General features: G+C 63.8%; 118 protein-coding genes and 1 pseudogene. 106 read left to right on the top strand and 13 right to left on the bottom strand.

Features of this window, described 5'->3' with window-relative positions; all coding sequences use genetic code 11:
• The coding region (locus tag BM357_RS10855) for a Y-family DNA polymerase (RefSeq protein ID WP_483869893.1) at nt 1-350 on the bottom strand (350 nt) is incomplete at its 3' end.
• Nucleotides 350-601 (bottom strand): YhjD family protein, encoded by a 252-nt coding sequence (locus tag BM357_RS10860; protein WP_083430419.1) that lies wholly within the window; start codon nt 599-601, stop codon nt 350-352. The genes BM357_RS10855 and BM357_RS10860, both read right to left, overlap by 1 nt.
• A gap of 625 nt (nt 602-1,226) precedes the next feature.
• On the opposite strand from BM357_RS10860, the gene BM357_RS10870 reads away from it, so the two are divergent.
• The 3 genes from BM357_RS10870 (at nt 1,227) to BM357_RS19350 (ending at nt 3,510) form a co-directional block, all read left to right on the top strand.
• Nucleotides 1,227-1,820 carry a YdeI/OmpD-associated family protein gene (locus tag BM357_RS10870; protein WP_074952952.1) on the top strand — a complete coding sequence of 198 codons (594 nt, stop codon included), beginning with the start codon at nt 1,227-1,229 and terminating at the stop codon, nt 1,818-1,820.
• Between the two features lie 284 nt (nt 1,821-2,104).
• Entirely contained in the window at nt 2,105-2,515 is a 411-nt protein-coding gene (locus BM357_RS19345) for a hypothetical protein (RefSeq protein ID WP_139234670.1), read from the top strand.
• A 557-nt stretch (nt 2,516-3,072) separates the two neighbouring features.
• Entirely contained in the window at nt 3,073-3,510 is a 438-nt protein-coding gene (locus BM357_RS19350) for a nuclear transport factor 2 family protein (protein WP_074952954.1), read from the top strand.
• A gap of 235 nt (nt 3,511-3,745) precedes the next feature.
• On the opposite strand, the gene BM357_RS20715 is transcribed toward BM357_RS19350, so the two are convergent.
• Nucleotides 3,746-3,913, bottom strand: coding sequence for an IS3 family transposase (locus tag BM357_RS20715; RefSeq protein ID WP_139234686.1), 168 nt, complete (start codon nt 3,911-3,913; stop codon nt 3,746-3,748).
• A gap of 197 nt (nt 3,914-4,110) precedes the next feature.
• Entirely contained in the window at nt 4,111-4,293 is a 183-nt protein-coding gene (locus BM357_RS10885; RefSeq protein ID WP_175511510.1) for a transposase, read from the bottom strand.
• Between the two features lie 1,229 nt (nt 4,294-5,522).
• On the opposite strand from BM357_RS10885, the gene BM357_RS10905 reads away from it, so the two are divergent.
• From BM357_RS10905 to BM357_RS10925, 5 genes are all read left to right on the top strand, one after another.
• Entirely contained in the window at nt 5,523-6,044 is a 522-nt protein-coding gene (locus tag BM357_RS10905; protein WP_074952960.1) for a DUF1648 domain-containing protein, read from the top strand.
• Between the two features lie 343 nt (nt 6,045-6,387).
• Nucleotides 6,388-6,618, top strand: coding sequence for a heterocycloanthracin/sonorensin family bacteriocin (locus BM357_RS10910; RefSeq protein WP_074952963.1), 231 nt, complete (start codon nt 6,388-6,390; stop codon nt 6,616-6,618).
• Between the two features lie 172 nt (nt 6,619-6,790).
• Nucleotides 6,791-8,752: a putative thiazole-containing bacteriocin maturation protein gene (locus BM357_RS10915; RefSeq protein ID WP_245783953.1), complete on the top strand. Its 1,962-nt coding sequence runs from the start codon at nt 6,791-6,793 to the stop codon at nt 8,750-8,752.
• Nucleotides 8,749-10,683 carry a TOMM precursor leader peptide-binding protein gene (locus tag BM357_RS10920; RefSeq protein ID WP_074952966.1) on the top strand — a complete coding sequence of 645 codons (1,935 nt, stop codon included), beginning with the start codon at nt 8,749-8,751 and terminating at the stop codon, nt 10,681-10,683. Before BM357_RS10915 ends, BM357_RS10920 begins: the two co-directional genes overlap by 4 nt.
• 23 nt (nt 10,684-10,706) lie before the next feature.
• Nucleotides 10,707-12,290 (top strand): SagB family peptide dehydrogenase, encoded by a 1,584-nt coding sequence (locus BM357_RS10925; protein ID WP_074952969.1) that lies wholly within the window; start codon nt 10,707-10,709, stop codon nt 12,288-12,290.
• 79 nt (nt 12,291-12,369) lie between these two features.
• Here the strand turns inward: BM357_RS10925 and BM357_RS10930 are convergent, their stop codons facing one another.
• Complete coding sequence (locus BM357_RS10930) at nt 12,370-12,930, bottom strand: flavodoxin family protein (RefSeq protein ID WP_074952972.1); 561 nt, start codon at nt 12,928-12,930, stop codon at nt 12,370-12,372.
• A 292-nt stretch (nt 12,931-13,222) separates the two neighbouring features.
• Here BM357_RS10930 and tig point away from each other — a divergent pair, with 292 nt between their 5' ends.
• The 6 genes from tig (at nt 13,223) to yihA (ending at nt 21,827) form a co-directional block, all read left to right on the top strand.
• Complete coding sequence (gene tig, locus BM357_RS10935) at nt 13,223-14,515, top strand: trigger factor (RefSeq protein WP_074952975.1); 1,293 nt, start codon at nt 13,223-13,225, stop codon at nt 14,513-14,515.
• A gap of 114 nt (nt 14,516-14,629) precedes the next feature.
• Complete coding sequence (gene clpP, locus BM357_RS10940) at nt 14,630-15,217, top strand: ATP-dependent Clp endopeptidase proteolytic subunit ClpP (RefSeq protein ID WP_029420079.1); 588 nt, start codon at nt 14,630-14,632, stop codon at nt 15,215-15,217.
• Nucleotides 15,218-15,310: 93 nt separating this feature from the next.
• Entirely contained in the window at nt 15,311-16,588 is a 1,278-nt protein-coding gene (gene clpX, locus BM357_RS10945) for an ATP-dependent protease ATP-binding subunit ClpX (protein ID WP_074952978.1), read from the top strand.
• Between the two features lie 118 nt (nt 16,589-16,706).
• Nucleotides 16,707-18,413, top strand: coding sequence for an ATP-dependent protease LonB (lonB, locus tag BM357_RS10950; RefSeq protein WP_074952981.1), 1,707 nt, complete (start codon nt 16,707-16,709; stop codon nt 18,411-18,413).
• Nucleotides 18,414-18,630: 217 nt separating this feature from the next.
• Complete coding sequence (gene lon, locus BM357_RS10955; protein ID WP_281245585.1) at nt 18,631-21,045, top strand: endopeptidase La; 2,415 nt, start codon at nt 18,631-18,633, stop codon at nt 21,043-21,045.
• Nucleotides 21,042-21,827 (top strand): ribosome biogenesis GTP-binding protein YihA/YsxC, encoded by a 786-nt coding sequence (yihA, locus tag BM357_RS10960; protein ID WP_074952984.1) that lies wholly within the window; start codon nt 21,042-21,044, stop codon nt 21,825-21,827. Before lon ends, yihA begins: the two co-directional genes overlap by 4 nt.
• Here yihA and BM357_RS10965 read toward each other — a convergent pair.
• The gene (locus BM357_RS10965) at nt 21,708-22,676 is read right to left on the bottom strand and encodes a DMT family transporter (protein ID WP_083430421.1); all 969 of its coding nucleotides are present in this window, start codon (nt 22,674-22,676) and stop codon (nt 21,708-21,710) included. The two genes, yihA and BM357_RS10965, sit on opposite strands and share 120 nt — an antisense overlap.
• 210 nt (nt 22,677-22,886) lie before the next feature.
• Between BM357_RS10965 and hemA the strand changes: the two genes are divergently transcribed.
• From hemA to BM357_RS11010, 9 genes are all read left to right on the top strand, one after another.
• Nucleotides 22,887-24,305 carry a glutamyl-tRNA reductase gene (hemA, locus tag BM357_RS10970; protein WP_217647691.1) on the top strand — a complete coding sequence of 473 codons (1,419 nt, stop codon included), beginning with the start codon at nt 22,887-22,889 and terminating at the stop codon, nt 24,303-24,305.
• Between the two features lie 9 nt (nt 24,306-24,314).
• Nucleotides 24,315-25,124, top strand: a complete 810-nt coding sequence (locus BM357_RS10975) for a cytochrome C assembly family protein (RefSeq protein ID WP_074952990.1) — start codon at nt 24,315-24,317, stop codon at nt 25,122-25,124.
• Between the two features lie 36 nt (nt 25,125-25,160).
• On the top strand, nt 25,161-26,093 hold the full coding sequence (hemC, locus tag BM357_RS10980; RefSeq protein ID WP_074952992.1) for a hydroxymethylbilane synthase: 933 nt from the start codon (nt 25,161-25,163) through the stop codon (nt 26,091-26,093).
• Between the two features lie 12 nt (nt 26,094-26,105).
• Entirely contained in the window at nt 26,106-26,960 is an 855-nt protein-coding gene (locus BM357_RS10985) for a uroporphyrinogen-III synthase (protein WP_074952995.1), read from the top strand.
• On the top strand, nt 26,957-27,934 hold the full coding sequence (hemB, locus tag BM357_RS10990; protein WP_074952997.1) for a porphobilinogen synthase: 978 nt from the start codon (nt 26,957-26,959) through the stop codon (nt 27,932-27,934). The genes BM357_RS10985 and hemB overlap by 4 nt, the downstream gene beginning before the upstream one ends.
• Before the next feature lie 12 nt (nt 27,935-27,946).
• Nucleotides 27,947-29,242 carry a glutamate-1-semialdehyde 2,1-aminomutase gene (hemL, locus tag BM357_RS10995; protein ID WP_074953000.1) on the top strand — a complete coding sequence of 432 codons (1,296 nt, stop codon included), beginning with the start codon at nt 27,947-27,949 and terminating at the stop codon, nt 29,240-29,242.
• 434 nt (nt 29,243-29,676) lie between these two features.
• A complete protein-coding gene (locus tag BM357_RS11000; RefSeq protein ID WP_074953003.1) occupies nt 29,677-31,257 on the top strand; it encodes a LysM peptidoglycan-binding domain-containing protein in 1,581 nt (526 codons plus the stop codon).
• 12 nt (nt 31,258-31,269) lie between these two features.
• Nucleotides 31,270-32,316, top strand: coding sequence for a hypothetical protein (locus BM357_RS11005; protein WP_074953007.1), 1,047 nt, complete (start codon nt 31,270-31,272; stop codon nt 32,314-32,316).
• Nucleotides 32,300-33,628 (top strand): phosphotransferase, encoded by a 1,329-nt coding sequence (locus tag BM357_RS11010; protein WP_074953010.1) that lies wholly within the window; start codon nt 32,300-32,302, stop codon nt 33,626-33,628. Before BM357_RS11005 ends, BM357_RS11010 begins: the two co-directional genes overlap by 17 nt.
• Here BM357_RS11010 and BM357_RS19875 read toward each other — a convergent pair.
• Entirely contained in the window at nt 33,625-33,786 is a 162-nt protein-coding gene (locus tag BM357_RS19875; protein ID WP_175511511.1) for a hypothetical protein, read from the bottom strand. The two genes, BM357_RS11010 and BM357_RS19875, sit on opposite strands and share 4 nt — an antisense overlap.
• Before the next feature lie 138 nt (nt 33,787-33,924).
• Here BM357_RS19875 and BM357_RS11015 point away from each other — a divergent pair, with 138 nt between their 5' ends.
• The 4 genes from BM357_RS11015 to murC all read left to right on the top strand — a co-directional run bounded on the left by BM357_RS11015 (nt 33,925) and on the right by murC (nt 40,395).
• A complete protein-coding gene (locus tag BM357_RS11015) occupies nt 33,925-34,416 on the top strand; it encodes a hypothetical protein (protein ID WP_139234673.1) in 492 nt (163 codons plus the stop codon).
• A gap of 411 nt (nt 34,417-34,827) precedes the next feature.
• Complete coding sequence (locus BM357_RS11020) at nt 34,828-37,488, top strand: valine--tRNA ligase (protein ID WP_074953014.1); 2,661 nt, start codon at nt 34,828-34,830, stop codon at nt 37,486-37,488.
• 100 nt (nt 37,489-37,588) lie between these two features.
• On the top strand, nt 37,589-38,989 hold the full coding sequence (locus BM357_RS11025) for a bifunctional folylpolyglutamate synthase/dihydrofolate synthase (protein ID WP_074953016.1): 1,401 nt from the start codon (nt 37,589-37,591) through the stop codon (nt 38,987-38,989).
• A 14-nt stretch (nt 38,990-39,003) separates the two neighbouring features.
• Nucleotides 39,004-40,395, top strand: coding sequence for a UDP-N-acetylmuramate--L-alanine ligase (gene murC / locus BM357_RS11030; protein WP_074953019.1), 1,392 nt, complete (start codon nt 39,004-39,006; stop codon nt 40,393-40,395).
• A gap of 84 nt (nt 40,396-40,479) precedes the next feature.
• Here the strand turns inward: murC and BM357_RS19880 are convergent, their stop codons facing one another.
• Nucleotides 40,480-40,650, bottom strand: coding sequence for a hypothetical protein (locus tag BM357_RS19880; protein WP_175511512.1), 171 nt, complete (start codon nt 40,648-40,650; stop codon nt 40,480-40,482).
• Between the two features lie 244 nt (nt 40,651-40,894).
• Between BM357_RS19880 and BM357_RS11035 the strand changes: the two genes are divergently transcribed.
• From BM357_RS11035 to zapE, 37 genes are all read left to right on the top strand, one after another.
• Nucleotides 40,895-41,686 (top strand): prepilin peptidase, encoded by a 792-nt coding sequence (locus BM357_RS11035; protein ID WP_245783954.1) that lies wholly within the window; start codon nt 40,895-40,897, stop codon nt 41,684-41,686.
• A gap of 172 nt (nt 41,687-41,858) precedes the next feature.
• A complete protein-coding gene (locus BM357_RS11040; RefSeq protein WP_139234674.1) occupies nt 41,859-43,517 on the top strand; it encodes a GspE/PulE family protein in 1,659 nt (552 codons plus the stop codon).
• 11 nt (nt 43,518-43,528) lie between these two features.
• Entirely contained in the window at nt 43,529-44,575 is a 1,047-nt protein-coding gene (locus BM357_RS11045; protein WP_074953025.1) for a type IV pilus twitching motility protein PilT, read from the top strand.
• A complete protein-coding gene (locus BM357_RS11050; RefSeq protein WP_074953028.1) occupies nt 44,572-45,816 on the top strand; it encodes a type II secretion system F family protein in 1,245 nt (414 codons plus the stop codon). The genes BM357_RS11045 and BM357_RS11050 overlap by 4 nt, the downstream gene beginning before the upstream one ends.
• 45 nt (nt 45,817-45,861) lie before the next feature.
• Entirely contained in the window at nt 45,862-46,368 is a 507-nt protein-coding gene (locus BM357_RS11055; RefSeq protein ID WP_074953031.1) for a type II secretion system protein GspG, read from the top strand.
• Nucleotides 46,369-46,480: 112 nt separating this feature from the next.
• A complete protein-coding gene (gene pilM / locus BM357_RS11060; protein ID WP_074953034.1) occupies nt 46,481-47,455 on the top strand; it encodes a type IV pilus biogenesis protein PilM in 975 nt (324 codons plus the stop codon).
• The gene (locus BM357_RS11065) at nt 47,452-47,976 is read left to right on the top strand and encodes a PilN domain-containing protein (RefSeq protein WP_074953036.1); all 525 of its coding nucleotides are present in this window, start codon (nt 47,452-47,454) and stop codon (nt 47,974-47,976) included. Before pilM ends, BM357_RS11065 begins: the two co-directional genes overlap by 4 nt.
• A complete protein-coding gene (locus BM357_RS11070) occupies nt 47,973-48,557 on the top strand; it encodes a hypothetical protein (RefSeq protein WP_074953039.1) in 585 nt (194 codons plus the stop codon). Before BM357_RS11065 ends, BM357_RS11070 begins: the two co-directional genes overlap by 4 nt.
• Before the next feature lie 46 nt (nt 48,558-48,603).
• A complete protein-coding gene (locus tag BM357_RS11075) occupies nt 48,604-49,008 on the top strand; it encodes a type IV pilus modification PilV family protein (protein WP_139234676.1) in 405 nt (134 codons plus the stop codon).
• On the top strand, nt 49,005-49,520 hold the full coding sequence (locus BM357_RS11080; protein WP_074953045.1) for a prepilin-type N-terminal cleavage/methylation domain-containing protein: 516 nt from the start codon (nt 49,005-49,007) through the stop codon (nt 49,518-49,520). The genes BM357_RS11075 and BM357_RS11080 overlap by 4 nt, the downstream gene beginning before the upstream one ends.
• A 1-nt stretch (nt 49,521) precedes the next feature.
• Nucleotides 49,522-51,186, top strand: coding sequence for a type IV pilus modification PilV family protein (locus tag BM357_RS11085; RefSeq protein ID WP_074953048.1), 1,665 nt, complete (start codon nt 49,522-49,524; stop codon nt 51,184-51,186).
• A 114-nt stretch (nt 51,187-51,300) separates the two neighbouring features.
• Nucleotides 51,301-52,272, top strand: coding sequence for a resuscitation-promoting factor (locus tag BM357_RS11090; RefSeq protein WP_074953051.1), 972 nt, complete (start codon nt 51,301-51,303; stop codon nt 52,270-52,272).
• A gap of 132 nt (nt 52,273-52,404) precedes the next feature.
• The gene (locus BM357_RS11095) at nt 52,405-53,523 is read left to right on the top strand and encodes an SPOR domain-containing protein (RefSeq protein WP_074953054.1); all 1,119 of its coding nucleotides are present in this window, start codon (nt 52,405-52,407) and stop codon (nt 53,521-53,523) included.
• 76 nt (nt 53,524-53,599) lie between these two features.
• Nucleotides 53,600-53,839: a DUF4321 domain-containing protein gene (locus BM357_RS11100; RefSeq protein WP_074953057.1), complete on the top strand. Its 240-nt coding sequence runs from the start codon at nt 53,600-53,602 to the stop codon at nt 53,837-53,839.
• Between the two features lie 103 nt (nt 53,840-53,942).
• The gene (gene radC, locus BM357_RS11105) at nt 53,943-54,653 is read left to right on the top strand and encodes a RadC family protein (protein ID WP_074953237.1); all 711 of its coding nucleotides are present in this window, start codon (nt 53,943-53,945) and stop codon (nt 54,651-54,653) included.
• 31 nt (nt 54,654-54,684) lie between these two features.
• Entirely contained in the window at nt 54,685-55,719 is a 1,035-nt protein-coding gene (locus BM357_RS11110; protein WP_074953060.1) for a rod shape-determining protein, read from the top strand.
• Nucleotides 55,720-55,803: 84 nt separating this feature from the next.
• On the top strand, nt 55,804-56,655 hold the full coding sequence (gene mreC / locus BM357_RS11115) for a rod shape-determining protein MreC (protein ID WP_074953240.1): 852 nt from the start codon (nt 55,804-55,806) through the stop codon (nt 56,653-56,655).
• Nucleotides 56,652-57,170: a rod shape-determining protein MreD gene (mreD, locus tag BM357_RS11120; protein WP_074953063.1), complete on the top strand. Its 519-nt coding sequence runs from the start codon at nt 56,652-56,654 to the stop codon at nt 57,168-57,170. The genes mreC and mreD overlap by 4 nt, the downstream gene beginning before the upstream one ends.
• A gap of 98 nt (nt 57,171-57,268) precedes the next feature.
• A complete protein-coding gene (locus tag BM357_RS11125) occupies nt 57,269-58,018 on the top strand; it encodes a septum site-determining protein MinC (RefSeq protein WP_245783955.1) in 750 nt (249 codons plus the stop codon).
• Between the two features lie 2 nt (nt 58,019-58,020).
• Nucleotides 58,021-58,818 (top strand): septum site-determining protein MinD, encoded by a 798-nt coding sequence (minD, locus tag BM357_RS11130; RefSeq protein WP_074953066.1) that lies wholly within the window; start codon nt 58,021-58,023, stop codon nt 58,816-58,818.
• A 68-nt stretch (nt 58,819-58,886) separates the two neighbouring features.
• The gene (locus tag BM357_RS11135) at nt 58,887-59,843 is read left to right on the top strand and encodes a murein hydrolase activator EnvC family protein (RefSeq protein ID WP_074953069.1); all 957 of its coding nucleotides are present in this window, start codon (nt 58,887-58,889) and stop codon (nt 59,841-59,843) included.
• Nucleotides 59,840-60,757: a M50 family metallopeptidase gene (locus tag BM357_RS11140; protein ID WP_245783956.1), complete on the top strand. Its 918-nt coding sequence runs from the start codon at nt 59,840-59,842 to the stop codon at nt 60,755-60,757. The genes BM357_RS11135 and BM357_RS11140 overlap by 4 nt, the downstream gene beginning before the upstream one ends.
• Nucleotides 60,758-60,920: 163 nt before the next feature.
• Nucleotides 60,921-61,232, top strand: a complete 312-nt coding sequence (gene rplU / locus BM357_RS11145; protein ID WP_074953073.1) for a 50S ribosomal protein L21 — start codon at nt 60,921-60,923, stop codon at nt 61,230-61,232.
• 18 nt (nt 61,233-61,250) lie between these two features.
• On the top strand, nt 61,251-61,574 hold the full coding sequence (locus BM357_RS11150) for a ribosomal-processing cysteine protease Prp (RefSeq protein WP_074953076.1): 324 nt from the start codon (nt 61,251-61,253) through the stop codon (nt 61,572-61,574).
• 96 nt (nt 61,575-61,670) lie between these two features.
• Nucleotides 61,671-61,985, top strand: a complete 315-nt coding sequence (gene rpmA, locus BM357_RS11155) for a 50S ribosomal protein L27 (RefSeq protein ID WP_074953079.1) — start codon at nt 61,671-61,673, stop codon at nt 61,983-61,985.
• 66 nt (nt 61,986-62,051) lie between these two features.
• Nucleotides 62,052-62,576 carry a Spo0B domain-containing protein gene (locus tag BM357_RS11160; RefSeq protein ID WP_074953082.1) on the top strand — a complete coding sequence of 175 codons (525 nt, stop codon included), beginning with the start codon at nt 62,052-62,054 and terminating at the stop codon, nt 62,574-62,576.
• A gap of 47 nt (nt 62,577-62,623) precedes the next feature.
• Nucleotides 62,624-63,910 carry a GTPase ObgE gene (gene obgE / locus BM357_RS11165; protein WP_074953084.1) on the top strand — a complete coding sequence of 429 codons (1,287 nt, stop codon included), beginning with the start codon at nt 62,624-62,626 and terminating at the stop codon, nt 63,908-63,910.
• Nucleotides 63,900-64,310, top strand: a complete 411-nt coding sequence (locus BM357_RS11170) for a Mov34/MPN/PAD-1 family protein (protein ID WP_074953087.1) — start codon at nt 63,900-63,902, stop codon at nt 64,308-64,310. Before obgE ends, BM357_RS11170 begins: the two co-directional genes overlap by 11 nt.
• Before the next feature lie 96 nt (nt 64,311-64,406).
• A complete protein-coding gene (locus BM357_RS11175; RefSeq protein WP_074953090.1) occupies nt 64,407-65,417 on the top strand; it encodes a GspE/PulE family protein in 1,011 nt (336 codons plus the stop codon).
• A 164-nt stretch (nt 65,418-65,581) separates the two neighbouring features.
• Nucleotides 65,582-66,643, top strand: a complete 1,062-nt coding sequence (locus BM357_RS11180; RefSeq protein WP_175511513.1) for a type II secretion system F family protein — start codon at nt 65,582-65,584, stop codon at nt 66,641-66,643.
• 53 nt (nt 66,644-66,696) lie between these two features.
• Complete coding sequence (locus BM357_RS11185; protein WP_083430429.1) at nt 66,697-67,104, top strand: prepilin-type N-terminal cleavage/methylation domain-containing protein; 408 nt, start codon at nt 66,697-66,699, stop codon at nt 67,102-67,104.
• Nucleotides 67,076-67,564 carry a pilus assembly FimT family protein gene (locus tag BM357_RS11190; protein ID WP_281245588.1) on the top strand — a complete coding sequence of 163 codons (489 nt, stop codon included), beginning with the start codon at nt 67,076-67,078 and terminating at the stop codon, nt 67,562-67,564. Before BM357_RS11185 ends, BM357_RS11190 begins: the two co-directional genes overlap by 29 nt.
• Entirely contained in the window at nt 67,561-67,878 is a 318-nt protein-coding gene (locus tag BM357_RS11195; RefSeq protein WP_074953099.1) for a hypothetical protein, read from the top strand. Before BM357_RS11190 ends, BM357_RS11195 begins: the two co-directional genes overlap by 4 nt.
• A 22-nt stretch (nt 67,879-67,900) precedes the next feature.
• Nucleotides 67,901-68,314, top strand: coding sequence for a hypothetical protein (locus BM357_RS11200; RefSeq protein ID WP_074953102.1), 414 nt, complete (start codon nt 67,901-67,903; stop codon nt 68,312-68,314).
• Nucleotides 68,311-68,745 carry a hypothetical protein gene (locus tag BM357_RS11205; protein WP_074953105.1) on the top strand — a complete coding sequence of 145 codons (435 nt, stop codon included), beginning with the start codon at nt 68,311-68,313 and terminating at the stop codon, nt 68,743-68,745. Before BM357_RS11200 ends, BM357_RS11205 begins: the two co-directional genes overlap by 4 nt.
• A gap of 49 nt (nt 68,746-68,794) precedes the next feature.
• Nucleotides 68,795-69,340 carry a shikimate kinase gene (locus BM357_RS11210; protein ID WP_175511514.1) on the top strand — a complete coding sequence of 182 codons (546 nt, stop codon included), beginning with the start codon at nt 68,795-68,797 and terminating at the stop codon, nt 69,338-69,340.
• 6 nt (nt 69,341-69,346) lie between these two features.
• On the top strand, nt 69,347-70,270 hold the full coding sequence (gene zapE, locus BM357_RS11215; protein ID WP_074953111.1) for an AFG1/ZapE family ATPase: 924 nt from the start codon (nt 69,347-69,349) through the stop codon (nt 70,268-70,270).
• Here the strand turns inward: zapE and BM357_RS11220 are convergent.
• Nucleotides 70,263-71,279 (bottom strand): YqhG family protein, encoded by a 1,017-nt coding sequence (locus tag BM357_RS11220; RefSeq protein ID WP_083430432.1) that lies wholly within the window; start codon nt 71,277-71,279, stop codon nt 70,263-70,265. The genes zapE and BM357_RS11220 overlap by 8 nt on opposite strands.
• Nucleotides 71,276-72,994, bottom strand: coding sequence for a DEAD/DEAH box helicase (locus tag BM357_RS11225; RefSeq protein ID WP_245783957.1), 1,719 nt, complete (start codon nt 72,992-72,994; stop codon nt 71,276-71,278). Before BM357_RS11225 ends, BM357_RS11220 begins: the two co-directional genes overlap by 4 nt.
• Nucleotides 72,995-73,234: 240 nt before the next feature.
• Here BM357_RS11225 and gcvT point away from each other — a divergent pair, with 240 nt between their 5' ends.
• From gcvT to gcvPB, 3 genes are read left to right on the top strand one after another with little or no spacing between them, the layout of a single operon-like run.
• Nucleotides 73,235-74,350: a glycine cleavage system aminomethyltransferase GcvT gene (gcvT, locus tag BM357_RS11230; RefSeq protein ID WP_074953117.1), complete on the top strand. Its 1,116-nt coding sequence runs from the start codon at nt 73,235-73,237 to the stop codon at nt 74,348-74,350.
• Nucleotides 74,351-74,375: 25 nt separating this feature from the next.
• Complete coding sequence (gcvPA, locus tag BM357_RS11235) at nt 74,376-75,725, top strand: aminomethyl-transferring glycine dehydrogenase subunit GcvPA (RefSeq protein WP_074953120.1); 1,350 nt, start codon at nt 74,376-74,378, stop codon at nt 75,723-75,725.
• A complete protein-coding gene (gene gcvPB, locus BM357_RS11240) occupies nt 75,722-77,215 on the top strand; it encodes an aminomethyl-transferring glycine dehydrogenase subunit GcvPB (protein ID WP_074953123.1) in 1,494 nt (497 codons plus the stop codon). The genes gcvPA and gcvPB overlap by 4 nt, the downstream gene beginning before the upstream one ends.
• Here the strand turns inward: gcvPB and BM357_RS11245 are convergent.
• Nucleotides 77,212-77,835 carry a histidine phosphatase family protein gene (locus BM357_RS11245; RefSeq protein WP_074953127.1) on the bottom strand — a complete coding sequence of 208 codons (624 nt, stop codon included), beginning with the start codon at nt 77,833-77,835 and terminating at the stop codon, nt 77,212-77,214. The genes gcvPB and BM357_RS11245 overlap by 4 nt on opposite strands.
• Before the next feature lie 99 nt (nt 77,836-77,934).
• On the opposite strand from BM357_RS11245, the gene BM357_RS11250 reads away from it, so the two are divergent.
• The 32 genes from BM357_RS11250 to spo0A all read left to right on the top strand — a co-directional run bounded on the left by BM357_RS11250 (nt 77,935) and on the right by spo0A (nt 105,259).
• Nucleotides 77,935-78,402, top strand: coding sequence for a type II 3-dehydroquinate dehydratase (locus BM357_RS11250; RefSeq protein ID WP_074953130.1), 468 nt, complete (start codon nt 77,935-77,937; stop codon nt 78,400-78,402).
• On the top strand, nt 78,399-79,490 hold the full coding sequence (locus tag BM357_RS11255) for a M24 family metallopeptidase (protein WP_074953133.1): 1,092 nt from the start codon (nt 78,399-78,401) through the stop codon (nt 79,488-79,490). The genes BM357_RS11250 and BM357_RS11255 overlap by 4 nt, the downstream gene beginning before the upstream one ends.
• A 19-nt stretch (nt 79,491-79,509) precedes the next feature.
• On the top strand, nt 79,510-80,067 hold the full coding sequence (efp, locus tag BM357_RS11260; RefSeq protein ID WP_074953136.1) for an elongation factor P: 558 nt from the start codon (nt 79,510-79,512) through the stop codon (nt 80,065-80,067).
• Nucleotides 80,068-80,245: 178 nt separating this feature from the next.
• Nucleotides 80,246-80,536, top strand: a complete 291-nt coding sequence (locus tag BM357_RS11265; protein WP_245783958.1) for a YqhV family protein — start codon at nt 80,246-80,248, stop codon at nt 80,534-80,536.
• A 281-nt stretch (nt 80,537-80,817) separates the two neighbouring features.
• Entirely contained in the window at nt 80,818-81,843 is a 1,026-nt protein-coding gene (gene spoIIIAA, locus BM357_RS11270) for a stage III sporulation protein AA (protein WP_074953139.1), read from the top strand.
• The gene (spoIIIAB, locus tag BM357_RS11275; protein ID WP_074953141.1) at nt 81,843-82,355 is read left to right on the top strand and encodes a stage III sporulation protein SpoIIIAB; all 513 of its coding nucleotides are present in this window, start codon (nt 81,843-81,845) and stop codon (nt 82,353-82,355) included. Before spoIIIAA ends, spoIIIAB begins: the two co-directional genes overlap by 1 nt.
• Before the next feature lie 32 nt (nt 82,356-82,387).
• Complete coding sequence (gene spoIIIAC, locus BM357_RS11280) at nt 82,388-82,591, top strand: stage III sporulation protein AC (RefSeq protein WP_074953144.1); 204 nt, start codon at nt 82,388-82,390, stop codon at nt 82,589-82,591.
• 9 nt (nt 82,592-82,600) lie between these two features.
• On the top strand, nt 82,601-82,987 hold the full coding sequence (spoIIIAD, locus tag BM357_RS11285; protein WP_074953257.1) for a stage III sporulation protein AD: 387 nt from the start codon (nt 82,601-82,603) through the stop codon (nt 82,985-82,987).
• Between the two features lie 12 nt (nt 82,988-82,999).
• Nucleotides 83,000-84,265, top strand: coding sequence for a stage III sporulation protein AE (gene spoIIIAE / locus BM357_RS11290; protein ID WP_083430434.1), 1,266 nt, complete (start codon nt 83,000-83,002; stop codon nt 84,263-84,265).
• Nucleotides 84,262-84,768, top strand: a complete 507-nt coding sequence (locus tag BM357_RS11295) for a stage III sporulation protein AF (RefSeq protein WP_074953147.1) — start codon at nt 84,262-84,264, stop codon at nt 84,766-84,768. Before spoIIIAE ends, BM357_RS11295 begins: the two co-directional genes overlap by 4 nt.
• 13 nt (nt 84,769-84,781) lie before the next feature.
• Nucleotides 84,782-85,366, top strand: coding sequence for a hypothetical protein (locus BM357_RS11300; protein WP_074953150.1), 585 nt, complete (start codon nt 84,782-84,784; stop codon nt 85,364-85,366).
• 26 nt (nt 85,367-85,392) lie between these two features.
• A complete protein-coding gene (locus BM357_RS11305) occupies nt 85,393-86,064 on the top strand; it encodes a SpoIIIAH-like family protein (RefSeq protein WP_074953153.1) in 672 nt (223 codons plus the stop codon).
• Between the two features lie 157 nt (nt 86,065-86,221).
• A complete protein-coding gene (gene accB, locus BM357_RS11310; protein ID WP_074953156.1) occupies nt 86,222-86,731 on the top strand; it encodes an acetyl-CoA carboxylase biotin carboxyl carrier protein in 510 nt (169 codons plus the stop codon).
• Between the two features lie 11 nt (nt 86,732-86,742).
• Entirely contained in the window at nt 86,743-88,086 is a 1,344-nt protein-coding gene (gene accC / locus BM357_RS11315) for an acetyl-CoA carboxylase biotin carboxylase subunit (RefSeq protein ID WP_074953159.1), read from the top strand.
• 64 nt (nt 88,087-88,150) lie between these two features.
• Nucleotides 88,151-88,573, top strand: coding sequence for an Asp23/Gls24 family envelope stress response protein (locus tag BM357_RS11320; protein ID WP_074953162.1), 423 nt, complete (start codon nt 88,151-88,153; stop codon nt 88,571-88,573).
• A gap of 22 nt (nt 88,574-88,595) precedes the next feature.
• Nucleotides 88,596-89,144 carry an alkaline shock response membrane anchor protein AmaP gene (amaP, locus tag BM357_RS11325; RefSeq protein WP_074953165.1) on the top strand — a complete coding sequence of 183 codons (549 nt, stop codon included), beginning with the start codon at nt 88,596-88,598 and terminating at the stop codon, nt 89,142-89,144.
• Complete coding sequence (locus BM357_RS11330; RefSeq protein WP_074953168.1) at nt 89,141-89,374, top strand: hypothetical protein; 234 nt, start codon at nt 89,141-89,143, stop codon at nt 89,372-89,374. The genes amaP and BM357_RS11330 overlap by 4 nt, the downstream gene beginning before the upstream one ends.
• 151 nt (nt 89,375-89,525) lie before the next feature.
• A complete protein-coding gene (gene nusB, locus BM357_RS11335; RefSeq protein ID WP_074953171.1) occupies nt 89,526-89,954 on the top strand; it encodes a transcription antitermination factor NusB in 429 nt (142 codons plus the stop codon).
• 22 nt (nt 89,955-89,976) lie between these two features.
• Nucleotides 89,977-90,948 (top strand): Kae1-like domain-containing protein, encoded by a 972-nt coding sequence (locus BM357_RS11340; RefSeq protein ID WP_074953174.1) that lies wholly within the window; start codon nt 89,977-89,979, stop codon nt 90,946-90,948.
• 52 nt (nt 90,949-91,000) lie between these two features.
• On the top strand, nt 91,001-92,011 hold the full coding sequence (locus BM357_RS11345; RefSeq protein ID WP_281245589.1) for an NAD(P)/FAD-dependent oxidoreductase: 1,011 nt from the start codon (nt 91,001-91,003) through the stop codon (nt 92,009-92,011).
• A gap of 57 nt (nt 92,012-92,068) precedes the next feature.
• Entirely contained in the window at nt 92,069-92,935 is an 867-nt protein-coding gene (gene folD / locus BM357_RS11350) for a bifunctional methylenetetrahydrofolate dehydrogenase/methenyltetrahydrofolate cyclohydrolase FolD (protein ID WP_074953180.1), read from the top strand.
• Nucleotides 92,932-94,365, top strand: a complete 1,434-nt coding sequence (gene xseA, locus BM357_RS11355; RefSeq protein ID WP_425426540.1) for an exodeoxyribonuclease VII large subunit — start codon at nt 92,932-92,934, stop codon at nt 94,363-94,365. Before folD ends, xseA begins: the two co-directional genes overlap by 4 nt.
• Nucleotides 94,355-94,561 (top strand): exodeoxyribonuclease VII small subunit, encoded by a 207-nt coding sequence (gene xseB / locus BM357_RS11360; RefSeq protein ID WP_245783959.1) that lies wholly within the window; start codon nt 94,355-94,357, stop codon nt 94,559-94,561. Before xseA ends, xseB begins: the two co-directional genes overlap by 11 nt.
• Nucleotides 94,558-95,457: a polyprenyl synthetase family protein gene (locus BM357_RS11365; RefSeq protein ID WP_074953188.1), complete on the top strand. Its 900-nt coding sequence runs from the start codon at nt 94,558-94,560 to the stop codon at nt 95,455-95,457. The genes xseB and BM357_RS11365 overlap by 4 nt, the downstream gene beginning before the upstream one ends.
• 824 nt (nt 95,458-96,281) lie before the next feature.
• Nucleotides 96,282-96,791, top strand: a complete 510-nt coding sequence (locus tag BM357_RS11370; protein ID WP_139234683.1) for a CNNM metal transporter family protein — start codon at nt 96,282-96,284, stop codon at nt 96,789-96,791.
• A gap of 5 nt (nt 96,792-96,796) precedes the next feature.
• Nucleotides 96,797-98,683: a 1-deoxy-D-xylulose-5-phosphate synthase gene (gene dxs, locus BM357_RS11375; RefSeq protein ID WP_245783960.1), complete on the top strand. Its 1,887-nt coding sequence runs from the start codon at nt 96,797-96,799 to the stop codon at nt 98,681-98,683.
• 1 nt (nt 98,684) lies between these two features.
• A complete protein-coding gene (locus BM357_RS11380) occupies nt 98,685-99,524 on the top strand; it encodes a TlyA family RNA methyltransferase (protein ID WP_074953267.1) in 840 nt (279 codons plus the stop codon).
• Nucleotides 99,525-99,617: 93 nt separating this feature from the next.
• Nucleotides 99,618-100,130, top strand: coding sequence for a hypothetical protein (locus BM357_RS11385; protein WP_074953194.1), 513 nt, complete (start codon nt 99,618-99,620; stop codon nt 100,128-100,130).
• Between the two features lie 22 nt (nt 100,131-100,152).
• Nucleotides 100,153-100,995: an NAD(+)/NADH kinase gene (locus BM357_RS11390; RefSeq protein ID WP_074953197.1), complete on the top strand. Its 843-nt coding sequence runs from the start codon at nt 100,153-100,155 to the stop codon at nt 100,993-100,995.
• A gap of 22 nt (nt 100,996-101,017) precedes the next feature.
• A complete protein-coding gene (gene recN / locus BM357_RS11395) occupies nt 101,018-102,715 on the top strand; it encodes a DNA repair protein RecN (protein ID WP_074953200.1) in 1,698 nt (565 codons plus the stop codon).
• A 139-nt stretch (nt 102,716-102,854) separates the two neighbouring features.
• Nucleotides 102,855-104,198: a SpoIVB peptidase gene (spoIVB, locus tag BM357_RS11400; protein ID WP_074953203.1), complete on the top strand. Its 1,344-nt coding sequence runs from the start codon at nt 102,855-102,857 to the stop codon at nt 104,196-104,198.
• Nucleotides 104,199-104,464: 266 nt separating this feature from the next.
• Complete coding sequence (spo0A, locus tag BM357_RS11405) at nt 104,465-105,259, top strand: sporulation transcription factor Spo0A (protein ID WP_083430435.1); 795 nt, start codon at nt 104,465-104,467, stop codon at nt 105,257-105,259.
• Between the two features lie 198 nt (nt 105,260-105,457).
• On the opposite strand, the gene BM357_RS19360 is transcribed toward spo0A, so the two are convergent.
• Nucleotides 105,458-105,808: a hypothetical protein gene (locus BM357_RS19360; protein WP_139234684.1), complete on the bottom strand. Its 351-nt coding sequence runs from the start codon at nt 105,806-105,808 to the stop codon at nt 105,458-105,460.
• A 306-nt stretch (nt 105,809-106,114) separates the two neighbouring features.
• Between BM357_RS19360 and BM357_RS19365 the strand changes: the two genes are divergently transcribed.
• The 7 genes and pseudogenes from BM357_RS19365 (at nt 106,115) to BM357_RS11440 (ending at nt 110,917) form a co-directional block, all read left to right on the top strand.
• On the top strand, nt 106,115-106,375 hold the full coding sequence (locus tag BM357_RS19365) for a hypothetical protein (protein ID WP_139234685.1): 261 nt from the start codon (nt 106,115-106,117) through the stop codon (nt 106,373-106,375).
• A 71-nt stretch (nt 106,376-106,446) separates the two neighbouring features.
• Nucleotides 106,447-106,977 carry a YfiT family bacillithiol transferase gene (locus BM357_RS11415; RefSeq protein ID WP_074953212.1) on the top strand — a complete coding sequence of 177 codons (531 nt, stop codon included), beginning with the start codon at nt 106,447-106,449 and terminating at the stop codon, nt 106,975-106,977.
• A gap of 350 nt (nt 106,978-107,327) precedes the next feature.
• Nucleotides 107,328-107,552 (top strand): GrpB family protein, encoded by a 225-nt coding sequence (locus BM357_RS20295; protein WP_342741622.1) that lies wholly within the window; start codon nt 107,328-107,330, stop codon nt 107,550-107,552.
• A gap of 62 nt (nt 107,553-107,614) precedes the next feature.
• Nucleotides 107,615-108,916 carry an acyl-CoA thioesterase/bile acid-CoA:amino acid N-acyltransferase family protein gene (locus tag BM357_RS11425; RefSeq protein ID WP_083430436.1) on the top strand — a complete coding sequence of 434 codons (1,302 nt, stop codon included), beginning with the start codon at nt 107,615-107,617 and terminating at the stop codon, nt 108,914-108,916.
• 271 nt (nt 108,917-109,187) lie between these two features.
• A complete protein-coding gene (locus BM357_RS11430; RefSeq protein ID WP_281245590.1) occupies nt 109,188-109,418 on the top strand; it encodes a cold-shock protein in 231 nt (76 codons plus the stop codon).
• Between the two features lie 296 nt (nt 109,419-109,714).
• Nucleotides 109,715-109,978, top strand: a pseudogene (locus BM357_RS20720) (GNAT family N-acetyltransferase); the annotation flags it as partial.
• A gap of 333 nt (nt 109,979-110,311) precedes the next feature.
• Nucleotides 110,312-110,917, top strand: coding sequence for a nucleotidyltransferase domain-containing protein (locus BM357_RS11440; RefSeq protein ID WP_074953218.1), 606 nt, complete (start codon nt 110,312-110,314; stop codon nt 110,915-110,917).
• A 92-nt stretch (nt 110,918-111,009) separates the two neighbouring features.
• Here the strand turns inward: BM357_RS11440 and BM357_RS11445 are convergent, their stop codons facing one another.
• Nucleotides 111,010-111,273 (bottom strand): hypothetical protein, encoded by a 264-nt coding sequence (locus BM357_RS11445; RefSeq protein WP_074953221.1) that lies wholly within the window; start codon nt 111,271-111,273, stop codon nt 111,010-111,012.
• Nucleotides 111,274-111,621 lie beyond the last annotated feature (348 nt).

Genomic DNA, 111,621 nt, shown 5'->3' on the forward strand with positions numbered 1-111,621 from the left:
CACTCGTCCACGCTGAATGGCTCATACCGCGGAAACGTCATGCGGACGGTTTCGTGGATCCGAACGGAAACATCGAGATACAACTGCATGCGCGGGTGGACGGTAATCAACCGCGGGCAAACCCGCAATGCCTCTCCCAAGCGCATTGCATTGTTCACGCCGGCGCGTTTGGCGGAGGGAGAGGCGGCGAGTACAATCCCGCTCCGGCGTTTGGGATCGCCTGTCACGGCGAGAGGTGGATCGGTACTGTCATCCTCCAATCGGCGCCCGTCGGCCCAACGAGGGTCAGAAGCGATCTCGACAGAGGCGTAGAAGCTTTGCATGTCGATGTGCCCGACGATCCATTCCATCATGGGCGCATCTTTGCCTTACGCAGCCGACCCATTGCCTCCGCTTTGAGCATTGGGCGCATGAACACGGCTTGTCGTTCCCAATCGTGCTCGGTGTAGCGGATGGTCACGTCTAGTTCGTCGTCCACGCGCTCCACGACGTGCACACCTGCGGCGGCGAGTTGCTGGGTGAGTTCGCGGCGCCGCCGCTTCAAGTGGTGCTCGAATACTTCAAGGATCAACAGTTCGCGCAGAATGGCCGTGACGCGCATAATCTCACCCCGAACATGTGTTCTGCATACCTAAGTATATGATGTTCGGGGCGGAATATCCAAACATATGTTCGCACCAAGGATGGCTAGATATGGTAGAACTAGAATATAGAACAAAATGGAAAATCGCATCGCGGCAGTGGGCCCGTAGCCTTAATGCCGAAATCCATGGCGGGTTCCTATCCGCTCACCGTTAATCACGCTTGGGAACAGACGGGGAACAAAACGCTCTATACGGGTCTAAAAAATACTCTCGCTATTGCAAAGGGAAAGCCCAAAAAGTCTACGGCTTTCGGGCTTTCCAACACTCTTCACTGACTATCCATAGGGGCGTGGTCAGCCTTCTAAGCTGTGGGTCGGGGGTTCGAATCCCTCCTGAGACGCCAAGCAGAACAAGGCCACTCGGGATTTTCCCGGGTGGCCTTGTCCTGCGCCCAGCTACAAAACGGCCACAAACATGCCACAAGGGATTTTCTGCTTGTTCGGGTTCGCCTCTTTGGCCACGCTTGGGCCGTTTGGGAACTGCAGTAACGGGCAGAATAGCGACATGAGCTCCCTGTAACCTTCCAAGCCAGGTCTACTCGACTGTCAGCTGAACGAAAAATTGATGAGGGGGTGTTCCTGGATGACAAATAGTAGAATGAATCCTAAGGTTGATGAGTTTTTAAGGAAAGCTAAAAAATGGAAGAAAGAATATGAGAAGTTGAGAAGTATCGTTCTTGACTGCGAGCTGACCGAGGAGTTTAAGTGGATGCATCCTTGTTACACATTTGAGAAGAAAAACATCGTTTTAATGCATGGATTTAAAGAATATTGTGCGCTTCTGTTTTTCAAAGGTGCCTTGTTACAGGATGCCCATGGGATTCTAGTCCAACAAACAGAGAATGTACAGGCGGCGCGTCAGATTCGGTTCACCAATGTTCAAGAAATCGTTGAAATGGAAGCTATTTTGAAAGCCTATATTTATGAAACCATTGAAGTTGAAAAGGCCGGTTTGGAAGTGAAGTTTAAAAAGAATACAGGCTTAATAATTCCTGAAGAACTTCAAAATAAATTCGATGAAATCCCTGCTTTGAAAACTGCTTTTGAAGCATTAACGCCGGGACGGCAAAGGGCATACATTCTTTATTTTTCTGAACCAAAACAATCCAAAACTCGACAGTCAAGGGTCGAAAAATGTATGCAGAAAATTCTTGATGGAAAGGGATTACATGATTAGTATATTCCCCTTGAACTAACGGGGGCTTTAAAGATAGAAGCAAGCATCCAATATTGAATAGATATGCATAACTTGGTTCATCACAGCACCGCGTCTTTCTGCATTTTTGAGTTGCGGAAAACACTTTAAGGGTTGCCGAGAGGGCAAATAGGAAGGCAGTCCCCCTCGCCACGCGGAGCGATCATCGCATGCGATTCGAGATCATCCTTCCAACGAGGATTGCAGGGACTTGGACGGTAACTAATGTTTCATTCCATCGTCTTACAAATCAGAGGTGAGGTACAATGAAGAGACTCTTATTTGTGTTATCGATTGCTACCATGATTGTAACGGGTTGTTCCCAAGGAGCGAATGTGACCAACAATACAGAACCAGCGACAGCCAGTCAGGGTCCCCCAACTTCTGTTACGGATTCTCTGGGACATCCAGGAACCATTCAGGATGTTTTGGCTGGGCAATACAATCGGTGGTACAAAATTACCAATGAAGTTGTTTCGAAGGTCGGTAAAAAGTATGAAGTTGTGACATTTGGTATTGACCATAAGGGGACGATCTCGCAAGGCCCCGGTGGAGTCACTTCAAATGTTTTGCCTACTGGTACTCCGTTGTACGAAATTCCAGGGGTTGATCCTGCGCAAGCGATTGCGGTGCCGTGGAACGGGGTGTATTACAAAGCTGTGCAGACAGGCACCTAACCTGCATACCATTTCCGACACCCAACTTCTCTTGGCAGAATGGTCAACCAGGAGAGGTTTCTTCGTGTGAAATGTTGTGGGATATGTTCGGAGTGGTACTCTGTCAATACAGTGAACACGCGCGTGACCTTATTGATCAGACTGCATGGTGGCGGACGTATTCCGCCTCATAGCGATCTGGAGATGTGTACTCCAGTGCTGTACTTGATCGTCTCACGCTTGAACTCCTCGTTGAATCGCTGACGATGTTCTCCCATTTTGGACACCTCGACTTTTGGCTTCATGATCCCACTAAGATCACTCGCGTGTCCACTTCTGATTCCAGGGCCACCCGGGTGGCCTTTGACATGCTATGTGTGCGTATCGTGTGCGGATGTCCCGGGTGGGGGGGCGACACGCCTACGATTCACCAAGAGCAAGAGCGTCCATCGTGAGGTAGGATCCCAAGATGATTCATAGGATATCAAGTCCATCATGGAGTGTATTCGCAGAAGGAAATGGGGAAGGTTTGATGAATGGTTCAATAACGTAAAAATTTCTGGATGAGGTGCATTGGAGTGTCGGAACTTTTGTCGGATTTCCGCAGATTCTTCAACAGGTATCGGACGGCATGGAACGAGTGTGACGCGAAACAAATGAGCGCTTTTTGTTCTCCGGAATTGCAGGTTCGATGGGCGTATCCTGGTAACCAGGTTTCCGACTGGGGATATGATGAAGCGTGTAGCGGTTGGTACCAAGCGTTCGAGTCATACTCGGGGAGAAATCCAAAGTGGTACTTTCACGAGGTTTTTGCAACACCGGTGAGTGAAAACGAAGTCCTCGCGGTCTTTTGGGTGACTTTCGAATTGGATGGAAAACCTACGAAGGAAGTAAACCTGTTTGTTGAAACATTTCGCCGAGAACCTACCGATTGGCAGTTGATCCGCAGCTATGTCGAGTCCTCCATGTCAAGACAGCATGTGAAATCTGGCTTGCTCGACACTTTGGCGCGGTGAAGTTGTGGTAGCAACCATTGTAGAGTAATAAATCCGCTGTTCTCCGCATTCGTGTGAGACGCAAGACCGGCTAGTAGTATTAGTCGTCCAAATGCAAGGGAATTCCCTGCCCTACACCCCTCCTTCATGCGGAAGGAGGGGTGTCGCTTTTGATCCCGTATTGAACCCCATATAAGACAGATGGGATGGCCTTTAAGAGAGAGATGAGAGTCATTCAATTCAGATAAAAACCATCTCACGCTGCGTTGTGTTGCATTTTCCAGTTTCTGAATTCCAACGGCGAGCGATAACCTGGTGGGGAATGCGGTCGATCCGTGTTGTAAGAGCGAATGTACGACTCAATCGCCGCTTTCGTCTCGGCAAAGCTGCTGTATTCCTGCAGCCAGACCTCCTCCTCCTTCAGCGACCGGAAGAATCACTCGATGTATGCGTCAGCATCGGGGTTGTTGTACCCGGTCCGCTCGTGGTTGATTTGGCAGGCCTTCATCGCTTGGATGAACCGTCGACTTGTCATCTGGCAGCCATTGTCCGTTCGCAATGTCAAACCGGCACCTTGAACGCCATTCGGGAAGCGATAGTTCAGTGCCATATCCACAGCCTTTAGGTAGAGGGTACGGACTGAAGCCCAGCGCGTCCACCAGCCAGGAACGCTTCACGCCACCTGTAATACAGACTCTGGGCCACGCCATGCCGCCGACATACCTCGCTGATGTTCGCACCGGGCATCATGCCCTCGAGCACGATGTTCATCTTCTCGTCCACAGTCCACTTACGTCCCGGCATCATAAACACCTCTACTTCATCTTAACCCATCCCTTCTGTCTGGGTTGACTCTGGGGCAAGTATATTGAGATGCTCCATTCCCGCGTGCGAAGGCGGAAGTGACGCCATACTAATCAGCCCCGCCGCGATGATCGCGGTGGGGCTTTCTGAATCCAGATGGTCGGCGAGCGGGTCGATGATGTTCAAGGTGTATCCAGTTTGACGCTTACTCGGCTATGGCCGGTGCCCTGTACTATATGGGACAGTTGCCGCCTCAAGAAGCGATATATCATCGTAAAATGAGTCATCCGGTCCGGAGGGGGTGTAGTCCGTGGATGGAGGAGTGTTTGGTGGTTTCACCCGATGGGCAGTGGTGTTCCTGATCATCTTTGTGTTGTTCTTCCTGTTGGTACCTGGGTCGGTACCAGGATACACAGGCTGTGGTTGTGCGGGTGGCGGTGCTTATGGCGCTGGTGCTTATGGTGCCGGTGGTGCTTATGCTCCGGGAGCTGGATTCGGGGCCTACTGACTCGCTGCGGTGAGTAACTTGTGTTATGTGAGGGCATCGGCTACGGCCGGTGCTCTTGATATTATATTGGCCCTCGATAATGAGAAGGGGTAATCCCGTGAAACCATCATGATGAGTGCACCCAGTGCTACACGGGCAGAGGACGCTTGTTGTCCCTTCGTCCAAGACTTCAGGCGCTCGACGTAGTGTTCTTCGACGTTCCCCCATGGGATCATCTGGGAGAGTTTTACCCGCCACCTTTCTTTGTTCAACTTCCCACCAAACGGCAGGAAGACGTCATCTGGAAGCAGCATCCGTCGTTCGGTCCATCGATACACTGGCAGTCCCTCAGGTCCAAGGATTTCGAACCCCATCTTGCTGAAATAATCCTTTTAAAATGTCGTCGTCTTCTGTAATTTGATACTGAGCCGTTAGAACACCGGACACGACTTGAAAATGTGGGGGAAACATGGAAGGATGGCCATAGAAAACAAGAAAACTTTGACATGGATGGGCGCCATCGTTCTGTGCCTTGTCGTCTACATCGTGGCTGTCTCGGTAAAGGCGAACTCGTATCACTCGAAGGTCAAAAATATTCTTATCGGGGCAACGAGTGTAGCAGCCTCAGAAATGAAGTCCTATATGTCGCAGATGGGACGGCAAGATGACGAATACGATCCCAATGCAGTCAACTTGGGGGTCGGTGTGATTTAGAGTTACGAAACCGTGAGGAGGATCCAGGATGGTCGCACGACGTCCGTCTCGTCCGAAAGTCAAGCTCACCTCCACTTGGTTGGACATCCTGCTGGTTGCAACGGGTTTGCTGTTTCTTGTGTTAGAAGTGATCTTTACAGGTCTGTCCTGGTCCCACATTCCTGACAAGGTGCCTTCCCACTTCGGACCTTCGGGCCAGCCAGATTCCTTCGGAGGGAAGTGGAACCTGATTGCGGTTCCCATCGTGCAGGCTGTATTCTTCATTGCATTGTATGTCTTGAGCAGGTTTCCACACATATTCAATTACCCCGTCACCGTCAACGAAGAAAACGCTCGGAGACTTTACAGGATCGGCAAGACAGCGGTTCTATTCCTTTCAGACGGAATCACGCTGCTTCTTGGTCTGATTCAATGGAGCCTGATAAGGGTATCGCTTGGACAGCAAGCTTACCTCGACCGTTGGTGGCTCGTCGTTCTTTTCTTCGTTGTGATTCTTGTTCCGATGGTTATGATTCTTTTCATGATTCGAGCATGGCGTGCTGCATCGTAAAACGGAAAACGTGCTACAATCAACCCGCCAGCACCAACAAACGGAAGCTGACCCGTTGGGCATGGGTGGATGAGGGAGCATCGCGGTTCGATGAACTCGTCACCCTGCTGTTGATATTGTCACTTCCCGCCTCGTGCGATGGTATAAGATGAACCACCGTATGCGATCCCGGTACCGTCCACCCATGTGTGGAGAAATGGGCCGTTGATACGTGGATCGAGCCTTTCCCCCGGACGCGCTTGGTTCATACACCTGCAGTATCGCTGCAGAATCCGCAGTACGGCAGCGATCGCCTGTCGGTGTTGTTCGTCAGGTTGGACGTTTCAGGAGGGGAGGGGAGTCCGTGGACGACTTCAAGAAGGCCATTCACAAACTGGATGTCGACGAGTTCAAGACCAGCAAGGTCGTGCCGTCCGACGATCCGGGGCCGCACGACACCGTTCCGGCGCAGTTTTTCTGCGGCGGGTGCTTCCGCTGCGGCCAGTGTTTTTCTTGCTTCCGTTGTTTCAACTGCTTCCAGTGCTTCAATTGTTTCCGGTGTTCTAATTGTTTCCGGTGCGCCCGCTGCTTCTGACTCGTGATCGTCTGGACATGCATCACTTCCTCACTCCGCTTGACTGCTCCTGTACAACGCACCTGTCGTACAGGAGCTTTGCTTGATGCACGCATCTTTTCGTCATCGTACATAGAATGCCGGTGAGGTTCGCGAAAAGGCAAGAACAGTCAGACGGAGGAGGCAGGACGCCGTGAAGTTGCATCCCTCGATGCGTCTGAAGGTGAAAGGGGACACCTTCTTCGTGCCGGATGACGACGGCGGTGTGTATTTTCGGAACAATGAAGGATCGTTCCGCATGGAAGGCAGGAACATTGAGGCGTGGATCAATCACCTCATGCCGGTGTTCGACGGGGCGCACACGTTGGGCGAGTTGACTGACGGGCTGGACGAAGCCCATCGGAAGCGGGTTTACGAGATCGCTCAAATCCTGTACGACAACGGCTATTTGCGGGATGAGGCTTCGGATCCGCCGCATTCGTTGCGTGCGGAGATCTTCACGTCGTATGCGCCGCAGATGGAGTTCTTGGATTATCTGTTCGGCGCCGGGGCTCATCACTTTGAGTTGTACCGGAAGGCTCGCGTCCTCGTTGTGGGCGCAGGACACCTCCTCCTTTCGTCCGTGTCGGCCCTGCTCGAATCCGGGCTGCCGCGTATTCACGTCCTGGTGACAGACGAGGTGCCGACCGATCGAGGCCGGCTCACTGAACTCGTACGCCATGCGCAACGGTCGGACCCGGACGTGTCCTTACGGGAGGTGGGCATGCCGGGCATGGGGCGGGAAGTCCTTCGTGCGGCCGTGAGGGCCTTCGATGCCGTCCTGTACGTGTCGCAGACAGGGCGGCTCGAGGAACTGATGACATTCGAGGCAACGTGCCGTGATGAAGGGAAGCGCTTTCTGCCCGCCATCTGCGCGGGACAGGTTGGACTCGTGGGTCCGTTCACGGGCCCCGGTTGCCCCGCCTCCTGGGCGTCCGCGTGGCGTCGGATCCATCCGACTGCGATCACGAAGGATGCGCACGTACACGCATTTTCCTCCACCGCCGGAGCGATGATGGCGAACGTGCTGGTCCTCGAGTGGTTGAAGTGGGTCGCCGGAGACCGTTCTGCGGAGGAGGAGGCGCGCTTTTTCCTCCTCAACTTTGAGACCCTTGAGGGGAACTGGCACTCGTTCTTGCCACATCCGCTCGTCGCGGGAACGACGCCGCCGGTGCCCGTCACCGATTTGGAGGGGGAGTGGGGAGCTGTCGACGAACCGGCCGACCCCCCAGATTTGTTTCCCTTTTTCGCGCGGTTGACGTCACCGGTCGCGGGGATCTTTCACCTCTGGGAGGAGGGGGACCTCGTCCAGCTGCCTGTTGCGCAGTGCCGTGTTCAGGTGGTGGATCCCCTGTCTCCCGGGCCCGCGCGGCTGCTGCCCGAGACGGTGTGTGCGGGCCTCACCCACGAGGAGGCAAGACGTGAAGCCGGATTGGTTGGGGTGGAAACGTACGTCTCCCGGCTCATGGAAGAACCGGGTGTTTCCCTGTCCCTCCGACCATCCGGTGAACCTGCCGATGGCGGTCGGCATCTCCATACGGGCGTCGGAGCAGGGGAAACTCTGGCGGAGGGGGTGAGCCGCGCCCTGGTCCGGTGTCTTGAGGAAGCGTTGCGTCAACGCGTGCAAGACGCATCGCCGTGGGTGTGGCGTGTGGTACGGACCGACATAGGCGATCTGCATTGTCGCTGCTACCTGGAGGCGCTGACGGTGCTGGGGGGCGAGCCGGAGATCGGGCTCGGTGCCCCCGTGCTCGGGTGTCCGGTCGTTTGGGTCCGGTCTGGTGAGCGTTGGTTTGCCGGCGCCGGTCTGAACGTGACCCTGGCCTGTCGAGCCGCACTGACCCACGCGCTGCTGTCTCTGCAGGACGGGGAGACGCACGCGAGCGGACACGGTTGTGAGACGCAGTCCGTCCGGCTTGCCGAAGGGATGGTGCAATCCTTGTCGATCCCCGCGTTACCAAGCGGGACACCCGTCAACGATGTGCACGCGGCGCTGCGGAGGCTGCAGGATATCGGCATCCGGGCCGACGTCGTCGATGTTTCGCCGGAACCGTGGGTGAAAGAAGGTCTGGCGGGGGTGTTCACCGTGACCCTGCGAAAGGAGACGTCGCCATGACCGGTCCCGTTCTTGTCGTTGGAAGCGGCCTCTGGGCGGGCCAGGTCGCCGGTTTGCTTTCGCCCAAGCACGAGGTCCTGCGGTCGGTGGACGTACCCGCGACGGTGCCCACGCCGCTTCATCTGGCTCTGGTGCTGGACGACGCTTGGCATCCCGGCCGCGACCGGGAAGCAGAACAGGTGTTTCGCGAGGCGGGCATCCCCTGGATTCGGGGGTACATCGCGTTTGGCGAGGCAGTGGTCGGGCCCCTGGTCCGCCCGGGTCTGCCCGGCTGTTCGCGGTGTGCAGACACGCGGCGATTCATGGCGGGACCGGATCGTCAGGAGATGTGGCGGCTCGAACAGCAACGCATGGCGGAGGAGGGACCCCGGCGCGACGCGTGGGCGTCTCGAACGGGCCTTCGGTATCTGGCTCATCTGTGCGCGGACGAGGCAGAGCGGCTGATGGGCGGCACGTCGTCCAGGTTGCAGGACGCCTTGTACTTGGTGAATCTGCGGACCCTGCGGAGCACCCGTCATGTGGTGTTGCCAGACCCGCTTTGTCCCACGTGCGGGGGCGTGCCGGCCGACGTGCCGAAGCCGGTGTCCCTGGCGCCAGCGCCCAAGGTCGGCGGCGGCTACCGTACGCGCCCGCTGGCCGAACTCGGCCCCGGTCTCGTGAAGGACTACCTGGACGGCCGAACCGGGCTTCTGAACGGGCGGATGGACGACTTGTCGTCCCCGTTTGCTGCGGTTGCCGTGAACCTGCCGCTTCCGAATGCGGATGAGGGCACCGCGGGCAGAGCCCTCACCTTTCCGGAGAGTCTGTATACGGCAATTCTGGAGGGACTGGAGCGCCATTGCGGGTTATTGCCCCGCGCCGCGCGTCCGGTGGTGTTCGAGCGTTACCGCCATCTCGCCCATCACGCGCTCCATCCTGTCCGCGTCGGCCTCCATGCGCCAGAGCAGTACGCACGGGACGATTTTCCTTTTCGGCCTTTTGATCCGGATCGCGCCATGTCGTGGGTCTGGGGCTACTCGTTTCTGCAACAGCGTCCCATTTTGGTGCCCGAGCGGCTGGCGTACTACAGCCTCGCAGGTGGCGACGGGTTCGTCTACGAGACCTCGAACGGCTGCGCGGTCGGGGCCAGTCTGGTGGAAGCCGTCTTTCACGGCATCCTCGAGGTGGTGGAGCGCGACGCCTTCTTGTTGACGTGGTATGCGCAGCTTCCGCTGCCGCGGCTCGATCTCCATTCGGCGCCCGACCCGGAGCTGCGCATGATGGTCCACCGTTTCGAGGCGTTGACCGGTTATGACCTGCTGTGTTTCAACGCCACGATGGACAGCGGCATCCCGAGCGTGTGGGCCATTGCGAAAAACAGGCGCCGCGAAGGGGCCAACCTCACCTGCGCTGCCGGGGCCCATGTCGATCCCGCTCGGGCCGTCAAGAGCGCCATTCACGAGCTGGCCGGAACCATCGGCACCCTCGGCGAGCGCCTGGAGGCACGGCGCGGCGACGCGTTGCGGATGCTCCGGGATCCCGCTGCGGTGCGCGACATGGAAGACCACGCACTGCTTTACAGTTTGCCGCAGGCGGAGGAACGGCTTGCCTTCCTGTTGGCCGGAGACCGTCCGCTGCAGACGTTCCGCGAGGCCTTTCCGCCGCGCGCACAGCACACCGATTTGACGCGTGATCTCGAGGACCTGCTAGCGGTGTTCGGCCGGCTGGGACTCGAGGTGATTGTCGTCGATCAGACCTCGCCCGAGTTGCGGCGAAACGGTCTCTTTTGCGTCAAGGTGCTCATTCCGGGGATGCTGCCCATGACGTTTGGCCACCACCTGACACGGCTCGAGGGGCTGCCTCGCGTGTTCCACGTTCCGTGCGATCTCGGCTATGCCCCGCGTCCGCTCAAGGCCGCGGAGCTCAATCCGTATCCGCATCCGTTCCCCTGACGTCTATACATGGAGGGAGAGGCGTGAACCTGGAAGCATTTTTGCACGACCTGCACTTTGACGTCGACAAGGTGCGGCCGCCGGACTGGATTCCGGATTGGTCGGATGCACCCTTGCCCTACAAGTTGTACCGCGGCCTTCCCACGGTACCGTTGCCGGCGAGCGTGCCGCTCACCCTCGAAGCGCCACCCGTCGTCCCGGCGACGCCGGATCTCACGCACATCGGCCACCTTCTCTGGTATGTCTACGGCATTCATCGCTTGTCGCAGACCAGCCTTTCGCTGGAGGCCGCCGCGTCCGGAACCGGACCGGCGTATGTCCAGCGGCGATTCTTGCCCTCCGGCGGAGCGCTCTATCCCAACGAACTGTACGTGTACCTGCGCCTCCCGGAAGCGCCGTGGGGGATCTACCACTATGACGCGGCGCACCATCGTCTCGTGCTGCTCCGCGAAGGGCGTTTTGACCCCTATCTGCGGCGGACCCTGGCGGACCGAATCGACGTGAGCGCCTGTTTTGCCACCGTATTTGTGTCCACCGTGTTTTGGAATGGTTTCTTCAAGTACGCGGACTTTGCCTACCGGTTGCAGGCCGTGGACAGCGGCGTGGCCGTGGGACAAGTGCTGGAGGTCGCGCGGCGATTCGGGTACACCGCGGGCGTTTGCTTTCAATTTCTCGACCGCGCCGTCAACCACCTGCTCGGTTTGTCGGATGCGGACGAGAGCGTGTACGCGGTGGTACCGTTGTCGGTGCACCCGGTGGCGCGCTGGGTGAGGAACCCGGACGACGAGCCGGGAGAGGACGTGTCCGACGCGGACTTGTTGGACGAGGTGGACCCGGTCCGGCACGACCACCACGTGGGTTCCTCGCGGGTGTTGGCCTGCCCGAGGATCGTGGCGATAAACCGGGCCAGCCAGTTGACGTCCACCCGCATGTTTCGCCGCCTCACCCGGAGCACGCGCGTCCCTCCGCCAGAACCTGCCGTGCGGCTGCCGGCCGCCGAGCGACTGTCGTTCGACTTCGCCGCCGCCTGCAAACGGCGGCGTTCCCCGGGCGCGGACTTCGTCCTGCAAGCGGTGCCCGTTCTGTCCTTGGCGTCACTCCTCGCGGAGGGCGCGGCACCCGCCGGGGACTGGAGGGAGTTCGACGGGGGACCTGGGCACCCCGACTCGTTGGAGTTGTACGTGTGCACCTACGGGGTGGATGGTGTTCCGGACGGCGCGTATCGATACGACGCGCAGGCCCATGTCCTCCAAGGGATCCGGCCGGGAGATCACCGTCCCGTCCTTCAGCGGGCTCTCTCCATGCCGAACCTGAATCTGTTCCAGGTGCCGGTGTGCGTGCACGTCGTCGGGCGCCGCGATCATCTGGTGACCTCCCTCGGTCTTCGCGGCTACCGCATTCAACAAATGCAAGCCGGCATCATGCTCCACCGCCTCCTGCTGGTGGCGGCCGCGATGGGGTGGAACGGGCACCCGCTGCTCGGATTCGAGGCACCCTTGTGCGATGACCTGTATGATCTGCCTGCGCGCGGTCAAACCGCGCTGGTTCAGGTACCGATTGGCCCGCATCGTCCGGGACCGAGGTGGGAAGGCGCGCTGCACGGGTAGCAAGGGAGGGGAATCAAAGGAGGGGAATTAAAGAAGGGGAGACAAGGCATGCGGCAAAGATACGTCGGGTTCCGCCTCTTCACGAGGCGGAACCCGACACCGTCTGCCGCAACCGCGCATTCAGCAGACTCGCCTCGTACATGGCGGCGGCGTCCGACACAATATCGCCCGGTCGGTTCGCCTCACCCACCACGTATCCAATGAAACGCATGTCCATGAAGTCGAAGATGTACCGGAACTGTTCCACCAGCGGCAGAGCTTTGATGCGCGGGTCATCTCCCCCGACCAGCACCACGCACGCCGACTTCTTGCCCATGTTCTCGCGGAAGTCATAGCGGCGGTCGCGCAGGCTCTGCGACCAACGGTCAATGAAGTTTTTCATCAGCCCCGACATCCCGTACCAGTAGACCGGTGTTGCGAACACCAGCGTGTCGTGGGCCAATACGCGTTCCATCACGGAGTCGTAATCGTCATCCACCGGAGCAAAGCCCGCGGGGTCGTGGCGGCAATCTGCTATCGGACGGATGTTCTTCTCCACGAGGTAGATCTTCTCCGCGGGAAGGCCGTCCACGACGCGATCCGCGAGCCACTCCGTGTTGCCGTGCCGGCGCGAGCTTCCGTATATGGCCAAAACGCTCATTCTGCACGCCCCTTCTCTCGGGATGAACTGTCGGTCCCGCGTTGCCGCGAATGCTGGCATTATAACGATGTCGATGCGCCTGTGCAATCGCGAACCCTGTGGGCGCGTGCGCGGCGCGGAAGCGCTTTTTCTGCATGCCCATTGCCTGAACAAACCGGCACATGTTAAAATGGCTGGCGTATTCACGTACAGTGGGATTTCAAGACAACCGGCGCACGGCGCATCCGTGCGTTCCGGCTCGGTTGAACCATCGGGCGGAGCGTCCGGGATCGGTGTTTGGGGAGGACAACGTATGACGGTGAAGTGGGAGAAGACGCAGACCAACGTAGGCGTGCTAGAAGTGGAAGTGCCTAGCGATAGATTTGCGGAAGCGTTGGACGTCGCGTTCAAGAAGGTGGTCAAGCGCGTCGTCGTACCGGGATTCCGCAAAGGCAAGGTGCCACGCAAGCTGTTTGAAGCACGCTTTGGCGTGGAGTCCCTGTACCAGGACGCGGTCGAGTACCTGTTGCCGCGGGCGTATGCGGATGCGGTCGAGGAGACGGGGATTGAGCCGGTGGCCCAGCCGGAGATCGACGTGATTCAGGTCGAGGCGGGCAAACCGTTTGTCTTCAAGGCGACGGTGACCGTGAAGCCCGAGGTCGAGCTCGGACAGTACAAGGGCTTGGAGATTCAGGACAAGCCGTTCCCGGCGGACGACGCGGCGGTCCAGGAAGAGCTGGAGAACATCCGCAAGCTGCACGCCGAGATCAACCCCGTGGAGGATGGCGAGGTACAGGAGGGCGATACCGTCCACATCGACTTTTTCGGCACGGTGGACGGCGAGCCCTTTGAAGGCGGGGAAGCGGAGAACTTCCAGCTGGAGATTGGCTCCGGGATGTTCATCAAGGGCTTTGAGGAACAGCTCGTCGGCATGAAGCCGGGCGAGGAACGGGAAATCGAAGTCCAGTTCCCGGAGGACTACCACATCAAGTCGCTCGCCGGCAAGCAGGCGAAGTTCAAGGTGAAACTTCACGACATCAAGCGCAAGTTCCTGCGCGAGGTGAACGACGAGTTCGTGCAGGAGATCAGCGAGTTCCAGACCGTCGACGAGTTCATGGAGGATCTGCGCAAGCAGGTCGCTGCGCGCAAAGAGGCGGAGCACCGGCGCTACCTGGAGGAGCAGGCGGTCGAGGCGGCCGTCGCGCAGGCGAAGGTGGAGATTCCGCAGGTGATGATTGATCACGAGGCGGAGCACCTGTTGCAGCACTTTGCGCAACAGTTGGCCATGCAGCAGATCCCGCTGGACGCGTATCTTGAATTCAGCGGCATGACGCGCGAAGAGCTGCGGGATCAGTTCCGGGACAGCGCGGAGAAGAACGTCCGCACCTCGCTCGTGCTGGAGGCCATCGCCAAGGCCGAGGGGCTGACCGTGTCGGACGAGGAGATTGAGGCGGAGCTGGCGCGGATCGCCGAGTCGGCCGGCTTGCCTGTGGAGCGCGTGAAGGAATTGTATGCCCTGCGCGATCCCGGTTTCGCGGGGATGCGTTCCGAACTCCAAACGCGCAAGACGGTCGGGTTTTTGGTGGAGAATAGCAAAGTGGCTTGAGTTGGTGTACAATCAGAATACGGGTAACGACTGCGTCCATCGACAAGGCACGATTTCCGTGCCTTGTTTTTCCACGGAGACGCGATCGCAGGACGCGAGCAAGGAGGGAGCGCCATGAGCTTGACGCCCATCGTCATCGAACAGACGAGCCGCGGGGAACGCTCATACGACATCTACTCGAGGCTGTTGCGCGACCGCATCATCATCCTCGGAACGCCGATTGATGATTATGTGGCCAACAGCATCGTCGCCCAGTTGCTGTTCTTGGCGGCGGATGACCCGGAACGCGACATCCAGTTGTACATCAACAGCCCCGGCGGTTCTGTCACGGCCGGTTTGGCCATCTACGACACGATGCAGCACATCAAGCCGGACGTATCCACCATGTGCATCGGGATGGCGGCGAGCATGGGCGCCGTCTTGCTCGCGGCGGGTGCGAAAGGCAAGCGGTACGCGTTGCCGAACAGCGAGATCATGATTCACCAGCCGCTCGGCGGCGTTCAAGGGCAGGCGTCAGACATCAAGATTCACGCCGATTGGATTCTGAAGACGAAGGATAAGCTAAACCGCATCCTGGCAGAACGGACGGGCCAGCCGCTGGAAAGGGTGGAGCGGGACACGGATCGCGACAACTTCCTGTCGGCGGAAGAGGCCAAGGCGTATGGCTTGATCGACGAGGTGATTGTGCGTCACGGGTCGTGACCGGGCGCCGGAGCGCGGAGACAGGCCTGCCGCGTCGGGCCCGGGCACGGACCCGGTGCAGGCGGGTCATCCCCGACCGAGGGAGGGAACTGAATGTTCAAGTTCAACGATGAAAAGGGCCAGTTGAAGTGCTCGTTCTGCGGCAAGACGCAGGAACAGGTGCGAAAGCTGGTGGCCGGTCCCGGCGTATACATCTGCGACGAGTGCATTGAATTGTGCAACGAGATCGTCGAGGAGCAGCTCGGGGACGAGGAGGAATTCGACCTCAAGGAGGTCCCGAAACCGACCGAGATCAAGGCGATTCTCGACCAATATGTCATTGGCCAGGAGCAGGCGAAAAAAGCCCTGTCGGTGGCGGTGTACAACCATTACAAGCGCATCAACGTGTCCGGCAGCAAGTCGGACGACGTCGAGCTGACCAAGAGCAACATCCTCCTGATTGGACCGACGGGCAGCGGGAAGACGTTGCTGGCCCAGACGTTGGCGCGCATCCTGAACGTGCCCTTCGCCATCGCCGACGCCACGTCGCTGACCGAGGCGGGGTACGTCGGCGAGGACGTCGAGAATATCCTGCTCAAGCTCATCCAGGCGGCCGACTACGATGTGGAGAAGGCGGAGCGGGGGATCATCTACATCGACGAGATCGACAAAATCGCGCGCAAGTCGGAGAACCCGTCCATCACGAGGGACGTTTCCGGCGAAGGCGTGCAACAGGCCCTGCTGAAGATCCTGGAGGGCACCGTGGCCAGCGTGCCGCCGCAGGGAGGCCGGAAGCACCCGCATCAGGAGTTCATCCAGATTGACACGACCAACATCCTGTTCATCTGCGGCGGCGCGTTCGACGGGTTGGAGACCATCATCAAGCGCCGGCTGGGCCGCAAAGTCATCGGGTTCGGCGCGGGATCGGGCCCGTCGTCGGACGTCTCCGACCGCGATGTGTTGACCAAGGTGTTGCCGGAGGACCTGTTGAAATTCGGGCTCATTCCGGAGTTCATCGGCCGCCTGCCGGTGATCACCACGCTGGAGATGCTGGACGAGGCGGCGCTCAAGCGGATTCTCACCGAGCCGAAGAACGCGCTCGTCAAGCAGTTCCAGAAGCTGATGGAGATGGACGACGTGGCGCTCGAATTTCACGAGGACGCCCTGACGTACATCGCCAAAGAGGCTATAAAGCGCGGCACGGGGGCGCGCGGGTTGCGCGCCATCATCGAAGGGATCATGCTCGACGTGATGTACGAGCTGCCCAGCCGCGACGATGTGAAGAAGTGCATCATCACGAAGGAAGCGGCGATGCGCGAGCAGGGACCGCTGCTGCTCGGCAAGGACGGGAAGGCGACCAAGATCATCCGCAAATCGGAGGAGACCGCTTGACCCGTCGCCTGGATGGCGCCCGCACCGGGGATTCCCGGATGCGGGCGTTTTGTTTACCTGCGGATCGGCCTGGGAATACTGGTGATATCCGATTCGCGACATCCAGGGAGGGGTACCATTGAGCGCGACAGTACTGGCCGTGATCCAGGTGTTTTTCGCCGTGGTGATCGGCCTATACTTTTGGAACCTGTTGAAGACGCAGAACAGCAACCGGAGTGCCGTCGAGAAAGAGTCGCGCAAGGAACTGGAGAAGCTGCGCCGGATGCGGTCCATCTCGCTGACGGAACCGCTCTCGGAAAAGACGCGGCCGGCTTCGCTGGAGGAGATTGTGGGCCAGAAAGACGGACTGAAGGCCCTTCGAGCCGCGCTGTGCGGACCGCATCCGCAGCACGTGCTGATCTACGGGCCGCCGGGCGTGGGGAAGACGGCGGCGGCCCGGGTGGTGCTGGAGGAGGCCAAGCGGAGCGCGGGGTCTCCCTTTCGCCAAGACGCGAAGTTCGTCGAGATTGACGCCACCACCGCGCGCTTTGACGAACGAGGCATCGCCGATCCGCTCATCGGCTCCGTCCACGACCCCATCTACCAAGGGGCGGGCGCCATGGGCATGGCGGGCATCCCGCAACCCAAGTCGGGCGCGGTGACGAAGGCGCACGGGGGCGTTTTGTTCATCGACGAGATCGGCGAACTGCACCCGATTCAGATGAACAAGCTCCTGAAAGTGCTCGAGGACCGGAAGGTGTTCCTGGAGAGTGCGTATTACAGCTCCGAAGACACCACCATCCCGTCGCACGTGCACGACATCTTCCAGAACGGGCTGCCGGCCGACTTCCGCCTGGTCGGAGCCACGACGCGCGCGCCGGAAGATATTCCGCCTGCCATCCGGTCGCGTTGCGTCGAGATCTTCTTCAAGCCTTTGACGAAGGAAGAGATCTGGCGCATCACCCGTAACGCCGCCGACAAGCTGGGCATGGTCATGCCGGAGGCGGCGGTCCAGGAGGTGGCCAAGTACGCGACCAACGGACGCGAGGCGGTCAACATGGTCCAGATTGCGGGCGGGCTCGCGCTGACGGAACAGCGCCAGGAGATCCGGCTGGAGGACGTGCAGTGGGTGATCCAGTTCGGGCAGTTGAGCCCGCGCCCCGAGCGCAAGATCCACGACCGGCCGCTGGTCGGGGTGGTCAATGGCCTGGCGGTCAATGGGCCGGCCAGCGGCATGCTGCTGGAGATTGAGGTGACGGCGACACCTGCGCATGCGGCGGGCAAAGGCACGGTGACCATCACGGGGCTGGTCGAGGAGGAGACGCTCAACGCCGGGGGACGCACCGTGCGGCGCAAGTCGATGGCGAAGGCCTCCCTGGACAATGTCTTGACGGCGTTGCAGCGCGTGGTGCGGTTGAATGTGCGGGATTTCGACCTGCACGTCAATTTTCCGGGCGGCATGCCCGTCGATGGGCCAAGCGCCGGAATCGCCATGGCGACGGCGGTCTACTCGGCCATCACGGGCCATCCCGTCTTGAACACGGTGGCCCTCACGGGGGAGTTGTCGATCCGCGGCCTGGTGCGGCCGGTCGGCGGCGTGCCGACGAAGATCGAAGCGGCCAAGGAGGCCGGGGCGAAGACCGTGATCATCCCGAAGGAGAACTGGCAAGAGATCTTCATGCAATGGGAGGACATCAAGGTGGTGCCGGTGGAGAAGTTCGAGGATGTGCTTCGCTTTGCGCTCGAGGGATTCGTCGAAGGCGGAGCCCCGCTGCCCATGCCGGGTGTGGCGGCGGCCGGGGCGGTCGGGGGGACCACCATCACCTCCGCCAAGGGCAGCGACTGACGACTCGGGCGCGAGCATGGCGCCCGACGTGCCGACGGGATGGTCCTGCGAGGATGGATCGCGGGACCATCCCGTTCTCTTTGCGGATTGGTCCCGGTGACGGACGGACGCCGATTAGACATTGGGATCCCGTTTCTGTACAATAGAGGCCAATTCCTTCCCTGCCGTGCGATTGGCAGGGCCCGGCGTACAACGGGCGAACTTGGGGGTGAAGTCTTTGGAGCGACCTGTGGGCGACGTGTTCCCGCTCCTGCCCTTGCGGGGACTCTTGGTGTATCCGGGCATGGTGCTGCACTTCGACGTCGGTCGCGACAAGTCCGTGAAGGCGCTGGAGAAAGCCATGCTGGGCGGGGAGCACCTGATCCTGTTGGCGTCCCAGGAGGACGGGCAGGTGGACGACCCGTCGGAACACGACCTGTTCCGCGTCGGCACCATCGCGCGGGTCAAACAGATGATGAAATTGCCCAACGGCACCATCCGGGTGCTGGTGGAGGGGCTGGAGCGAGCCCACATAGAGGAGTTTTTGCGGACGGCCGAGTGGTTTGAGGTTCGGGTGCGGCGCCATCCGGACTGCGCAGTCGAGGTGACGCCGGAGCTGCAGGCCCTGATGCGGTCGGTGCTTCAGCAGTTCGAACAGTACGCGAAATTGTCCAAGAAGATTGATCAAGAGACCTACATGTCGGTCATGGATGTGGAACACCCGGGCCGGCTGGCCGACGCCATCGCGTCCCATCTGCCCCTGAAGATCCGGGACAAGCAGGAGGTTCTCGAGGCGTTTGACATCACCGCCCGCCTCGAGAAGGTGCTGCAGGTGCTGTCCGACGAGCGCGAGGTGCTGGAGTTGGAGAAAAAGATTCACCAGCGCGTGCGCAAGCAGATGGAGCGGACGCAGAAGGAGTACTACCTGCGCGAGCAGATGAAGGCCATCCAGAAGGAGTTGGGAGATCGCGAAGGCCGCGCGGCGGAGGTCGAAGAGCTGCGCGAGGCGATGGCCAAGAAGCCATTGCCGGAGGCGGTGGCGGAACGGCTGGAGAAGGAGATTGAACGGTTGGAACGCATCCCGCCCGCGTCGGCGGAGGGCACCGTCGCCCGGACGTACATCGACTGGCTGCTCGCTTTGCCCTGGCTCGAACGGGCGGAATCGGAAGTGGATCTGGAGCGGGCGCAGAAGATCCTCGATGAGGAACACTACGGGCTTGAGAAAGTGAAGGAACGGATGTTGGAGTTTCTGGCGGTTCAGAAACTGGTCGGCCGGCAGTCGGGTCCCATCATCTGCCTGGCGGGCCCGCCGGGTGTCGGCAAGACCTCCCTGGCCCGGTCCATCGCCACCTCCCTGCAGCGCCCGTTTGTGCGCGTGTCGCTGGGCGGCGTGCGCGACGAGGCGGAGATCCGCGGTCACCGGCGGACGTACGTCGGCGCCCTGCCTGGGCGCATCCTGCAGGGCATGAAGCAGGCCGGCAAGCGGAATCCGGTGTTTCTGCTCGACGAGATCGACAAAATGGCGAGCGACTTTCGCGGCGATCCCGCATCCGCCATGTTGGAGGTGCTGGATCCGGAGCAGAACAGCAATTTTTCCGATCATTATATCGAGATCCCATATGACCTGTCGGACGTCCTGTTCATCACCACCGCCAACGACGTGTACCAGATCCCGGGGCCGCTGCGGGATCGCATGGAGATCATCCATCTGTCCGGGTACACGGAACTGGAGAAGCTGCAGATTGCCAAACGCCACCTGCTGCCGAAGGAACGGGACAACCACGGGCTGAAGGGGGATAAGATCCGCATCTCGGACGAGGTCCTCATGCAGCTCATCCGCGGGTACACCCGGGAGGCCGGGGTGCGCCAGTTGAATCGCCTGCTCGCGGCCATTTGCCGCAAGGTGGCGCGCAGGGTGGCGGAGGGAGAACAGAAGCGGGTGACGGTCACCGCAAAGCTGCTGGCGGAGTTTCTGGGTCCGCCCATCTACCGGCACGGCCGGATGGAGGAAGAGGACCAGGTCGGCGTGGTGACGGGCCTGGCCTGGACGCCGGCGGGCGGCGACACGCTGCTGGTCGAGGTGTCCGTGGTGCCGGGGAAAGGCAAGATTGTGCTGACGGGCCACCTCGGCGAGGTGATGCGGGAGAGCGCCCAGACAGCGCTGTCGTACATTCGGTCGCGGGCTCCGGTGCTCGGGATTCCGACGAATTTCGCGGAGAAGGTGGATATCCACGTCCACGTCCCGGAAGGCGCCATCCCGAAGGACGGTCCGTCGGCTGGCATCACGATGGCGACCGCCATCGCGTCCGCGTTGACCAATCGCCCGGTGCGGCACGACGTGGCGATGACAGGTGAGGTCACGCTGCGCGGGCGGGTGTTGCCCATCGGGGGCCTGAAGGAGAAGGTGCTGGCCGCTCACCGGGCGGGCATCCGGACCGTGTTGATGCCGAAGGAGAACGAGAAGGATGTGCGGGACATCCCGGAGTCCGTGCGCAAGGAGATGCGCTTGATCCCGGTCTCCCACATGGATGAGGTGCTGGGGCACGCCCTGTGCGAGGAACCTGTGCCGGGCGACAATCCGCTGGAGCACTGGGTTGCGGGTGTGCACGAGCTGACCGAACCGGGATACGCCGAGGAGGGGACGCACCAGTGAAGGTGCGCAGCGCGGAATTCGAGATCAGCGCCGTCCGGCCGAGTCAGTGGCCGGGCGGGGGGCTGCCCGAGTTCGCCTTCGTCGGCCGCAGCAATGTCGGAAAGTCGTCTTTGCTCAACGCCCTGCTTCAACGCAAATCGCTCGCGCGGGTGTCGGCCACGCCTGGCAAGACCCAACAGATGAACTTCTACCGCATCAACGACGCCTTCCGTTTCGTCGACCTGCCCGGGTATGGGTATGCCGCCGTGAGCAAGTCGGCGCGCGGACAGTTCGCGCGCTTCATCGAGACGTACCTGACGGCGGAGCGGCCGCTCCTGCGCGTGATGCATCTGATTGACATCCGGCACGAGCCCACGGCGCTCGACGTGCAGATGCACCGGTGGCTCCTCCAATTGGAGCTGCCGGTCTGCATCGTGGCGACCAAGCGGGACAAGATCTCGCGCGGGGCCATCCAGAAGCACACGGCGCGCATCCGCAAGGCGCTGAGCACTCCGTGGCCCATGGTGGCGGTGTCGGCCGTCCACCGGGACGGATTGGAGGACCTTTGGAAGGTGTTGGAGGACGACTTGGAGCGGTGGCGAGAAGGGCCTCCGGTTCTGGAGCCCGAGGCGGATCTCGCGGACATGGCGGAAACGCCGCGCACCGGCCGGGCGGAGGCGGCTTCAGCGGCTGTGTCGGAACGGCCGAGCCCCGGGCCGGAGGCGGGGGAGGCGGATGTTCGGATCGGCCAAGAGCATGCTGACAAAGAGCATGGTGCATCCGGAGAGGGCCGCCGCGCCTAACCGGTCGCCGCGGACCGCCCAGCCGATGGCCGCGGCGAAGACGGGCTCCATGGAGAAGATGATGGCCGTCTGGGCGGAAGTGGTGTGCTGCTGAAACGCGGTCTGCGCCCAGTAGGCGAGGGCGGTTCCGGGGATGGCGCAGATCAGGATGGCCTGCCATACGCCGGGCCCTGTCAGCTGTCCCCACCCGGGCCACGGTTGCCAGAGGGCCGCCGCCGTGCAGCCGAGGGTCAATGCCCACACCTCGACGGCGGACAGGGCGAGCGGGTTGACCCCCTTGCCCCACCGCTCCGTCTCCACCACCTGCAGCGCGACGCACGCCGCACACAGGAGCACCAACAGGTCGCCCCAGGACCACCCGGCGCCTTGGAATCCGCACAGCAGGGCCAGCCCGGTGGCGGCCAGCACCGCGGCCGACCCGGTGCGCCAGCCAGGGCGGACCCCGAGCAGCGGATACGCCAGGAGGGGGACGAGCACCACGTTCATCCCGGTGAGAAAGCCGGCCGTGGCGGGGGTCGTGGTGGTGAGCCCGAGGGTCTGCAGGGCGTAGGTGCCGAACAGGAGCACGCCGAGCCACAGGCCGCGCCGCCACGTCCCGGGCTGGCCGAGGGCCCGGCGGGCATCCGGGGTCACGAGGACGATGGCCAGCAGGGCCGCGCTCGCGACCCAAAAGCGGGCGCCGAGGAACCAGAACACAGGCACCTGCGCGATGGCGTCCTTGGTTAGGGTGAAGGTGGCGCCCCACACGAGCGTCACCGCCAACAGGAGGAGGTTCGCCGTCCAGCGGGATGAAAGCCGTCGGCGCGAGACTTGCGCATACGGTGTCGTGATCATGGTGCCAGTGTACACACCGGCCGCTCGGCGCGTCAACGGGAAGAGCGGTGCGCGGTTCGGACGGCGGGACTTCGGACGGCGGGACTTCGGACGGCGGGACGGGTGGCCGGCACACCGGGGGTCTGCCGGGGCGGGGAGTGTTCAAAGTTTTGACAAGCCCGGTGTGATATACTGACGGTGAAATGGACGAAACGGATGTGCCGCTGGCGCGTGGAGGTGAAGGGGGTGCACATCGTCGTCGCAGGCTTGAACCATAAGACCGCACCGGTGGAAGTCCGGGAACGGGTGAGCGTGCCGGAAGGCGAGCTCGCCGAGACCCTGGCGGCGATGCGCCGCACGCGCACGGTGCTGGAGAGCGTGGTGCTGTCCACCTGCAACCGGACGGAAGTGTACGCCGTGGTCAGCTCGTCGCGCGCCGGCGAGGATTATCTGAGGACCTGGTTCGCCCGCCGCGGCGGGGCGGAGGCGAGCGAGCACCTGTACATCCGCGAGGACCGGGAGGCGGCGCGGCACCTGATGCGCGTGGCCTGCGGGCTGGACTCGCTCGTCCTCGGGGAGACGCAGATCCTCGGCCAGGTGCGCGACGCGTACCTGGCCGCCGCGGACGCGGGAAACACCGGTGCGCTCTTGAACCAACTGTTTCGGCGGGCCATTCAGGTCGGAAAGCGGGCGCAGGCGGAGGCGGGCATCGGGCAGAACCCGGTGTCGGTCAGCTACGCGGCCGTTCAACTGGTCCGAAAGGTGTTCGGCGATCTCGCGGGCAAGCGCGTGCTGGTGGTCGGCGCGGGGAAGATGAGCCGGCTGACGGCGCAGCATCTGTTCGCCCAGGGCATCGCGGCGATGGAGGTGTGCAACCGCACGCTGGCGCGCGCGCAGGAGCTGGCGCGCGAATTCGGCGCGTCGCCCCTGCCGTGGGAGGCCCTGGAGGACGGCCTGGCTCGCGCCGATGTGGTCATCAGCTCGACGGGCGCGCAGGGCTTCGTGATCGACACCGCATTGGCCGGCCGGGCCCTGGCCCGGCGGGGGCGGCGCCCGGTGGTGATGGTGGACATCGCCGTCCCGCGCGACATCGATCCGGCGGTCGGCGCCCTCGGCCAGGTGTATCTGTACGACATCGACGACTTGGAAGGGGTCGTGGCGGCCAACTTGGCGGAGCGGGAGCGGCTCGCGCGCGACGTGGAGCGGATGATTGCGGATGCCCTGCGCGAGTATGGCCGCTGGCTGGCGGAGCAGGAAGTGGTGCCGCTCATCGCCGCGGTCCGGGAGAAGGGGGAGGCCATCCAGGCGTCCGTGATGGAGAGCCTCGCGCGGAAACTGCCGGACCTGAGCGAGCGCGAGCGGGAGCTGTTGCACAAACACACCATGAGCATCGTCAACCAACTGCTGCGGGATCCGGTCAAGAACATGAAGGAGTTGGCGATCGCGCAGGGCGGCGGCGCCCACCTCGAGGTCTTCGCGCAGGTGTTCGGCATCTCCGACGATGATCTCCGCCGCCACCGGGACGCCTCCCTGTGGCCGGAGGCCAGTGACGCGGCCGGAGGCGGCCTGCCGGAACTGGTGCGCCATTGGGGGGAGGCGCTGCGGCGGGAGGGGCGTGGCCGAGACATCGACCCGCCGGGGACGCTGCAGCCCGCTTTCCGGTAGGCGATCCCGATGGCGACCGAACGCATTCTCTACGATACCTTCGTGGCGCTGTACGCCCTCTCGGTGGTGTTGTTCTTTCTGGACGCCGTTCACCCCAGGCGTGCCCTGAACCGCACCGCCCTGGGGCTCCTGTTTGCGTCGTTCGTCCTGGAGACCGTATTTTTCCTGGACCGGCTGCAGGCCTTGGGGACTGTGCCGGTCCTGACGCCGTTTGATGCCCTGTCGCTGGTCGCGTGGCTGATCCTGGCGGTGACGCTCGTCCTCGACGCATTTTTCCGCGTGGACCTGGTGCTGTTCGTCGCCAACCTCACCGGGTTCGGCATGGCCGCCTTCGCGTTCTTCCGGCCGATGGGGGCGGTGTACACGGCGCCGGAGGGCGACCTGCTGTACCTGCACATCGGGTTCGCGCTCGTCAGCTACACGGCCTTCGCCTTCGCGTTCGTGTTCTCGCTGATGTACCTGGTGGAGCATCGCCTGCTGAGGGCCAAGCGTTGGAACCGGTGGCATTTTCGCTCCCCCCCGCTGGACAAGCTGGATCGGCTCGCCTACCGGTCCATCCTGCTCGGGTTGCCGCTCCTGCTGGTCGCCATGGTGCTCGGGACCATCTGGGGCAAGTTGACGGTCGGGCGCTTCGTGTACCTGGATCCGAAGCTGTTCTCGACCACCGTGCTGTGGGGCATGTACGGCATCTCCCTGTTGCTGCGGGCGCGGTCCGGTTGGAGCGGGCCGCGCCTCGTCGGATACAACGTGCTGTGTTTTACGGCCGTGATCGCCAATCTGTTGGTGGTGGGCGGCTTTTCGTTGTTCCACCACGTGTGAGGGCGCGCGGGCGCCCGGAGAAGAGGTGGAGACCAGGTGGAGAAGATTCGTGTGGCCTCGCGCCAGAGCGCGCTGGCCCTGCAGCAGAGCCGGTGGGTGATGGAGCGCCTGGAGCGGGCGCACCCGGGCTTGTCGTGCGAGGTCGTGCCGGTGGTGACGCGCGGGGATCGCATCCTCGACGTCGCCCTCTCGAAAATCGGCGGCAAGGGGCTGTTCGTGTCCGAGGTCGAGGCGTGTTTGGCGCGCGGGGAGGCGGACATCGCGGTCCACAGCCTGAAGGATGTCCCCGCGGTCCTGGCCGAGGGGATGATGATTGGCGCGGTTCCGGTGCGCGAGGACCCGAGGGATGCTGTCATCACCCGGACGGGCAGTTCCTTGGCGGAACTGCCCGCCGGGGCGCGCGTGGGCACCTCCAGTCTGCGCCGTGTTGCGCAGCTGAAGGCCCTGCGCCCGGATCTGGTGTTCGAACCGCTGCGCGGCAACATCGACACCCGCCTGCGCAAACTGGAAACCGAGGGACTCGACGCGATTGTCCTGGCCGCGGCCGGGTTGCACCGGATGGGTTGGGCGGAGCGGATCACCGAGTACCTGGATGTGACGGTCTGTCTGCCTGCCATCGGGCAGGGGCTGCTCGGCATCGAGTGCCGGTCGGGTGACGACCGTGTGTTGGCACTGCTGGCTGCCATCGCCGATCCCGCCGCCACCGCGGCGGCCCGGGCGGAGCGGGCGCTGTTGGCGGCGCTCGACGGTGGCTGCCAGGTGCCCATCGCGGGTTATGCGCGCCCGGTGGCGGGGGGCGTCGCCTTGACGGGCCTCGTGGCCTCGCTGGACGGAAGCGAGGTGCTTCGGGCGGAAGACCAGGGCGAGGACCCGGAACAGGTGGGCCGGACGGTGGCGGCGTCCTTGCGCGCCCAGGGGGCGGAACGCCTGTTGGAGACTTCCGCGTCCGCCGCGCCAGCGGGGCGGTGAGGCGCCTTGCCCGTGGACGAACCCGCCGTGTGGAGCGGTGAAGACGGAGGTCGAGGCGGCCGGCCGCTGCAGGGCTGGACCGTCGCGATCACGCGCCCGGAAGGACAGGGCGAGGCATTGGCCCGGCGGGTGGAGGCCCTCGGCGGCCGGGCGTGGTTGGCCCCCCTGCTGGCCATCGACCGGTTTCCGGACCGGCTCCTGCCCGCCCTCCGGCGCTGGGGGGACTGGGACGCGCTCGTGATCACGTCGGCCAACGCGGCGCGGGCCCTCGCGGAGGCGCTCGCGTTGACGGGACGTGCCGATGCGCCGCGGCCCGTGGCGTGCTACGCCGTCGGGCGGGCGTCCGCCGCCGCCGTGGCGCGAGCCGGCTTGACGGCCGAGGTGCCGGAAGGGGTGCGCACGGGTGCGGACCTGGCGGACGTCCTGGTCCAGCGTTGGGCCGGGCGGCGACTGCGCGTGCTGTACATCCACGGCGAGCTGGCGGACCCGAACTTCGCCGCGCGCCTGGCTGAGGCGGGGGCCGACGTGACGGCGGTGTGCGCCTACCGAACGCGGGAGACCGTGGCGGACGTGGCCGCGTGGCGGCGCGTGTTGGCGGCGTCTCCTCATCTGGCGGTCACCCTGTACAGTCCGTCGGCGGTGCGCGCCTGGCTTCGCCAGCTTCAGCCGCTTTTGCTAGAATCGGGTCGGACGGTGGCGTTTGTGTGCGTCGGCCCCACGACCGCCCGCGCCGCGCGGGAGGCGGGACTGGCGGACGTATGGATGGCCCCGGCGAGCCACGACGACGGTGTCGCGGAGGCGCTCGCCGCCGTGGCGGCGCGGGGCGGCCACAAGCCCCGACGGAATGAAGAGGGGGAGAGGACATGACCGCATTTCGACGCCACCGGCGCCTGCGGGCGTCGGCGAATTTGCGGAGGATGGTGCGCGAGCACCGCGTGGCGGTGGACGATTTGGTGTATCCGGTGTTCGTTCAGGAAGGGTTGCGCGGCAAAGAGGAGATCTCGGCGATGCCGGGCGTGTATCACTTTGGACTGGACGCGTTCCGGCGCGAGGTGGCGGAGGTCTCCGAGCTCGGCATCCCGGCGCTGCTGCTGTTCGGAATTCCGCTGGAGAAAGACGAACTCAGCCACAGCGCGTACGACGAGCACGGCGTGGTGCAGGAGGCGGTGCGCGCCGCCAAGGAGGAAAACCCGGATTTGGTCGTGATCACCGACGTGTGCCTGTGCCAGTACAACCCCGCCGGGCATTGCGGCATCGTGCGCGACGGGAAGATCGTCAACGACGAGAGCCTGGATCTGATTGCGCAGACGGCCCTGTCGCACGCGCAGGCGGGCGCCGACGTGGTGGCGCCGTCCGACATGATGGACGGCCGGGTGGCGGCCATCCGGGATCGGCTGGATGAAAACGGGTGGACGGACGTGGCCATTCTCTCCTACGCGGTGAAGTATGCCTCCGCGTTCTATGGTCCGTTCCGCGAGGCGGCCCATTCGGCGCCGGCTTTCGGTGACCGCAAGACGTACCAGATGGACCCGGCCAACGTCCGCGAGGCGGTGAAGGAAGCCCTGACGGATCTTGAGGAAGGCGCCGACATGCTGATGGTCAAGCCGGCCCTCTCGTACATGGACGTCACGCGTGCGGTGCGCGAGGTGTGCGACGTCCCGGTGGCGACCTACAACGTCAGCGGCGAGTACAGCATGGTCAAGGCGGCCGCGGCCCGGGGCTGGATTGACGAGCGTGCGGTGGTGGAGGAGATGTTGACGTCGTTCAAGCGCGCCGGCGCCGATTTCATCATCACCTACTACGCCAAGGACATGGCCCGCTGGCTGCGCGAGCGGGCGTAAGCGGACGGAGGGGTGGACGTGTACGACAAATCGGAGGCGGCATTCGCGGCCGCCAAACGGGTGATGCCGGGCGGGGTCAACAGCCCGGTGCGGGCGTTCAAGGCGGTCGGGGGCACACCGTTCTTCGCCAGCCACGGCGAGGGTCCGTACCTGTATGACATCGACGGGCACCGGTACGTCGACTACCTGCTGTCATGGGGACCGCTCATCTGGGGCCACGCCCATCCGGAGATCGTGGCGGCGGTGGAGTCGGCCGCCCGCCGCGGAACCAGCTTCGGCGTGCCGACGGAACTGGAGACCCGGATGGCCGAAAAGGTCACGCAGCTGATGCCCAGCATCGAAGTGGTGCGCATGGTCAACAGCGGCACCGAGGCGACGATGAGCGCCCTGCGGCTCGCCCGGGCGTACACGTCGCGCGATTGTATCGTCAAGTTTGAGGGCGGGTATCACGGCCACGCCGACAGCCTGTTGGTGAAGGCGGGCTCCGGCGTGGCCACGTTCGGCCTGCCCAACAGCCCCGGCGTGCCGCGCACGACGGCGGAGACGACACTGACGCTTCCGTATAACGACGCGGAGGCGGTACGGGCGCTGTTCGCGCGCCGCGGGGAGGACATCGCCGCCGTCATCGTCGAACCGGTGGCGGGCAACATGGGATGCATCCTGCCGGAGCCGGGTTTCCTGAAGACCCTGCGCGAGGTCACACAGGCGTACGGCGCGCTCCTGATCTTCGACGAGGTGATGACCGGATTCCGGGTGGCCCTCGGCGGTGCCCAAGCGCGGTTTGGGATCACGCCGGACCTGACGACGCTCGGCAAGGTGATTGGCGCCGGGCTGCCGGTGGGCGCGTACGGCGGCCGCCGGGACATCATGGCGCTCGTGGCGCCGGACGGCCCGATGTATCAGGCGGGAACCCTGTCGGGCAATCCGCTCGCCATGGCGGCCGGGCTGCGCTCCCTGGAAATGCTGGAGGAGGCGGGGCCGGCCCTGTACGAGCGGTTGGAGGCGTTCGGCCGGCGCATTGTCGCGGCGTTCACGGCGGCGGGTCAGCGGCGCGGTGTTCCGGTGTACGGCCACGCCATCGGGGGTATGTTCGGTCTGTTCTTCCGCGAGGGGCCGGTGCGCAGCTTCGCGGAAGCGTCGTCGGCGGACGCGGGCCGCTACGCCCGGTTCTTCCACGCCATGTTGCAAAACGGGGTATCGCTGGCGCCTTCCCAACTGGAAGCCGGATTCTTGTCGGCGGTGCACACGGAGCGCGAGTTGGCGCTGACCGAAGAGGCCATCGAGCGGGCGATGGCGGCGGTCGTCTGAGGGTGGGTCGGGGCGCTCCGCTTCTGCTGCGCAAGCCGCTCCGCGCCCCGCCCCATCCTCATGGAAGGGGATGTACGGTAAGAAAAATGCCATGACAGCGACCAACTTGGCGTTGTCATGGCATTTGTCGTCGGTTTAGGCGCTCGTGGATGATTACCTGGTCGCTGTGTTTGCAGGTTTGGTGGAAAACGGATTTCAAATCATTCCACTGCATGGGCGTTTCGTAACGATGTGGGTGTTCCGTCATAGCGGACGAGGGGGATGGGGTGCATCGCGGAGCGGCTTGCGAAGCAGAAGTGGAGCGATGCGCCCCATCCCCTACATAATGCCAAGAGGCCGGGCATACATCATACAGTGAACTGGTGCACCGTCCGGCGCCTGGCCGTCCGTCTTGCCCGGGGCGGGCGGGCGCGGATCACAGGGAGGGGAATGAAGTGAGCGATACAGAGCGCGCCCCGGTCATCCGTCTGAACGTGGATCAGGAGGTGTTCATTCCCGCCGTCCGGGAGGGAGATCGGGTCGAGGACGCGACGGTCGCCACGGAGGTGACGTCGTTCGATCGCGTCGGAGACGCGTACGTCCTCGAAGGGGCGATTGTCTTCGCAGGCTACCTGACCCGGCCGGGGACGCAGACGCCCGCGGAGGAAGATTCGTTCAGCCTGGATTTTGGCGACCCTGCCATCGGGCAGCATGTCCACCACCGGATGCCGTTCGTGCTGCGGGTACCCGTCAAGGTGCAGCCGCGCGGCCTCGTGAACGTCGCCAGCCGCATCACCCACTGGCAACTGGACGTCGTGGGGCCGGGGTGGGTGCGCGTACTGGCGGATTTGAGCATCGTCGGCCTCAACGGCCAGCAGGGTTACCACTTTCAGTGCGGGGCCCAGGAGGCGGGCGATGTCTTCTTTGACTCGGCGTCCGCCGAGCCGGATGCGGCACCGGAAGGAGAGGCGGCGAGCGGGGGCGCTGACGCAAACCCGGACGCGACGCCGTACGCGCTAGCGCGCGGCTCTGGCCGCGGCCGGGCGGACGACATTCAGAGCGCCGTGCGCCAGGCGGATGATTCCTCTCGCGCGGCCATGGAAGCCATCAGCGGCGCGCGGCAAGGGGCGGGCCCCGCGGATCCGCCCGAGGTGGGGAATGAAGCGGACCTTGCTTCGGACGCCGCGGACGCATGGGACGAACCCGACGACCGGGATGCCGACGTGTTGGGTGCCGAGGCCCGGAGGACCGAGGAGCCGGGGGCGAAGGAGCAGTTGGCCGGGTTCGACCGCCTGATCGACGGCGCAGCGAATTGGGCGCAGGCCGAAGAGGACGCAGGCGATCCGGACGACGTCCTCCCGGCGGACGCCCGGGAGGACCAGGAGAATCCGTATGCGGGCACGGGAGCGTCGGCATGGCCCGTGCCGGACGTGTCCTTTCGTTCTGCGGAACCTTGGCCGGATGTGGCGAGGTCCGCACCGGCGGAGGGGGCCTCCGGATTGGGCTGGACACGGGACGACGGGTTTCTCGACCGGCCGTGGACCGAGATGGAATTCGAGCATCAGTTGCAGCCGGACGACCTGCACGAGGCCGCAGGCTCGGGATCTCCGGCGCCAGAGGAACGATTTGTGCCGTCCCGCGGCTTTTCGGGCGGCGGGTTCCAAGCGACGGCCGGGTTCGTCCAGACCCCGGCGTCCGATGCCGCACCGCCCGGAGCCCCAGCGTCATCGCCGGTAGAGTCTCATTCCGCCCACGGCCTCGGCGCCGTGGATGTCCCGGCGGATGCCTCCGGCGCCGACCGCGGGGAGGTCGTGCCGACCGTCGACAACAGCCTGTGGTCGTTCGTCGACTTCAACGCGCCGGAGCGGACATACACCCTGCGATTCGCCATCGTCATGGAGGACGAGAGCCTCGAGTCGGTCGCGGAGCGGTTGGGCGTGACGACAGCGGAGTTGATGCGCGTCAACCGCCTGACCTCGGACACCGTCTACGCCGGCCAGTGCCTGCGCGTGCCGGTGCCGGCGGGCGTCCGTTGAGGGGCGGTGCCCGTGCCGGAAGAAGAAGCGGATCTGGCGTGGGCGCGGGCCGGTCTGGCGCACTACGACGTACCGGTGGAGCGGTGGACGCCGATGGGATGGGGACGGGTGCGGATCGACGGCGGTGGGCGGTGCTACGAAGCCAGGCGGCTGGGGGACGCAGCTGCCCGCTGGCGCACCGCCGTCACGGACGTCTGCGCCGGGCGCGGGTTTCGGCGGACGCAGCGGCCCCTCGCGACGCTCTACCTGGAGCGCTGGGTCCGACTGGCGGACGGCAGCGCGGTGCTGCTGGTGGATGTCTTCGCGGGCCATCCGCTTGAGCCCGTGCCCCAAGACGTGGACGCGGCGGCGAGGAATTTGGGGCGCCTGCACCGGGCGCTCGACGGGGCCGGGGCGCACCCGGATCTGCACGACCTGCCCACACGGCGCGGAAGCTGGGTGGATCACCTGCGTGCCGGGCGCGACGCCCTCGCGGCGGAACGGCTGCTGGCCGGGGACCGTTCCGAGCCCGCCCGCGCCACCGGCCCGTTGACCGGTCCTGCCACCGGCGGGCGGACGTGGATGGCCTGGTTGGACCGCTGGGCCGAGACGGCGGACCGCGCGGTGGCCGCCCTCGAACGGTCAGGATACGCGGAGCGCGCTGGCGAAGCGGCGCGCCGGCGGGAGATCGCCTGGAACGGGTACCGGCTGCAGAATCTCGTGCGGACGAGAGGCGGGCGGATTGCCACACTGCAGTTGGTCGATCCGGTGGTCGACGCGCGCCTGTTCGACCTGGCGACCTTGTGCCACGAGGTGTGCCTGGGGGATCACGCGGGCGGGGTGGCGGAAGCGCTGTCGGCGTACCGCGCCGAGGCGCCGCTGGACGCCGACGAGGCGGACATGGTCCGGGCGTTCGCGGCGTTTCCGCACCACGCGGTGCAGTGGCTGCGCACCTGGCGAGCCGCGCGCGGAGCGACCGGCCTGCCGCCCGGATGGGAGCGCATGGCCGCCCGCCACCAGCAAGCCGCAGGGGCGCTGTTGGGACGCTTTAGGGGGGATGACGTTGGCGCCGCTACCTGAACCGGTGTCCGAGGTGCTTCGCACCTGCGGCATGGAGGAAGAGGTGCTCGACGAATACGGGTTGATCCCGGTGGATGCGCGGGCGGCGCGCGGAGGGGTGAAGCTGCGGACCGCTTCCGGGGCGCGCCTGCTGAAGCGGGTGCAGATGCCGCCGGACCGGCTCCGCTACGTGTTCTTCGGCGCCGAGTACGCGTCATCGCAGGGGCTTCCCGGCGTGCCGCGCTTCATCCGCAACCGGTATGGCGATCCGTTCGTGATCCACGAGACGGGACTGTACTATCTGACCGCCTGGGTGTCGGGGCGGGAGCCGGACGCACGAAAGGTCACGGACCTGGCCGTCTGTGCCGCCGAACTGGCCCGTTGGCACGCGGCCATGTCGGGGTTCGGCCGGACGTTGGACGGGCTGCCGGAGTCGCGGCCCCTGCCCGACCGGCTCGCTGCGGCCCTGCCGGAGCTCGAGCGCGGTCCGGACCCATCGTCCGCCTCGGAACCCTTCGCGCGAAGGGATGCGGCCTGCCGCGGAGCGTTAGCGGAGCGGCTGCGCTTCGCCCTGGCGGCGTGCGCCGAAGCGGACTACGAATCGCTGCACGCTTCGTCCCGGGCGCAGGGGCACACCTGTCACGGCCGGTTTGTCCGCCACAACCTGGTGTACACCGGCAACCGGTGGTGCGTGCTGGACTACGACCGCATCCATCCTGGACCGCCGGTGGAGGACCTGGCGCTGTTTCTCCACCGCTATCTGCCGGCACACGATTGGAGCGCGGACGTGTTGGCGCGCGCCGTGGCCGCGTATGAGGCGGTTCGGCCGCTCGACGAGCGCGAGCGGGCCGTGCTGGCAACGCTCCTGTCCGCGCCCTTGCGCATCGTGCAGATGGTGCTCCGGTACATGCACCAAGCGCGGGCCCAGGATGCGGACGAGTCCGTCGATGTCTTGGCGTCGTCGTTGATGCTGGAGGAACGGCGCCAGGCCGCCGTCACCAATGTGTTCGCACACGCCCCGGCGTGGGCGTTGGCGGAAGGCGCGGAGGCGGGGGAAGCGGGCGAACGGGTACCCGTGCAGCATGCGGGGATGGAGAGTACGGGTATGCAGGAAACGGGGATGCCGCATGCGGCCATCGAGGTGCCCGTCGAGGTGGAGCAGGATGCCGGCGGGCGCGGTGACGCGTCCGGCAAGAAGCCGGAAGGCGACCGCCAGCCAAAGCGCTCCCGGCGGGGACGCCTGCGCAGGGGGGATGCCGGTCCGGGCGTCCACCTGGGCGGCGAGGATCACCCGGCCGGGCTGTGGCGGGGATGGAAACCCCCCGAAGCCTAGGGCGCGCCGAGAAACAGCGTGACGAAGACGATGAACAGGATCAGCAGGACGAACAGATCGAGCGCGCTTGGCCAGAGGATGGCGCGTAGAAAGAGCAGAAAGATGGCGATGGCGAGGAGCAGTTTCACGAACCGCGCGAGCGCGTAGAAAAAGCCCACCGCGACCTCCCCCCATTCCCTCTTGTCGTCGTTTCATGTATATGCGTGGGTTGGGCCGGTGACAACCGGAGCCGAACTTGGTAAGATGGACAAAGATTGTTGAACTTCGGCGTCCGGGCTGGACGGATGGAGGTCTGCATGAACGCACCAACGACTCCAGGGGTGTGGCGGGGCTGGCATTGGCGCCTGATGGCGTGGACCATCGCAGTGATCGTCGTCCTCCAGGTGGCGGCGTATTATTTTGTCCCGAACCACTACCCCATCGTGCAAAGCACGCTGTTGGCCATGCTCATCGTCTCCTACGTGATCATTCCGCGCGCGCAGGAGCGCCGGCTGGCCAACGCCTTCGTCGCCATCGCCGTCACGTTTCTCATCGACCTGGCGCTGGAGGCCCTCATTGAGCGGGGCTGGCAGACGGCCGCGGCGACGCACCAGCTGTTGCCCTACGTGGAACTCAACGCCCTGTACCTGGTGTTCAGTTTCGCGATGGCGTTCATCTACCTGCGGTTGACGCAGTGGTCGGATCGCAAACGGGCGGAACTCGAAGCCAAGCGGCGGGCGGAACGCATGAAGGACGAACCGGTGCGCCGGCGGGTCCACAGCAAGAAGAAAAAGAAGAAGCGCCGCTGAGGTTGCGCGCTTGACACCACCGAGGAAGGCCCGATAAAATGAAAGCTAATGCAGCCAACGGCCGCGTGGCGTTTCCGGGCCGCGCGCCGCGGACAAAAGGCGATGAAGGAGAAGGAGTAGGACGACCGGGGCTCGTCAGGGGCGGAGGTCCGCTCCGCAGAGAGGGTGGCCGTCGGCTGGAAGCCACCCCGGCCGCGTGTCCGAACGTCGTCTCCGAGCCGTCTTCGGACCGGGTCATCCCGTTATCGATGACAGAGGGCCCTTCGCACACCGGTGCGGGGGGAATTCAGGTGGTACCGCGGAAGTGACCTTCCGTCCTGATGGGACGGAAGGTTTTTTATTTGGCCGATTGGCGTGCGGACCCGCTGCGGGCGCCGCGTGAACGACACGAATCGCGGAGGAGGACCTGCGATGGCACACACAGCACCTTCCACCAGTCTGCCGCCCGTGTACGACCCGAAGGCGGTGGAGCAGAAGATCTACCAATTTTGGGAACGAGGCGGGTACTTCCAGGCGGGCAAGGACACGTCGAAACCGGCGTTCTCCATCGTCATGCCGCCTCCGAATGTCACCGGGTCGCTGCATCTCGGGCACGCCTGGAACAACACCCTGCAGGACATCATCATCCGCCACAAGCGCATGGCCGGCTATGACGCCCTGTACCTGCCCGGGACCGACCACGCCGGCATCGCCACCCAAGCGCGCGTCGAACGGATGCTGCGCGAGGAGGAGGGCACGACTCGCCACGAGCTGGGACGGGAGCGGTTCGTCGAGCGGGTGTGGGCGTGGAAGCACAAGTACGGGAACCTCATCACCAGCCAGGTGCGGGCGCTCGGCGTGTCGTGCGACTGGTCGCGCGAGCGGTTCACCATGGACGAAGGGCTGTCCCGCGCCGTTCGGACCGTGTTCGTCCGCCTCTACGAGAAGGGGCTGATCTACCGCGGCAACCGCATCATCAACTGGTGCCCGCGCTGTGCGACCGCGCTGTCGGACATCGAGGTGGAGCACAACGACGTCGAAGGCACGCTTTACCACGTGCGCTACCCGCGCACGGACGGGCAGGGAGACGTGGTGGTCGCCACCACGCGCCCCGAGACGATGTTCGCCGACGTGGCCGTCGCGGTGCACCCCGATGACCATCGTTACCGCGATCTCGTCGGCAAGACCGTGTGCCTGCCGCTGACCGACCGGGAGATCCCCGTGATTGCCGACGCGTACGTCGACCCTGAATTCGGCACCGGCTGCGTGAAGATCACGCCCGCCCACGATCCGAACGACTTCGAGGTGGGCCTGCGCCACAACCTGGCGATGCCCAGCTGCATCGGTCCGGACGGGGTGTTGACCGAACTCGCCGGCCCGTACCAGGGCCTGTCGCGGGAGGAGGCCCGGCGCCGGGTCGCGGCCGACCTGGAGGCGAAGGGGTATGTGGTGAAGGCGGAGCGGCTCACGCACGCCGTCGGCCACTGCAGCCGCTGCGACACGGTCGTGGAGCCGTTCCTGTCGGATCAGTGGTTTGTCCGCATGGAGCCGCTCGCTCAGGCGGCCATTCGCGGCGTCGAGGCGGGGAAGCTCCGCTTCGTGCCCGAGCGGTTCGAGAAGGTGTTCGTGCACTGGCTGGAGAACGTGCGCGACTGGTGCATCTCCCGCCAGCTCTGGTGGGGTCACCGCATTCCGGCCTGGTACTGCGATGCCTGCGGCGGCATCACCGTCGCCATGGACGACGTAGAGGCGTGCGCGCACTGCGGTTCCGGCCAGGTGCACCAGGACGAGGACGTGCTCGACACCTGGTTTTCGTCGGCGCTCTGGCCCTTTTCCACCATGGGTTGGCCGGAGGACACGAGCGACCTGGCGCGGTATTACCCGACGGACACCCTCGTCACCGCGTACGACATCCTGTTCTTCTGGGTCGCGCGGATGGTGTTCACCGGGCTCGAGTTCACCGGCGAGATGCCGTTCGCGAATGTGGTGGTCCACGGACTGATTCGGGCCTCCGATGGACGAAAGATGTCGAAGAGCCTCGGCAACGGGGTCGATCCGCTGGAGGTGATTGAGCGGTACGGCGCCGACGCCCTGCGCTTCACGCTGACCACGGGCACGTCGCCGGGCAACGATCAGCGCTTTTACTGGGAGAAGGTCGAGGCGTCCCGAAACTTCATCAACAAGGTTTGGAACGCCTCCCGGTTCGTGCTGATGAACCTGCCCGACGGGGGCGCCATCCCGCCGCTCCATCGTGAGGCGCTGACGCTGCCCGACCGCTGGATCCTGCACCGGCTGCAGGAGACGGTCGCCGCCGTCAGCGAGCACATCGACCGGTACGATTTTGGCGAGGCCGGGCGCGCCCTGTATGATTTCGCCTGGGATGATTTCTGCGACTGGTACATCGAGTTCGCGAAGCTGTCGCTGTACGGCGAAGATGAGGCGCGCAAGGGCCAGACCCGCGCGGTCCTGGTGCACGTGCTGGACACCCTGCTGCGCCTGCTGCACCCGTTCGTGCCGTTCGTCACGGAGGAGATATGGCAGTCTCTGCCCGTCCCCGGCGACGCCCTGATTGCGGCGGCCTGGCCGACGGTGGACGCGTCGCTGTTCGATGAGGACGCCGCCCGCCGCACCCAGCAGTTGATGGAAGCGGTGCGGGCCGTGCGCAACGTCCGCGCGGAGCTGAATGTGCCCCCGAGCCGCCCGGTGGCGCTGGTGGTGCGGCCGGCGGATGCGGAGGCGGCCGAACTGTTTGAGTCGGTGCGCGACGTGCTGTGGAAGTTCGGTCACCTCTCGGAATTGACCATCGATCCCGCTGCCACCGCGCCCGCCCAGGCGATGACCGCCGTGGTGACGGGAGCGGAGCTCTACCTGCCGCTGGCGGGGCTGGTGGACATCGCCGCCGAGCTGGAGCGGCTGCGGAAGGAGCGCAGCCGTCTGGAGGCGGAGGTGGCGCGGGCGCAGAAGAAGCTGGCCAACCCGCAGTTCGTCGCCAAAGCCCCCGCCGACGTCGTTGAAGGGGAGCGGGCCAAGCTGGCGGACTACGAGGCGAAGTTGCAAGCGGTCGAGGCGCGGATTCGCCAGTTTGAATCGTGAGTGCGGATTCCATCGGGATCGTGCGTTCCATCCTCACTGCGGATGCCATCCGGACTGCGGACGGGCGGATGTGACCAATGCCCCGGGAGGCGAATAGATTATGGCGGTGGGCGCACCGTACGGTGCGAATTGGCTGCGCGGTCTGGCGCGCTTTGGGATGAAACCTGGGCTCGAGCGCACTCGCCGGGTGTTGGCGGCACTGGGCAATCCGCATCAGGCGCTTCGCTTTCTGCACGTCGCGGGAACCAACGGGAAAGGGTCCGTTTGCGCCATCCTGACCGCGCTGTTGTCGGCACGCCTGCGGACGGCCACCTACACCTCCCCCGCCTTCGACGGGTACCGCGGCCGTTTCGTGGTGGACGGGCGGCCCATCCCGGAGGCGGTGTTGGAACGGCTGTCGGAGACGGTGCGGCAGGCTGCGGAAGCGGCGGTCCCCGGCGATCCGCTGACCGAATTCGAGGCGCTCACCGTGATGGCCATCCTGTACTTTCACGAGGAACGGGCGGAGGCCGTCGTGTGGGAGACCGGGCTCGGCGGGCGGCTGGACACCACCAATGTGGTGCAGCCCGCCGTTACCGGCATCACGAACGTGGGATTCGATCACATGGATGTCCTGGGAAACACGCTCCGCCAAATCGCCTGGGAGAAGGCCGGTATCCTGAAGCCGGGGGTTCCTGCGGTCACGGCGGCGGAAGGGGAGGCGCTCGACGTCATCCGAAGCCGGGCCAAAGAAATCGGTGCCCCCCTGACGGTGTGCGGGGCGGACGTGTCAGCGACGGTGTGGCGTCGGGACGCCCGCTTCCAGTGGTTGGACTACCGCGGCCTCGACGCGGACGGGCTGCAGTTGCCGCTGCCTCTGTTCGGAGATCACCAGCGCAAGAACGCCGCGGTCGCCCTCGCGATGTACGAGTGGGCGTGCCGGGCCGGCGTCTGTCCGCGCCTGTCCATCCGCGAGCTGCGCGAAGCCCTGATGCGCGTGCGCTGGCCCGGGCGGTTCGAGGTGTTCGAAGGGCCGCCGCCGGTGGTCCTGGACGGCGCGCACAACCCGCCGGGCGCGGCCGCGCTGGCCCGGTCCCTGCGCGAGTTCGCCGAGCTTGCCGGGCTGTGGTCCGGGGCCGGGAAGGACACCGGAACACCACGCCGAATGGGGGCGGCGGCAGGCGGCGATCCAGGGAAGGCTGAACAGATACCTGGGGGATGGACGATGGTCGTCGGCGTCTTGGGCGACAAGTCGGTGCGCCCCATGTTGGAGGCGCTGCTGCCGCTGGCGGACCGCGTGATCGCCGCGGCGCCGGATTCGCCCCGGGCGCTGCCGGCCGCCTTGTTGGCGGAGGCGGTTCGGACCGTTTCACCCGGCGTTCCGGTCGAGATCCGGCCTTCGGTCGCGGACGCGCTGACCTTTGCACGCACCTTGGGGCGACCGGTGTGCGTGTGGGGTTCCCTGTATACGGTGCACGAGGCGAGGAAGGCTATGGAACAAGCGGAAGATCTACGGATGTGAGGACGGTGAGGTGCGTGAATCGCTCCGAACATGTGCATTTCGTCGGGATCGGCGGCTACGGAATGAGCGCCATCGCGCGCGTGATGCTGGATCTGGGCTATGAGGTGTCCGGTTCCGACGTATCGTCTCAGGAGTTGACCCAGCGGCTGCGCGATCTCGGCGCCCGCATCTACCGCGGCCATGCCGCCAATCAGGTGGCGGGCGCGGACCTGGTCGTGTACAGCACGGCGCTGCCTCAGGACAATGTCGAACTGCAGGAGGCGCGCAGGCGCAACATCCCCATAGTGCACCGGTCCGAGATGCTGGCGCGCCTGATGGAGGACCGGGTGGGCGTGGCGGTGACCGGTGCCCACGGAAAGACCACCACGACCTCGATGATTGCCTACGTCATGGAACGCTGCGGGCTCGATCCGACCTTCGTGATCGGCGGCGTCGTCAGCAACATCGGGGACAATGCGAAAGCGGGCCGGGGGCAGTACGTGGTCGCCGAGGCCGACGAGAGCGATGGGTCGTTTTTGCACTACCGTCCGAACATCGCCGTGGTGACGAACATCGAGCCGGACCACCTGGAGCACTACGGCGGGAAGTTTGAGAACCTTAAACGGGCGTACGCCCAGTTCATCGGCCAAATCCCGGAGAGCGGCCTGTGCGTGATGTCGGGGCAGGACGAGCACCTGCGCGAGCTCCGCGCGGCGGCCCGGTGCCGGGTGATGACGTACGCCGTCGGCGAGGACGCCGATTACACCGCCCGCGACGTCGCTTTGGTCGACCGCGGCAGCCACTGCACCGTGTGGTTCCGCGGAGAGCGGTTGGGCACGCTGGTGCTGAGCCTGCCCGGTGTCCACAACGTGATGAACGCCCTCGCGGCCATCGCGGTGGGACGGGAGGCCGGGCTCGCGTATCCGGACATCGCGCAGGCCCTGCACGAATTCCACGGCGCCAAGAGGCGGTTCCAGGTGATTGCGGAGGCGGGCGGAGTCCTGGTGATTGACGACTACGCGCACCACCCCACCGAGATCAGCGCGACCATCGCGGCGGCGAAGACGACCGGCCGGCGCATCGTCGCCGTCTTTCAACCGCAGCGGTACACGCGCACGTTCTTCCTGTTCGACGCGTTCGCCAAGGCCTTCGGCGGGGCGGATGAAGTGGTGATCACCGACATCTACTCCCCGGCGGGCGAGCAACAGATTGAGGGTGTGTCGGCCGAGAAGCTGGCGGAGCGCATCCGGCTCGACAGCAATCCGAACACCCGCTTTTTGCCCACGAAGGACGACGTCTACGAGTATCTCGTCCACACCGTCCGGCCGGGCGATCTGGTGATGACGATGGGCGCGGGCGACATCTGGCGGGTCGCCTACCGGCTCGGCGCCGCCCTGGGCGGGCTGCAGGAGACGGCGTACGCGTAAACCAACACGCAAAGGCAAAGGGGCCACCCCAATGGGGTGGCCCCTCGTCGTCCGCATGCGCCTGCACGTTCATTCCGGCGTTCCTCACGGTCTGCGCCGTCGCCAGGTCTCCCTCGCCCGGGCGAACCAGTAGAAGGCCAATGCCACCAGGGCCGCGAACAGGGCGAGTTTGATGGCGAGACTCAGAAACGCCATGAGCAGCACCAACGCGATCACGGCGACAATGACCAGGGCGACCGTTCTCTTCCAGTCCATCGCACAGCCCCCTCATGACCCCGGCGTTACAGCCCGCCAAGCTTGTCCTTGCTCTCAGTATACCATGCCGCTGCCAAACACACACCCGTGGATGCACGACCGATCGATCAATTTCGACATGATCCGGTCGAATCGACAGGATTTTTGCAATGACAGGTCGAATACACGCGACAGCGTCAGAAGAGAGATTCGGACGGCGGCTTTCTGCCGCAGGGCGGCGGAGGGCACGGAAGGGGTCGAGGGTGTGTCCGCGGGCGGATGGATGGGGCCGGTGTTCGCCTGGATCGGGTTTTTATTCGGATTGTTGTTCGGCTCGTTCATCAACGTCGTCGGGTACCGCGTACCCCGCGGCGAATCGGTGGTGTTTCCGCGGTCGCACTGCCCGGAGTGTGGCCGAACCCTGAGCGCCTGGGAACTCATCCCGGTCGTGTCCTGGCTCGCGCTCGGGGGGCGTTGCCGGACGTGCCGCGTGCCGATTCCGCTGCGGTACCCTTGCATCGAGTTGGCGGCGGGGGCGCTGCTCGCGTTGACGGCGGTCCACGCCCAGAGCGTTCTGGCAGGTTTGGCATGGTCCGTATTTTGGCTGCTGCTGTTGGCGGCCGTGGCCACCGACCTGACCTCACTGCGGGTGCCGGACGTCCTGTCGCTGCCCGGGGCCGTCGTGGTGTTGGCCTTGGCCATCCTCTCCGGGGTGCGGGGCGCGGGCGGGGCGCTGCTCGGCATGGCGGGCTGCGCGCTGACGCTGTGGGGGATTCACCTGCTCTCGCGCGGCCGGATGGGCCTCGGGGACGTCAAGCTGTACGCCAGCATCGGTGCCATGCTCGGCTTCTGGGGCGGCGTGGAGTCGCTCGTCCTGGCGTCCATTTACGGTACGGTGATTGGATACGGCATGCGCGCGGCGGGCCGGCTGAAGCCGCGCGAGCCGGTGCCCTTCGTGCCGTTCATCGCCATGGGGGTGGTGACCGTCGCGTTTTTTGGCCCAACCTTGACGGACTGGTACCTGCACACGCTGTTGCACCTTCCTGCTCAGGAATGAACAGGCTTACAAAAGAACATACAGCAAATTCTTGGTTGACTGCAGAAGGAATATCGCGCCGTTCGTCGAATCGTTTCGCCAGTAGGAAACATATTCCGTAAACTGTCCCTGTCTATACAATTTTCGGACACAGAAAGAAATCATGGCGTCCGGGGTAACGGGGGAAAGGGTTGTGGCACATAAAAAGCTCGGCGATCTCTTGTTTGAGATGGGCTTGATTACCCAGGACCAACTGCAAGAGGCACTGGCGATTCAGAGAGAGACGAAGCAGCGTCTAGGCGAGATCATTATCGACAAAGGGTTTCTCACCGAAGACCAACTGGTTGAGGTGCTCGAATTCCAACTCGGCATTCCGCATGTGAACCTGTACCGCCTTCATTTGGATCCATCGGTTGTGCACCTGATTTCCGAACCCCTCGCGCGCAGATACACGCTCATGGCCATCGCGATGAATCGCAACAAGTTGACGGTGGCCATGGCCGATCCACTCGATTATTACGCGATTGAAGACGTGCAGATGAGCACGGGCTTTCAGGTGGAGCCAGTCATTGCTTCGCGCACGGAGCTGCGCACATACATCGAACGGTTTTACGGCATCAAGGAGTCTGTCGACGAACTGCAGAACCTGATTCCGAAAGAAGAAGTCGACCTCACGGCAGAAGTGACGGATGAGAACTCGCCTGTCGTCCGCCTCGTCAACCAGATCATCCACCAGGGCGTGCAACAGGGAGCGAGTGACATTCACATCGATCCGGAGGCGGACGCGGTGCGCATCCGCTACCGGATCGACGGCATGTTGCATACTCAACAGACGCTGCCCAAAGCGATGCAGTCGATCCTCATCGCTCGCATCAAAATTGTGGCGAACATGAACATCGCGGAACGCCGTCTGCCACAGGATGGCCGCATGAAGGTCGACTTTGAGTTGCGGCAGATTGATATTCGCGTCTCGACGATGCCCACCGTGCACGGGGAAAAGTGCGTCATGAGGTTGCTCGACGTCAAGAATGCCGTGATGAACATCCAGAAACTCGGCATGTCGGAAAGCAACTTGAACTTGTTCCGGAAAATGATCCAGGCGCCGAACGGGATCGTACTGATCACCGGCCCCACGGGCAGCGGAAAATCGTCGACGCTGTACGCCGCCCTCAACACGCTCATCAGCGATGAAGTGAACATCATCACAATTGAGGATCCGGTTGAGTACCAGTTGCAGGGCGTCAACCAGGTGCAGGTCAATTACACCACAGGTCTCACGTTTGCGCGCGGCCTGCGGTCCATCTTGCGGCAGGACCCGGACATCATCATGGTCGGTGAGATTCGGGACAACGAAACGGCGGAAATTGCCGTGCGTGCGGCGTTGACGGGACACCTAGTGCTGAGCACGCTGCACACGAACGACGCGGCGAGCACCATCTCCCGCCTGCTGGACATGGGGATTGAACCGTTCTTGGTCGCTTCCTCGGTAGTCGGGGTGGTTGCCCAGCGCTTGGTCCGACGCGTGTGCGAACACTGCGCAGAGCCCTACCAAGCGCCCGAGGCAGAGCAGCGCTGGTTGTCCGCGCGCGGTTACCCGACGACCCACCTGCAAAAGGGGCGCGGCTGTGGCCACTGCAACAACACTGGCTACAAGGGCCGTCTGGCGATTCACGAAATGATTGTCATGGACGAACCGTTGCGATCCTTGATTTTGGACAAGCGTCCGGACTCGGATTACCGCAACTATCTCCAGTCCAAGGGATTCAAGTCGATGCTGGAGGACGGTTTGACCAAGGCGGCGATGGGACTCACCACGGTGACGGAAGTGCTTCGTGTGACCATTCGGGACTAGGGGTGGGGACAATGGTGCAGATTGATGATCTCTTGCTGTCCGCACACAAACAAGGCGCTTCCGACTTGCACATTTCGGTCAACTCGGCACCTGTTTACCGCCTGCACGGAGACCTGTATCCGCAGGGAGACAAGTTGACACCGGAAGACACGGAACGCATGGCGCGCGACCTGATGACCGCCGGTCAATGGGAGCACTTCGAGCGCCATGGCGAAGTGGACTTCTCCTACGGCATCAAGAACGTCTCGCGCTTTCGCATCAACGTGTACCGGCAGCGCGGGTCGGTCAGCATTGCCGCTCGCATCATTCCGGAGCGGATCCCGACGTTTGAGGAACTCGGGTTGACGCCTGCGATGAAGGATTTTACGTACCGCCCAAGTGGTCTGGTCTTGATCACCGGGCCGACGGGCAGCGGCAAGTCGACGACATTGGCCGCGATGATCGACTTGATCAACCACACCCAGCGCAAGCACATCATCACCATTGAGGATCCGATTGAGTACCTGCACCGCCACAAGGAGTCGGTGATTGACCAGCGCGAGGTCGGGCTCGACACCCTCGGTTTCGGACCCGCGCTGAGGGCGGCGCTCCGCCAGGACCCGGACGTCATTCTGGTCGGGGAGATGCGCGATCTGGAGACCATCCAGACCGCACTTACGGCGGCGGAGACCGGGCACCTGGTGCTTGCGACCCTGCACACCAGCGCGGCGGACCAAGCGGTGGATCGCATCATTGACGTCTTTCCACCCAGTCAGCAGGCCCAGGTGCGTATCCAGTTGGCGTCTGTCCTGCAGGGCGTCGTGTTCCAGCGGCTCTACCGGACGAAGGACGGCAATGGCCGGGTGGCGGCGCTCGAGGTGTTGGTCAACACGCCAGCGGTCGCCAACCTCATCCGAACGGAGAAGACGCACCAGATCCGCTCCATCATGCAGACCGGAAGGGCGCACGGGATGCAGACGCTGGAGATGCACGTGCGGGAGTTGGTGCGGGCTGGGAAACTGTCCGAATCCGTTCTCCGGTCGCTCGCGATGGTCAACCAAGGTGGTGCCGTGTCGTGAAGTTTGCGTATACCGCCTCCACCCTGCAGGGCAAGACCCGCCGCGGGATCCTCACGGCCGATTCCCGCGCGGACGCGATTGCGGAACTGCGTGAGCAGGGACTGTACGTCACGCGGTTGACCGAGGTCAAGGGACTGCGCGCTGCGCTCAACGCGCACGGGGACAGCATCTGGACGAAGGATATCCCCATTGGGAAAAAGGTGAAAGCGGGCGAGTTCGCGGCGTTCTGCCGCCAATTGGCCGCGCTGGTTCGATCCGGCGTCACCATCGGCGACGCGGTACGAGTCCTGTCCGAACAAAGCGAGAACAAGGCGTTGGGGAAGGCCCTGGCCGACGTGTCGCGCGATCTTCGGCAAGGGAATCAACTGTCCCAGGCCGCCGCGAAGCACAAAAACATCTTTCCGCCGATGTTCACGAACATGGTCAAGGCTGGAGAGGTGTCCGGTCATTTGGACGAAGTCCTGGACCGGCTTTCCACCTTCTATGAGAAGGAATACTACACGAGAGAAAAGGTGAAATCCGCGCTCACCTATCCCATCATCGTGAGCATTTTGGCAGTGATCGTCACGGTGTTCATGATGGTCAAAATCGTCCCGACGTTTGTGTCGCTGTTTGCCAGTTTCAACGCGACACTGCCGCTGCCGACGCGGATCGTGATTGGCGTGTCCAACGTGTTCACGCATTTCTGGTGGGAGCTGCTCATCCTTTTGGTGCTTTTGATGGTGGGCTACAAATGGCTCATGCGACAAAGTCGCCCGCGCTACATCCGGGACACGATTCTCTTGAAACTGCCTGTTTTCGGGACCCTGCTGCGAAAGTCGGTCATGGCGCGCATGGCGCGGACCATGAGTTCGCTGTTCGCCAGTGCCGTGCCGGTGCTGCAAAGCCTGGAACTGACGGCGGACGTCGTGTCCAACGCGGTGGTCGAACGGGCCCTCAAACGTTGTGCCGAGAACCTCTCGAGCGGCCAGTCTCTGACGGAACCGTTCGCCACGGAGTGGGTGTTTCCGCCCCTGGTGGTGCACATGATTCGGGTCGGCGAGGAAACCGGGAACCTTGACCACATGCTGACCAAGGTCGCGGAGTTTTACGAGGCGGAAACGGAGGCCATCGTCGACCGCTTGAAATCGCTCCTCGAGCCCATTCTGATGCTGATCTTGGCCGGTGTGGTCGGCATCATCATCACGGCTGTCATCATGCCCATGTTCTCGCTGGAATCTCAGCTTTCCAACATGGGTTGATGAAGCATATAGAAAGTCTCTCATTATCGAAAGGAGGCCAACAACATGGAATTGGTTCAGGCGACTCCAAGGAAAGTGGGGAAGGGGGGTAAAAGAATGAACAAATGGTTTCAGGCGCTCACTCGCCGCACCAAAGGCGAGAAGGGCGTGACGTTGATTGAACTGTTGGCTGTGATTGTCATCATCGCGGTCATTGCGGCCATTGCCGTGCCTGTGGTGTTGGGTTCGATTAACAAGTCCAAGACAAACACCGCAAAACAAGACATGGTGGTGATCGCGGAAGCGTTGAACCGGTATGCGACGGACCACGACGGTAAGTTCCCGGATACTCTGAGCGTTCTTCTGCAAGGGGATAATGAATCAGGTTCGAAACCATACTTGCAGAGTATTCCACAGGATCCATGGGGTAACGACTTTGTTTACCATTCTACTGGGGATGGTTTTCAATTGGAAACCGCTGCAGCAGCAGGGTCAGGGTCCGGAGACAAACTCTATTTGGACAATCACATGTCGACGCCGTCGGACAGTGGTTTTAGTAATACGACCAGTTGACGGGGTGTTCATCACCAGGTGATAGGTTCATCCAGGCCAGGGGCGCTTGCGCCTGGCCTGGCCCAACTTGCTGCGCGGGTGCCGGCACATTAGATCCCCCGGAGGAGTTCGTTTGAAACTTTCGCTTCACTTCCAGAAAAACAGAAAGCTGACGGTCGGACTTGAATTCGCCAATTCAGGATTGCGTGCGGCCGCGCTGGCACCTTCCCGTTCCGGGCCGAAAGTGGCGGCGGCAACAGCGGTGAGTGCGGCAGTGGACGACTGGTGGGATGCGCCAGAGGCGGAAGAAGTTCGGGAGCAACTCGACAGCTTCGTCAAGCATCACGAACTCAAGGGCTGTGCCGCGGTGCTGAATGTCCCGAGCGAGCGCACCATACTGCGTTACCTTCAGCTTCCTCCGCTGCCGGACAAGGTGTTGCGCAACACCGTGCAGATGGAGCTCGGTGTCTCCATTCACCTGCCGTTTGACGACCCCACCTTTGATGTCGTCCGGGTGCCGCCGTTGAATCCGGATTTACCGCAGGGCGGGGCAGAAACGGCATCCTGTTGCCTCGTCGCGGCGCCGCGTTCGCTGGTGGATCACCTGGTTCACCTGGTGGCGGACGTCGGACTGCACCCCGTGGCAGTCGACGTGGTGCCGTTGGCTTTGCGGCGCGTGTCCAGGCCAGCCGAGTTACCGGATGACGGCTTGAATGTGTGCGTCTATATGGACGCCCGGGATATTACCATTGCGGTGTTTGTCGGAGACTTCATGTACTTTGTGCGCACGGTACCGTATCTCCTGCGCGACGAGGCCGACGGATTCACCATGAGCGGTTACGCGAGGGATCTGGGTTCCGAGATAGAGCGCGTGGTGAACTTCTTCAATTACAATCTCTCGCCTGTGGAACGACCGCTGGCCGCCATCCAGCTCCATTCCGTTGCGGCGGAGGTCGATCCGGTCATTGAACTGTTGGGACAACGCTTTGGATGCCCTGTATATCGGGTCCAGCGTGACGTGGCGTGGCCACCCGAAGTCGCACCGGATCTCCTATCGGTGTTCTATCCAGCCGTCGGTTTGGCCATGAAGGAGCGTGCCAAGTCATGATGGACATCAACCTTCTGCCGGCGCAAACGGTTCAGCAGCGCTACGCGTTTTCCATCCAAGTCGTCGTCGGCGCGGTTCTGGCCATCCTGGTTGTGGTGTTCGTCGTCCTCGCATGGAGTCAGCAATCGCGAGCCGCCAGTGACGAGACCAGCGCCGACCGGGTGCACAACTTGGTGCTTCAGGCGCAACGGCAAGCGGCTTCGTTGCAGAAGCAGATCGGGGCAACGGGGACGGCGTCTCAGGTGCAGTATGACACGGGCTTGAATGTCGACGTGCGGGACTTTGTGAAGTCGATTGTCGGCAGGGCGCCCGAGTCGGCGGCGTGGACGTCCTTTCATGCCGATGCAACGCAGGTGACCTTGGTTGGCACCATTGACTCGCCATCGAAGCTCGCTGCCTACGAAGAGGCGCTGCGCCAGGTGGACCGAATTTCCTCAGTCTGGGTTCAGTCCGCGACCACAGATCAGAAGGTGAACTTTACGATGACGATGCGGATTCGAACCGGCGGTGGTACACAGTGAACCTGCGGAGCACAGTCCGGAAGCTCTTGTTCGCGGCGTTGGCCCTTGCGGTGGCCGGCAGTGGCGCATGGTACGTGGTGGAATCCCGGCGAGCGGCACAGGCGTCCGACCATCTCGCGATGCAACAGTTGAGCTTGGCCAATACTCAAGCCACCGTCACGAGTTTACAAAAACAGTTAGAACAGATGAAAAACGGGAACGAAGCGGTGGTCGTGCTCCCGAAATCGGCCGATCAGCCGGGGATTTTACGGGAGCTTGAGAATTCGCAAAAGCTGAGTCATGTCACCGTCACGTCGGCTGCGTTCACGGACACCTCAGCGCCACAGGCCGGTGAAGCTTCCGGTGGAAGCGCCGCCGCGGGTCAAAGTTCGACGGGGACAGCCCCATCAGGGACTGCCGCCTCGAAGGGCTCGAGTGTGCAGGTATCTCTCCAGGTCACCGGATCGACGGACAATCTGCTGGCCTTTGTACACAGCCTGCAAACGAACCGTCGCGTCGTCGTCGTGAAGAGCTTTGACATCTCCATGAACGGCCAGCAGGGCACGATGTCGTTGACGTTGGATTTCCCCTATCAGCCTTAGGGATTCAAGATGGGTGTGAAGGACAGGTTTGATGCGGATGGGCGGAATGAACCGGTTGCCAGACGCTGATGAGCGAACCCAGGGATTGACGCTGATTGAAGTCTTGGCGAGCGTCGTGATTCTCAGTTTTGTGTTTTTCACAGTCCTCACGCTGATGACGAACCTCTTGGTGCAATCCCAGCGCATTCAGCAAAAGCAGCAGGCGTTGCTGATTGCGCGGGACGTTTTCAGCGAAATGGCCGCGACGAGCGCCAGCGCCGTCGTGCAGCAGGGAGACCGGTCCGTGCAGCAAAACGGGACCACGTACTTGGTTCATCCGTCGATCCGCAGCAACCCGCCTGACTGGGCGCAGGGCATGGTCTACGCAGAGGTGAAGGTGACGTGGACTACCGCAGTGAACGGGCGGTCGATGCAACAATCGGTCGATCTCACCCAGGTGTTTCCGCAGTGAGTGCGTCTCATGGTTTGACGCTGGTGGAGCTGCTCGCGACCATCGTGATCGCCAGTGTCATCATGACCGTCGTCTTCTATCTGAGCAACTTTGTCTACCGTTCCTGGCGATCGTACACGCCATCCGCCAATCTCCACACCGCTCTGCAATTCGTCGATCAACGGCTCGAGACCATTTTCCAAAATGTCACCGAAGTGGAGTCGAACCCGTCGCCTGCGCAATTGACCTGCAAAGACACGTCCGGCAATACCATCGACCTGGAGGTGCAGTCGGGGAACGCGCTGGCGGTTCTGAACGGCCAACCCGTCGTCGGCATTGTGGTGACGATCACGCCACCGACGGGATCGCCACAACAATTTGTTCTCGGCCGAGGCGACGTGTCTTTGGCTGGAACGACGTTTACCGTGGACTCCAATGTGGTTCACGTGCAGCTGCAGGGAACCTATCTCGCACAGCAACCCTTTGCGACCTATGTCATGTCCGAGTCCTTCGCGGTGGGAGGGGGGTACTAGCGTGAAGCGGGGAGAACAGGGCTACACGCTCATCAGCATCATGAGCGTCGTCATGATTTTTACCGTCATGATCAGCGCCCTTCTGGTTTTGTCTGTGCAAGAAGCCCGGTACACGAGCACCATGGTCAATCAGTCCCAGGCGCTGATGGATTGCCGCAGCGGCGTGCAGGCGGTGTACCGGCAAATGCAGCAGATGTGGACCGCGCAGGTCCCGCCAAACGGTTTTTCGTCCGTCAGCGCCGCGAAGACGGCTCTGACTTCGTTGGCAAGTCAGATGCAACAGTGGTGCAACCAAAAATTTTCCGGGACGCCGCTGGCGGCGACCGTCGAGCTTGGTCAGAACAACTTCGACAGCGTGACCGACAGCGGGAGTAGCGGCGGAAACAATGTGGGTAACTTATATCAGACGTATCAGGTCACGGTCACGGCGAACGAGCACGGCGCGAAACGGACCATGGTGGACACGTTCACCATCTCCGGGGCGCTGGAGACGTTGAATTACGCGCTCTACACTCCCGGGGATTTGTTCATCACCGGCGGGCCCGAGATCGATGGGATGATGGCCGTGGGTGGTTCCGTGTATTTCGATAACATGCCATGGCAGGGGTTTGTCACGAACAGCAGTCATACGTCGACGGTGACCGTTGGAAATCAGCCTGTATTTTTCTACCGCGAACCGAGCGGTTATGAACCGAAGGTACCACCGGTATTTGGGGCAGGGTCGGTCCTGCGCTATGCCGGTTCGGTGTACACCTTTACGCGGTTTAAAGACCAAGGCAGCGACCCGACCATAAACGAAACGTGGTTGTACGGGTCGACCAAGGATGTCGTTGATAAGCAAGCGCTCAGCGCGAACCAACTCGGCCAAGTAGCAATAGGAAGTGTGCAAACGGGTCCATATCAGGCGACACTGCCGGACGACTACGTATCGCAAATTATCGAATCAAACGACCAAAAACTGTTGAACTTGGCCAAGCAGATTGGAAACATTAACTACGGCTATCTTCACAAAGGTGACCCGTTGCCAAGCAGTGGCGGTTGGGTACATTATCCGCCAGGACAAGGACCTTATGAAGTAAGGGGAAATGTTGTCATAAACGGTGTGATGTACTTCGATGGCGACTTGCAAATTGACAGCGGGGCGACGCTGAATTTGACTCAACCGTTGTTCGTGAACGGAGACCTGACCGTCAACGGTGTCTTGAACAGCACCGCGACGATTTACGTGAGCGGCAACACAACCATCACCAACGTGCCGCCTGACGTGAAAGGGAAGGAACCCAGTCGCCTCGAATTGTACAGCCTCGGCAACATTGAATTGACGTTGGTGGCGTCCAAGTCCGGTGACATCGCGACAGCGCCGACGACGTTTCACGCATTTCTTGCGACCGACAAGAATATGTTTTTGGAGGGGATGGAAAGCTTTTACCACATCATCGGCGGCGTTGCAGCACGGGAAATCATGTTGAACGCGACGGTTGGGGCGAAGCACACGTATTCAGCGTATCAGCAACATAATGTGATGACGTCGCAGAACAAAAACGATACGTCCCGGCGCCTTTGGATCACCTACGACAGCAGCTACGTCACCAATCCGCTGACCGGAACGCCGACGCTCGGAGACCTGAAACTGCAGGCCATGCCGCAACCGACTTTGATCCACTAGAGCCACTGCGAGGAGTTGAATTGCTTATTGAGATTTATAAGGATATACTAGACTTTGTACGTCATGCACCCTCGGACTGCTTTGTGCCTTGAATGCGTGAAAAGAGGTGATGGGGTGCGGATTCGAAAGTCCAAGGTGTGGTATCTGTCGGCAGCTACAATGGCGTTGTTGGGGACCACGGGCATGGCGGGCGCCCGCGCATACAAGTCCGTGACGGTCGTCGACCACGGACAGCGGAGAGTCCTGCACGGATTAGCCACGGGTTCGGTCGGTGAATTCTTGCAGGCGCGGGGCATCGACGTGGCGGCGGGGGACCGGGTGTCGCCAGGCCGGGATGCGCCGGTGGCTGATGGCATGGTCGTTGAGATCGTCCATCCCAAGACGGTGACGTTCCTCGACGGACCGCAGCAGGTGACCGTGGACACGTTCGCGCCGACGGTCGGCGAGTTCCTCCAGGAGCAACACGTCGAACTGGGACCGGCGGACACAGTCAATTGGAAGCCGGAGACGCCCATCCAGGACAAGATGACCATTCACGTTCAGCGCGTTGAGCAGCGGGTGTCGGTGAAGCAGAAGACGATATCGTTCCAGACCATACGCCAGCGAAGCGAAAGTTTGTACCAGGGTGAGCAGCGGGTGCTGACGCGTGGTGTGGAAGGATGGGTGGAAGAGAAGACCATCGACACGTACGTCGACGGGCACAAGGCGGGACAGACGGTACAGCGGCGAGTCGTGCGGCAGCCGGTGAACGAGGTGATCCTCGTCGGGACCAAGCCGCGGGCTTACACACTGAGCGCGCGCGGCGTCAGTTCGCTGGTGATCCGCCGGAGCCTGACCGTGGTGGCGACCGCCTATGCCGCGGGCGGGCAGACGTACACGGGAAGGGCGGCGCAACCCGGTGTGGTGGCGGTCGATCCGCACGTGATCCCGCTCGGCACCCGGCTGTACATTCCGGGCGTCGGTGTGGTAACTGCTGCGGATACCGGCGGTTCCGTGCGCGGTAACCGGATCGACATCTGTGTCGCGAACGAGGCCGCAGCGGCGCGGTGGGGGGTTCGGACCATCACGGTGTACGAGATCGAGTGAGGGGTACATGCCGATGCCAGGGGGCTTCTGCGGGAGCCCTCTTTTTCTGCGCTCTCTATGAAATATCTCTCATATCCCGCTCCGTCGTTCATAGACTGGGAAACAAGAGGACGACGGGGAGGGGGATGCGCCGTGGGTTCGCCGAACGAGCGGGGACAAGCCCGACGTGTGGAGGAACCACCGCTCATCATCCGCGCGGGAGGACAACAGTGGGTGATCCGGCGCGAAGGGTCGTGGCAGCAGGGCGATGCGGGCGGCGCCCCGGCGCCGAAACGCGCGCCTGGACGCGTGCCGGTGGGTGAGGGGCGCAGCCGCGTCCGGTGGTGGATTGGCTGGTTGGCCGAAGCGGTGGACTGGCTGTGGACGGACGCCGGCGAGGCCGGCTCGCCGAAGGCGGATGTGGGTGTCTTTAGTCGCGATCGCGCGCGTGAACGAGACCCGATGCGGACGGCGGCGCGGAGAAGCGCTCGCGGCCAGACCGCGAGGCGTGCGCAAGGCCGGCGCGGATTGCGTGACGCGTTTCAGGCCGGCTTGGTCTTTGGCATGGGGCTCGGTTGCTTGAGTATGATGCTGTTTCACCAACTCAAACCCGACCTGCGGGGGGTGGCGTCCGCCCCGTCGGCGAACCGTGCCGTCGAGACGGTGACCGGGCCCGCCGTTCAACTGCCCGCGGTGCGGCTGTATGTGTTGCAAATCGGCTCCTACAGCACGGAGGCGGCGGCAGAAGAGCACCGACAGGCCCTCGCCAAGCAGGGGGTGCAGACGGTGGTACACAGTGCTGGAACCTACCAGTTGTGGGCGGACGCATCGCTGCGCCAGGGGAGCCTGCAGGACGAGCTGAAGGCCCTGGAAGGCAAGGGTGTGCGCGGATCCGTCGTGTTCGTCGGCTGGAAGGCGCATCCCATCGCGGCGCCTGCGGGGGCCAGTGAGGCGTCCGTCGCACGGGTGAACGGTTGGTTGTCCGAGGCGGCGAGCGGTCTCAACGCCCTCGTCGGCGCGCTGTCGGATGGCGGTCTGCGCCAGGACGCCATCACCGCCTGCCACACGGCTGCAGGACATCTTCCGTCCGCATCCGATTGGGGAGAGACCGGGTACGGGGAGCGATTGGCGGCGTTCTCCGGCCATCTGCAGGCGGCGGCCGACGCGCTGTCGCGGCAACAGATGGACAAGTCCCGGACGGCCGCTCTGCAGGCGTTGGACGATCTGGCCCGGATGTCGGCGGGATCGACATCGTTCACCATTTCTCGATAAAGTTTGGGAGGACTCCTGCCGCACGTGTCGAACAGAATACGGGACCATCCGAATGCGGCAGAAGGAGGGGCTTGGCGTGCGCAAGCCTTTTTGGCGCGTGGCCGGATTTGTCGCGGCGGGCGCGGTGTTGGGGACGTTGGCGGGGCAGCTGCTGGCGCACCAGGTGCCGTTGCTGGCGCGCACCACGCAGGCGGAATGGCACCCGGGGGCGGATCTCGGCGTGCTGCGCTACAATCTCGACCTCACGCTGCGCGTCAACGGCTTGACGTTGGTCGGCGTCATCGCCGGGTATTTATTGGCACGCCGTTCTCGTTGAGCAATTGTCGCATTCGGGATACGATAGGATTTGCCAGCTCATCCGCATCCCGCTATGGTGGATAGAGAACACGCCGGATATTTTGGGAAGGGCGGAGATGTGGATGAGTCAGGGGCCGGGTCTGTCGTATACTTGGAGAGGCGAGGACGCTCCCCGCGAGCGATTGTTGGCGCGCGGGGCGCAGGCGTTGCGAAACGATGAACTGTTGGCCGTGATCTTTCAATCCGGGACGCGGCACGCGCCGGTCATGGAATTGGCGCGGCGCGTTCTGGATCGGGTCGACGGGGTGTACGGGCTGCTCGACGCTGAAGTCGAGGAGTTGATGGCCATCCCGGGCATTGGTCGTGCCAAGGCGTTGCAGATCGCGGCGGCGGTCGAACTCGGCCGGCGGATCGTGCGGGGACCCGCACGTTCACGGCTGCAGATCCGCAGCGCGGAAGACGCCGCCGAGTATGTAATGGATCGGTTGAGGCACCTTAAAAAGGAACATTTCATGGTTCTGCACCTGGATACAAAACACTGCGTGATAGGAGAAGAAGTGGTATCCATCGGCAGTCTGGACGCATCCATCGTCCACCCGCGGGAAATCTTCAAGCCGGCGGTCAAGCGCAGCGCCTCGGCTGTCCTTTGTCTGCACAACCATCCGAGCGGGGACCCGACGCCGAGCCCTGAAGACATCGCCGTGACGAAACGGTTGTGCCAAGCGGGGGCGCTGCTCGGCATCGACATGCTGGATCACATCGTCGTGGGGGATGGCCGGTACGTGAGCCTGCGGGCGCTGGGATACTGCGAATCTGCTCCGCACGCCGGGTAAGGGTAACCACCGTTGAGAGGAGTCGTTTTTTATGTTTTCCGGTCGGGATATGGGCGTGGATCTGGGCACCGCCAACACGTTGGTCTATGTGAAGGGAAAGGGGATTGTCGTCCGTGAACCGTCGGTGGTGGCCATCCGCACGGACACCGGCGCGATAGAGGCCGTGGGGGACCAGGCCAAGCAGATGATCGGCCGCACGCCCGGGAACATCGTCGCCGTGCGCCCGATGAAAGACGGCGTGATTGCCGATTTCCAGACGACGGCGACGATGCTCCGCTACTTCATTCGCCAAGCGATGCGCAACAAGTCCGCCTGGTCTGGCAAGCCCCGCGTGATGATTTCGGTGCCCTCGGGGATCACGGCCGTCGAAAAGCGGGCGGTCGAGGACGCGGCCATCGAGGCCGGTGCGAAACACGCCCAGACCATCGAGGAGCCGATGGCGGCTGCCATCGGGGCGGGCCTGCCGGTCGGTGAGCCCACGGGGAGCATGGTGGTCGACATCGGCGGCGGGACGACCGAGGTGGCCATCATCTCGCTGGGTGGCATCGTCACCAGCCGGTCCATCCGGGTGGCAGGAGACGAGATGGACGAGGCCATCATCCAGTACATCAAGAAGACCTACAACCTGATGATCGGCGAGCGGACGGCCGAGGAACTCAAGATCACCATCGGCACGGCCATGGCTGGCGACACGCAGGACGAGATGGATATCCGCGGACGGGATCTGGTCACCGGACTGCCGAAGACGTTGACAATCACGTCGACGGAGATCAGCGAAGCGCTGGCGGACACCGTGCGCGCCATCATCGACGCGGTCAAGGTGACCCTTGAGAAGTCTCCGCCCGAGTTGGCTGCGGACATCATGGACCGGGGCATCGTGTTGACAGGCGGCGGTGCGCTGCTGCGCAACCTGAGCACCCTGCTCAGCGAGGAGACGGGCATGCCCGTCATCGTCGCGGAGAATCCGCTCGACTGTGTCGCTGTCGGAACCGGCAAGGCTTTGGACAACTACGACCTCTACAAACGCCGCAGCTCGTTGGCACGGAAGGCTCACTCCCGGGCTTGACGGCCGGGCTGGCCGCGGCGTGGGGAGCGCGGCGGGCCCGTGGGCGCGCTGAAGGCGAGGACCTGAAAAGGAAGAGGGATGCGGGTGTCCCGGTTATTGACCAACCGTCGATTGTTTATCCTGTTGGCCGCGCTGATCCTGGTGACGGTGTTTGCTGGGTTGACGTTGCGCGGCCGCGTCGCCACCTGGCCGGAACGCGCCCTGATGGACGTGGAGAACGCCATCGCCGGAGTCATCTACCGGCCGGCCGCCAAGCTCACCGCCTTTCTGCAGGGTATCCACGACTTGCGCGACATGTACGCCGAGAACGCCGCGCTCAAGGCGCAACTGCAGAACTACAGTGCACTGAGCGCAAAACTGAACGACCTCGAGGCGGAGAACGCGCGCCTGAAACAGATGCTCGGGTACAAGCAGGGGGCCGGTGCGCGCTTTCGCCTGATCCCGGCCGAGGTCATCGGGCGGGATCCCGGTCAGTGGAACAGCGGCCTGACCATCAATGTCGGGCGATCCGCCGGCGTCACGAGCGACATGGCGGTGGTATCGGCGGACGGCAGTCTGGTGGGCCGCGTGGCGCAGGTGGCGGACAACAGCGCGAAGGTGGTGCTGATCACCGATACCCGGGTCGGCGACGGGGTGTCGGCGCGCGTTCAGTCCCAGGGTTCGGAACAGCCCTTCGGCATCGTGGTCGGGTCGGCCTCCGGCACCGGACGCCTCGACATGACGTTTCTTTCGCCGGTGGCCAAGGTCCGTCAAGGGGACACGGTGGTGACTTCTGGATTGAGTGACATCTTTCCGGCGGGCATCGTGATTGGCACGGTGGAGCAGATCCACACGGGCGTGCAGGGCCTGACCCAGTCCGCTCTGGTGAAACCTGCCGCCGACCTCGATTATCTCCAAGAGGTGTTTGTCATCGCCCGCACGGGGGGCAAGTCATGAGAAACGCCATCGCGTTCGCCCTCCTTTGGCTGGCGCTGATTCTGCAATCCACCTGGTTTCAGATCCCGCCGCTCAACGAAATTCAGCCGAACTTCGTGTTGGTCGTCCTGACGGTGGCCGCCCTCACCCGCGGTCCGCGGCCGGCCCTGGTGATGGGGGTGCTCATCGGGGTCATTCAGGACGCCAACTACGGGTCCTTTCTCGGCCTGTACGCGTTCGCGTACGGTGTGGTCGGATACTTCTCGGCGGTGTTCTTCTCGCAGTTTCTTCAGCGGAACGTGGCGCTGACGTTCGTGGTGACGGTGTGCGCCACGTTCTTGTTCGAGTGGCTGACGTTCGGCATGACGCGGCTGTTCGGTGTCACGGCGTACACCTGGCGGGTGGCCTTGGCGCTCACCCTGCAGCAGATGATCATCGACGGCGTGACGCTGTTGCTGCTGTATCCCATCCTGGTGCGGTGCATGTCCGACCGGCCGCGCCGGGGATTCGCCGCCTCGGAGGACGAAGCGCCCTGAGCCGGTGATGGGAAACGGCGCGTCGCTGCAGGAGATCCCTGCCGGTTTCGCGAATATTTTCAGCTGTGTCGCTGCCGTGCGCAGGAGGAGAGTTCTCGTTGGCCGTCAAAATGATCGTCCAGAGCAAGCCGGAACCCAAGCATCCGGTGGCCGTCAAGGGCACCCGCGAGGGACTGGTGTTCCTGCTTGATGAACACTGTGCATATGAGGACTTATACCGCTGCCTGACCGACCTGTTGACCGGGGAGTCCGCGGGGCTGTTCAACGGCCCGCAGGTGGCCGTGTCCGTCGATTACGGGGATCGCGCCCTGACGCCGGAACAGGCGCGGGCGTTGCTCGGCGTGTTTCTCGCCCGGGAGAACTTTGTCGTGCGGGAATGGGGCGGACACACCGCGGCGCGAAAGGCCCTGTACGGGCAGCGGCCGTCGGCGCGCGCGCAGAACCAGTTTATTCACAAGGGCACGGTGCGGGCCGGCCAGGACCTGTATTTTGACGGCGACGTGGTGGTCGTCGGCGATGTGAACCCTGGCGGCCAGGTTTCGGCCGCGGGGGATATTTACGTGTTCGGGCGCCTGCGCGGCATCGCACACGCGGGCATTCACGGCGACGAACGGGCCATCATCGCGGCCGCGGAATTCGCACCCACCCAGGTGCGCATCGCGAGCGTCGTGGGATGGGCACCCGAGTCGGCCGGCGAGAGGATGTCCACGTTCATGGAGTTCGCGTACCTGACCGCGGACGGCATGGCCGTCGACAAGATGCAGTATGCCGCCGTCCTGCGCCAGGCGGGTCCGGGGACGGCGGACGGCCCGGGCAGCGCGGGTGCCAGCGCAGGGGAAGGGGGTTAACGATGGGGACTGCCGTTGTGATCACCTCGGGGAAGGGCGGAGTCGGCAAGACGACTTCCACCGCGAACATCGGCACGGCTCTGGCTCTGTTGGGCAAACGCGTGTGCTTGGTGGACACGGACATCGGGCTGCGCAACCTCGATGTGGTGATGGGGCTGGAAAACCGGATCATCTACGACATCGTGGATGTGGCCTCCGGGGAATGCCGCCTCGAACAGGCGCTCATCCGGGACAAGCGCTTCGACCACCTGGCCGTCTTGCCCGCTTCGCAGACGAAGGACAAGTCGGCGCTCGATCCGGATCGCGTCCGGGACATGGTGGTGCAGCTGAAGCAACAGTTCGATTTCGTCTTCATCGATTGCCCGGCCGGCATCGAGCACGGGTTCAGGGTGGCCGTAGCCGGGGCCGACGAAGCCATCGTCGTGACCACGCCCGAAACCGCTTCGGTCCGGGACGCGGATCGGGTCATCGGCCTGCTGGAGGCGAGCCATCTCAAGTCGCCGAAGCTCATCATCAACCGCATCCGGCCGAAGATGGTCAAACAGGGAGACATGCTGGATATCGATGAGGTCGTGCAGGTGCTCGCCATCGATTTGCTCGGGGTCATTCCGGACGAAGAGACCGTGATCAAGAACAACATCAAGGGAGAACCGATTGTGATGAACCCGGACAGTCGGGCGGCGATGGCGTACCGTCACATCGCCCGCCGGATCCTCGGCGACTCCGTGCCGCTCATGGTGCTCGACGAGGAGCCGGGCCTGTGGAGCCGGGTGAAGCGGCTCATCGGCGGGCGCCGCTGAGCCCGCGGTCATACTCGTCCCGTCATGTCCATACCTATGTAGGGACAGGATGGCGAGGAGGGGCGAGTATGTCCGACGACAAGTCGATCTGGCCTTGGAAGGATTGGAATCCCCGCTCGGCGGCCAAAGCGGCAAAGGACCAGCGGACGGAACCCGTCGCACCGGACTTGCACGATGACAACCCGTGGTTCGCCCCGCGGTCCGGCGCACCGGCGGGCGATGCAGCCGGCGATCCGGATCGCAAGTCCCGCCGCCCCGGGTCGGCGCGATGGCTCGGCGCCGATGCGTCCCCCTACGGATTTTCGGACGAAGACGGAAGTCTGCAGCAGGTGGAAGGGGCCAACCTGCGCCGCTCTTTCGGAACCGCGCGATCCCGCCGGTTCGTGGCAAGGACCGGCCGAATCCCCTCCGTCAACCGGGCGGTTAAGCGGGATCCCGCCGGTGGTGGGACCTGGCTGTTGCAGACGGTGTGCGCCATGGGGCTCGTCGCGGCCGGCCTGTACGCGCACGACAGCCAAGGGAGCATCGCCGACGAGATCCAGCGCGTCTATCACAGCATGTTCACCGAAGACTACTCCACGCTCTCGATGCCGGCGGTCAAGCAGTTCCTCGACGACCACGGCGTCTCCATCCCTGCGTTCTGGACCGGTTCGACCTCTGGCGTCGTACGCCTGCATGCCCCCTTGGCGGGTGTGATCCAGGCCGACTATGCCCCAGGACACCCGGAGGTGTGGATTGCGGGCACGGCGGACGCTCCGGTGCTCGCCGCGGGATCCGGGACGGTTTCCCAGGTCCAACAGGATGCAGACGGCTGGTCGGTGGTCATTGAGCACGGCGCCGTCGGTACATCCTTGTACCACGGGTTGGGGACCGTCAGCGTCCAGGCTGGACAGGCGGTCAGCTCGGGCCAGGTGATTGGCCGGTTGCCGCACAGCGACGCGCCCGTTCTCAGGTTCGCCATGCAGCGCGACGGGGCCTACATCAATCCGCACGATGACATCCACTTTCCGGAGGCCGGTGCATGAATCTGCACCGTCGCTTCGTCTCGCCGGCGGGCGGCGTGCTCGGGATGGCGGGCCTGGCGGCCAAGGTGCGGGTGCATCCGCTCTTTCTCGCCCTCGCCGCCTTCGCGGTGTACGCGGGGTTGTGGCGCGACCTGGTGGTCCTGTTTCTGCTCGTGGCGCTCCACGAATTGGGCCACGCCGCCGCGGCGCAGGCGCTCGGGTACGAGGTGGAGCGGGTGACGCTCCTCCCGTTCGGCGGCGTGGCGACCCTGGGGTACGGAAGCATCGGTTTCGTCCCGCGCCACGAGGCGCTCATCGCCATCGCCGGGCCGTTGGTCAATCTCGGGCTGACGGGGGCGTCGGCGGTCGTGCACGCCTTGGGCCTGTGGCCGGACGCGTTTTTCCTCCGCGTGGCGGAGTTGAACCTGTGGATCGTCGCATTCAACCTGCTGCCCGGGCTGCCCCTCGACGGCGGGCGCATCCTGCGGGCGGCGCGATCGCGCCAGTTGGGGTACGAGGCGGCGACACGGGAGGCGTATGACGTGGCGCTGTGGTTGGCCATCACTCTGTTGTTCCTCGGTACGGCGGCGCTGTGGGCGGGATATCCGCACTTGGGCATGCTGGTGCTCGGGGTCTTTCTCCTGGTCACCGCCTGGGCGGGCCGGCGCGATCTGCGGATGGAGACCATTCGCTTTCTCGACGCGAAACGGCGGGCATCCCGGCGCCGTCCGGAGGTCATTCGGTCGTTGGTCGTGCCCCGGACGACGCCTGTCCGTGACGTCGTCCGCCGTTTTTCTCCGGATCGGTACCACCTCGTCTACGTGCGCAACGAGGCGGGCGAGGTATCGGCCATCCTCGAAGAGGATGAGCTCCTGGAAGCCGTCTTTGACGGGCGGTGGCTCGAGACGGTGGGCGATTGGATGGACCGGCCCTGAGGTTGCCACACGCCCGCTTGGCGTGTTAAGATAGGAAAAGTGTATTGTGCCCATGCAATCTGCTTGGGCCGGCACTGCAACCGCATGTGTCAGGGGCGGCGTGGTCCGACAAACCACCTGGGGTGGTGCCCCGGCAGCGAGTCTGAGTGAAGGAGGCGTGGCGATGTACGCCATCGTCGAGACAGGCGGCAAGCAGTACAAGGTTTCGGAGGGCGACGTCATCGTCGTCGAGAAGTTGGACGCAGAGGTCGGCAGCACCATTCAGTTGGACAAGGTGTATCTCATCGGCGGAGAGGACGGCGTGCGCGTGGGCACTCCGACGGTGGCCGGTGCTTCCGTTTCCGCAAAGGTGGTTGAGCACGGCCGCGGCGAGAAAATCGTCGTGTTCAAGTACAAGCCGAAGAAGAACTATCACAAGAAGCAGGGTCACCGCCAGCCGTACACCAAGTTGCAAATCGAGGCCATCCAGGCGTAAGGCGGGGCGGCGGAACGGTTGATTCAGCTCGATGTGTACGAACAGGCCGGGCGCATTCGCCGTTTCACGGTCCGCGGGCACGCCGGGGCGGGCCCGGCGGGACGGGACATTGTGTGCGCGGCGGTGAGCGCGTTGGTGCTCAATGCCATCAACAGTTGTGAGGTCCTGCTCGGTTGTCCGCTCGCGGTGGACGACGACGGCGAGACCCTGGTGTGCGAGGTACCGGCCGGCACCCGTGACCCGGAGGGTGTCCAACTGCTGCTCGAAAGCATGGTGTTCGGGGTGAAGCAGACCGCCGACGCGCACCCGCGGCACGTGGCTGTTCGTACCCGTTCGGTTTGACAACCGCACACGAATCGATGGCGGGGTTGCGCGGAACGGTTCGCTGCGCGGAAGAAGCGGAGCGCGAAACCCGCCGCGGATAAGGAGTGAGAGCACATGTTGAAGTTCGACCTGCAACGGTTTGCCCACAAGAAGGGCGTCTCCAGCACGCGCAACGGCCGCGACAGCGAATCGAAGCGGCTCGGCGTCAAGCGGGCGGACGGCCAGTTGGTCACCGCCGGCTCCATCCTGGTGCGGCAGCGCGGCACGAAGATCCACCCGGGCAAGAACGTCGGCCTCGGCAAGGACGACACCCTGTTCGCCCTGATTGAAGGCCGCGTCAAGTTTGAGCGGTTCGGCCGCAACCGCAAACGCGTGAGCGTGTACCCGGTGGAGCAGGCAGCGGAGGCCACGGTCGCGGCCGAAGCGTGAACGAGGATGAATCGGTGAAGCCCGGCGCAAGCCGGGCTTTTTTGCGAGGATGGGGCGTGGTGAATCGTGAATGAACTGGAATGCCTGGGTGCGCTCCGGGCGCATCGGCACGAGGTGATGAACGCCCTCCAGGTGGTCAAGGGTTATCTGCAGTTGAAGCGGGTGGATCAGGCAGAGCGCGCCCTCGACCGCCTGTCGGACCGGCTCGCCGACTTCGCACGCCTGCAGGGGGCTGTCGCTCCCGAAGAGGCGGACATTCTCTGGTGCGCCATCACCCTCGGCCGCGTGCGCATCCAGCGCTGGACAACCGGCGTCTGCCGGACCGTGGCGCAGGTGCGCGCCGTGTGCGCGTTGCTGCGGGCGGTCGAATCGTGCGCCGCGGCCGGCGGGATCGACGAGGTCCGAGTATCGGCCGGAGCGGAAGGCGGCGATGTGTGGCTGCGGATCGCGCCGGTGATGGGAGCGGATGATGGGCCGGAGGGGCAACGGTCGCGGGATTGGTGGCACACTGTACAGCAGGAGACGGCCCGCCCGGGTGTGCGGTGGGAACCGGCTGAAGGCGGTGCACGCGTGGTGCGCGTGACCGGCTGAAGACGTGGGCCGGGCGGCAGGAGCCCGGAGGCGAAGGAGGCGATGGGATGTTCGTCGATCAGGCGAAGGTGTACGTCAAGGGCGGCGACGGCGGCAACGGCATCGTCGCGTACCGCCGCGAGAAATACGTGCCGTTGGGCGGGCCGTCCGGCGGTGATGGCGGCCGCGGCGGAGACGTGGTGCTGGTCGTCGACGAAGGGCTGCGGACGTTGTTGGACTTCCGTTACCAGAGGCACTTCAAGGCGGATCGCGGCGAGAACGGGAAGACCAAAAACCAGCATGGCAAGAGCGCGGAGGACCTCGTCATCAAGGTGCCGCCGGGGACCGTGGTGCGCGACGCTGACACGGGGGAGTTCCTGGGCGACCTGGTGCGCCACGGGCAGCGCTTGGTGGTGGCTCGGGGCGGCCGCGGCGGGCGCGGGAATGCCCGCTTCGCCACCGAGGTCAACAAGGCGCCGGACATGGCCGAGAAAGGGGAGCCGGGCGAGGAGCGCAATCTCCTGCTCGAGCTGAAGGTGCTGGCGGACGCGGGATTGGTCGGATTTCCGAGCGTCGGCAAGTCGACCTTGTTGTCGGCCGTGTCGGCGGCGCGCCCGAAGATCGCGGCGTACCATTTCACCACCCTGAGCCCCGAACTGGGCGTGGTGGACGTCGGGGACGGGCGGAGCTTCGTACTGGCCGACCTGCCGGGGCTGATTGAAGGGGCCCACGCGGGGCACGGGCTCGGGCACGAGTTCCTGCGCCATGTGGAGCGGACGCGGGTGATCATCCACGTGATCGACATGGCGGCGGTGGAAGGCCGCGATCCGGTGGCGGACTTCCAAACCATCCAGGATGAGCTGCGGCAGTACGATGCGCGCCTGGTCGAGCGGCCCCTCCTGGTGGCGGCCAACAAGATGGATCTCCCGGAGGCTGCGGAACACCTGGAGCGGTTTCGCCAGGCGTATCCCGACCTGAGGGTGTTCCCGGTGTCGGGGGCGACGGGAGAGGGTGTGCAGGAGTTGGTCTACGCCATCGCCGATCTGCTCGACGCGACCCCTGCCGCGGCCCCCTTGGACGAGGGTACAGACACGCCGCCGCAGACGGAGCAGAAGGTGTACCGGTACGAACCGGAGGAACCGTTTCAGGTCCGCCGCGACGGCCCGGTGTTCGTCGTGGTGAGCCGTGAGCTGGAGAAGCTGGTGAAGATGACCAACTTTTCGCAGCACGACGCGGTGCTCCGGTTCCAGCGCATCCTCCGGCGCAAGGGCGTCGACGACGAACTGCGGCGGCGCGGCGCCAAGGAAGGTGACGTGATTCGGATTGGCGACATGGAGTTTGAGTTTGTCGACTGACCCGCCGCCGTGGTGGACACCGGCCCTGGCTTCCGAAGCGCTGCGGCGGGTCGAGGAGGCGCTGCCCGCGGAGACGGGCGGATTGTTCGTTCAGGGCCCGGAGGGATCCGTGGCGTTGTTCACTCCGCCAGTGCAGGCGGACAGGGTGTCCTTCGCGGCGGATCCGGCGGAGGTCGTTCGCTTCGCGTATTCCAGCAGGGTCCAGGGGACCCGTGTGCTCGGCTCCTTTCATTCGCATCCGAACGGCCGCGAAACGGTGTCCTCGCGCGATCACCCGATGCTGGCATGGGGAGAATGGCACGCGCTGTTCGTGCCGGCGGGCAGCGCCTGGCGGATCCGGTTCTGGCGCCGGCAACCGGGGACAGCATCGGGGACATGCGCTCTGGAGAAATCCAGATGAGCTTGTGAAAGATTTACAATCCCATATCCCGCAGAACGCCGGGAAAACAGGCGGTGGACGATTCGCCACGAACTCCCTCTCACGGAGGTGAAGGGCGTGGAGGAATGGTCCACCGCTGTTTTGTTGCAACAGATCCTCGACGACGCGGTCGAGCACCGGTGTTCGGACGTGCACCTGTTTCCGCACCGGGAGGGCATTCGCGTGCAGGTGCGCAGGGACGGGCGGTTGCACCCATACGCGGAACTGCCCGCTCAGGCGGCGGGGATCATCCGCAAGGTCAAGGCGCTTGCGCGGATGGACGTCGCCGAGACCCGGATTCCGCAAGACGGTTCGTTCCACTGGGACGCAAAGACCACCGCGTGCGACGTGCGGGTGGCGACGTTGCCGACCATTCACGGCGAGACGGTGGTCCTGCGGTTGTTCCCGGCGAAGAGGACCTGTTGGACGTTTGAGGACCTCGGCATGCCCGGGGACCAAGTGCAGGAGGTCACCCGCCTGCTGCAGGCGAACCACGGGATGATCCTGGTCGCGGGCGGGACGGGAACGGGCAAGACCACGACCTTGTACACGATGATGTGGCACCTGTCCAACGCGGGCAAGCGCGTCGTCAGCATCGAGGACCCGGTCGAGAGGGCGGTCGAAAACTGCCACCAGGTGGAAGTGCGAGAGCGGGCAGGAATGACGTTCAGTGCCGGCGTACGCGCGGTGTTGCGCAACGATCCCGACGTGATCATGGTGGGGGAGATCCGAGACGAAGCCACGGCGCAGGCGGCGGTGCGGGCCGCCCTGAGCGGCCACCTGGTCCTGTCGACCACCCACGCCGGGGACTGGATTGGCGCGGCCATCCGGTTGGTTGAGCTGGGCGTGCCGAGATCGGTGGTGGGCGAGGTGCTGCACGCCGTGATCGTCCAAGAACGCACGCCGGCGGCCCGTCTGGCCGACGTCCACCCGGCCGAGGGGGAACGGAGTGCGGAGTGGCAGGCGAAGTTTGAAGTGCATCGGATGCACCCCGAGGCGGCGGCGTGGATCGCGTCGGACGCGCCCTGGCCGGAGGTCCGCCGCAGGCTTCAGCAGGAGGCGCGCGTGGCGCGCCGGGAACGGGCGTGAGGGCCATGCGTCCGGGCGACACGAGCCGAGTTCCAGGATGGGTGCGGGGCGAACGGGCGCGCGGCCGATGGTGGCAACCGGGGGCGTCACGGTTCTCGGGAGCGGTGGGGTGGTGGCAGGCCGCGGCGCGAGGTTGCCGCGTTGCGGCACGATGCTGGAAGTGGGTGGCGCGATGCCGGCAGGCGGTACGACGCGCCTGTGAGCGGCGGGAGGTGTTGCACCGCTTGCCCGACCTGTTCGATCACTGGGCGGAGCTGTCTGCAGCGGGACTGCCGTTCGGGCGGGTGTTCCACGTGTTGCGCCTGTCTGCGCCAAGGCCCGTGGAACGGGCGTACTTGGACGCGCTGGCGGACGCCCTCGAGGCGGGGCAGCCCCTGGCGGCCGTGTGGTCGGACCGGCTGCCGCCGCTGCTGCGGGTGCTGTTTGCCGCCGGGGAGACGAGCGGGCAGGTGGAACGGGTGCTCACGGCCTGGAGTCAGCAGACGCGCCGCCAATGGCGGTGGCGAGAGGAGCTCGGCCGGTCCGCCGCCTATCCGGCCTCCCTGCTCGTCGCGGTGGCGCTGTTGTGCGCGTTTGTGCAGGCCGACCTGTTGCCGACCTTGACCGGTCTGTTTGCCGGACTCGGGGTCGGGCCGCCGCCGGGCGTGGCCTGGGTACGCCGTGCCCTGTTGTGGGTCCCGGGACTCGTTGCGGCTGACATGGCAGGGGTGGCGGCCGGTGCCATGGTCGTGTGGCGGGTTCGCGGCCGGCTGCCTGCGCGCTGGCAGGCGCGGGTATACCGGATGCCCGGGGCGGAGTGGATCCGATTGTGGCGGACCCAGACCGCGTGTCAACTCATGGGGCTGTTGTTGCAGGCAGGGGTTCCGCTGGCCGAGGCCCTGGACCTGTTGGCCGCATCGGCGGGTCCGCGCTGGCTGCGAACGGCGGCCGGCGCGATGCGGCTCCGGGTCCTGGAGGGCCGGCCGTTGCCGGAGGCGCTGTCCGGAGAATGGGACCCTTTGTTCACCGAATTGATCACGTTGTCGGAACAAACCGGCGATTTGGCGCACGCGCTGCATCAGGCGGCGGACCTCACGCAAAGGCGTCTGACGGCCCGGGTGGAATTGGCGCTCCGAGTTCTCTCCCCGGTGCTCCTGCTCGGCATGGCCGCCGTGGTGGCCGGGGTGATGTGGTCGGTGTTCGTGCCCATGTACGACCTGATGGACCGGATGTCCGGCCGCCTGTGACCGGCCGGCGCCCACCGGTCCGCACAGCGGATGACACGGGAGGATGACCGTCAATGAGGAAGTGTACTACTGGTTTACGGGGACGTCCGCGCGACCGTCGGACGGAGAACGGGGCTGGCGGGGAGGCCGGATTCACCCTGTTGGAGATGGTGGTGGCGGTGTTGGTGCTCGCGGTGATGATGAGCGTCGTCGCCCCGCACGTGCTGGGCGTGGGACAGCGGGCGGAGTCGGTGGCCTGCGAACAGAATCAGCGCAACATCCGGGCCGCCCTCGACGAGTATCAACTGATGTACCACAAGTACCCGGCCGGGAACAGCGACGAGCAGCTGCAGGCGCTCGTGGACGCGCAGCTCCTCGATTCCGTCCCGCGCGATCCCGGCGGCGGCCACTACATTTTGAACACCACGGGAAACGAGGTGGTGGTGACCTGTGATGTGCACGGGGAGCTCGGGAACTCCTGACGCCAAGCCGCCGCTTCCCGGCGGAGAGGCGGGGTTCACCTTGCTCGAGGTGACGCTCACCCTCGCCGTCATCGCCCTGGGACTCGCCATCGCGTGGCCTCGCCTCATTCCCGGCGCGATGGACGCCCGGCTACTGCACACGTCGGAGGACCTGGTGTGGCAGATGCGCGTGGCGCAGGCGGTCGCCCAAGCCCAGTCGGAGACGTCCGAGGTCGACCTCAACAAATACGTCGGGGTGTATCACGTCTACTGGGGACCGGCCCTGGTCCGCGTCGGCTGGTTCGATCCCGGTGTACAGTACCAGGACGGGTATTTGCAGATGCAGACGGGGCGGGTCTCCTACAACGCGGCCGGCGACAGCCAGACGGGCGGGGTCGTGCGGCTTCAAGCGGGTGCCCGTGAGCAAGACATCCATCTGTACTTGGGATCCGGGTTGCAGTGGCTGGAGGACCCGCCATGACGTTGTGGGAAGTGGTGCTGGCGGTGTGGATGTTGGCGGTGGCGAGCGCCGGGATCTTCGACGCGTGGTACGTGGGGGTCGAATCCCTGAGGCGGGCAGAGAACCAGGCGGCAGCGATGCAGGCGGCGAACCTGGCCGCGGAACACTGGCTCGCAGGGGATCCCATTCCCGATGCCGTCTCCCAACCCGGTGCGGCGTGCGAGACGGAGGTGGACATGCCGAGTGGCGGGAACACCATGGAGGTGTCGGCGCGGTGTGGGGACGCGGAGGCACGGATTGAGGTGCCGGCGGGGGCTCGCGTCCCGGGCAACTGACGGGCGGACGCGGGGATTCACCTTGCTCGAGGCGGTGGTGGCACTGATGTTGTCCGCCGCCCTCGCCACGGTGCTGGCCCGGACGTGGATCGCCCTCGGTCTCGGGACCCGGGCGATGACCGGAGCGGCAGAAGAGGAGGCGGTGTGGTGGAACGCCAGACGGGTGTTGGCAGCCGATCTGCACGCCGCGGTTCAGGCATCGGCGGACACCGCGGGCTTGCGCTTGGTCACGGCGGACGGCCGCGTGTACCGGTACACGGTGAACGGTCAGGGGCAGTTGGTGCGCACCGCGGCGGGTGGGGGGACGGCCGTGATCGCCGTGGGCCTCACGTCCGCTTCGTTCACCGTATCCTCCGGGGTGGACGTTCGGCTGTCGTTCCGCAGCGGGGTGGAGCGGACGTGGTATGCTGTGACGCTGGCGGAGATCGGGTCATGACGGGCGGTTCTGCATGCTGCCGGGGAGCATACGGTGAAGGCCCGTGGAGGGGGTGGCCGCGGGACACCGGCGCGATCGTCCCGTTCGCACTGGCCGTCCTCCTCATTGCCTCGCTGGGCGCCATGACGCTGGCGGAGGTGGGCGTGTCCGCATGGCGCGTGTCCGTGCTCGACACGCAGCACGCGCAGGCGTATTGGCTCGCCCGCGGGCGGGCCCTGGAATTGGTGCACGAGATCGCGGGCGGCCATTCCCCCGCCCCCGTGTCGGACGTGGTATACTCCTTAGGCAAGGTCCATGCGGTGGTGACGGAGGGCGCCACCTGGGGGATTCAGGTCACGGCGGACACGGGGCTGGCGGCCGACACCGTGCGGGTCACGTACGACGACCGGCAGCACCGGATCACCGCATGGACGGATGCCAACGGATCGTAAACGAGGGACGGGGCCTCGACGATCCTCGGCGGCCGAGGGGGGGATGGGGATGGCGCGCATCGCGCTGGTCGGCATGATGGGCAGCGGGAAGAGCACCGTGGGCCGGTCGTTGGCTGAACGGCTGGGCTATCCATTCGTCGATCTCGATGCCGCAATCGAGGCAGAATCGGGCGTCTCGATTCCCCGGATCTTCGCGACGGGCGGTGAAGCGGCGTTTCGCGCGTGGGAGGAGCGGGTCCTCCGGGCGTTGACGGGCACATCCCAGGATATGGTGTTGGCAACCGGCGGAGGCGTGGTCGTCACCCCGGGCTGCCGTGACCTCCTCCGCGGCCAGTGGAGAACGGTGTGGCTGTTCGCTGGCGTGGACACCTTGGTGGAACGGTTGCAGCCGGAGATGCAGGCGAGGCCCATGCTTCAGACCGGCGAACCGCTCGCGCAACGGGTGCGTGCGTTGATCGCGGCGCGTCAGGCGTGGTATGAGGCGGTGGCGGAGTGGACCGTCTCCGTCGACGGGCGGAGTGTGGAAGAGATCGTCAGGGAACTGGCGGTCCGGTTCGCCGGCGCCTCGGCGGATGCAGAGGACGCGGGGAGGTGACCGCAGATGCAGCACATCCAGCACATCCTGCCGAAAGTCCGGGGCAATGGCCGCGACGAGGCGTACGGCCCGTCGTACTTTCGGGAGGCCATCCCGGAGTTGGCCGAATGGCGGGTGCCGGACGAGGTCATTCTGCGCCACCGGGCGCTTTTGCTCGATTACATCCGCCAGGCGAAAATCTGTGCGGCGTGCACCGGCTACGCCCACTGCGGCAAAGAGGGGGATATGAAGGGATTCACGGAGACGTTGGAACCGTACGGCCCCCAGTTGACGGTGCGCGTGCAGCGGTGTCAGCCGTATCTCGAGGATCTGACGAGGCGCCGGGTGGAGCGGTGGGCGTCCATCTCGGGCAGCCTGCCGCAGGACCGCGAGTACCGCCTGGACAACTTCCCCGTCGAGCAGCGGCGCAAGTATCCGCGCCTGTGGGCGTTTGCCAAGCATTTCGCGGAGACGTTCGAACCGGGCCAGCCCGCCGACGGGTTGTACATCTTCGGTCCGCCGGGCGTCGGGAAGACGCATCTGATGCTGGCGGTGTTCAACCGGCTGCAGGAGCGCGGAGTGCCATGTCTGGTGGTGCGCTCCGACTCCATTTTCGACCGCATGCGCCACATCATCGCCGACAACGGCGATCTCGAGCCGCTGCTTGAGGCGTACGCGACCGCACCGGTGCTCGGGATTGACGAGTTCGCCCAAGAACGAGCCAACGAGTTCACCCTGGAGAAATTGTTCCGCGTCATCAATCACCGCTTTCACAGCAAACTGCCAACCTGGTTCACGAGCAACTACGCGCCGCCGGACATCTACCGGCGGGGCGGCCAGGACCTGCATGACAGTGTCAGCCCGCTGCGCAGCCGCATTCTCCAGATGGCGAAGATGGCCAGGATGGACGGAGAGGACGCCCGCCAGCGCGGCCTCGAAGCCCTCACTTGAGCGCGTCGGGGGACGGCCCGGCGGGGGACTGGGCGGAGGCCGGCCGTTCCGCCAGGACGACCAGTGCCACCTGCCGCAGCTCGACGTCGATCCGGGGTCTCATCCGCGCCTCCAATTCCCGCTCTCTGCGGGCTTGCTCCTGGGCGACCAGCGCGCGTTCCGGCTCCGGCACATCCGGCAGGATACTCCGGTAGTAGGTGCGTACCTGTTCCCGCTCGCCGAGCCACCGGCGCGTGGCCGCGTCGGCCCAGTCATGGGGCCGTTCGGAGAGCCGGCGCTCGACGTGGAGGGAAGCGCGCTGCCAAGCCTGGTCGAGCGAGAGGGTGCCCGACAGACATGCCTTCGCGGGTGTGTCCAGCGGCACCATGTCCAGCCGGTCCAGCGCTGGCAAAAAACGTTCCACCACCTGGCCGTTGACGAGACACACCCCGAGGGACCAGAACTCCTGTTGCGTCAGGTCGCAGCGAAAGGAGACCAGGAGATTCAGCATCAACCAGGGGACCCTGACCGCGTCCGGTGGCAGATGACGGGGGGCCACACAGGCGAATTGTCCGCGGCGGTCGAGGGACTGAAATATCTTGTCCAGGCGGAAGCAGCCGAGGTTGATCCATTCGGCGGCGGGCGGGCGGAAGAAACGCCGCTGCAGATCGGTGAGCCCCTGGCGCTCGGCGTCGCGCAGGGCTTGCTGCCGCAGGCGCTCGTTCTCGCGCTCCAGGGCGGATTCCGCGAAGGCGAGGCGGAGCACGGTCGGCGGCACGTCCTGCTGGGTTTTCTCGACCCACATCCAGTAGTAGGGCCGGTCGGTCAGCTCTTTGTCGACGTCGCGGGGCAGCTGGTATTCCCGGTAGAACGGCGCCTCGTAGACCACCGGTGCGCCCACGGAGGAAAAGTACGCGTCGCAAAACCGCATCCGCTCCTCGTCACTGCGCAGGGGCAGTGCCATCTGCGGGGCCGGCCCGGGTGGAGAAGGAGTCCGCGGCGACGGTGGGCGGGGCGTCTCGACCGTCATTTCGTCACACCTCCGCGTTCTGGGCGCAGCACCTGTTCGCCATACTGGTGCAGGCGCTCCCTCAACTCGTCCTCGCTGATGCTCGTCATCGCCAGGTTGAGGATCTCTTCCTCAAACCGCGCCAATCGCTTCGGGTCGCCGAGGATGTAGTCGAGCTCCCCGATCACCATCTCGAACATCCGGATTTTCTCCTGCAACAGCTCCACGATATGCGCCTCGATGGTGTTGCGGGTGGACAGGTTGTACACGTGCACCTCCTCGGTCTGCCCCAGCCGGTGGATGCGCCCGATGCGCTGTTCCAGTTTCATGGGATTCCAGGGCAGGTCGAAGTTGATCATGTGGTGGCAAAACTGCAGGTTGATGCCCTCACCGCCCGACTCCGTGGCGACGAGCACCCGCGCGCGGTTCGCGAACAGATCTTTCATCCAATCCTTCTTCCCCCGCCGGAATCCGCCGCGGAACGGGACGGCGGGCACGCCGCGCTTGCGGAGCATGTACATCAGGAAATCCTGGGTCGCGCGGTATTCCGTGAAGACGATGCACTTGCCGGGAATTTCGTCCAGCATGCGGAGGACCGTTTCCACCTTGGTGGGCACCTCGATCCGCTGTGCCATCTGCATCAGCTCCGCGATCCGGGCGCAGGCCTCGTCGCTGCGTGTGCGCTTGAGCATCTTTTCCAGCGTCAACAGCGCCGCGTACGGTGACGAGCAGATCTCCCGCTGCAGGGTGATGAGCGGCAACACCGATCCTCGCCGCGCCATCCGCGCCTCGTATTCCCCGCGCAAGAACTGCTGCACCGCGTCGTACAGCGTGCGTTCGGCGGGGTTCAACTCGAGGGGGACGACGTGCACGTGCCGATCCGGCAACGCGGCGGCGCCGTCGCGGCGACGGTTGCGGATCATCACCTCGGTCAACTGGGCCCGCAGAGCGGCCGGGTTCTTGGGCGTGCGGGCGGTGACGGTGTGCTCCTGCACGAATTGCCCGCGGTTGCCCAGTCGTCCGGGCTGTAGCAAGGTGATGAGGGTATGCAGTTCGGCCAGATGGTTTTGCATGGGCGTTGCCGTGAGCAGAAGCATGTACTTGTTGGGGATTTGATTGACCATCTGCCAGTTTTTTGTCCGGCTGTTCTTCAACTTGTGCGCTTCGTCCACGACGACCATGTCCCATTCGACGCCCAGCACCGCCGATCGGTGGGGTTCACGCTTGGCGGTGTCGAGGGAGGCGACGATGACGTCGTAGTGGGCCCAGTTGGCCTCGTGGCGTTGGGCGAACGCGCGGATGCGAAACTTCTCGTTCAACTCGCGCGTCCACTGCAGGACGAGGGAGGCCGGAACTAGGACGAGGATCTTCCGGGCGAGACCGCGCAGCAGATACTCCTTCATGATGAGTCCGGCTTCGATGGTCTTGCCGAGACCGACTTCGTCGGCCAGGATGGCGCGGCCGTGCATCTCTTGAATGACCTGTTTGGCGGTCGCCACCTGGTGCGGGAGCGGAGTGAAGCCGACGACGTGCCCGAGCGCCATCAGATCGTCGAACGCGGGCGCCATGCGGGCCTGGATGGCTGTGGCCGTGAGCCGGAACAAGTTCCAGGCGGCCTGGTTGCCAACGGGCTCCGTTTCTAGGTATGCTGTAAACGCGTAAAGCGAGTCTTGGCCTGTCCAGTAGATTGGAGGCGTCGTGGACGGCATCCGCTGGTCCGCGAGCGGTCCTGTCACCGGGCATCCCTCCAGTCGCGCGGGATGGTGCTGTCCTCTGGGCGAGTTCGTGTCATGCGCTGCTCATCCGGGTGGTCCGGTCCCAGCCTCCGGGCACGCCGGGTACGTCCTAGTATGAGACGTTTTTCACCATTTCTTACACAGCGTGTAATACGCTTGGCGGGCTGGGCCGCCGGCGGATGGAAGGGGGCCGGGTCCCTGGTAGGGAGCGTACGGTCCGCGAAGCGAGGAGGGAGCGCGGTGGCAGAACTGAAAAGGACGCCCCTGTACCCGCTCTATCAAGCGTACGGCGCGAAGACGGTGGAGTTCGGCGGGTGGGAGATGCCCGTGCAATTTTCCGGGATCCTGCGGGAGCACGAAGCGGTTCGGACGCGTGCCGGCCTGTTCGATGTCTCCCACATGGGCGAATTCGAGGTCCGGGGTCCGGACGCGCTGAGGCTTCTGCAGCACGTCGTGACCAACGACGTACAGCGCTTGGAGCCGGGTGCGGCACTGTACACCCCGATGACCAACGAACGAGGGGGTTGCGTGGACGACCTGCTGGTGTACCGGTGGGACAAGGACCGGTTTTGGGTGGTCGTCAACGCGGCGAACATCGAGAAGGACTACCGCTGGATTGCCGGTTGGCGGGACAAGCTGGGCCTCGGGGCCGAGGTGACCGACCGATCCGCCGAGATCGCCCTCTTGGCGCTGCAGGGGCCGCTCGCGGAGCAGATTCTGCAGGGGTTGACCGACACCGACCTGCGGCCACTGCGGTACTACCACTTTTGCGAGGGACGGGTGCTGGGCAAGCCGGTCGTGATCTCGCGCACCGGGTACACCGGAGAGGACGGGTTCGAGCTGTACGCCGCGGCGGAAGACAGTCCGGCCCTGTGGGAGGGCATCCTCGCCCACGGGCAGCCGCAGGGGTTGGTCCCCGCGGGCTTGGGCGCGCGCGATACCTTGCGGTTGGAGGCCCGGCTGCCGTTGTACGGGCACGAGCTCACAGACGACATCACGCCCCTGGAGGCGGGGCTCGGGGTGTTCGTCAAGTGGGACAAGGGCAGCTTTGTCGGACGCGAGGTGCTCGCCGAGCAGAAGGCGCAAGGGGTCAAGCGCCGGATCGCCGGCATCCAGATGCAGGAGCGGGCCATTCCGCGCCAGGGCTATGCGGTCCGCGCCGACGGCCGCGAGATCGGACGGGTGACGTCGGGAACCCAGTCGCCGACGCTCAAGGTGCCTATCGCGCTGGCTTTGTTGGACGCGGATTACGCGGGCGTGGGCGCGCAGCTCACGGTGGACGTGCGCGGCAAGGAGGCGGCTGCCGTGGTGGTCAAGACGCCGTTTTACAAGCGGCCCCGCCGTTCCGACGGCTGAGGTTGGATCCAGGGAGGATGGGCCATTGAACCGTTACAGCTATATTCCCCATACCGCAGAAGACCGGCAGAAGATGATGGCGTACCTCGGCATCCCGGACACGGAGGCGCTGTTCAGCGACATCCCGGAGTCGGTGCGGATGCGCCGCCCGCTTCAATTGCCCGAGGCGATGTCCGAACTGGCGCTGGAGCGCCACCTTCAGCAGTTGTCCCGCAAGAATCTGGACTTTTCGCAGGTGACGAGCTTTCTCGGTGCGGGGGCGTACGAGCACTATGTCCCGAGCGTCGTCGACGCCATCATCAGCCGGTCCGAGTTTTACACGTCCTACACGCCGTATCAACCGGAGATCAGCCAGGGCATGCTCCAGGCCACCTTTGAATACCAGACGATGGTGGCCGAGTTGACCGGTATGGACATCGCCAACGCGTCCATGTACGACGGCCCGACGGCGTTGGCGGAGGCGGGACTCGTGTGCTGCGTCCACACGCGCCGCAACAAACTGCTCGTCGCGGCCAACGTGCACCCGGAGTACCGCGCGGTGTTGTCGACGTACGCCTCCGGGCAGGCGGTGGAAGTGGTGGAAATTCCGCTGCGCGGGGGATGCGTGGACCCCGACGCCTTGAGCCGGTTGTGCGACAGCACGGTGGCCGGGGTGTTGGTGCAGTATCCGAATTTCTTCGGCTGCGTGGAGGACCTGCAGGAGTTGGCGGACATCGCCCACCGTGCGGGCGCGCTGCTCGTCGTCGCCGCGTATCCCATCGCCCTCGGGTGGCTCGCGGCTCCGGGCGAGCGCGGCGCGGACATCGTGGTGGCCGAAGGGCAGTCCCTCGGCAACGCCGTCGCCTACGGCGGGCCGTACCTCGGCATCATGGCCGCCAAAAAGGATCTGATGCGGCGGCTGCCGGGGCGCATCGTCGGGCAGACGAAGGACACCCAGGGCCGGCGCGGGTTCGTGCTGACCCTGCAAGCGCGCGAACAGCACATCCGGCGCGAGAAGGCGACCTCCAACATCTGCTCCAACCAGGCGCTCAACGCCCTGGCTGCGACCGTTTACTTGGCCTACATGGGGCCGGCCGGCTTGCGCGAAGTGGCGCTGCAAAACCACCACAAAGCGCGCTATCTGCAGGAGCGCCTGTGTGCGTTGCCCGGCGTGGAGCGGGTCTTCCCGGAGCCGTATTTCAACGAGTTTGTCCTGCGGCTTCCGCGGCCCGTGGCCGAGGTCCAGCAGCGGCTGCTCGAGCAGGGATTCCTGTTCGGGTTCGATCTCGGACGGGCGTATCCCGATCTGGAAGGCTGCGTCCTGCTGACCGTCACCGAAGTGCGCACGCGCGAAGAGATGGACGCCGTCGTCTCGGCATTGGAGGGATGCTTGTGAGCCTGCAACGGGAAGGCGATCAACCGTTGGTGTTTGAACGCAGCCGGCCGGGACGGCGGGCGTACACCTTGCCGGCGCTGGACGTGCCGGAGGCGCCCCTGGAGGATATGGCGCCGTACGTGCGTCCGTCCGACGTGCGCCTGCCAGAGCTGAGCGAGGTCGACGTCATCCGCCACTACACCGCCCTGTCGACCCGCAACCACGGGGTGGATTCCGGGTTCTACCCGCTCGGATCGTGCACGATGAAGTACAACCCAAAGCGCAACGAGCGCGCGGCCCGGTTGCCCGGGTTCGCCAACATCCACCCGCTGCAGCCCGAATCCACCGTCCAGGGCGCGCTCGAGCTGATGCACACGCTGCAGGGATTCCTCGCGGAAATCACCGGCATGGATGCGGTCAGCCTGCAGCCGGCCGCCGGCGCGCAGGGGGAATGGACCGGGTTGATGATGATTGCGGCGTATCATCGCGATCGCGGTGAGCGCCGGGACAAGGTGATTGTTCCGGATTCCGCGCACGGCACCAATCCGGCGTCGGTGACCATGGCGGGCCTCAAGGCGGTGACCATCCCCTCGAACCCCGACGGGAGCGTCAACCTGGACGCCCTGCGCGAGGCGGTGGGCCCGGACACGGCGGCGTTGATGCTGACCAATCCCAGCACGCTCGGGTTGTTCGAGACGCAGATTGAAGAAATTGCGCAGATTGTGCACGCGGCGGGGGGCCTCCTGTACTACGACGGGGCCAACATGAATGCGATTCTCGGCTACGCGCGGCCCGGCGACATGGGCTTCGACGTGGTCCACCTCAACCTGCACAAGACCTTTTCGACGCCGCACGGAGGCGGCGGCCCAGGCGCGGGGCCCGTCGGGGTCAAGGCGCACCTCGAGCCGTATTTGCCCAAGCCGACGGTGGAACGGCGGCACGACGGGACGTACCGGCTCAACTGGGACCGTCCGCAATCCATCGGCAAGGTGAAGGGCTTTTATGGGAACTTCGGCGTCCTCGTCCGCGCGTATAGCTACATCCGCACGTTGGGCCCGGACGGGTTGAAGCAGGTGTCTGAACACGCGGTGCTCGCGGCCAACTATCTGATGCGGCGGTTGGCGGAGGCGTACGATGTCCCGTTCAATCGCGTCTGCAAACACGAATTTGTGCTCTCGGGCCGGCGCCAGAAGCAGCAGGGCGTACGCACGCTCGACATCGCCAAGCGGCTCCTCGACTTCGGTGTGCACCCGCCGACCATCTACTTCCCGCTGATTGTCGAAGAGTGCCTCATGATTGAGCCGACCGAATGCGAGAGCTTGGAGACGCTCGACGAGTTCGCCGACATCATGCTGCAGATTGCGAAAGAAGCGGAGGAGAATCCGGAGTTCGTGCGGGCTGCGCCGCACCGCACGGTGGTGGGCCGCTTGGATGAGGTGACGGCCGCCCGGTCGCCCGTCCTGCGGTACACCTTTCCCGAGGAAGGCGAAGCGGCCGGCGGGCGCGCCTAAGGGCGCGTCGCCGGCAGCGCGGATGGGGTCTGCTGCGAAGCCCGAACCGTGCCGTCATCCTGCAGGTGCCGGACATCGTCGATGGCTGTGGCCTGCCACTGGCCGTCACGGTGGATGAGGCGCGTGACCCCGGTGTTGTGCAGGGAGACCTCGTCCATGATGCCGATGGACCTGAGCAGCGCTCGGATCCATCCTCCGTGGCTGACGCACAGCACCCTGGCATGCGGATAGCTGGCGGCGACCCGCGCGAGGAAGCGCTCGGCCCGCTGGCGCACCTGGCCTTCTGACTCCGCCCCGTCCTCGGGCAACGGGAGGACGGCGCGCGCGTCCGCGCGAGGGTCGCGCCGGGTGCCTTCCAGCCGTCCGAAACACCGCTCTCGCAGGTCGGTGTCGAGGATGAGGGGAATCCCCCGGCCCGTTGCCAAGATCTCGGCGGTGGCCTTGGCCCGCACGAGATCGCTGCTGAGGATCACGGTGAATGGCGTCGCGCGCAAGCAATCGGCGAGCCGTGCCGCCTGGCGCAGGCCTTTCCCGTTGAGCGGGATGTCGGTCCAACCCTGAACCCGGCCCTCCGCGTTCCAATCGGTCTCTCCATGGCGCACAATCCACAGCTCGGTCACGGGATTCCCTCCCTGGCGGCGATATGTTTCAGTATATCAACGCATGTGATACAATGACAGCGATTTGTCTTCTTTACACGGTATGAAGGTGGATTCTGAATGGCTGAGCGACCGTATCTCCTCGTCGTGAATGGGCCGAATCTGAACCGCCTTGGGCAGCGCGAGCCTCAGGTGTACGGCACCGAGACCCTCCACGATGTGTGCGTGCGCGTCCGTGAAGTGACCGAGGCCTGCGGGGTCGCCGTGAAAGACTTCCAGTCCAACCACGAGGGTGCCCTGATTGATTTCCTGCAGCAGCACGGGCCGGGGTCCATCGGGATTGTCCTCAATCCTGGCGCCCTCGGCCATTATGGGTACGCCCTGCGGGACTGCGTGGCGGAGGTCGGGCGTCCCGTGATTGAGGTACACATCTCGAACGTGCACCGCCGCGAGGCGTTCCGCCATCAGCTCGTGCTCGCCCCCGTGGTCCTGGGGCAGATTGTCGGGCTCGGCACGGCGGGATACGTGTTGGCAGCCCGGCATCTGCTGGACCTGTGGAGGCGGGAGCGAGGGGGAGAACGCGAATGAGCGGCAGATTGGACCGGTTGCGCGCGGAGATGGCCGCGCGCGGATTGGACGCGATGCTCGTGTCGAGCCCGGAGAACCGGCGTTATGTCAGCGGGTTCACCGGAACCTCCGCCAATGTGCTGGTGACGGTTGACCGTGCGCTCGTCATCACCGACTTTCGGTACACGCAGCAGGCCAAGGCGCAGTGTGCGGGATTCGAGGTGGTGCAGCAACAGGCCTCCCACGGGGGAGCGTTTCTCGAGTTGCTGGCCGAGCTCGTCCAGTCGCTGGGTGTGAAAGCGGTCGGATTTGAGCAAGACTACCTCACATATGGCGAGGTGGAGCGCTACCGAACGTTGGAGAAGACCGTGCCCGGCTTCACCTGGGTGCCGGTCTCCGGCGTGGTGGAACGCCTTCGCATCGTCAAGGACGAGGCGGAGATCGCCATCCTCGAAGAGGCGGCCCGCATCGCGGATGAAGCGTTCGAGCATGTGCTCGGCGTGCTCCGGCCGGGCCTGACGGAGCGCGAAGTGGCCCTGGAACTGGAAATCCAGATGCGCAAACGGGGGGCCTCCGGGGCGGCGTTCGACACCATCGTGGCGTCCGGCTGGCGGTCGGCGATGCCGCACGGGGTGGCCAGCGACAAGGTCCTCGAGATGGGGGACCTGGTGACGATGGACTTCGGCGCCCTGTACCAGGGATATTGTTCGGACCTGACCCGCACGGTGGTCATCGGCAAGGCCAATCCGCGCCAACGCGAGATCTACGAACGCGTGCTGGAGGCGCAGCGGCTGGCCTTGGCGGCGGTCCGGCCCGGCATCACAGGCCGGGAGCTGGACGCTGTGGCGCGGGACGCGCTGGCGCGCCATGGCCTGGCGGAGGCGTTCGGCCATTCGCTGGGACATGGCATCGGCTTAGCGATCCACGAGGATCCGCGTATCTCGAAGACCGGAGAGGACGTTCTGGAACCCGGGATGGTCATCACCATCGAGCCGGGCGTCTATCTGCCCGAGTGGGGCGGGGTGCGGATTGAGGAAGACGTGGTCGTCACGCCGAACGGCGGGCGGGTGTTGACGCATTCCGCCAAGGATACGTTGATTGAGGTTTGAGACATCAGGAGGGGTTTTCGTGATTTCCAGCAACGATTTTCGCACCGGTACGACGATTGAAGTGGACGGCGAGATCTACCGCGTGATTGAGTTCATGCATGTGAAGCCCGGGAAGGGCGCTGCGTTCGTGCGCACAAAGCTGAAGAACGTCAAGACGGGCGCGGTCAAGGAGACCACGTTCCGGGCCGGGGAAAAGGTGCCGCGCGCGCACATCGAGACGCGCGAGATGCAGTACCTGTACAACGACGGGGATCTGTACACGTTCATGGATACGGAGACGTTTGACCAGATCACCATTCCCAAATCGCAGTTGGAGTACGAATTGAATTTCCTCAAGGAAAATATGAATTGCTTCGTCGTGATGCACCAAGGGCAGCCCATCGGCATCGATCTGCCCAACACGGTGGAGCTGAAGGTCATCCAGACGGAGCCGGGCATCCGCGGCGACACCGCGACGGGCGGCAGCAAACCGGCGACGGTGGAGACCGGATACACGCTGCAGGTGCCGTTCTTCATCAATGAAGGGGACGTGTTGGTCATCGACACGCGCACCGGCAACTACGTGTCGCGCGCCTGAGGGGCGAATCCGCGCCATCCCGCCTGGCCGGGCAGGGATGGCCTGCCGCGCGCGCCGCGCGAGAAAGAGTGACCCGAGCGGTCTTTCCGCTCGGGTTTTTTGCATTTGCGTCCGGTGAGTGGTTCTGCCGCATGGACGAGCGGCATATCGAACAAGCGTGGGGGGTGACGTGGCATGCGTGCACGGCGGATCAGCGGTGTTTGAGGTCATCGACAAAGTGGTGTATGCGATGGCCGGGCTCCGTTTCTTGTCCAGTCTGGCGGAGTTGACGGGTGCCTGCCTGATGCTGTACTTCGGCACGGCCGCATCGGCGTTGCAGGTCAATGCGGCGCTCGCCCTCGTCGGTCCGTTGGTGTTGGTCACGGTGACGATGCTCGGCATCAGCGGGCTCGCAGGCGAAATGGCCCTGTGGCGCATCGCCTTGATTGTGCTCGGTGTGGGCTGCATCCTGCTCGGAGCACGCGGGTAGGAGAAGGATCCCGGCCGGGCGGGCGGGATCACTGGACGGACTTTCGCACCAGGCTGAACACGAGGAACATCAACAGCACGAAAATTACGAGAAAGACCACAATCCAACGCACCAAGACGGCGACGTCCACGGCCGTCCCTCCCTCCGCCGAAAACGCAGTTGTCTTCTGTTATGGGATGCGGCACCCCGCTCTCGGGTGACGGCTTTCTCGCCCGGACTGGCTGTCATATCGCTCCCGGCCTGTCCGTATACATGGACTAACCAGGGAGGTGGAGGACGTTGTGTGGAACCGGGAATCCGCACCGGCAGGGGATTGGCCCTGGCAGCAGGTTTTCCGCGTCTGTCCGCCCGACGTCGCCCAGCGCCTGCAAAGCCTCCCGTCGGCGGTCCTGGAGCGCGTGGAGGAACTCCGGTTTCGGCTCCACCAACCGCTGCAGGTGTGCGGGGCGGGCTTGGATCAGTTCTTGCACCGGGAACGGGGTCTGACCCGCAGCCCGGACGAGGCGATGCGGGTGACCGAGGACCATCTGATGCGGGTCATCCAGGTGGTCACGCAGTCTTCCTTGTACGCGGTGGAGGACGATCTGCGCCGCGGGTTCGTCACCATGCCGGGCGGTCACCGCGTGGGGGTCGCCGGCCGGGCGGTGCTGTACGAGTCGGGGGCCGTGCGATCCATCCGCAGCATCACGTCCGTCAACGTCCGGATCGCGAGGGAACGGCTGGGTGCGGCCGATCCGCTGCGCGCCCACGTGCAGGACCCGGTCAGCGGCGCACCGCTGAGCGTGCTGCTCATCTCGCCGCCGCAGTGCGGCAAGACCACGCTCCTCCGCGACCTGGCCCGGCTGTGGAGCGAGGGAGGCCTGCCCGCAGGGCGTCCGTGCAAGGTGGCCGTGGTCGACGAGCGCTCCGAGATCGCCGGGTGTGTGGAGGGCGTGCCGCAGTTCCGCCTTGGCCCGCGCACCGATGTGCTGGACGCGTGCCCGAAAGCGGAGGGGATGTTGATGGCCATCCGCAGCCTGTCTCCGGATATCGTGGTGACGGACGAGATCGGCCGTGCCCAGGACGTCGGCGCCATCCTCGAGGCGGCGCACGCGGGGGTGGCGGTACTCGCCAGCGCTCATGCGCGAAATCTCGACGAGTGGCGGACGCGGCCGCACATGGGAGAACTGTTTCACGGGCAGGCGTTCCACCGTTACGTGGTCCTCAGCCGCCGCCGCGGCCCAGGGACTATCGAGTCCATCCTCGACGCCAGAGGGCTGCCGGTCGCCGGGGTTTCCAACCTCTCCCGAAGGACGGATGCGCCTTGATGAAAGCGATTGGCGCCGCCCTGGTGTTCGTGGCCTGCACCGGGATTGGCTTTCGCATCGCCCGCGACTACCGGGAGAGGCCACGCCAACTGCGCGCGCTGATGCAGGGGATGCGGTTGCTGCAGGCGGAGGTGGAGTACAGCGTCACGCCGCTGCCCGCCGCGCTTCGCCGGGTGTCGGAACGGGTCTCGCCGCCCGCCGGCGTCCTGTTCGCCGCCGCCGCGGACATCCTGCAGGATGGCGACGTCCCGGTGGCCGACGCGCTCGCGCGCGCACTGCACGAGGCAGGCCGTTCCTCCGCCTTGCGCGAGGCCGACCTGGAGGTGGTACGGGAGTTCGGCCGGACGCTCGGCACGTCGGACCGGGTGCACCAGAGCCAGCAGTTCGAGGTGGCCATCGTTCGCCTGGCCGGGTTGGAGGAGGAGGCGCGCGAGCTTCAGCGCACGCACGAGCGCCTGTGGCAGTATATCGGGGCGCTGGTGGGGCTGACGATTGTGATCCTGCTGTACTAACGGCGGCTGTGCCGCCCTTGGGGGGATGGGCCGTGACACCGGAGATCCGCGCCATCTTGCAAATTGCCGGCATCGGCTTCCTCGTCGCCTTCCTGCATTCCCTGCTCAAGGAGAGCGGCAAGGAGAATTACGCGTATTGGACCACCGTCGTCGGCTTGGTGGTGGTCTTCATGATGGTCATCGGGTATGTCGGCAACCTCTACCGGGAGATTGAAACCGTGTTTTTGCGGCAGTAGGTGAGCCGGGTGCAAATCTTACAGCTGGTGGGCATCGGATTGACGGCGACGGTCATCGTGGTGGTGCTTCGCGAGCGGATGCCGCAGTTCGCAATGATGGTCGGCCTGATGGCCGGCATCGTCCTGTTCCTCGCGGTCCTCGGGCCGATGCAGGACGTGGTGCGCGCCATCACGGACCTGGCCCAGGCCGCGCGGGTCGATCAGGGATTTCTCGGCACCGTGCTGAAGATCATCGGGATTGCGTACATCGTCGAATTCGCCGCGCAGGTGGCCCGGGACGCCCATGAGGGGGCGTTGGCCGGAAAGATTGAACTGGTGGGCAAAGTCGGCATCGTCGTCCTGGCGGTCCCCATCATCACGGGGGTGGTCGAGTCGGTGGTGCATCTTCTGCCGTGAGGAGGGAGTGGGATGCCGGTGCGCTGGCGATGGTGGACGGGCGTTCTGCTGTGGTTCGGGCTGCTGTGCGGGCTCGCGGTCCATCCCGGACTGGCACGGGCGGCGGTCGATCCCGCCGGTGTCTCCGCTTCGGCTCCCCTCGGCTCGGACGCCCCCGGCCAGAGTGCCCTGGCGCAGGCGGGCAATTCCGCGCGCGCGGCGGCCGAGCAGCAGTTGGACCAACTGCCCGTGCAGTCCATCGACCGCTTCTGGCATGACCTGCAGGCCGAATACGGCGGGTTTTTGCCGGACGTCCCGGGGGGCAGCATCGTCCGCTCCATCCTCGACAGCGGCGGATTCAACCTGCACGGCATCGCCGCCGGCGTCGTGCGCTACTTCCTGCGCGAGGTGCTGGACAACGCCCAACTGCTGGGGGGCATCCTGGTGCTCTCCGTGCTGGCCGCCCTGCTCGAGTCCATGCAGGCCGCGTTCGAGCGCCAGACCGTCAGCCAGGTCGCCTACTTCGTCGTGTTCCTCGTCTTGCTCGTGCTCGCCATCGGATCGTTCACGGAAGCGGTGGGGACCGCCAAGCACGCCATCCAGTCGATGACCGATTTCATGCTGGCGACCGTGCCGTTGGTGGTCACGGTCATGGCGGCGTCCGGATCGCTCGTGTCGGCCGCGTTCTTTCAACCTCTGCTGCTGTTCGCCGTGCATCTCATCAGCAACGTCGTGTTTCTGTTCGTGTTCCCGCTCATCTTCTTCGCCGCCGTGATGGACATTGTCAGCGCCCTGTCTCCCCGCTACTCGTTGACCCGGCTCGCCGGGTTGCTGCGGACCGGGGGCGTCGCCGTCCTGGGCCTGTGTCTGAGCGCGTTTCTCGGGGTCACCGCGGTGGAGGGACTCGGCAAAGGCGTCGCCGACGGCGTGGCGCTGCGCACCGCGAAGTTCGCGGTCAGCACCTTCGTCCCGGTGGTGGGCAAGGCGGTGTCGGACGCGGCCGAGACGGTGGCCAGCGCCTCGCTGTTGGTCAAGAACGCCATCGGCGCGGCGGGGCTGGTGATGGTCGCGTTCATCGCCCTCTTCCCGGTGCTCAAGATCCTGGCGCTGTCGCTCATCTACCACGGCAGCGCCGCCTTGATGCAACCGCTCGGGGACAACCCGATGGTGGACTGCCTGGGGGCCATCGGCAAGAGCATGGTGCTCCTGTTCGCGAGCGTTGCCGCGGTCGCCCTGATGTTCTTCTTCGCCATCTGCATCCTGTTGGTCTCGGCCAACCTGGCGGTGATCATGGCATGACGGCGATGGGCGAGTGGCTCAAGCAGATCATCCTGTTGGTGATCCTCGCCGCCTTGGCGGATCTGCTGTTGCCGACCAAGGCGATGCAGCGGTACGTACGGGCCGTCATGGGGGTGGCCATCCTGGCCGCGATGCTGCAACCGTTCTTGCCTTATCTGCGTTCCGACTGGGCGGACCGCGCCGCGGCAGCCATCGATGCCGAACTGGCGCAACCGCCGGCGGGTGTGCAGGCGCCCGCGGCCGCGGGGATAGAGGACGTCCTCAAGGCGCAGCAGGCGGAGGCCGCAGACGACCTGCTCGGACGGCGGCTGGCGGAAGACATCGCGGAGGCGTTCGGTGGACCGGCGCCCACGGTCCGGGTGACCGGGGCGGCAACGGGTGCGGCCGCTTCCGTGGACATCCGCATCGATCCCCGTCTCGCCAGCCAGGCCGACGCCATCGCCGCATGGACCGCCGACCAATTGCAGATCCCGCGCGGCCGCGTCACGGTGCACGCGGGGTGAAAGGAGAGATTCGGTGGATCTCAAACCCTTGCACCAGAACAAGTGGCTGATCTTCCTCGGCATCATCGGGATCGCCTGCCTCTTGCTCGGGACGTTCGCGGGCCGCGGCGGGGTGCGTGGCGCTTCCGCCGTCACCAGCCAAGCTTCGGCGCAGCCGACGGCTGCGGCGGGCGCTCCAGCCGCGCCGGACGATAGCCAGGTGGGCTCCGTGCACGACCTGGAGCAGCGCTATGCCCAGCAGCTCGCGGGGATGCTCAAGCAGATGCAGGGCATCGCGGACGTGTCGGTGATGGTGACCGTCGATTCGACCGAAAGTCTGCAGTTGGCGCAGAACACCCAGCAGACCACGCAGACGCAGACGAGCGGCCAGCAGACGACTTCCCAGAGCACGACGACCCGCAGCGACGTGTTCACGGAGCGCACGGGTGACGGCGACAGCGTCCCCTTCGTCACGCAGCGCGTCACCCCGAAGGTACGCGGGGTGCTGGTCTTGGTTAAAGCGGACGACTTTTACGTCGCCAAGGCACAAATCATCGATGCGATCCGGCATGTCTTGGACGTGCCCGCATATAAAATTAGCGTGGAGCCGGAAAGGTGAAAACGTAGAGTGGGAGGAATGTACAGGTGGTCAAACGGCAAACGGTGTGGCTGTCCACGATGATGGTGTTGTCGCTGATGCTCATCGGCTACTATACCATGAACAATGACGGGGGACTCACCGCCACGAAAAACCCGGACGGGTCGTCCGTGGCCACGAGTGCCACGCCGCCGGACAGCGGCCAGTCGAGCCAGTCGAGCCAGACGAGCGGGACGGGGACGACGGGCGCGACGAGCCAAAGTGGCACCAGCCAGACGGGGACGGGGAGCCAGGCGGGCACGTCTGGCCAGACGAGCACGACGGGCACCGGGACCAGCCAGGCGGGCGGCACGGCCTCTTCTTCATCCGATTGGTACGTCAACATGGAGACTCAACTGGAACAGCAGTACGCGCAGCAGGTGGACACGTACAACCAGGTGATCAGCAACAGCAGCGCCAGCGCGGATCAGATCGGGCAGGCGAAACAGAAGCTGGAGCAGTTGCAGACGCTGGTAGGGAATCTGGAGACGGCCCGCGACCGGGTCCTTGGCCAGGGCTACAAGGACTGCGTGATCATCCCGGACGCCAGCGGACAGAAGGCCGTGGTGTACGTGAAGACCGACAAGCTGACCGCGCAGCAAGCCGTATCCATCGTGAACGTGGTGAGCCAACAGTTGAACCTGCCGGTGGTGAACGTGACGGTGCAGGCCAAGGCCTGAGGATTCCGCTCAAAGCGCCCCGCGGCGAGCGCCGGGGCGCTTTTTCAATGCCCCGGACCGACGGGGTGCCCCCTGAACGATGGAGTGCGCCGCCAGTTTCTCGTGTGCTATACTAGGGCGAGTGGTGGACACGTCTATCGTCGAGGGGTGACCTTGGGTGTTGAAAATCGGGGAGATTCGCGAACTGATCCGACTCCTGGATGACACAAGTCTCGCGGAGATCCGCATCGAGACTGAGGATATGAAACTCCTTCTGAAAAAACCGGACATCCCGGCGGTCGCGCCGCAGGCGGCTGTGCCGGCGATGCCGGCGGCGTCTCCCCAACCCGCCGTGCCGGCTCCCGCCGAGCCCGCTGCCGCGCCGACCGCTGCGCCATCCGCACCCGCGGCCGCCCCTGCGCCGGAACTCGCGGAGGATGAGGCGAACATACATATTATCAAATCGCCGATGGTCGGTACGTTCTATCGCGCGCCTGCCCCGGATGCACCGCCGTACGTCGAGGTGGGGACCAAGGTGACGGAGAAGACGGTGGTGTGCATCGTCGAGGCGATGAAGCTGATGAACGAGATTGAAGCAGAGGTGTCGGGCGAAGTGGTGGCCGTCCTGGCGGAGAACGGCCAATTGGTGGAGTACGGCCAACCGCTGTTCAAGATTAAACGAGCGTGAGGAGATCCGCGATGTTCAAACGCGTTCTGATAGCCAACCGCGGGGAGATCGCCGTGCGCGTCATTCGCGCATGCCGCGAACTCGGCATTGAGACGGTCGCGGTGTACTCGGAGGCGGATCGCGACGCGCTGCACGTGCAGATGGCGGATGAGGCGTACTGCATCGGGCCGGCGCCGAGCCGGCAGAGCTATCTGCACATTCCGAGCATCATGTCGGTCGCGACCCTGACCGGTGTCGATGCCATCCATCCCGGATACGGATTTCTTTCGGAGAACCCGGATTTCGCCGAGGTCTGCGAGGCCTGCGGGATCACGTTTATCGGCCCGAGCGCGCGCGCCATCGAAGCCATGGGGGACAAGTCGAGGGCGAAGGAGACGATGAGGCGGGCGGGCGTGCCGACCGTTCCCGGGAGCGACGGGCTCTTGGCCGACGCGGACGAGGCGGTCGCCCTCGCCGAACAGGTGGGCTACCCGGTGGTCATCAAGGCGACGGCGGGCGGCGGCGGGAAGGGGATCCGCATTGTGCGCGACCCGGATGCGCTGCGCCAGGCGGTGACGACGGCCCAGCGGGAGGCGGAGACCGCCTTCGGCAACGCTGGCGTCTATCTCGAAAAGTACATCGAGCGGATGCGCCACGTGGAGGTCCAGGTGCTGGCGGACCGCCATGGAAACGTCATTCACCTGGGGGAGCGGGACTGCTCCGTCCAACGCCGTCTGCAGAAATTGGTGGAAGAGTCGCCCTGTCCCGTCCTGTCGCCAGAGACGCGGGCCGCGATGGGAGCGGCCGCCGTGGCTGCGGCGCGGGCAGTCGGCTACGTCGGGGCCGGGACGGTGGAGTTCATCTACACGCCGGAAGGCGACTTTTACTTCATGGAGATGAACACGCGCATTCAGGTCGAACACCCGGTGACCGAGTGGGTCACCGGGATCGACCTCGTCCGCGAACAGATTCTGGCGGCGGCCGGTGAGCCGTTGTCCGTCCGGCAGGAGGATGTGGTGCTCTCCGGACACGCTATCGAGTGCCGCATCAACGCAGAGGATCCGGAGCGCAACTTCATGCCGAGCCCCGGCAAAATCGAGGCGTACCTTCCGCCCGGAGGGATGGGGGTGCGCGTGGACAGCGCCGCCTATCCGGGGTACGTGGTGCCCCCGACCTACGACTCGATGATTGCGAAGCTGATTGTCTGGGCGCCGACGCGCGAGCAGGCCATCGACCGCATGCTGAGGGCGTTGGGCGAGTTTCGCATCGAGGGGGTTCGCACGACCATCCCGTTCCATCAAAGGCTGCTCCGGCACGAGAAATTCCGCTCGGGAGACGTGACGACCCGGTTCCTGGAAGAGTACCCGGTCCTGTAGGGTCTTGGTCCCGTCGGAGAGGAATGGTATACTTCAGCCAACGTGGGCGGAAAGGATGTCTGCCATGCAGGATATGGAGTTCGAGGCCACCGACCTCGGGAGGATTCAAATTGCGGACGAGGTGATTCAGATCATCGCCGGCATCGCGGCGAGCGAGGTGGTCGGCGTGGTCGAATTGAGCGGGGGCTTCGCCGGAGGCATCACCGAATCGCTCCTCGGACGCAAGAATTTCACAAGGGGCGTTCGCGTCCAATTTGGAGAAGCGGATAGGACCTGCACCATTGAACTGGCGGTGGTGCTTCAGTTCGGCGTGAACATCCCGTCCGTCTCGTTGGCGGTACAGGAGCACGTCAAGCGCACGGTCGAGAGCATGACCGGATTGGACGTGACGGCGGTGCACGTCCATGTCGCCGGCATCAGCCTGCACACCGAGAAGGACAAGGGCAAGGAAACGCAGGAATTGGCGGCAGACAAACGGGCGCGCTGACCGTCCTCCGGGGAGGGGTACTGTGAGCGCTTTGGATCGCGTGTTGTTGATCATCTTCTGCCTGGCGGGCCTGGCGGCCGGCGCCTGTGCGTTTCTCGTCGGCGCCGGGGCCCTGGCTCCCGCCGGAGGGGTGGGAGAATGGGCGGCATACCCGGACAATGCCTATCTGATGGCGGGAGGCGTGGTGTTCGCGCTCCTGGCGGTGCGCTTCCTGTTTTACAAGGTGCGCCGACGGGAGCCGGACTTCGTGTTGCTCCCGGGGGATTTCGGGCACATTCGCATCTCGTTTGACACCATCCGGGAATTGGCCAACCGCACCGGGCGGTCGGTGCGCGGCGTGCATGAATTGGATACGCGCGTGCGCCACGGGCAATCGGGGATTGTGTTGGCGGTGCGCGTCCGCGCGCTGCCGGATCTGGACTTGGCCCAGATGGGCCGCGAGATCCAGGAAGCGGTCAAGGCGTACGTGGAACGGACCACAGCGGTGGTCGTGGAACAGGTCCTCGTAAGCGTCACCGAGATCTCCGGAGGCGCTTCCGCGCGCGGTTCGCGAGGGTGGAGTCAGGCATGAACGGGGTGCGCGAGGCCTGGGCCTGGTTCCGTTCGCTGAAGCGGCGGTGGCACGGGCTCTTGGCCGGGTGCGTCCTGTGGGCGGTGTGGATGGCCTTCGGTTTTTGGGCCACAGTATTACTGTTGATCCTCGGCGGCGGCGGTTTTGCGGCCGGACGCGTGCTGGAGCAGCACGAGTCATGGCGCGACGTCGTCGAGAAGCTGTTGAGCGAGCGGTTCGGAGATTCGTGAACCGGCGGAGCGGTGCGCTCCGCTTCCTCTGCGCAAGCCCCTGCGTGCCGCGCCCTTCCCTTTTACTGACAGTTGGGCGGGCGCTATGCGGTGTGTCTTGCGTAGCACAAACGGAGCGTAGCGCCCGCCCAACGAACAAGGAGGTGGTGGGATGCGGCGCCATGACCTGCGCGCGAAAGCGGTGCAAGCCATCTATCAGATCGAGGTCGGAAAGTCGAGTGCGCAGGAGGCTGTCCGCCACGTCTTCGAGGACGAGGAGTCGGCGACGGACGCGGATCGAACGTATGTGGCGCGTCTGGTGGAAGGCACGGTGGCGGCGTTGCCGGAAATTGACGGCATCCTGAAGGAGCGCGTGCAAGGGTGGCGGCTCGACCGGATTGCGCGTGTGGATCTCGCCATCTTGCGGCTCGCCGTCTTCGAGTTGTTGTACGAGTGGGATGTGGATGTGGCGACCATCGCGGACGAGGCGGTCGAGCTGGCCAAGCAGTACAGCACGGAGGAGTCGGGCCGGTTCGTCAACGGCGTGCTTTCGCGGGTGATCCCGTTGGCGCACGAGCGCCGGGCAGCGGCGAGATCGTAGGCGGCAAGCAGGGAGACAGGACATGCTGGTACTTGGAATCGATACGAGCAACTACACCACCTCGCTGTCCGCCGTGCGGGCGGACACTGGGGAACTGGTGGCGGACGCGCGGCGCGGGCTGCCGGTTCGCGAAGGAGAGAGAGGGCTTCGGCAAGCCGATGCGCTCTTTTTTCATGTGCAGCATCTGCCCGGCGTGATGGACGACCTGGTGGCGCAACTCGCCGCCGCGGGGATCGGCCCCGCCTGGGCGGGCGTCGGGGTGTCGGTTCGGCCCCGGCCCTTCGCCCGCTCCTACATGCCGGTGTTCCGCGCCGGCGCGAGCTTTGCACACGCATTCGCCCGCGCTCTCGGCCTTCCCGTGGTGCCCTGTTCACACCAGGAGGGCCACCTGGCGGCCGCATGCCATTTTCTTGCGCCCTGGGACGGGCCCTTTCTCGCCCTGCACCTCTCCGGGGGCACCTCCGACCTGGTGTGGGCGGAACGCACGCGCTTCGGGTATCGCGTCACCACGCTCGAGGAGGGGGCCGACCTTCACGCGGGGCAATTTGTCGATCGCGTCGGGGTCGCCTTGGGCCTGCCGTTCCCGGCGGGCCCGTCGTTGGAGCGGCTCGCGCAGCAGGCACCTCCAGACAGCGGTTTCCGCGTCCCCTCGAGCCGTCCGTCGGCCGGCCTCAGCTTCTCGGGCCCGTGCGCGGCCGCCCTGCGCGCGGTGGAGGCCGGCGTGCCGGGGCCTGAGGTGGCGTTGGCGGTCCAGATCTGCATCGCCCGCACGGTTGCGAAGGCTGTGCTGCGCTGGCGGGATCGGCTCGGTGCCCGGAGGTTGGTGGTCGCGGGCGGCGTGGCCGCCAACGCGGACATCCAGGCGCGTGTGAGACGCCAGCTGGCCTCGGAGGCGCCCGATCTCGAGGTCCACTTCGCCCCGGCACGGTACGCCTCGGACAACGCCTTGGGCCCGGCCCGCATCGCCCGCGACTACCTGTTTGTGGCGCAGTAGATACGGTATAATGGGCCCGGTTGGTTTTTACGTTACGGAGGAGGGGCTTCCAGTGACCGAGACGGGATCGCTCAGCCAGGCCACCCAAGTGTTCGACATCACCATCATCGGGGGCGGCCCCACGGGATTGTTCGCGGCGTTCTACTGTGGCATGCGCGACGCCTCGTGCAAGATCATCGACAGTCTGCCCGAGTTGGGCGGGCAATTGGCCACGTTGTATCCGGAGAAGTACATCTACGACGTGCCGGGATTTCCGAAGATCCGCGCGAAACAACTGGTGGAACAGCTCAAGGAGCAGGCCTTCCAGTACAATCCGGCCGTGCACCTGAACGAGACGGTCGAGGGATTGACGCGGCGCGAGGACGGCGTCTTTGAACTGAGAACGGACAAGCAGGTGCACCTCACCAAGGCGGTCATCATCTGCGCCGGGATTGGCGCCTTTTCCCCGCGCCCGTTGCCCGCACAAAACGCGGAGGCGTTCGTCGGACGGGGCGTCTACTATTACATCGACGATCTCGAAAAGTTCCGCGGCAAACGCACCCTGGTCATCGGCGGCGGGGACTCCGCGGTCGATTTCGCCTTGATGCTGGAGGGCGTCGCGTCCTCGGTCACGTTGATCCACCGGCGCGACCAGTTCCGGGCCCACGAGGAGAGCGTGAAACGCCTGCTGTCCTCGACGGTCGACGTGCGCACGTTTGTCGAATTGGACTCGGTCAGCGGCGGGGATTGGTTGGAAAAGGCGGTGCTGATCCACAACAAGACGAAGGAGCGTACGGAACTGGCGGTGGACGCCATCGTCAGCGGCCTGGGCTTCACCGCTTCTCTCGGGCCCATCGCGGACTGGGGCCTGGAGATTGAGGGCAACGAGATTGTCGTCAACACGCGCATGGAGACCAATATCCCGGGGGTGTACGCGGCGGGCGACATCGTCACCTATCCCGGCAAGGTCAAGCTGATTGCCACCGGTTTCGGGGAAGCCCCGACCGCAGTCAACAACGCGAAGACGTTTATCGATCCAAAGGCCAAGCTGAGCCCCGGGCACAGCAGCAATCGCAAGGAGTGACCAAAGTCGGCCCTGTCCGGATGCGGCGGACGGCGGCACGGGTTGGAGGGGATGACGATGGCGGTGGTCCTGGACGGAAAGCAGGTGGCGGCCGAGCTGCAGGACAAGGTCCGGCGCCAACTGGAACGCATGGCGCCGAAGGGGCGGCTGAAGCTGGTCGTGGTGCTCGTCGGCGATCACCCGGCGTCCGCCAGCTACGTGCGCGGCAAGCAGCGGACGGCCGAGAAGATCGGGCTGGCCGGGGAGGTCAGGCACCTGCCGGCGTCGGTGACGGCGGAGGAACTGCTCGGCGTCATCGACACGTTGAACGCCGATCCGGACGTCGACGGGATCCTCGTCCAACTGCCCCTGCCGGCGCATCTCGACGAGCGGACGGTGATTGAACGGATCGCGCCGGAAAAGGACGTCGACGGGTTCCATCCGCTCAATGTGGGGCGCAACTTCGCCGGCGTCCCCGCCGTCTGGCCGTGCACGCCGGCCGGCATCATGGCGCTGCTCGAGCACTACCGCCTCCCGGTCGCGGGGCGGCACGCGGTGGTCGTCGGGCGCAGCAACATCGTCGGGAAACCGATGGCGCAGATGCTCCTGCAGGCGGATGCGACCGTCACGGTGTGCCACTCCAAGACCCCGGACCTGGGGGTGCACACGCGGCAGGCGGACATTCTGGTGGTCGCCGCGGGCGTGCCCGGCCTCATCGGCGCCGAACACGTGAAGCCGGGGGCGGTCGTGGTGGACGTCGGCATCCACCGCGTGGACGGACGGCTCGTGGGCGATGTGGATTTTGAGGCCGTGGCGCCCGTCGTCCAGGCCATCACCCCCGTCCCGGGTGGCGTCGGTCCCCTGACGGTGGCCATGCTGATGGTCAACACGGTGCGCCTGGGCTTCCGCCGGCGCGGCTGGGGAGGAGACGAAGCGTGGCAGTGACGGCAGCGGCCCAGGTGTTCAGCGTCAGCGAGTTGAACCGGCTGATTGGCCAACTGCTGCAGGCGGACGAGCGGCTGGCCCGGTGCTACGTGGCGGGCGAGATATCCAACTTCAAATACCACTCCAGCGGCCACATGTATTTCACGTTGAAGGACGAATCGAGCCGCCTGCGCGCCGTCATGTTCGCGAGCCGCAACCGGCGCCTGAACTTTCGCCCCGAGGATGGGATGCGGGTCATCGCCCTCGGCTCGGTGCAGGTGTTCGATCGCGACGGACAGTACCAACTCTACGTGGAGGACATGCAGCCGGACGGCATCGGGGCGCTGTACGTGGCCTTCACGCAGCTCAAGGAGCGGCTTCAGGCGGAAGGGTTGTTCGCACCGGAGCGCAAACGCCCCCTTCCGCCATACCCGCGGCGCATCGGGGTGGTGACGTCGCCCACCGGAGCGGTCATCCGCGACATCTGCAGCACGCTTCGGCGCCGGTATCCCCTGGCGAAGGTGGTGCTCTCGCCCGCGCTGGTGCAAGGACCGACCGCCGCGCCGACCATCGTGGAGGCCATCGCACGGCTGGTGCGTTACCACGGGGAGCGGGAGGCCATCGACGTGATCATCGTCGCCCGCGGCGGGGGATCCCTGGAAGAACTGTGGCCGTTCAATGAGGAACTGGTGGCGCGGGCGGTCGCGGCCTGTCCCATCCCGGTGGTTTCGGCGGTCGGCCACGAGACGGATTACACGATTTGCGATTTCGTGGCGGACGTGCGGGCCGCGACCCCGACAGCGGCCGCGGAACTGGTCGCCCCGGCGGTCTCGGATCTGCGCCTGCATCTGCAACAGTTTGCGAACCGGGCGCAGAGCGCCGTGGTCTGGCGGATTGGGAGTGCCCGCGACCGGCTGCGGACGGTGCAGCAGGCGCACGCGTTGCGGCATCCGCTGCACATGGTGCATCTGCGCCGGCAGGCGGTGGACGTCGTCGAGCATCAGCTGCAGCAACAGGTGCGCCGGCCCATCACAATCGCCGAACGGCGCTTGAACCAGAGCCGGGAGCGGCTGTACCGGCTCGACCTGCGGCAGCGCGTGGCGCGCGCGGCGGGGCGGGTGGACGGGCTGGCGCAGGAGGCGGCTCAAGCGGTTCGGCGCCGGTGGAACGCGGCCGATGTCCGGGTGCAGCGGATCACCGCATCGCTGGTGGCACTCAATCCGCTGGCGGTGCTGCAGCGGGGGTACAGCGTGGTCTACCGGGCGGACACCGAAGAGGTGGTGACGTCCGCGCGCGCCCTGTCTCCTGGAGACGCGGTCCGCGTCCAGTTTTCCGACGGCCGGGTGATGGCGAAGATTGTGGAAGAGGAAGGAGAGACGCGCCGTGTCTCAAGACACCGCACCACAGGGCGTGACGCCCAAGGAGACGGACAACTCCGACTTGACCTTTGAACTCGCCATGCGCCGCCTGGAGGAGACGGTGCGCCTGTTGGAGGCTGGAGAGCTGACGTTGTCCGACTCCATTGAGCGGTACAAAGAGGCGATGCAGTTGGTTCAGTTCTGCCGCACTCAACTGGATCGTGCGGAGTTGGAGATTGAACGGTTGCTGGCGGAGGACGGGGCGGACAAGGAGGAGAACGGCGCATGACGGGCGCCCGCCCGCCGGTGGACGTCGACCGTTACATCGCGGAGACCGGGGCCGCGGTGTCCGCCTATCTCGCGACCGTGTTTCCGGCTGACGCCCAGCCCGCCCGCCTGTTCGAGGCCATGAATTACAGCCTGCTCGCGGGCGGCAAGCGCATCCGGCCCATCCTGTGCCTGGCGGCCGCGCGCAGCTTCGGGGTGCGCGAGGAGGATGCGATGCCCGCGGCGGCAGCCCTCGAATTGGTGCACACGTACTCGCTGATTCACGACGATCTCCCGGCGATGGACGATGACGACCTGCGCCGCGGCCGTCCCACCAATCACCGGGTGTTCGGCGAGGCCACGGCTCTGTTGGCCGGAGACGGCCTGTTGACGGAGGCGTTCGCGCTGCTGTCCCAGCCGTTGAACGTGCCGCCTGAACGCCAACTGCAGATGATTCAGACGCTCGCCCGCGCGGCCGGTCCGTACGGCATGGTCGGCGGCCAACAAGCCGATATGGAGGCGAACCGGACGACCGGGTCGCTGGACCAACTGGCGTTCATCCACCGCCGCAAGACCGGAATGCTGATTCAGGCGTCCGTCGTCATCGGCGGCTTGTTCGCGGCACTGGGTCCGGCGGAGCGGGAGGCGCTGGCGGCCTTCGGGATCGAAATTGGACACGCGTTTCAGATTGTGGACGATTGGCTGGACGTATCCGGGGACACCGAGGCCTTGGGAAAACAGACGGGTGCGGATGAACGCATGCAGAAGCTGACCTATCCGAGCCTCATCGGACTGGAGCGGACGCGACAACTGGCGGAGGAACGGTATGAGGCCGCGGTGTCCGCGCTTGAGGCCGCCGGCATCGATGCGCCGCTCTTGACCGGTTTGGCCGCGTACGTCGTGCAGCGTAACCGCTAGCGTGCGGACGAGCGGATACGCAGCGGCCTCCGTCCGTGTCGGTGACGGCCGTATTTGCCCGAATCCGGCGGCTGGCGTACGTCCGGCGCATTATGTTGACCCCTGGGCGTATGCTATAATAGGTTCCGTCAGCCGGGTGGCGCAGTATTCTAGTCGACCGTCCGTTCCTGAAGGCGGGGCTAAAAATCCGCCAAAGGGCACATCGATGAAGTTCCTGGTGTTGGCTTGGGGCGCCCAGCCCTGGGCTGGTACTGGGAGTTAAGAAAGTTGGGCAACCCGCAATGGCATGCGGGACCTGACCCAGCTTTCGCGGAGGCCCAAGTTCGTGGTCCGCATCAAAGGGGACTATGGCTTGGGGGATGAACCTGCATGCGGAGGCCATCTGTGTGCAGCGTAGCCTGCCTTGAGTGGTGCCGAAGGATCGCGGGTAGCAGGTGCCAGGTTCCCCGGCCAGGGAGCCGCACCGGTGCCGCGTGAAATCTGTACTGCAAAAGAGGCTAGGGAACGGTCGCGGTTGTCGCGGAAAACGCCTAGACTGTCTGCGACGGCAGGGCTCTTTGAGGATTATAGTGTGGACTGAGTGGTAATCTAGTCTGACAGTTGGCGACACTGTCAAGGGTCGCATAAAGGGAAACCGCCCGCTTGGCGACGAGCGGGTGCGACCTTGGGAAAACCTACTGGACCTAAGCCACAGCGTTTACTCAAAGAGCTGCCACCCTCCATTGCTCTTCATTCCGCGGGGGTACATAATGAAAAAGACGACGCTACGCGGTTCTCTCCCTTTCATTTTGTCCGTGGCGGCGCTATCGTTTCCGCTTGGTGGTGTGTTTGACACAGCCACCATTTTTTTAGATACGGTGGCGTGGTACATTGGAGCCGTGGTGGTGGTCTTCATCGTCTGCGTCGGCGCGATGTTCGACATGCTCGGCGTGGCTGCGGCGGCCGCGCGGGAGACGCCGTTTCACGCCATGGCCGCCAAACGTGTGTACGGCGCGAAACGGGCCATCACCATCGTCCGGAACGCCGAAAAGGTGTCGAGCATCTGCAGCGACGTGGTCGGGGATATTGCCGGTGTCTTGAGCGGCGCCGGCGCACTGGCGGTCGCCGTCCAGTTGAACCGGACGCTCGAGGTCACCGGGTGGATGGAAGAGTTGACCATCATCGCCATCACCGCGCTGGTCACGTCGTTCACCGTCGGCGCCAAGGCCATCGGTAAGACCCTGGCAATCCAGTCGCCGACGCCGATTGTGCTGTATGCATCAAAGGTCTTGGAATCGATCCTCGGCATTTGGAGACGCTCTCCCCGTAGAGGCGATAAGCGGGCTCGGGCGTAACCCGTGTGAGGTGTTGCATCACGCTGCTGGAAAAAGTCAATGAACCGTCGGACGTCAAGCGGCTGACCGAGGCGCAGTTGCTGCAACTCGCCTCGGAGATCCGCACGTTTTTAATCGAATCCGTCTCCAAGACAGGCGGCCATTTCGGCGCCAACTTGGGCGTTGTCGAACTGACCCTGGCGCTGCACCGCGTGTTTGACAGCCCGCGGGACAAGATCGTCTGGGACGTGGGCCATCAGGCGTACGTCCACAAGATGCTGACCGGTCGGCGCGAGCAGTTTGCCACGTTGAGGCAGTACAAGGGGTTGTCCGGTTTTCCGAAACGTTCTGAAAGCCCGCACGACGCGTTCGGCGCGGGCCATGCCAGCACGTCCATCTCGGCGGCGCTCGGCATGGCGGTCGCCCGCGACCTGTCCGGGGAACGCCATCACGTGGTGGCCGTCATCGGCGATGGCGCGTTGACGGGCGGCATGGCGATGGAAGCGCTGAACCATGCCGGACACCTGGGCACGAATCTGTTGGTCATCCTGAACGACAACGAGATGTCCATCTCGGAAAACGTGGGCGCCGTGTCCAAGTACCTGACGCGCCTCCGGACGGACCCGACCTACTCCCGGGCGAAGGCAGAGCTGGAGGCCGCCCTGCGCAAGGTGCCGGCCATCGGGGAGCGGCTGACCAAGACGCTGGAGAGGTTCAAAGACTCCATGCGCCATCTGTTCGTCCCGGGCATGTGGTTCGAAGGGTTCGGTTTCAAGTACCTTGGCCCGGTCGACGGCCACGATCTCCCCGGTCTCATCCGGGTCCTCGAGGACGCCAAACATCTGCGCGGGCCGGTGCTCATCCATCTGGTCACGCGGAAGGGAAAAGGGTACCCCTCCGCAGAGGATGCGCCTGATAAGTTCCACGCCTGGCCGAGCGGGTCGGGCGGGAAGGCGGCACCTTCGTATTCCAGCGTGTTCGCCGAGACGCTGACGCGGCTGGCGGAGGCGGATGAACGGGTGGTCGCGGTCACCCCGGCGATGATCCAGGGCTCGGGGCTCGGGAAGTTTCAACAGAAGTTCCCTCGGCGCCTGTATGACGTGGGCATCGCGGAGCAGCACGCCGCCACCTTCTGCGCCGGTTTGGCGGCGGCTGGCAAGAGGCCGGTGCTCGCCATCTATTCGACGTTTTTGCAACGCGCCTACGACCAGGTGATTCACGACATCTGCATCCAAAAACTCCCTGTTCTCATCGCCATCGATCGCGCCGGCCTCGTGGGCGCCGATGGCGAGACGCACCAGGGGGCCTTCGACATCGCGTATCTGCGCACGGTGCCGAACCTGACGCTGATGATGCCGAAGGACGAAAACGAGCTGCGCCACATGCTGTACACGGGTCTGCAGTTGGAAGGGCCGGTGGCCGTGCGGTATCCGAGGGCCGACGGCGAGGGCGTCCCGCTGGATGAATCGCTGCGGATGCTTCCGGTAGGACGCGCGGAGGTGGTCCGCGAAGGATCGGATGTCGCGCTGTTGGCTCTGGGCCCCATGGTCCGAGTCGCCGAGGCGGCGGCCGAGCGGCTGGCGGATCAACACGGCATCCAGGCCACGGTGGTCAATATGCGGTTTGTCAAACCATTGGACCATGCCCTCGTCGTGCGGCTCGCGGAACGCATGCCGCTGGTGACCGTGGAGGAAGCCGCGCTGGCTGGCGGCATGGGCTCCGCCGTCATGGAGGCCTTGGCGGACGCGGGGGTCCTCTCCCCGGTGACGCGCATGGGCCTGCCCGATGTCTTTGTGGAGCACGGATCCCGGGAGGAACTGCTGATGGCCTTCCAACTCAGCCCCGAGGGCGTGGCGGATGCGGCGCTGCGGACGGTGCGCGCGGCGCAGCGCGGACGCCGGGTCGAAGTGTGACATGAGCAACCGAAAAGTACGTCTGGACGTGCTGCTGCATCGGCGGGGGTTGTTTCCCAGCCGGGAGGCGGCACGGCGCGCCATCATGGCCGGCTTGGTCCGCCGGGATGGCACGGTGGTGGACAAGCCGGGACTGCAGGTCCAGGAAGAAGAGGTCTTTGAGGTCGAACAGCCGGAACACCCGTACGTCAGCCGCGGTGGCCTCAAGCTGGAACGGGCGCTGCGGTCGTTTGGCGTCTCCTTGGCGCATGAGGTGGTCCTGGACGTGGGCGCATCCACTGGGGGCTTCACGGACTGCGTCCTTCGACACGGCGCGCGGTTGGTGTATGCGGTCGACGTGGGGTACGGGCAGTTGGCTTGGTCACTGCGCCAGGACCCGCGGGTGGTGGTGATGGAGCGCACCAACTTTCGCCACGTCGATCCCGCCGTCTTCCAGCCCCGGCCATCGACCGCCGTGATGGACGTATCGTTCATCTCCATTCGGCTCCTGTTTCCTAAGTTGCTCGAGATCCTCGGGACGGGCGGCCGCGTGATCAGCCTGATCAAACCGCAGTTCGAGGCCGGCCGGGAATCGGTCGGCAAAGGGGGCATCGTGCGCGACCCGGCGGTGCACCGGCGCGTGCTGGCCGAAGTCCTCGGTGCCGCCGGCGAGCTGGGCATGCAGTGTGTGGGCCTCGATTATTCGCCCATCACGGGCGGCGACGGGAACATCGAATTTTTGGCCTGCTGGCGCATCACCGGTCAACCGGCCCCGGATGCGGTGTCCGACCGGGTGCCGGAGGTGGTGACGGCCGCGTGGGCGGCGCTTCGGTCAGGACCGCCGGGATCGCCCAAGGCGTGAAGGTTGTGGCGCCCACAGGTACGGCGTGCGCAGCGCGGCAGGAACTTGCTTTGCCTCTGTGGAATCCCTCAGTGAGGCAAAGGGGCGGTCCGGATGCAGGGGACAGATGTGTGGGCGATCCTCTTTTGCGCCTTGTTCGCGCTGGCGGTGTTCCGGTCGCTGTTCCACCGGGTGGGACGGAGCAGCCAAGTGCCCTTGGAGGGGCACTACCAGGCCGCCCGCCACTGGTTGGAGGACAACGGATACACCATCGTCGCGGTGCACCCGCGATGTGAATGGCACGGGTATTACGGGACCGACCACTACCAATGGCCGCTGTCCGCCGATTTCATCGTCCGCCAGGGGGCGCGCTATTTCGCCGTCATCCTTGCTCGGTCGCGGTCAGAGGCGGTGACCGAAACCCGGCTGCGCGCCGAGTGGTACCCCGTGTCCGTGGCGTTCGGCGTGCATGGGCTGTTGCATATGGACGTCGACGGAGAGCAGGTTCACCATGTGGACTTTGAGCTCACGCATCCCCCGTCGCTTCGATGGCGCAGGATGGTCAACCGAAGTTTGTGGTTCCTCGGTGGCATGCTCGCCGCCCTCGCCTTGTTCCACGGGGTGTGAGCGCCTGGACAGGAGGGATTGTGTGCGGACCATCGCCGTTTTTGTCAATCCGGACAAACCGAGGGCGGTGGAGATGAAAGCCCGACTCGAAGAGCTGTTGTGCGCCGCGGGATTGCGCACCCTGTGTTTCGAGACGGGACATCGGCACGCGGACGCCGACCTTTCCGCCTTGCGCGAGGCCGAGCTGGCCTTCGTCCTCGGCGGGGACGGCACGCTCCTCGGGGTGGCGCGTCAGCTGGCGCCGTTGGGGGTGCCGCTGCTCGGCATCAATGCCGGGCATCTGGGGTTTCTCAGCGAGGCGGAACCGGCGAATCTGGAGGACACGGTGCGGCGCGTGGCGGCCCGCGACTATGCCCTCGAAGAGCGGATGATGCTCGAGGCATCGCTGACCCGGAGGGGGCGGACCGAGCAGACCCTGATTGGCCTGAACGACGTGGGCATTGCCAAAGGGTCGTTCGCACGCATGGTGACGGTGGACGTGTACGTGGACGACGTATTTGTGGATTCCTACAGCGGGGACGGGTTGATTGTCTCCACCCCCACCGGTTCGACCGCTTACTCCCTCTCGTGCGGCGGCCCCATCCTCATGCCGCAATTGAAAGTCATGCTCATCACGCCCATCTGTCCGCACACCCTGGTCGCTCGCCCGTGCGTGATCGACAGCCGGCAACAGGTACGATTGGTCGTCCACGCCACCCATCGGGACGTCGGCATGACGATGGACGGGCAGGTTGGGGTGACGCTCTGTCCGGGGGACGAGGTCGTGGTTCGGGAGTCCCAGGCGCGCACCGTGCTCGTCAAACTCGGCAAGCGGGAGTTCTTTGACGTGCTGCGAAGCAAGCTGCACGGCGGCAACAACCACTGACGAGTCAAGGGGGAAAACGCGGATGCTGTCGGAGCTGTCCATCCGGGGGATCGCGCTGATTGACGAGGCGCATCTGCGCCTCGGCCCGGGGCTCACCGTGTTCACCGGGGAGACGGGGGCTGGAAAATCGATTCTTCTCGATGCCATCGGACTGCTCTTGGGCGGGCGGGCGTCGGCGGAGTTGGTCCGCAAGGGGGCCGACAGCGGGCGCGTGGAAGCCTTGTTTCACCTGTCGGACGTGGTCCGTCCGCGCGTGCTGGAGCGGTTGTCGAAGTGGGGCATCGAGGCGGAGGAGGATCTGCTGATCTCGCGCGAGGTGCACGCGGGAGGCCGGTCGGTGTGCCGAATCAACGGGCACATGGCGACGGTGCAGATGCTTCGGGAGCTCGGGTCCCTGTTGGTGCAGCAGCATGGCCAGCACGAATACCACGGCCTCCTGCAGGCCGAGGAGCAGATGCGGGCGCTCGATCTCTACGGCAACCATCAATCCCTCCTCGCCGAGGTTGGGCAGTTGTACGCGGAATGGTCGCAGTTGCGGCGAACGCTGGAACGGATGCGCATGGATGAGCAGGAACGAGTGCGCCGCATCGACATGCTGCGGTTCCAGATGGAGGAGATTGAGCGGGTGAACCCGCGGCCAGGCGAGGAGGAGGTGCTGAGAGAACAACGGCGCCTGCTGCAGCACGTCGACCGCGTGTCGGCCTCCCTGCAGACGGCGGTGGCGGCGTTGATGGGTGGGGACCGAATCTCCTCCGGCGCGGTCGCCCTGATGGCGGAGGCGGCGCGGGAGGTGGCCGCCGCCGCGGATTTTGACCCGCGGATGAAGGACGCGGCGGAGTTGTTGGAGACGGCCCAGGTGCACGCCGAGGAAGCGGCCCACGCGGTGCGCCGGTTTCTCGACCGGTTGGAGGCGGACCCTGCGGAACTGGAGCGCGTTGAGGAGCGGCTGGCCCAGATCCGGGCGCTCGAGCGGAAATACGGCGCCACGGAGGCGGATGTGCTGGCATATTTGCAAGGGATACGGGAAGAGTACAACCGGTTGGTCAATCACGAACAGGAGACGGCTGAACTCGAAGCCCGCCTGGCGGACTGCGAGCGCCGTCTGGCCGACGCTTGCGACCGGCTGCACGAACGCAGGCGGGAGACGGCACGCCGGATGGCGGCCGAGGTGCAGGCGTTGTTGCGGACGCTGTCCATGCCCTCGGCGCGCTTCGAGATCGCCGTGAACCGGCAGACCACTCGCAGCGGCACCGGGTTCGGAGCGGACGGCGCGGATCAGGTTCAGTTTCTGTTCAGCGCCAACAAAGGGGAAGAACTGAAACCTTTGCAGAAGGTGGCCTCCGGAGGGGAGTTGTCCAGGACGCTGCTGGCGATGAAGGCGGCGCTGGCCGACGTCGACGAGGTGGACACGCTGATTTTCGATGAGATCGATGCGGGGGTCAGCGGCCAGGCGACACTGGCCATCGCCGAGCAGATGACCCGGCTGGCGGGCCGGCACCAGGTGCTGTGTGTGACGCACGCCGCCCCGATTGCCGCTGCCGCTGCGGAGCACTTCGAGATCGTCAAGGTGGAGACGGAGACGCACACCCTCACCCAGGTCTCCCCGCTAGACCAGGAGGGGCGCATTCGGGAGCTGGCACGCCTCATCGGGGCAGGGGCGGCCGACGAGACGGCGGTGGCACATGCGCGCGCATTGTTAGACCGGCGTGTGCAGAGCTGAGGCGCCTGCCGGGATTCGGCTCGGGTGGCGCAGGCGAGCGGATCGCACAACTTTTGTGCATCATAAAGCCTTCCCGCGGGGGCACCTTAGGTAGCACCGGAACGCTCAGGGGGTGCCACGAAGGGGGGCGCTGACACAGATGCGGCATGGCCGACGTTGCAGCAGTCACGTGCGCAAGCTCTGCGCGGCGGCGCTCAGCTTGTTGTGCCTCACACCGCCGGTACAGCAGTTGGCAAGCCTTCCCGGCGAGATCCACATTCCCATTGGGGAACACACCATTCTTCCGCTTCGGTTGCCGTGCAAGGCCGTGGTGGTCTCATCCGACACCCGCGTCGTCGGCGCACAGCCGGTCTTGGCGCGCGGGCATGAGACCGATCTTGAGGTCACCCCCCGGGAGTTGGGGGATGCCATCATCTCGACTCGTCTGTTCGGATTTCTTCCCTGGAAGGCCCTCCACGTACATGTCGTACCGCAGGAACGCGTCTTCGCCGGCGGCCAGTCCATCGGTGTGCGCCTGCACAGCAATGGGCTGATTGTCGTCGGCTTTCAGCGGGTGGACCGGCTCAGCCCCCCTCCGGGGATGGCTTTGCGGATCGGCGACGTCATCGAACGGATCGACGGGAAACCGGTGCACGAAGCGCGGGATCTGCGCCGGGAAGCCAATGCCGTGCAGGGGCCTGTCCGGCTTTCGGTGCGCCGCGGCGCGGAACACCTGCAGGTAGTCTTGACGCCTGCGACCGGATCGGACGGATACCGCCGTCTGGGGTTGTTGGTGCGAGAGAAGACGGCGGGTGTCGGCACGCTGACCTTTTACGATGCGCACCACCATCGCTTCGGGGCGTTGGGTCACCTCATCACGGACGTGGACACGGGTCAGCCGATAGAGGGATGGGGTTCGGTGCACGAGGCCGAGGTCACCGGCGTGGTGCGCGGCACCGCGGGCCACCCCGGGGAAAAGCAGGGCCGTTTCTTGGCGTCCGTCCACGAGATCGGGCGCATCGACGTCAACACCGACTACGGGGTGTTCGGCGAAATGGATGCGCTGCCGCGGTTTTCGTATCTCTCCAAGGAAGTGCCGGTCGCCCTGCCGGAACAGGTGCATCCCGGGCCTGCCAAGTTGCTCACGGTGATCCACGGGCAGCAGGTGGAAGCTTTTGACGTGGAAATTGAAAACGTGGCGCGCCAGGATCGTCCCGGCACGAAGAGCCTGGTCGTGCACGTCACGGACCCGCGGCTGCTGCGGATGACGGGCGGGATTGTGCAGGGGATGTCGGGAAGTCCGCTGCTGCAGGACGGGCGGCTGGCGGCGGCCGTGACCCATGTGTTCGTGTCCGATCCCACGCGGGGATACGGGGTGTACGCCGCCTGGATGCTGCAAAAGTGTGAAACATTCCCGGACCGTGGTTCAAACCGGGAATCAAACCGGGAGCCGGTCGGCAGTTCAGCGGCCTATGGTGGGACAGGCCCGTCGCAGCCGGTTTGACTGGGGATGGCACCCCTGTTGACGTCGACGAGAACCGGGGGTTCGCTCCCCCGGTTTTGGCCGTGAATGGGGAAGCCCTCTTGAGAGCGCTGCGTAACGCTGAACCACGCTGCCGGTTGCAGCGTTCGCGGGTGGGTGTCGAACGATGTCGAAAAAATGGGCTCGGAGGCGAAAAGTCTTCCATAAGATTTGGCAGGACATGACCCCTCGCCGTCGAATTAGGTGAAGCGTGATTCTCACGCCGAGGGGGAGGCACCGTGTCTGTATTGAAAATTCTCATCGCCGATGACAACAAGGAATTTACTGAAATACTGAATGAGTTCATCTCCTCGCAGGACGACATGGAGGTCTGCGGGGTGGCGCACAATGGAAACGATGTCCTGGACCTGATCCGGGAACGGTCGCCAGACGTGTTGGTGCTCGATATCATCATGCCCGTGCTCGATGGCATCGGCGTGATGGAGCGGTTGGTCGAGGAGATGGAACCCCTTCCGAAAGTCATCATGCTGACCGCCTTCGGGCAGGAGACTGTCACGCGGCGCGCCATGGAGCTCGGGGTATCGTACTTCATTCTCAAGCCGTTTGACATGCCTGTCTTGATTGAGCGCATTCGACAAGTGACCCAGGAAGCGCAGGCGGCGCCCGCCGCAGTGCCTGGCGTGATGTTCCCGTTGGACCGTCAGATCAACCTGGCGGCCGTGCACCGCCGGTCCATCGACGCGGCCATCACCCAGATCATCCATGAGATTGGGGTACCCGCCCATATCAAGGGATACCACTACCTGCGCGAAGCCATCGGAATTGTCTTTTACGATGTCGAAATCCTCAGTTCCGTCACGAAGACTCTGTACCCTCGCATCGCTGAACGGTTCAAAACCACCCCTTCTCGGGTGGAGCGCGCGATCCGCCATTCCATCGAAGTGGCCTGGGGAAGGGGCAACATGGATGCCATTCGCAACGTGTTCGGATATACGGTCAGCGCTTCCAAGACGAAGCCCACGAATTCGGAATTCATCGCCATGATCGCAGACAAACTGAGAATGGAGTACAAGATCGGCTAAGTGCAGCAGGGCAAGCGTTTGTGGGTGCGGTATCGTCACACGCAACGAGAACCACGGCCTCTGTGTGCCGTGGTTCTCGGTATAGGGTTCATGGATGAACACGCTCGTTTGATGTCGGCCACCGGCAGCGTGACAGGCGACAGGGGGAGCCCAGGCCCGTTGATTTTGGGGCACCCTTCGTCCCAGGGCATGACGAGCTTATACAGACCCGGAACTCAGGTGGAGCAGAACCTGCGTATATTCCTGTTCATCGATCTCTGTACCCTCTGCCATCACCTCTTTGAATTTGGCGAAAAGCGAGTGGATGAGGGGTTCTTGGTTCACCGATTCGATGGCGGCGTGATAGCTTTCTTCGTCCGGAAAGAAGTTCAGCTCGATGATTTCACTGGAATCTTGATTACTTCGTAGGTATATCGCACGGTAATCTACGAATTGCCGATAGACTTCGGCCGCCTGTGCCTGAATGGTTACATAATCATTCCAAGCATTTGGACGAAGTCGGTATCGATAGACTTTTACGAACCTGTGCGCTGCCTCCCGTATCATCATGTGGATGCCACTGTGCCCGGTCACCATATATGGTTATTGTTATTGAACGAAAACTTCTATGATTTGACAAGCCCCGGGATCCATGACGTGTTTTCTCGCGTTACCGCGTGGTCTTGACGATGACCTGTCCAATGGCACCTTGCCGCCCTAGCAGGTGAAGAATGGTCCGCTCGACCCCCGTTGGCTCCCTGCGCCGCCAGATCATGCACGACTTCCTGATGGAACGTAATAAAATGGAACATGGTTGACACAAATGATGCGTTTTGTCCGTCTCTAGTCATTAAGATGGAATTGAGGGGGACTCCCGTGAAGTCAAGAACATCATTGCGTGTGTCGCTCGTCATTCTTGTGCTTTCTTTCTTATCGACCGTTTACTTCGGATATGGTTACTACAAACATGTGTATTTGCTGAAACTTCGCTCGCCAAAACTCATGCCTGGAATGCCACACGGCTATCTGGCGAGTGCCCCCATGTGGACGCATGGGCTGTGGGTGTCGGCAATCATTGCGGCTGTTTTCGCGGTGATGGTGGTTTGTTTGTCTGTCAGGAATCACCACACGAATTGAAGCGCGATCAAGCTGTCTCTCTTACGATTTTCAGCAGAACTTCCTGAACCGCGCGAGAGGAGCATCAAAACGTGGAGGACTTGCGCTATCCCATTGGCATGTACCACCCCGTCCTGGAGATTAGCGATGAGGATAGGAACCAGTTGATCAGAGAGATCGAAATTCAGCCTGCAACCCTGCGTGCCATTGTGGAAAAGCTGACACCGGAACAGATGGAAACGCCATATCGTCCGGGGGGATGGACGATTCGACAAGTGGTGCATCACTTGGCGGATAACAACATGAATGCATACATACGGTTCAAGCGGGGGCTGACGGAAGATACGCCAAGCTCACCGCCGTATCGGGAGGACCTGTGGGCTGAGCTGCCTGATTATCGTCAGATTCCTGTTGGCGAGTCCCTGATCCTATTGGAGGTCTTACATAGGCGCTTTTCGCATTTACTGTGGGCCCTCCATCCCGAAGATTTCCGTTGTACTCTTGCCCATTCAACATTGGGGGTTATCCGTCTCGACACGGCGCTACACAGGTTTGTATGGCATAACAGGCACCACATTGCTCAGATATCTGGATTGTGTGAACGTATGGGATGGTCATGTTAGATATTGGGCCTCAGTCCTTGTGACGTAGATGGACTGGCACCCCATGTATTCCGCGGTTTCAATTTACACAAAAACGCGGCGGTCACGTATGTATAACTGCCGCATATTTATTCGAGTTGTATGTGTTATGCTTGTTGCAGTAATGGGCAGTAATACGCAAAAAATTCCGTCTGCGTCATTTGATCAACATGTTGTGAGGGGAGGAAAGTCCCTGTGGGTTCCAATGTAACAGTCGTTGCGTACAATCCCAGTTGGGTACAGATGTTTGAACGGATACGCGATTCCATTATTCGATTTTAGGCGATATCCTTGTCACTGTAGAACACGTCGGGAGCACATCGGTTCCGGGTCTGGCGGCAAAGCCGATTATTGACTTAGATGCCGTAGTGTACACCCAATCTGATGTTCAGACAGCGATCCAACGGCTTGCTACCATTGGCTACGTTCACGAAGGTGATTTAGGAATTACCGGGCGAGAGGCGTTTATTCCTCCCGATGGCACACCTTCGCGGAAAACACCCCATCCCGTTGCATCGCGTGTGTCTTCGTTCTTGAGGGTCACGGCGTATAAGTGATTAGTGCGGAACTTCTGGTAAGTAATACAACCGGTTAAGTAACCGCACGGTGACCGAGAGGGGTGAACGTCATCAAAGTCACTATGCAAATTAGACCAAAAGTCAGCTTGATAGACGAACCAGTTCATATTCAAATCGATGGCTTGGAACCACATTCGTATGTTACCGTCACGGCAGTCACAAACAACGTTCTTGGGCTCACTTGCTCAGCTCGTTCCTCGGCCGTATTTGTTGCCGACTCAAACGGCAGCATAGACCTGGATACCCAGAAGCCCGTTTCTGGGAGCTATGATTGCGCCGATGGCATGGGCTTATTTTGGTCTATGGCAATCAAAGATATCCAATACACTCCGGTGATTCGAAATGGAGAGTTACGATATGGGCCTGCAGAAACTGTGGTGCGACTGTGTGTTGAGTATAATGGTGAAATTCTTTGCACGGCAGATTGCATCCGCAGACTTTATGATCCAGATGTTCAGATGCTCAACATTACCAAACTAGATATGGTCGGGAAGTTATTCATCCGGAACGGGAATGCCCCGGCTCTTGGACTCATTGTTCTCGGGGGTGGGGAAGGTGGCCTAGCGTCACCAATGACGTACGCCGCATTGTTGGCCTCGCATGGATATCCCGCATTGGCTCTAGCCTATTTTCGTTTCGAACACCTGCTTCCGAATTTACGAGAGATTCCACTTGAATACTTTGAGAAGGCTATCCACTGGCTTCGACATCACCCAGCATGTAATGGACAAGTGGTTGTTTACGGGCGCTCCAAGGGTGCCGAATTGACGCTTCTCCTAGGTTCCAAGTATCCAGAAGTCGCTGCTGTCATTGCGTCAAGCCCGAGCTCGGTTGTGTGTATTGGAGATGTCGAGCAACGTCCGACAGGAGGATACAGGAAATATTCTTCGTGGTCTGTCGACGGAAGGCCGCTCCCGTTTGTTCCATGGTCGGACGAACTATGCGCTGAGGCAGAGCGCAGTCTGCGCAACGGGCGGGGGATCGACCAGGTACATCGACGAGCTCTTCTTGAAGCGGATGGTATCGAAAGGTATGAAATCCCGGTCGAGCGCATCCATGGCCCTATACTGCTGATCTCTTCAGGAGATGATCATTGGTGGCCAAGCACTCTCCACTGTGAAAGGATCAAGCGGCGGTTAAGTGAACATGGGTTTCCGTATAGGTGTGTTCATCTGGATTATCCGCATGCTGGGCACGTCATTCGATTTCCCGGGGTGCCGACGACACAACTGCGGATGAATGGGGGGACACCTGGGGCAAACAACGCTGCGTCGGCCGAGTCATGGCAGGAGATCCTGCGATTTATAGAGCAGCTACACCATGAGGGAGGGGAGCGGGATTGATAACAGAACCTCTCATCAAGTTGGCAAGGTGTCTCGTGACTGTCGGCCCGCTTCGTTCCTTTTCTGAAACCGGTGGAAGGATCATGGAACATGTCTTGTTCCGCCAATGAGCTGGTACAGCTGGGGGTGGCGTGGCGGTTCTTAGGATAGTGGCCATAGGAGTGATAAAAACCAAATAGAGGAAGAATTTTCTGTGACGTTTTACCGATTCGTGGTTACTCCGTTCATACTACAGGGGGGGTGCCGAACGGTGCAGAGAAGAGAAGGGATAGTGAAGTGGTACAAGGAGGACAAAGGCTACGGTCGCATCATGCTGGACGGACAAGATGGGAATCATGTCTTTGTCCACTACACAGAGATTCGACCAGACACTGTCAGGTTTCCTACTGGGTTTCGTTTTCTTAAAGAAGGTCAGAAAGTCTCATTTATCCTGGTTGAAAAGCCACACGCAAATGACAGCCAAAGACTGACTGCCACCGATGTCGAAATCCTGGCCGACTAACCGAAAGCACGTGTCCACTGTGTGTTGCAGCTAGTTCGGAACGTTCGTATAACCTATCTGTCTTGGTCCCTAGTTTCGCGAGGAGATGTCATATGGTCACAAGATGTGATCTGATTCAGAGCCCATCAGGGACGTAGCCTGGGCGAAGCTGCCGAGTCAAGAACTGTGCTGACGTCAGATCATGACCTGGAGAGCGTAAGAGAAGAACCGGGAGAGAACCGATCGGAATGGCATCATTTCATTGTGTAAAATTTGCCGAGATCATGATCCATTAGAAACGACAACTCGCGGAATGGCTTTCAGCGGACACTTGGGATAACTTCTCTCATCCGAATGTATCGGTCGAGACCGCGTTATATTGGACCGATCAGGGTGTCTTTCACGGTGATGACAAGAAGACATTCTGGATCCTGGTGGAAGAGCAAGGTCCCGTGGGGCTGGTGCGACTGTACGATCTACTCGACTCAACGGCCATGTTTGATATTCGGATCAAAAGTAACTACCGTGGGATGGGAATTGGGCGACAGGCAGTGCGATGGCTTACAGATTATGTATTCTAGAACTATCCGGAAGTCGCTCGTATTGAGGCAATCACCCGTCAAGACAATGTTGCCATGCGTAGGGTTTCGCGAACATGCGGGTATGTGGAGGAGGCACATTATCGAGCGGGGTGGAAAACGGTGGACAATCCGTCCGAATGGGTGCCATGCAGTTGGTTACTCAATCCTGAGATGACTGGGCCAATCACACCATCAGCGCCGTTCCTTGGGATGACGAAGTATCCCTGATCGATAAGCCGATTCGCCATGGATGACGGCTCCGGATCTACGAACGTGGAAAAATCACTTCGGGGGGGTTGAGCTTCGTTGTCAACTTCTGAAGAGGTTCGCACGATGGATTTCACTCCGTTGGCTGAGATAACACGAGTAATGGAAACCTTCAGCCGACCGTGGTTCATTGTGGGTGGTTGGGCACTGGATTTGGCATTAGGTCGTGTCACCCGTGAACATGATGATTTAGACGTTTGCGTCTTTCGAGAAGATGTGGCATCACTCTTACATTACTTTCAAGGCTGGGACCGCGAGGTGGTCATTCCCGGGACACATCGCGTGGTCACCTGCTCATCCGAACGAGATACATTGTCACCGAGACACGAACTACATTTTTCAAGAGGCGGTACCGAAGTGGAAGTTCTGTTGATTGATAAGGTGGGGGATAGGGTTCTGTTTCGCCGTGACCCAACGATCTGGATGGCGTACGAGTGCTTTTCACGCCATGATGGAAGCGGACGCCCGTTCGTAGCTCCTGAGTGGCAACTTCTTTTTAAGGCGAAGAGTCCACGGCTCAAAGACGAGTTGGATTTTCGCAATCATGCACCAAATTTGGAAGCTGGCGCGAAGATGTGGCTGGCAGAAGCATTGAAGCGACACCTGCCCCACAGCACATGGATTGGAGAGCTTGAGAGGATGATGGAGAACCCAGCTAGAGGATCGGAATGACACTCTACGGCAAGACGACAGAATCGCCTAGACGATTCGAAAGATCCTGCAGCGACGTGTGAGAGGGGGACCCACCACATAGATTGATTTCATCACCGATAGATGATCCATCCGACAACCAAACTTGCGATGCCAAAGACGAGGGTGGACCCAATGACATACCAGAAGGTGGTGTATTGTGCACGTGGTTCGTTTCGCCGTTGGGCTTCTCTCCTCAGGTTGATGACGGACATGACGCCTCCTGCGATGGCTGCAGTCAGGCTAAACCTGATATCGTGGTGGGAAACCCAAAGGCACACGAGGAAAATGACGAGGATCCACAGCAAGACTTTCAGTGTTCCGTTTAACCAAGCCACTCACATCACCTCCAGCAGACATCTGGAAAATGAGGCATTCATTCGACCCATGCTCGGTGTTCGGGTAACCGCTTTTGCAAACAGTCATTGATGGTACACGATTTCACCATTGGCCGTGACCCGAGTTCGACAGTTGGTAGTCACACAAAGTCCCGCGAAGTCAAGCCCGACATGGATTCGCAAGACCTGTGGATAACTCGTGTAGTAACTACAGCCCGAGCGGCGTGTTCATACGGATGCCCAGAATTCGCGAAGGCTCCGCGACCTGCAGGGCACCAAGAATCTCCCGTTGTACTTCAGTTGTCTCCGTCCGCTGCACCACGATTCCCTGCGGCGTCTTTTGTGTGA

The organism is Paenalicyclobacillus macrosporangiidus (assembly GCF_900116805.1).
In the GTDB taxonomy this organism is placed as follows: domain Bacteria; phylum Bacillota; class Bacilli; order Alicyclobacillales; family Alicyclobacillaceae; genus Alicyclobacillus_H; species Alicyclobacillus_H macrosporangiidus.

Bases quoted from the DNA above. Each gene is read 5' to 3' on its own strand.
- BM357_RS10860 (WP_083430419.1), bottom strand. From the start codon at position 601: ATGCGCGTCACGGCCATTCTGCGCGAACTGTTGATCCTTGAAGTATTC.
- BM357_RS10870 (WP_074952952.1), top strand. From the start codon at position 1,227: ATGACAAATAGTAGAATGAATCCTAAGGTTGATGAGTTTTTAAGGAAA.
- BM357_RS19345 (WP_139234670.1), top strand. From the start codon at position 2,105: ATGAAGAGACTCTTATTTGTGTTATCGATTGCTACCATGATTGTAACG.
- BM357_RS10885 (WP_175511510.1), bottom strand. From the start codon at position 4,293: ATGCCGGGACGTAAGTGGACTGTGGACGAGAAGATGAACATCGTGCTC.
- BM357_RS10905 (WP_074952960.1), top strand. From the start codon at position 5,523: ATGGTCGCACGACGTCCGTCTCGTCCGAAAGTCAAGCTCACCTCCACT.
- BM357_RS10920 (WP_074952966.1), top strand. From the start codon at position 8,749: ATGACCGGTCCCGTTCTTGTCGTTGGAAGCGGCCTCTGGGCGGGCCAG.
- BM357_RS10930 (WP_074952972.1), bottom strand. From the start codon at position 12,930: ATGAGCGTTTTGGCCATATACGGAAGCTCGCGCCGGCACGGCAACACG.
- tig (WP_074952975.1), top strand. From the start codon at position 13,223: ATGACGGTGAAGTGGGAGAAGACGCAGACCAACGTAGGCGTGCTAGAA.
- clpP (WP_029420079.1), top strand. From the start codon at position 14,630: ATGAGCTTGACGCCCATCGTCATCGAACAGACGAGCCGCGGGGAACGC.
- clpX (WP_074952978.1), top strand. From the start codon at position 15,311: ATGTTCAAGTTCAACGATGAAAAGGGCCAGTTGAAGTGCTCGTTCTGC.
- BM357_RS10975 (WP_074952990.1), top strand. From the start codon at position 24,315: ATGGCGACCGAACGCATTCTCTACGATACCTTCGTGGCGCTGTACGCC.
- hemB (WP_074952997.1), top strand. From the start codon at position 26,957: ATGACCGCATTTCGACGCCACCGGCGCCTGCGGGCGTCGGCGAATTTG.
- BM357_RS11015 (WP_139234673.1), top strand. From the start codon at position 33,925: ATGAACGCACCAACGACTCCAGGGGTGTGGCGGGGCTGGCATTGGCGC.
- BM357_RS11020 (WP_074953014.1), top strand. From the start codon at position 34,828: ATGGCACACACAGCACCTTCCACCAGTCTGCCGCCCGTGTACGACCCG.
- BM357_RS11025 (WP_074953016.1), top strand. From the start codon at position 37,589: ATGGCGGTGGGCGCACCGTACGGTGCGAATTGGCTGCGCGGTCTGGCG.
- BM357_RS19880 (WP_175511512.1), bottom strand. From the start codon at position 40,650: ATGGACTGGAAGAGAACGGTCGCCCTGGTCATTGTCGCCGTGATCGCG.
- BM357_RS11045 (WP_074953025.1), top strand. From the start codon at position 43,529: ATGGTGCAGATTGATGATCTCTTGCTGTCCGCACACAAACAAGGCGCT.
- BM357_RS11055 (WP_074953031.1), top strand. From the start codon at position 45,862: ATGGAATTGGTTCAGGCGACTCCAAGGAAAGTGGGGAAGGGGGGTAAA.
- BM357_RS11065 (WP_074953036.1), top strand. From the start codon at position 47,452: ATGATGGACATCAACCTTCTGCCGGCGCAAACGGTTCAGCAGCGCTAC.
- BM357_RS11075 (WP_139234676.1), top strand. From the start codon at position 48,604: ATGAACCGGTTGCCAGACGCTGATGAGCGAACCCAGGGATTGACGCTG.
- radC (WP_074953237.1), top strand. From the start codon at position 53,943: ATGAGTCAGGGGCCGGGTCTGTCGTATACTTGGAGAGGCGAGGACGCT.
- BM357_RS11110 (WP_074953060.1), top strand. From the start codon at position 54,685: ATGTTTTCCGGTCGGGATATGGGCGTGGATCTGGGCACCGCCAACACG.
- mreD (WP_074953063.1), top strand. From the start codon at position 56,652: ATGAGAAACGCCATCGCGTTCGCCCTCCTTTGGCTGGCGCTGATTCTG.
- minD (WP_074953066.1), top strand. From the start codon at position 58,021: ATGGGGACTGCCGTTGTGATCACCTCGGGGAAGGGCGGAGTCGGCAAG.
- BM357_RS11135 (WP_074953069.1), top strand. From the start codon at position 58,887: ATGTCCGACGACAAGTCGATCTGGCCTTGGAAGGATTGGAATCCCCGC.
- BM357_RS11140 (WP_245783956.1), top strand. From the start codon at position 59,840: ATGAATCTGCACCGTCGCTTCGTCTCGCCGGCGGGCGGCGTGCTCGGG.
- rplU (WP_074953073.1), top strand. From the start codon at position 60,921: ATGTACGCCATCGTCGAGACAGGCGGCAAGCAGTACAAGGTTTCGGAG.
- rpmA (WP_074953079.1), top strand. From the start codon at position 61,671: ATGTTGAAGTTCGACCTGCAACGGTTTGCCCACAAGAAGGGCGTCTCC.
- obgE (WP_074953084.1), top strand. From the start codon at position 62,624: ATGTTCGTCGATCAGGCGAAGGTGTACGTCAAGGGCGGCGACGGCGGC.
- BM357_RS11185 (WP_083430429.1), top strand. From the start codon at position 66,697: ATGAGGAAGTGTACTACTGGTTTACGGGGACGTCCGCGCGACCGTCGG.
- BM357_RS11190 (WP_281245588.1), top strand. From the start codon at position 67,076: ATGTGCACGGGGAGCTCGGGAACTCCTGACGCCAAGCCGCCGCTTCCC.
- BM357_RS11195 (WP_074953099.1), top strand. From the start codon at position 67,561: ATGACGTTGTGGGAAGTGGTGCTGGCGGTGTGGATGTTGGCGGTGGCG.
- BM357_RS11205 (WP_074953105.1), top strand. From the start codon at position 68,311: ATGACGGGCGGTTCTGCATGCTGCCGGGGAGCATACGGTGAAGGCCCG.
- BM357_RS11210 (WP_175511514.1), top strand. From the start codon at position 68,795: ATGGCGCGCATCGCGCTGGTCGGCATGATGGGCAGCGGGAAGAGCACC.
- zapE (WP_074953111.1), top strand. From the start codon at position 69,347: ATGCAGCACATCCAGCACATCCTGCCGAAAGTCCGGGGCAATGGCCGC.
- BM357_RS11220 (WP_083430432.1), bottom strand. From the start codon at position 71,279: ATGACGGTCGAGACGCCCCGCCCACCGTCGCCGCGGACTCCTTCTCCA.
- BM357_RS11250 (WP_074953130.1), top strand. From the start codon at position 77,935: ATGGCTGAGCGACCGTATCTCCTCGTCGTGAATGGGCCGAATCTGAAC.
- BM357_RS11255 (WP_074953133.1), top strand. From the start codon at position 78,399: ATGAGCGGCAGATTGGACCGGTTGCGCGCGGAGATGGCCGCGCGCGGA.
- spoIIIAB (WP_074953141.1), top strand. From the start codon at position 81,843: ATGAAAGCGATTGGCGCCGCCCTGGTGTTCGTGGCCTGCACCGGGATT.
- spoIIIAE (WP_083430434.1), top strand. From the start codon at position 83,000: ATGCCGGTGCGCTGGCGATGGTGGACGGGCGTTCTGCTGTGGTTCGGG.
- BM357_RS11295 (WP_074953147.1), top strand. From the start codon at position 84,262: ATGACGGCGATGGGCGAGTGGCTCAAGCAGATCATCCTGTTGGTGATC.
- accC (WP_074953159.1), top strand. From the start codon at position 86,743: ATGTTCAAACGCGTTCTGATAGCCAACCGCGGGGAGATCGCCGTGCGC.
- BM357_RS11320 (WP_074953162.1), top strand. From the start codon at position 88,151: ATGCAGGATATGGAGTTCGAGGCCACCGACCTCGGGAGGATTCAAATT.
- BM357_RS11330 (WP_074953168.1), top strand. From the start codon at position 89,141: ATGAACGGGGTGCGCGAGGCCTGGGCCTGGTTCCGTTCGCTGAAGCGG.
- nusB (WP_074953171.1), top strand. From the start codon at position 89,526: ATGCGGCGCCATGACCTGCGCGCGAAAGCGGTGCAAGCCATCTATCAG.
- BM357_RS11340 (WP_074953174.1), top strand. From the start codon at position 89,977: ATGCTGGTACTTGGAATCGATACGAGCAACTACACCACCTCGCTGTCC.
- folD (WP_074953180.1), top strand. From the start codon at position 92,069: ATGGCGGTGGTCCTGGACGGAAAGCAGGTGGCGGCCGAGCTGCAGGAC.
- BM357_RS11365 (WP_074953188.1), top strand. From the start codon at position 94,558: ATGACGGGCGCCCGCCCGCCGGTGGACGTCGACCGTTACATCGCGGAG.
- BM357_RS11380 (WP_074953267.1), top strand. From the start codon at position 98,685: ATGAGCAACCGAAAAGTACGTCTGGACGTGCTGCTGCATCGGCGGGGG.
- BM357_RS11385 (WP_074953194.1), top strand. From the start codon at position 99,618: ATGCAGGGGACAGATGTGTGGGCGATCCTCTTTTGCGCCTTGTTCGCG.
- recN (WP_074953200.1), top strand. From the start codon at position 101,018: ATGCTGTCGGAGCTGTCCATCCGGGGGATCGCGCTGATTGACGAGGCG.
- spoIVB (WP_074953203.1), top strand. From the start codon at position 102,855: ATGCGGCATGGCCGACGTTGCAGCAGTCACGTGCGCAAGCTCTGCGCG.
- BM357_RS19360 (WP_139234684.1), bottom strand. From the start codon at position 105,808: ATGATGATACGGGAGGCAGCGCACAGGTTCGTAAAAGTCTATCGATAC.
- BM357_RS11440 (WP_074953218.1), top strand. From the start codon at position 110,312: ATGGATTTCACTCCGTTGGCTGAGATAACACGAGTAATGGAAACCTTC.